The organism is Herbidospora sp. NBRC 101105, from assembly GCF_030269205.1.
Taxonomy (GTDB): domain Bacteria; phylum Actinomycetota; class Actinomycetes; order Streptosporangiales; family Streptosporangiaceae; genus Herbidospora; species Herbidospora solisilvae.
Map to the genome: position 1 here is coordinate 55,902 of NZ_BSSX01000007.1, position 114,968 is coordinate 170,869.

The 114,968-nt window shown below is 70.2% G+C and carries 98 protein-coding genes (2 of these 98 cut by a window edge); 61 read left to right on the forward strand and 37 right to left on the reverse strand.

The window, feature by feature from the left end:
- From QSK34_RS26970 to QSK34_RS26980, 3 genes are all read right to left on the reverse strand, one after another.
- Window positions 1–16: the 5' portion of a multifunctional oxoglutarate decarboxylase/oxoglutarate dehydrogenase thiamine pyrophosphate-binding subunit/dihydrolipoyllysine-residue succinyltransferase subunit gene (locus tag QSK34_RS26970; protein ID WP_161484382.1), read on the reverse strand. 3,656 nt of this gene lie to the left of the window's left edge; 16 of the gene's 3,672 nt are visible here — the first part of the coding sequence; its start codon is at window positions 14–16; its stop codon lies off the left edge, out of view.
- 219 nt (window positions 17–235) lie between these two features.
- Complete coding sequence (locus tag QSK34_RS26975; RefSeq protein WP_285587906.1) at window positions 236–877, reverse strand: B3/B4 domain-containing protein; 642 nt, start codon at window positions 875–877, stop codon at window positions 236–238.
- Between the two features lie 55 nt (window positions 878–932).
- Window positions 933–3,470 (reverse strand): glycoside hydrolase family 9 protein, encoded by a 2,538-nt coding sequence (locus QSK34_RS26980; RefSeq protein ID WP_353051432.1) that lies wholly within the window; start codon window positions 3,468–3,470, stop codon window positions 933–935.
- A 184-nt stretch (window positions 3,471–3,654) separates the two neighbouring features.
- On the opposite strand from QSK34_RS26980, the gene QSK34_RS26985 reads away from it, so the two are divergent.
- Window positions 3,655–4,686, forward strand: a complete 1,032-nt coding sequence (locus tag QSK34_RS26985) for an MBL fold metallo-hydrolase (protein WP_285587910.1) — start codon at window positions 3,655–3,657, stop codon at window positions 4,684–4,686.
- A gap of 104 nt (window positions 4,687–4,790) precedes the next feature.
- Window positions 4,791–5,291, forward strand: a complete 501-nt coding sequence (locus tag QSK34_RS26990) for an NADPH-dependent FMN reductase (protein ID WP_285587913.1) — start codon at window positions 4,791–4,793, stop codon at window positions 5,289–5,291.
- Here the strand turns inward: QSK34_RS26990 and QSK34_RS26995 are convergent.
- Entirely contained in the window at window positions 5,288–6,337 is a 1,050-nt protein-coding gene (locus QSK34_RS26995) for an NAD(P)H-dependent amine dehydrogenase family protein (protein WP_285587915.1), read from the reverse strand. The two genes, QSK34_RS26990 and QSK34_RS26995, sit on opposite strands and share 4 nt — an antisense overlap.
- Before the next feature lie 141 nt (window positions 6,338–6,478).
- Between QSK34_RS26995 and QSK34_RS27000 the strand changes: the two genes are divergently transcribed.
- Window positions 6,479–7,390 (forward strand): SDR family oxidoreductase, encoded by a 912-nt coding sequence (locus tag QSK34_RS27000; RefSeq protein WP_285587916.1) that lies wholly within the window; start codon window positions 6,479–6,481, stop codon window positions 7,388–7,390.
- 65 nt (window positions 7,391–7,455) lie between these two features.
- Here the strand turns inward: QSK34_RS27000 and QSK34_RS27005 are convergent, their stop codons facing one another.
- Both QSK34_RS27005 and QSK34_RS27010 read right to left on the reverse strand, forming a co-directional pair.
- Entirely contained in the window at window positions 7,456–11,355 is a 3,900-nt protein-coding gene (locus tag QSK34_RS27005; protein WP_285587917.1) for a ThuA domain-containing protein, read from the reverse strand.
- A 160-nt stretch (window positions 11,356–11,515) separates the two neighbouring features.
- Window positions 11,516–12,700 carry an ROK family protein gene (locus tag QSK34_RS27010; RefSeq protein WP_285587918.1) on the reverse strand — a complete coding sequence of 395 codons (1,185 nt, stop codon included), beginning with the start codon at window positions 12,698–12,700 and terminating at the stop codon, window positions 11,516–11,518.
- A gap of 102 nt (window positions 12,701–12,802) precedes the next feature.
- Between QSK34_RS27010 and QSK34_RS27015 the strand changes: the two genes are divergently transcribed.
- From QSK34_RS27015 to QSK34_RS27035, 5 genes are all read left to right on the forward strand, one after another.
- On the forward strand, window positions 12,803–14,353 hold the full coding sequence (locus QSK34_RS27015; protein ID WP_285587919.1) for a sugar ABC transporter ATP-binding protein: 1,551 nt from the start codon (window positions 12,803–12,805) through the stop codon (window positions 14,351–14,353).
- Window positions 14,354–14,371: 18 nt separating this feature from the next.
- Window positions 14,372–15,427: an ABC transporter permease gene (locus QSK34_RS27020; RefSeq protein WP_285587921.1), complete on the forward strand. Its 1,056-nt coding sequence runs from the start codon at window positions 14,372–14,374 to the stop codon at window positions 15,425–15,427.
- A gap of 90 nt (window positions 15,428–15,517) precedes the next feature.
- The gene (locus tag QSK34_RS27025; RefSeq protein WP_161481770.1) at window positions 15,518–16,585 is read left to right on the forward strand and encodes a substrate-binding domain-containing protein; all 1,068 of its coding nucleotides are present in this window, start codon (window positions 15,518–15,520) and stop codon (window positions 16,583–16,585) included.
- 20 nt (window positions 16,586–16,605) lie between these two features.
- The gene (locus tag QSK34_RS27030) at window positions 16,606–17,745 is read left to right on the forward strand and encodes a Gfo/Idh/MocA family protein (protein ID WP_030456484.1); all 1,140 of its coding nucleotides are present in this window, start codon (window positions 16,606–16,608) and stop codon (window positions 17,743–17,745) included.
- 177 nt (window positions 17,746–17,922) lie between these two features.
- The gene (locus QSK34_RS27035) at window positions 17,923–18,927 is read left to right on the forward strand and encodes a sugar phosphate isomerase/epimerase family protein (protein WP_030456485.1); all 1,005 of its coding nucleotides are present in this window, start codon (window positions 17,923–17,925) and stop codon (window positions 18,925–18,927) included.
- 199 nt (window positions 18,928–19,126) lie between these two features.
- On the opposite strand, the gene QSK34_RS27040 is transcribed toward QSK34_RS27035, so the two are convergent.
- Complete coding sequence (locus tag QSK34_RS27040) at window positions 19,127–19,384, reverse strand: hypothetical protein (RefSeq protein ID WP_285587925.1); 258 nt, start codon at window positions 19,382–19,384, stop codon at window positions 19,127–19,129.
- Window positions 19,385–19,402: 18 nt separating this feature from the next.
- On the opposite strand from QSK34_RS27040, the gene QSK34_RS27045 reads away from it, so the two are divergent.
- On the forward strand, window positions 19,403–20,218 hold the full coding sequence (locus QSK34_RS27045; RefSeq protein ID WP_285587928.1) for an aldo/keto reductase: 816 nt from the start codon (window positions 19,403–19,405) through the stop codon (window positions 20,216–20,218).
- Here the strand turns inward: QSK34_RS27045 and QSK34_RS27050 are convergent.
- Both QSK34_RS27050 and QSK34_RS27055 read right to left on the reverse strand, forming a co-directional pair.
- Window positions 20,215–20,601 carry a nuclear transport factor 2 family protein gene (locus tag QSK34_RS27050; RefSeq protein ID WP_161481784.1) on the reverse strand — a complete coding sequence of 129 codons (387 nt, stop codon included), beginning with the start codon at window positions 20,599–20,601 and terminating at the stop codon, window positions 20,215–20,217. The two genes, QSK34_RS27045 and QSK34_RS27050, sit on opposite strands and share 4 nt — an antisense overlap.
- Window positions 20,602–20,686: 85 nt before the next feature.
- Window positions 20,687–21,097 carry a hypothetical protein gene (locus QSK34_RS27055; RefSeq protein WP_285587932.1) on the reverse strand — a complete coding sequence of 137 codons (411 nt, stop codon included), beginning with the start codon at window positions 21,095–21,097 and terminating at the stop codon, window positions 20,687–20,689.
- 90 nt (window positions 21,098–21,187) lie between these two features.
- Here QSK34_RS27055 and QSK34_RS27060 point away from each other — a divergent pair, with 90 nt between their 5' ends.
- On the forward strand, window positions 21,188–21,700 hold the full coding sequence (locus tag QSK34_RS27060; RefSeq protein ID WP_285587935.1) for a GNAT family N-acetyltransferase: 513 nt from the start codon (window positions 21,188–21,190) through the stop codon (window positions 21,698–21,700).
- Window positions 21,697–21,966, forward strand: coding sequence for a hypothetical protein (locus tag QSK34_RS27065; RefSeq protein ID WP_285587938.1), 270 nt, complete (start codon window positions 21,697–21,699; stop codon window positions 21,964–21,966). The genes QSK34_RS27060 and QSK34_RS27065 overlap by 4 nt, the downstream gene beginning before the upstream one ends.
- 174 nt (window positions 21,967–22,140) lie before the next feature.
- On the opposite strand, the gene QSK34_RS27070 is transcribed toward QSK34_RS27065, so the two are convergent.
- A complete protein-coding gene (locus tag QSK34_RS27070; protein WP_285587940.1) occupies window positions 22,141–22,806 on the reverse strand; it encodes a TetR/AcrR family transcriptional regulator in 666 nt (221 codons plus the stop codon).
- Window positions 22,807–22,914: 108 nt separating this feature from the next.
- Between QSK34_RS27070 and QSK34_RS27075 the strand changes: the two genes are divergently transcribed.
- Window positions 22,915–23,853: an SDR family NAD(P)-dependent oxidoreductase gene (locus tag QSK34_RS27075; RefSeq protein ID WP_285587941.1), complete on the forward strand. Its 939-nt coding sequence runs from the start codon at window positions 22,915–22,917 to the stop codon at window positions 23,851–23,853.
- Between the two features lie 151 nt (window positions 23,854–24,004).
- Here the strand turns inward: QSK34_RS27075 and QSK34_RS27080 are convergent, their stop codons facing one another.
- Genes QSK34_RS27080 through QSK34_RS27090 form a run of 3 tightly spaced genes read right to left on the reverse strand, consistent with a single transcriptional unit; the run spans window position 24,005 to window position 25,755 of the window.
- Complete coding sequence (locus QSK34_RS27080; protein ID WP_285587942.1) at window positions 24,005–25,087, reverse strand: Zn-dependent alcohol dehydrogenase; 1,083 nt, start codon at window positions 25,085–25,087, stop codon at window positions 24,005–24,007.
- Window positions 25,088–25,105: 18 nt separating this feature from the next.
- Window positions 25,106–25,303: a ferredoxin gene (locus QSK34_RS27085; RefSeq protein ID WP_030456498.1), complete on the reverse strand. Its 198-nt coding sequence runs from the start codon at window positions 25,301–25,303 to the stop codon at window positions 25,106–25,108.
- Window positions 25,303–25,755 carry a pyridoxamine 5'-phosphate oxidase family protein gene (locus tag QSK34_RS27090; RefSeq protein WP_161481789.1) on the reverse strand — a complete coding sequence of 151 codons (453 nt, stop codon included), beginning with the start codon at window positions 25,753–25,755 and terminating at the stop codon, window positions 25,303–25,305. The genes QSK34_RS27085 and QSK34_RS27090 overlap by 1 nt, the downstream gene beginning before the upstream one ends.
- Window positions 25,756–25,822: 67 nt before the next feature.
- Here QSK34_RS27090 and QSK34_RS27095 point away from each other — a divergent pair, with 67 nt between their 5' ends.
- Window positions 25,823–26,437 carry a class I SAM-dependent methyltransferase gene (locus QSK34_RS27095; protein ID WP_285587946.1) on the forward strand — a complete coding sequence of 205 codons (615 nt, stop codon included), beginning with the start codon at window positions 25,823–25,825 and terminating at the stop codon, window positions 26,435–26,437.
- On the opposite strand, the gene QSK34_RS27100 is transcribed toward QSK34_RS27095, so the two are convergent.
- The 3 genes from QSK34_RS27100 to QSK34_RS27110 are packed head-to-tail and all read right to left on the reverse strand — an operon-like array spanning window position 26,434 to window position 29,431.
- Window positions 26,434–27,483: a glycoside hydrolase family 15 protein gene (locus QSK34_RS27100; RefSeq protein WP_285587948.1), complete on the reverse strand. Its 1,050-nt coding sequence runs from the start codon at window positions 27,481–27,483 to the stop codon at window positions 26,434–26,436. The genes QSK34_RS27095 and QSK34_RS27100 overlap by 4 nt on opposite strands.
- Window positions 27,480–28,193 (reverse strand): class I SAM-dependent methyltransferase, encoded by a 714-nt coding sequence (locus tag QSK34_RS27105; RefSeq protein WP_161481792.1) that lies wholly within the window; start codon window positions 28,191–28,193, stop codon window positions 27,480–27,482. The genes QSK34_RS27100 and QSK34_RS27105 overlap by 4 nt, the downstream gene beginning before the upstream one ends.
- A gap of 20 nt (window positions 28,194–28,213) precedes the next feature.
- Window positions 28,214–29,431 (reverse strand): glycosyltransferase family 4 protein, encoded by a 1,218-nt coding sequence (locus QSK34_RS27110; RefSeq protein ID WP_502875551.1) that lies wholly within the window; start codon window positions 29,429–29,431, stop codon window positions 28,214–28,216.
- 165 nt (window positions 29,432–29,596) lie between these two features.
- Between QSK34_RS27110 and QSK34_RS27115 the strand changes: the two genes are divergently transcribed.
- Window positions 29,597–30,589, forward strand: coding sequence for a GDP-mannose 4,6-dehydratase (locus tag QSK34_RS27115; protein ID WP_285588819.1), 993 nt, complete (start codon window positions 29,597–29,599; stop codon window positions 30,587–30,589).
- A 66-nt stretch (window positions 30,590–30,655) separates the two neighbouring features.
- Entirely contained in the window at window positions 30,656–31,075 is a 420-nt protein-coding gene (locus QSK34_RS27120) for an ester cyclase (RefSeq protein WP_285587953.1), read from the forward strand.
- Window positions 31,076–31,132: 57 nt separating this feature from the next.
- On the opposite strand, the gene QSK34_RS27125 is transcribed toward QSK34_RS27120, so the two are convergent.
- A complete protein-coding gene (locus QSK34_RS27125) occupies window positions 31,133–32,335 on the reverse strand; it encodes a cytochrome P450 (RefSeq protein ID WP_161481796.1) in 1,203 nt (400 codons plus the stop codon).
- Between the two features lie 202 nt (window positions 32,336–32,537).
- Between QSK34_RS27125 and QSK34_RS27130 the strand changes: the two genes are divergently transcribed.
- From QSK34_RS27130 to QSK34_RS27155, 6 genes are all read left to right on the forward strand, one after another.
- Window positions 32,538–33,347, forward strand: a complete 810-nt coding sequence (locus QSK34_RS27130; RefSeq protein WP_502875546.1) for a fumarylacetoacetate hydrolase family protein — start codon at window positions 32,538–32,540, stop codon at window positions 33,345–33,347.
- A complete protein-coding gene (locus QSK34_RS27135) occupies window positions 33,344–34,645 on the forward strand; it encodes an L-fuconate dehydratase (RefSeq protein WP_285587956.1) in 1,302 nt (433 codons plus the stop codon). The genes QSK34_RS27130 and QSK34_RS27135 overlap by 4 nt, the downstream gene beginning before the upstream one ends.
- On the forward strand, window positions 34,642–35,388 hold the full coding sequence (locus QSK34_RS27140) for an SDR family NAD(P)-dependent oxidoreductase (protein WP_137247324.1): 747 nt from the start codon (window positions 34,642–34,644) through the stop codon (window positions 35,386–35,388). Before QSK34_RS27135 ends, QSK34_RS27140 begins: the two co-directional genes overlap by 4 nt.
- Window positions 35,389–35,391: 3 nt before the next feature.
- On the forward strand, window positions 35,392–36,648 hold the full coding sequence (locus QSK34_RS27145; protein WP_285587959.1) for an aldo/keto reductase: 1,257 nt from the start codon (window positions 35,392–35,394) through the stop codon (window positions 36,646–36,648).
- A gap of 2 nt (window positions 36,649–36,650) precedes the next feature.
- Entirely contained in the window at window positions 36,651–37,484 is an 834-nt protein-coding gene (locus tag QSK34_RS27150; protein ID WP_285587960.1) for an amidohydrolase family protein, read from the forward strand.
- 94 nt (window positions 37,485–37,578) lie between these two features.
- A complete protein-coding gene (locus QSK34_RS27155) occupies window positions 37,579–38,874 on the forward strand; it encodes a C40 family peptidase (RefSeq protein WP_285587962.1) in 1,296 nt (431 codons plus the stop codon).
- A gap of 498 nt (window positions 38,875–39,372) precedes the next feature.
- Here QSK34_RS27155 and QSK34_RS27160 read toward each other — a convergent pair whose 3' ends face one another.
- The 4 genes from QSK34_RS27160 to QSK34_RS27175 all read right to left on the reverse strand — a co-directional run bounded on the left by QSK34_RS27160 (window position 39,373) and on the right by QSK34_RS27175 (window position 43,132).
- Window positions 39,373–40,044: a FadR/GntR family transcriptional regulator gene (locus QSK34_RS27160; RefSeq protein ID WP_030456514.1), complete on the reverse strand. Its 672-nt coding sequence runs from the start codon at window positions 40,042–40,044 to the stop codon at window positions 39,373–39,375.
- Window positions 40,045–40,074: 30 nt separating this feature from the next.
- On the reverse strand, window positions 40,075–41,106 hold the full coding sequence (locus tag QSK34_RS27165) for an MBL fold metallo-hydrolase (RefSeq protein ID WP_285587965.1): 1,032 nt from the start codon (window positions 41,104–41,106) through the stop codon (window positions 40,075–40,077).
- 273 nt (window positions 41,107–41,379) lie between these two features.
- On the reverse strand, window positions 41,380–42,495 hold the full coding sequence (locus QSK34_RS27170) for a steroid 3-ketoacyl-CoA thiolase (protein WP_285587968.1): 1,116 nt from the start codon (window positions 42,493–42,495) through the stop codon (window positions 41,380–41,382).
- A gap of 19 nt (window positions 42,496–42,514) precedes the next feature.
- Window positions 42,515–43,132 (reverse strand): TetR family transcriptional regulator, encoded by a 618-nt coding sequence (locus tag QSK34_RS27175; protein WP_285587970.1) that lies wholly within the window; start codon window positions 43,130–43,132, stop codon window positions 42,515–42,517.
- Between the two features lie 96 nt (window positions 43,133–43,228).
- On the opposite strand from QSK34_RS27175, the gene QSK34_RS27180 reads away from it, so the two are divergent.
- From QSK34_RS27180 to QSK34_RS27190, 3 genes are all read left to right on the forward strand, one after another.
- On the forward strand, window positions 43,229–44,215 hold the full coding sequence (locus tag QSK34_RS27180) for an acyl-CoA dehydrogenase family protein (RefSeq protein WP_285587972.1): 987 nt from the start codon (window positions 43,229–43,231) through the stop codon (window positions 44,213–44,215).
- On the forward strand, window positions 44,206–45,360 hold the full coding sequence (locus tag QSK34_RS27185; protein ID WP_285587973.1) for an acyl-CoA dehydrogenase family protein: 1,155 nt from the start codon (window positions 44,206–44,208) through the stop codon (window positions 45,358–45,360). The genes QSK34_RS27180 and QSK34_RS27185 overlap by 10 nt, the downstream gene beginning before the upstream one ends.
- Before the next feature lie 402 nt (window positions 45,361–45,762).
- Window positions 45,763–46,065, forward strand: coding sequence for a hotdog domain-containing protein (locus QSK34_RS27190; protein ID WP_285587974.1), 303 nt, complete (start codon window positions 45,763–45,765; stop codon window positions 46,063–46,065).
- A gap of 56 nt (window positions 46,066–46,121) precedes the next feature.
- Here the strand turns inward: QSK34_RS27190 and QSK34_RS27195 are convergent, their stop codons facing one another.
- Window positions 46,122–47,576: an RNA polymerase sigma factor gene (locus tag QSK34_RS27195; protein WP_285587975.1), complete on the reverse strand. Its 1,455-nt coding sequence runs from the start codon at window positions 47,574–47,576 to the stop codon at window positions 46,122–46,124.
- Window positions 47,577–47,765: 189 nt separating this feature from the next.
- Between QSK34_RS27195 and QSK34_RS27200 the strand changes: the two genes are divergently transcribed.
- From QSK34_RS27200 to QSK34_RS27220, 5 genes are read left to right on the forward strand one after another with little or no spacing between them, the layout of a single operon-like run.
- Window positions 47,766–48,719 carry an ABC transporter ATP-binding protein gene (locus QSK34_RS27200; protein WP_285587976.1) on the forward strand — a complete coding sequence of 318 codons (954 nt, stop codon included), beginning with the start codon at window positions 47,766–47,768 and terminating at the stop codon, window positions 48,717–48,719.
- Entirely contained in the window at window positions 48,712–49,377 is a 666-nt protein-coding gene (locus QSK34_RS27205; protein ID WP_161481808.1) for an ABC transporter permease, read from the forward strand. Before QSK34_RS27200 ends, QSK34_RS27205 begins: the two co-directional genes overlap by 8 nt.
- On the forward strand, window positions 49,374–50,036 hold the full coding sequence (locus QSK34_RS27210) for an ABC transporter permease (RefSeq protein ID WP_161481809.1): 663 nt from the start codon (window positions 49,374–49,376) through the stop codon (window positions 50,034–50,036). Before QSK34_RS27205 ends, QSK34_RS27210 begins: the two co-directional genes overlap by 4 nt.
- Window positions 50,037–50,072: 36 nt before the next feature.
- Window positions 50,073–50,987: an ABC transporter substrate-binding protein gene (locus tag QSK34_RS27215; RefSeq protein WP_285587977.1), complete on the forward strand. Its 915-nt coding sequence runs from the start codon at window positions 50,073–50,075 to the stop codon at window positions 50,985–50,987.
- Window positions 50,987–51,487, forward strand: coding sequence for a flavin reductase family protein (locus QSK34_RS27220; RefSeq protein WP_161481811.1), 501 nt, complete (start codon window positions 50,987–50,989; stop codon window positions 51,485–51,487). Before QSK34_RS27215 ends, QSK34_RS27220 begins: the two co-directional genes overlap by 1 nt.
- On the opposite strand, the gene sppA is transcribed toward QSK34_RS27220, so the two are convergent.
- The 6 genes from sppA to QSK34_RS27250 all read right to left on the reverse strand — a co-directional run bounded on the left by sppA (window position 51,484) and on the right by QSK34_RS27250 (window position 62,343).
- Window positions 51,484–53,172 carry a signal peptide peptidase SppA gene (gene sppA / locus QSK34_RS27225; protein ID WP_285587978.1) on the reverse strand — a complete coding sequence of 563 codons (1,689 nt, stop codon included), beginning with the start codon at window positions 53,170–53,172 and terminating at the stop codon, window positions 51,484–51,486. The genes QSK34_RS27220 and sppA overlap by 4 nt on opposite strands.
- A 66-nt stretch (window positions 53,173–53,238) precedes the next feature.
- Window positions 53,239–54,837 carry a glycosyl hydrolase family 18 protein gene (locus QSK34_RS27230; RefSeq protein ID WP_285587979.1) on the reverse strand — a complete coding sequence of 533 codons (1,599 nt, stop codon included), beginning with the start codon at window positions 54,835–54,837 and terminating at the stop codon, window positions 53,239–53,241.
- A 147-nt stretch (window positions 54,838–54,984) separates the two neighbouring features.
- Complete coding sequence (gene glgB / locus QSK34_RS27235; protein ID WP_285587980.1) at window positions 54,985–57,129, reverse strand: 1,4-alpha-glucan branching protein GlgB; 2,145 nt, start codon at window positions 57,127–57,129, stop codon at window positions 54,985–54,987.
- Between the two features lie 12 nt (window positions 57,130–57,141).
- On the reverse strand, window positions 57,142–58,491 hold the full coding sequence (locus QSK34_RS27240) for a maltokinase N-terminal cap-like domain-containing protein (protein WP_285587981.1): 1,350 nt from the start codon (window positions 58,489–58,491) through the stop codon (window positions 57,142–57,144).
- Between the two features lie 3 nt (window positions 58,492–58,494).
- Window positions 58,495–60,228 carry a maltose alpha-D-glucosyltransferase gene (gene treS / locus QSK34_RS27245; protein ID WP_161481815.1) on the reverse strand — a complete coding sequence of 578 codons (1,734 nt, stop codon included), beginning with the start codon at window positions 60,226–60,228 and terminating at the stop codon, window positions 58,495–58,497.
- A 33-nt stretch (window positions 60,229–60,261) separates the two neighbouring features.
- Window positions 60,262–62,343: an alpha-1,4-glucan--maltose-1-phosphate maltosyltransferase gene (locus QSK34_RS27250; protein WP_285587983.1), complete on the reverse strand. Its 2,082-nt coding sequence runs from the start codon at window positions 62,341–62,343 to the stop codon at window positions 60,262–60,264.
- Between the two features lie 349 nt (window positions 62,344–62,692).
- Here QSK34_RS27250 and glgP point away from each other — a divergent pair, with 349 nt between their 5' ends.
- The 11 genes from glgP to QSK34_RS27305 all read left to right on the forward strand — a co-directional run bounded on the left by glgP (window position 62,693) and on the right by QSK34_RS27305 (window position 77,377).
- Window positions 62,693–65,290 (forward strand): alpha-glucan family phosphorylase, encoded by a 2,598-nt coding sequence (gene glgP / locus QSK34_RS27255; protein WP_285587985.1) that lies wholly within the window; start codon window positions 62,693–62,695, stop codon window positions 65,288–65,290.
- A gap of 108 nt (window positions 65,291–65,398) precedes the next feature.
- Entirely contained in the window at window positions 65,399–65,599 is a 201-nt protein-coding gene (locus QSK34_RS27260; protein WP_161481818.1) for a hypothetical protein, read from the forward strand.
- Window positions 65,599–66,441, forward strand: a complete 843-nt coding sequence (locus QSK34_RS27265) for a M55 family metallopeptidase (RefSeq protein WP_285587986.1) — start codon at window positions 65,599–65,601, stop codon at window positions 66,439–66,441. Before QSK34_RS27260 ends, QSK34_RS27265 begins: the two co-directional genes overlap by 1 nt.
- The gene (locus tag QSK34_RS27270; protein ID WP_285587987.1) at window positions 66,438–67,934 is read left to right on the forward strand and encodes a flavin monoamine oxidase family protein; all 1,497 of its coding nucleotides are present in this window, start codon (window positions 66,438–66,440) and stop codon (window positions 67,932–67,934) included. The genes QSK34_RS27265 and QSK34_RS27270 overlap by 4 nt, the downstream gene beginning before the upstream one ends.
- Complete coding sequence (locus QSK34_RS27275) at window positions 67,934–68,446, forward strand: YbaK/EbsC family protein (protein ID WP_285587988.1); 513 nt, start codon at window positions 67,934–67,936, stop codon at window positions 68,444–68,446. Before QSK34_RS27270 ends, QSK34_RS27275 begins: the two co-directional genes overlap by 1 nt.
- Before the next feature lie 106 nt (window positions 68,447–68,552).
- Complete coding sequence (locus QSK34_RS27280) at window positions 68,553–70,808, forward strand: serine/threonine-protein kinase (protein ID WP_285587989.1); 2,256 nt, start codon at window positions 68,553–68,555, stop codon at window positions 70,806–70,808.
- Window positions 70,809–72,767, forward strand: a complete 1,959-nt coding sequence (locus QSK34_RS27285; RefSeq protein ID WP_285587990.1) for a protein kinase domain-containing protein — start codon at window positions 70,809–70,811, stop codon at window positions 72,765–72,767.
- 53 nt (window positions 72,768–72,820) lie between these two features.
- The gene (locus QSK34_RS27290) at window positions 72,821–74,047 is read left to right on the forward strand and encodes a serine/threonine-protein kinase (RefSeq protein WP_285587991.1); all 1,227 of its coding nucleotides are present in this window, start codon (window positions 72,821–72,823) and stop codon (window positions 74,045–74,047) included.
- 153 nt (window positions 74,048–74,200) lie between these two features.
- A complete protein-coding gene (locus tag QSK34_RS27295; RefSeq protein ID WP_161481823.1) occupies window positions 74,201–74,983 on the forward strand; it encodes an electron transfer flavoprotein subunit beta/FixA family protein in 783 nt (260 codons plus the stop codon).
- A gap of 13 nt (window positions 74,984–74,996) precedes the next feature.
- Window positions 74,997–75,944: an electron transfer flavoprotein subunit alpha/FixB family protein gene (locus QSK34_RS27300; protein ID WP_161481824.1), complete on the forward strand. Its 948-nt coding sequence runs from the start codon at window positions 74,997–74,999 to the stop codon at window positions 75,942–75,944.
- 287 nt (window positions 75,945–76,231) lie between these two features.
- The gene (locus QSK34_RS27305; protein WP_285587992.1) at window positions 76,232–77,377 is read left to right on the forward strand and encodes a cysteine desulfurase family protein; all 1,146 of its coding nucleotides are present in this window, start codon (window positions 76,232–76,234) and stop codon (window positions 77,375–77,377) included.
- A gap of 158 nt (window positions 77,378–77,535) precedes the next feature.
- On the opposite strand, the gene QSK34_RS27310 is transcribed toward QSK34_RS27305, so the two are convergent.
- Window positions 77,536–78,543 (reverse strand): DUF695 domain-containing protein, encoded by a 1,008-nt coding sequence (locus QSK34_RS27310; protein ID WP_285587993.1) that lies wholly within the window; start codon window positions 78,541–78,543, stop codon window positions 77,536–77,538.
- 59 nt (window positions 78,544–78,602) lie between these two features.
- Here QSK34_RS27310 and mnmA point away from each other — a divergent pair, with 59 nt between their 5' ends.
- Window positions 78,603–79,685, forward strand: coding sequence for a tRNA 2-thiouridine(34) synthase MnmA (mnmA, locus tag QSK34_RS27315; protein ID WP_268903482.1), 1,083 nt, complete (start codon window positions 78,603–78,605; stop codon window positions 79,683–79,685).
- A gap of 206 nt (window positions 79,686–79,891) precedes the next feature.
- Here mnmA and QSK34_RS27320 read toward each other — a convergent pair whose 3' ends face one another.
- Complete coding sequence (locus QSK34_RS27320) at window positions 79,892–80,524, reverse strand: MBL fold metallo-hydrolase (protein WP_285587995.1); 633 nt, start codon at window positions 80,522–80,524, stop codon at window positions 79,892–79,894.
- 19 nt (window positions 80,525–80,543) lie between these two features.
- On the opposite strand from QSK34_RS27320, the gene QSK34_RS27325 reads away from it, so the two are divergent.
- From QSK34_RS27325 to ligA, 3 genes are all read left to right on the forward strand, one after another.
- Window positions 80,544–81,545 carry a methionine synthase gene (locus QSK34_RS27325; RefSeq protein WP_285587997.1) on the forward strand — a complete coding sequence of 334 codons (1,002 nt, stop codon included), beginning with the start codon at window positions 80,544–80,546 and terminating at the stop codon, window positions 81,543–81,545.
- 145 nt (window positions 81,546–81,690) lie between these two features.
- Entirely contained in the window at window positions 81,691–82,092 is a 402-nt protein-coding gene (locus QSK34_RS27330; protein ID WP_285587998.1) for a hypothetical protein, read from the forward strand.
- 61 nt (window positions 82,093–82,153) lie between these two features.
- A complete protein-coding gene (ligA, locus tag QSK34_RS27335; RefSeq protein ID WP_285587999.1) occupies window positions 82,154–84,346 on the forward strand; it encodes an NAD-dependent DNA ligase LigA in 2,193 nt (730 codons plus the stop codon).
- A gap of 470 nt (window positions 84,347–84,816) precedes the next feature.
- Here ligA and QSK34_RS27340 read toward each other — a convergent pair whose 3' ends face one another.
- Window positions 84,817–86,202, reverse strand: coding sequence for a glycoside hydrolase family 6 protein (locus tag QSK34_RS27340; protein ID WP_285588000.1), 1,386 nt, complete (start codon window positions 86,200–86,202; stop codon window positions 84,817–84,819).
- Window positions 86,203–86,513: 311 nt separating this feature from the next.
- Between QSK34_RS27340 and QSK34_RS27345 the strand changes: the two genes are divergently transcribed.
- From QSK34_RS27345 to QSK34_RS27365, 5 genes are all read left to right on the forward strand, one after another.
- Window positions 86,514–88,607 (forward strand): putative bifunctional diguanylate cyclase/phosphodiesterase, encoded by a 2,094-nt coding sequence (locus QSK34_RS27345; RefSeq protein WP_285588002.1) that lies wholly within the window; start codon window positions 86,514–86,516, stop codon window positions 88,605–88,607.
- A 76-nt stretch (window positions 88,608–88,683) separates the two neighbouring features.
- Entirely contained in the window at window positions 88,684–88,983 is a 300-nt protein-coding gene (gatC, locus tag QSK34_RS27350; protein ID WP_030456557.1) for an Asp-tRNA(Asn)/Glu-tRNA(Gln) amidotransferase subunit GatC, read from the forward strand.
- On the forward strand, window positions 88,980–90,473 hold the full coding sequence (gene gatA, locus QSK34_RS27355; RefSeq protein WP_285588006.1) for an Asp-tRNA(Asn)/Glu-tRNA(Gln) amidotransferase subunit GatA: 1,494 nt from the start codon (window positions 88,980–88,982) through the stop codon (window positions 90,471–90,473). Before gatC ends, gatA begins: the two co-directional genes overlap by 4 nt.
- Before the next feature lie 61 nt (window positions 90,474–90,534).
- On the forward strand, window positions 90,535–92,043 hold the full coding sequence (gene gatB, locus QSK34_RS27360; RefSeq protein ID WP_285588008.1) for an Asp-tRNA(Asn)/Glu-tRNA(Gln) amidotransferase subunit GatB: 1,509 nt from the start codon (window positions 90,535–90,537) through the stop codon (window positions 92,041–92,043).
- A 701-nt stretch (window positions 92,044–92,744) separates the two neighbouring features.
- Complete coding sequence (locus QSK34_RS27365) at window positions 92,745–94,589, forward strand: VanW family protein (protein ID WP_285588010.1); 1,845 nt, start codon at window positions 92,745–92,747, stop codon at window positions 94,587–94,589.
- 47 nt (window positions 94,590–94,636) lie between these two features.
- Here QSK34_RS27365 and QSK34_RS27370 read toward each other — a convergent pair whose 3' ends face one another.
- Entirely contained in the window at window positions 94,637–95,740 is a 1,104-nt protein-coding gene (locus tag QSK34_RS27370; protein WP_285588012.1) for a PQQ-dependent sugar dehydrogenase, read from the reverse strand.
- Window positions 95,741–95,780: 40 nt separating this feature from the next.
- Here QSK34_RS27370 and QSK34_RS27375 point away from each other — a divergent pair, with 40 nt between their 5' ends.
- The 7 genes from QSK34_RS27375 to QSK34_RS27405 all read left to right on the forward strand — a co-directional run bounded on the left by QSK34_RS27375 (window position 95,781) and on the right by QSK34_RS27405 (window position 104,084).
- Window positions 95,781–96,692, forward strand: coding sequence for a 2-hydroxyacid dehydrogenase (locus tag QSK34_RS27375; RefSeq protein WP_285588014.1), 912 nt, complete (start codon window positions 95,781–95,783; stop codon window positions 96,690–96,692).
- Window positions 96,693–96,842: 150 nt separating this feature from the next.
- Window positions 96,843–99,500: a putative bifunctional diguanylate cyclase/phosphodiesterase gene (locus QSK34_RS27380; protein ID WP_285588016.1), complete on the forward strand. Its 2,658-nt coding sequence runs from the start codon at window positions 96,843–96,845 to the stop codon at window positions 99,498–99,500.
- Window positions 99,500–100,120 carry a hypothetical protein gene (locus QSK34_RS27385; RefSeq protein ID WP_285588018.1) on the forward strand — a complete coding sequence of 207 codons (621 nt, stop codon included), beginning with the start codon at window positions 99,500–99,502 and terminating at the stop codon, window positions 100,118–100,120. Before QSK34_RS27380 ends, QSK34_RS27385 begins: the two co-directional genes overlap by 1 nt.
- Before the next feature lie 126 nt (window positions 100,121–100,246).
- Window positions 100,247–102,037: an acetolactate synthase large subunit gene (locus tag QSK34_RS27390; protein WP_161481839.1), complete on the forward strand. Its 1,791-nt coding sequence runs from the start codon at window positions 100,247–100,249 to the stop codon at window positions 102,035–102,037.
- Complete coding sequence (ilvN, locus tag QSK34_RS27395) at window positions 102,037–102,561, forward strand: acetolactate synthase small subunit (protein ID WP_030456565.1); 525 nt, start codon at window positions 102,037–102,039, stop codon at window positions 102,559–102,561. Before QSK34_RS27390 ends, ilvN begins: the two co-directional genes overlap by 1 nt.
- Before the next feature lie 32 nt (window positions 102,562–102,593).
- Entirely contained in the window at window positions 102,594–103,583 is a 990-nt protein-coding gene (gene ilvC, locus QSK34_RS27400; RefSeq protein ID WP_161482200.1) for a ketol-acid reductoisomerase, read from the forward strand.
- 246 nt (window positions 103,584–103,829) lie between these two features.
- Window positions 103,830–104,084 carry a hypothetical protein gene (locus tag QSK34_RS27405; protein WP_285588023.1) on the forward strand — a complete coding sequence of 85 codons (255 nt, stop codon included), beginning with the start codon at window positions 103,830–103,832 and terminating at the stop codon, window positions 104,082–104,084.
- Between the two features lie 129 nt (window positions 104,085–104,213).
- Here the strand turns inward: QSK34_RS27405 and QSK34_RS27410 are convergent, their stop codons facing one another.
- From QSK34_RS27410 to QSK34_RS27425, 4 genes are all read right to left on the reverse strand, one after another.
- A complete protein-coding gene (locus tag QSK34_RS27410; RefSeq protein ID WP_285588025.1) occupies window positions 104,214–104,750 on the reverse strand; it encodes an FHA domain-containing protein in 537 nt (178 codons plus the stop codon).
- Between the two features lie 50 nt (window positions 104,751–104,800).
- Window positions 104,801–105,670 (reverse strand): CAP domain-containing protein, encoded by an 870-nt coding sequence (locus QSK34_RS27415; protein ID WP_161481841.1) that lies wholly within the window; start codon window positions 105,668–105,670, stop codon window positions 104,801–104,803.
- Window positions 105,671–105,832: 162 nt separating this feature from the next.
- Entirely contained in the window at window positions 105,833–107,158 is a 1,326-nt protein-coding gene (locus tag QSK34_RS27420) for an MFS transporter (protein ID WP_285588028.1), read from the reverse strand.
- A gap of 45 nt (window positions 107,159–107,203) precedes the next feature.
- Window positions 107,204–108,088, reverse strand: coding sequence for a hypothetical protein (locus tag QSK34_RS27425; RefSeq protein ID WP_161481843.1), 885 nt, complete (start codon window positions 108,086–108,088; stop codon window positions 107,204–107,206).
- Between the two features lie 319 nt (window positions 108,089–108,407).
- Here QSK34_RS27425 and serA point away from each other — a divergent pair, with 319 nt between their 5' ends.
- The 4 genes from serA (at window position 108,408) to QSK34_RS27445 (ending at window position 112,651) form a co-directional block, all read left to right on the forward strand.
- Window positions 108,408–109,997, forward strand: coding sequence for a phosphoglycerate dehydrogenase (gene serA, locus QSK34_RS27430; RefSeq protein WP_161481844.1), 1,590 nt, complete (start codon window positions 108,408–108,410; stop codon window positions 109,995–109,997).
- A gap of 186 nt (window positions 109,998–110,183) precedes the next feature.
- Window positions 110,184–110,333, forward strand: a complete 150-nt coding sequence (locus QSK34_RS27435; RefSeq protein ID WP_202610445.1) for a hypothetical protein — start codon at window positions 110,184–110,186, stop codon at window positions 110,331–110,333.
- A gap of 62 nt (window positions 110,334–110,395) precedes the next feature.
- Window positions 110,396–111,442 (forward strand): 3-isopropylmalate dehydrogenase, encoded by a 1,047-nt coding sequence (locus tag QSK34_RS27440; RefSeq protein ID WP_030456573.1) that lies wholly within the window; start codon window positions 110,396–110,398, stop codon window positions 111,440–111,442.
- Window positions 111,443–111,559: 117 nt separating this feature from the next.
- Window positions 111,560–112,651 (forward strand): branched-chain amino acid aminotransferase, encoded by a 1,092-nt coding sequence (locus tag QSK34_RS27445; protein WP_285588030.1) that lies wholly within the window; start codon window positions 111,560–111,562, stop codon window positions 112,649–112,651.
- On the opposite strand, the gene QSK34_RS27450 is transcribed toward QSK34_RS27445, so the two are convergent.
- Window positions 112,648–113,298, reverse strand: a complete 651-nt coding sequence (locus QSK34_RS27450; RefSeq protein WP_285588031.1) for an O-methyltransferase — start codon at window positions 113,296–113,298, stop codon at window positions 112,648–112,650. The genes QSK34_RS27445 and QSK34_RS27450 overlap by 4 nt on opposite strands.
- A gap of 193 nt (window positions 113,299–113,491) precedes the next feature.
- Here QSK34_RS27450 and cimA point away from each other — a divergent pair, with 193 nt between their 5' ends.
- On the forward strand, window positions 113,492–114,968 hold the 5' portion of the coding sequence (gene cimA, locus QSK34_RS27455; protein ID WP_161481848.1) for a citramalate synthase. It continues 98 nt past the right edge of the window; only the first 1,477 of its 1,575 coding nucleotides appear in the window; its start codon is at window positions 113,492–113,494; its stop codon lies beyond the right edge, outside the window.

The following is a 114,968-nucleotide window of genomic DNA, read 5'->3' on the forward strand; positions in this document are numbered from 1 at the left end:
ACGACTCAGACGACACGGCGGAAATCGCCCTCTTCCGCAGATCGGCGTTGATGTAAAGGAACCTGTCCAAGGCTACTCGTCCAGCCAGGTGACGAGAGCCGTCCGGCGCGTGGCTCCCGCTTATGCTCCCAGGACTGTCCGAACTGGTCACGCACGGGTAGCCCCCCAGGATGGTAGAGGCACCCTCACCGGCTGGTCAGGGCGAGGTCCCCTTTTCGTCATATTGGTCGTAATTCTAACCGATTGTGCGTGTTGAAGTTCGGACCTCAGGGCTGATCACCTGCAGCAACGTGACCAGTTCGGCGCCGGCCGTGGCCAGTTCCTCCATGGTCATCGGGGCCAGGCGTTCGAGGATGAAAATCGCGTCGACCGTGTCTTCGGTGATCCGGGTGCGCACACCCTGGCGCCAGTTCCAGCGGCGGCAGGTCACTCCCGCGTCGTCGCGCCACACGACCTCGCCCGGGGCCGGGTCGCCCAGCACCTCGTCGGCCTTCTCGTCGCCCGCGGCCCGGACCAGCCGCGCGGGGCCCTCGTAGCGGCGCAGGTCCTCGCCGCCGATGGGCAGCGTGTGGCGTACCGAGATGGAGTTGTAGGCGTCGACGACCAGGTTGATCTCGGGCAGCGGCATGCGGCGGATCAGGGCGTCGACCGAGGGGCGGGTGCGCTGGGGCTTGGCGCCGAAGGCGCGGTAGGCCTCGCGCCAGGCCTCGATCTTCGGGTGGTCGAGCGGCGCGGCCTCGGCCGACGCCTCGGCCAGCCACTTGCGCGACCGGTCGTCGGAGGGGCCGTTGACGAAGCCGACGGCCTCGACCAGGAGCACGGCGAAGTCGGGCCGGAGGGCGCGGACCGCCTCGTCGACGTGGATGTCGTTCAGCACAGGGAAAGGGTAGGGCCCGTGGCTCCCCCAGAAGAGCCACGGGCCCGGGGTCGGCTTAGGCGCAGGCCTTGCCGTTCAGGAGGAACAGGTCCGGCACCGGGTTGGCGCCCGGGGCGCCGACGCCGTTGAAGCCGAAGGTGATCGACGAGCCGGGGTGGATCTTCTTGTTGTGGGACAGGTTCTTCGCGGTCAGGGTCGCGCCCGACTGCGTGTAGTCGGCGTTCCAGCCGTGGTCGAGCTTCTGCCCGCCCAGGAACGACCACTTCAGGTTCCAGCCGTCGATCGCGGTGGCGCCGGTGTTCTTGATCGTCACCTGGGTCGAGAAGCCGCTCGGCCACGAGCCGTGGACCTGGTAGGTCACGTCACACGAGCCGGGGGTGGTCACCGAGCCGTCGCCCTGGTCGGCGATGAAGGCCGAGATCCACGACAGCGGGGCGTTCCAGTTGATCGTCAGCTCGTTGGTCGCCCACGACTCGATGTGGTCGATGTAGCAGAACTGGGGCTTGCAGCCCTGGAGGTTGGCCTGCGCGATCGGGTCCTGGATGGCCGAGTTCGGGCCGCCCGCCAGGGTGCCCTTGGGCGGGTTGGGCAGGTCGGGGTTGAGCTGGTTGGCGTACCAGCGGGAGTGCTGGTTGTGCGAGTTGACCTCGCCGTAGCCCGTCACGTACGAGATGTTCAGGGCGTTGCGGCCGAGGATGTAGTCGATGCCCTCCAGCACGCCGTCGAGGTACTTCTTCTGGCCGGAGATGTCGTACGCCGCCGCCATCACGACCATGTTGTTCAGGACCAGGTTGTTGGAGCCCCAGTCGAAGTCGGGCGGGTTGTAGGGCAGGCCGTACGGGTGCGCGTCCAGCGTGGCGAGGTACTTGTCGGCGCCCTCCAGGACCGAGGCGCGGACCTCCGCCCGGCCGGGCAGGTTGTTGGGCACCGTCGCGAGGTCGAGGCGGCCGAGCTGGGCCGTCGAGCCCCAGTCGAAGCCGCGCTCGCGCCAGACGTCGGCCGTGTGCAGCGGCGAGTTCAGCACGGCGTCCCGGAAGGCCGCCTCGCCGGTGGTGATGTAGAGCTCGGCGGCGGCCCAGTAGAACTCGTCGGTCACGTTGTCGTCGTTGTAGGCGCCGCCGCCCACGCCGTCGTTGGGGGAGGCGTAGATCGCCGGGTTCGCCTTGGCTGCCGTCCAGGCCTTGCGGGCGGCGGCCAGGTTCTTGGCCGCGAACGCCGCGTCGTAGGGCGCGAACAGGCGGGCGGCCTGGGCGGCGGTGGCGGCGAGGTTCAGGGTGGCGGCCGTGGAGACCGGGTGGAGCTCACGGGGCTGCGGGTCGAGGTGCGGCATCAGCGGCAGGCCGGTCCACGCGGCGTCGTGGATCTTGTGGTGGGCCATGCCGTCGGGGCGCTGCATCTTGAGCAGGAACTCCTGCTCCCAGCGGGCCTCGTCGAGGATGTCGGGAACGGCGTCGCCGCTCTCCGGGATCGCCAGCGAGCCGATGGCCTTGGCGGTGGCGGCGTTCTTGGTGCGCTCGAACTCGCTCATCAGCTGCCAGGCGGAGACGCCGCCGTTGACGACGTACTTGCCGTGGTCGCCGGCGTCGTACCAGCCGCCCGAGACGTCGAGGGAGTAGTCGCACACGCCGGGCTGGCAGGGGACGTTCGTGTCGCCCTGGTTGGGCGCGACGCCGACGTGCCCGGCCGGGCGGCCGTAGCCGGGGCGCAGCGCGTCGTCGATCGCGATGCCGCTGCGCTGGGTGTAGTAGAACTTCAGCGCGTCCAGCTTGAGCTGGCCGTAGGCGCTCGCGGAGATGTCGAAGGGCCGGCTGGTGTCGCCGTCGGCGGTCAGGGTGTAGCCCTCGCCGGCGGTCGTGTACGAGCCGAAGTCGATGCTGTGCACGTTCTGGCCGGAGCTTCCGTCGACGCCGCGCGGGGTCGTCGAGCCGTTCGCCACGACCGTGCCGCCCTCGTTCTTGAGCTGCCAGGCGACGGCCTCGGTCGCGTCGGTCACGACGGTCGCGTTCTTGGGGCCGTTGGGCAGGTAGGCCACCTGGTTGACGCGCACCCGGGGGCCGGTGTCGGGCTCGTAGACCTCGGGCTCGGCGCCGCCGCGCAGCGACACGTCGTCGAGGCAGAAGCGCCACGGGGTCGCGCTGCCGCCGAGCTGGAAGGCGATCTGCGCGTTCGGCAGGCTGGTGGGCGCGGTGAAGGTGAACTCGTAGGAGTTGCCCGACACGCTCAGCTCGGGGTTGGCCGCGAAGAACTGCGTCCAGGGGTCGACCGGGAGCTGGATCAGCGCCCGGCCCACACGCGAGGGCGTGGCCGAGGCGAAGAAACGGTAGGCGTAGGTCTCACCGGCGACCAGCGGGATGCCGTCGAGGCCGATGATCGCGTCCCACGGGTTGGTGGTCGAGCCGGGGATGTCGGCGCACAGGCGGCCGTCCTCCAGTTCGACGGTGACGTTGCCGGTGTTCCACCAGGGCGCGGTGGAGGTCTCGAACGTCCCGTTGGGGATCTGCTCGGGGCCCTCGTCGGCGTACGCGGTGGTCACCGGTAACAGGAACAGGGCCGCCGCGGCGAGCACGGCGGTGAGGCGGGAGGGTCGCGTCAAAATGCACCTCGTCAGGTATGGGAGCGCTCCCATGGCTCAGGTCCACCCGATGTTTCCAACGGGTTTCACCGAGGGTCAAGAATCGCAGGTCGGCGCAGGTGGGCGACCTGCCGTGGGTCCGGAATGTCCGATGAAAATTTCAGCCACTAGAATTTTGTTCGGTATGTCCGCCACAATCGACCCCGTGAGAAGACCAACCGAACCGGCCAGTCCGACGCAGCACGCCGCCTGGCTGGCCGGGCGTCTCCCCGAGGTCGAACGTGTGCGCCCCGGCCTCTGGTCGATCCCCGTGCCGCTGCCGAACACGCCGCTGCGCTACGTGCTCGTCTACGCCCTCGAACTGCCCGGCGGCGTGGCGCTGATCGACGCGGGGTGGGACACCGAGGAGGCGTACACGGCCCTGACCGCCGGACTGAAGACGGCGGGCTACGAGATCACCGACGTCAGGGCGGTCCTGGTCACCCACATGCACCCCGACCACTACGGCCTGGCCGGCCGGGTCAGGGAGGACTCCGGCGCCTGGATCGGCCTGCACCCCGCCGACGCCCGGCTGCTGCGCGGCCGGTACGAGGACACCGAGGACCTGTCGAAGCGGGAACTCGCGCTGCTGCTCCGCAGCGGGATCCCGGAGGAGAGGGCCCGCGAGCTGGCGGGCTCCTCGATGGCGATCCGCCGGTTCGTCTCGGCCGGCGCCCCCGACCGGCTCATCGAGGACGGCACGCGGCTCGACCTGCCCGGCTGGGACCTGACCGCGATCTGGACGCCGGGCCACTCGCCCGGCCACCTGTGCTTCGCCGGCGAAGGGCTGCTGTTCTCGGGCGACCACGTGCTCGCGAAGATCACCCCGATGGTCGCCTTCCACCCGCAGTCGGCGCCCAACCCGCTCGCCGACTACCTCGACGCCCTGCGCGCGGTGGGCCGTCTCGACGTCGAGGAGGTGCTGCCCGCCCACGAGTACCGCTTCCCCGACCTGCCCGGCCGCGTCGACCACGTGATCTCCCATCACCACGACCGGCTGGCCGAGATCGAACGGGTGGTCGCCGCCGAGCCGGGCCTGACGTGCTGGCAGATCGCGACCCGGCTGACCTGGTCGCGGCCGTGGGAGTCGATCCAGGGCTTCCAGCTCCGGGCGGCCAACAACGAGACGCTGGCCCACCTCATCTACCTGGAGGCGAAAGGCCGGCTACGCGAGGAAGATTACCTATATTACAAGTAGGGAATAAGTGCTACATTCGTGCCCATGAGCCTGGAGTATCCCGGCGACGTCTTCTGGTACGACCTCCCCGACGACGAGGCCGAAGAATACGAGGAGGACGTCTGATGGGCAGCATCGTGACCCTGGTCGGCAACCCGCGCGGCGGATCGCGCACGTTGGCCGTCGCCGTCGCCGCCGCCGAGGCGGCCCTCGGCTCGGCCGGCGACGTGGTCGACCTCGCGGGCCTGGCCCCCCACCTGTTCGCGCCCCAGCCCGTCGCGGCCGTCGAGGTGGCGCTCGACCTCGTCAAGGACGCCGACGTGCTGGTGGTGGCGAGCCCGACGTACAAGGGGACCTACACCGGGCTCCTCAAGGCCTTCCTCGACCGCCTGCCGCCCCGGGCGCTGGCCGGGAAGCACGCGCTGCCGCTCCTGGTGATGGGCGGCGCCCAGCACGCCCTGGCGGTGGAGGTGCACTTCCGGCCGCTGCTGGTCGAGCTGGGCGCGATCGTGCCCACGCCGGGGCTGGCGGTGCTGGAGAGCCAGATCGCCGAGCTCCGCGATCTGGACGCCGTGCTCAAGCCGTGGGCCGGGCAGCTCGCGGGCCAGCTCCCCGCCCGGGTCTAGGCCAGCCGGGCCGTGCCCCGGCCCGTCACCATCGGCAGGTCGAGGACGGTGCGGATGCCGGGGTCGGCCAGCACGACCGCGCGGATCGTGTTGACCGCGTGGGCGGCGGCCCCCGCCAGCCCGTGGTTGACCTCGTTGAGGTTGACCACGATCGTCGGCCGCCCCTCGATGTGGATCGAGAAGCCCGGCTCGGCCCAGCGCAGCACCTTGTCGGCGTCGGCCTTGTAGACGCACTCGACGGTCATGAAGGGCCGCCCGCGCACGAGGCCCGAGAAGACCCAGCGCGAGGCCGCCACCGTGCCCTGGCGCACCGTGCCCGAGGCGATCTCGAAGTCTTCGGTGGCGAGCTCGAACTCGTCCATCTCCTCGATCTCGTCGAGCTCGACCCCGAGCGCCGCCGAGACGAGCTGGACGCTCTCGGTGAACAGGGCCCGCTGGAAGGCGCGGAACGGGCGCACGGCCGTCACGTAGTCTTTCGCCGTGCGGGCGAAGCCGATCAGGTCGGTCACGATGTGGTGGGACGGGTGACCGCGGTAGTCGGAGGTCTCGCGCACGTAGATGTGGTCGAGCCGCGACGACAGACCCGTGAGCGTGAGGGGCAGCACGTCGCTCACGAAACCGGGGTTGATGCCGGTGCCGTGGAGCGTGGTGCCGCCTTCGCGGCAGGCCATCTCGATGCGGTCGACGACCCCCGCGCCGTAGGCCATTGGGTAGACGAACCCGGTCGTCGTGATGACGTTCTTGCCCGACGCGAGCAGCTTGCAGATCATGTCGACGTCGTGGTCGTGGTCGCCGCCGAAGAAGGTCGCCGGCAGCGGCATGTGCAGCACGCAGTCGGCGTCGAGCGCCAGGATGGCGTCGACGTCGTCGGTGCAGACGACTCCCGTTTCGGGGAGACCGACGAGCGGACCGGCGTCCATGCCGATCTTGTCGGGGTCGTAGACCAGAACTCCGGCGAGCTCGAACTCGGGACGCTCGACAACACCGCGAAGCGCGTATCCCCCCACGGCGCCGGTGGCCCACTGAACCACGCGGAGAGTGCGCATTGAGCGGCCTCCAGCCCAGGGGTGTGCGACGGCGGCGAAACCATATCAGAAACTCACTCGACCGATCACTGTCCGCTACGTCCCGTTTGGTATCGTGCGCTAGACCAGAATTTTGTTCTCCTTGGAAGGGTGTGGGCGAGAATGCCGGATGATCTCCTCAGGTTCGACGGGCGCGTCGCCGTCGTCACCGGCGCCGGGCACGGCCTCGGCCGGTCGCACGCGCTGCTGCTCGCCGAGCGCGGGGCCAAGGTCGTCGTCAACGACCTCGGCGGCGCGCTCGACGGCACCGGGGCCTCCGCCGGGCCGGCCGCCGAGGTGGCGGAGCTGATCGTCAAGAACGGCGGCGAGGCCGTCGCCAACGGCGACAACGTGGCCACGCCCGAAGGGGCCGAGGCGATCGTCCGGCAGGCGGTCGAGACCTTCGGGCAGCTCGACATCGTGGTCAACAACGCCGGGATCCTGCGCGACCGGTCACTCGGGAAGATCACCGTCGAGGACTTCGACGCGGTGCTCGCGGTGCACGTGCGCGGGTCCTTCCTGGTCACCAGAGCCGCCTACCCGCACATGAAGGAACGCGGGTACGGCCGGATCGTCAACACCTCCTCTCCCGCCGGGCTGTTCGGCAACTTCGGGCAGGCCAACTACTCCACGGCCAAGATGGGGCTCGTCGGGCTGACCAAGTCGACCGCGATCGAGGGCGCCCGCTCGGGCATCACCGCCAACGCCATCGCCCCCATCGCCTGGACCCGGATGACCGAGTCGCTGCTGCCCGCCGAGTTCGAGGCCAAGTTCGGGCCCGAGACCGTCAGCCCCCTGGTGGCCTACCTGGTCCACGAGAGCTGCGCCACGACCGGCGAGGTGTTCTCCGTGGGCGCCGGGCGGGTGGCCCGGGTGTTCGTGGCCGAGGGGCCCGGCTGGCACGCCGACGGCGACCTCACCGTCGAGGGCATCGCGGCGAACTGGGAGGCCGTCCTGACCGAGCAGCCCTACCTCCAGCCGACCGAGCTCGGCAAGCAGGCGACCGCCTCGCTGCAGGCGATGCTCAAGCCGTAGAAACCCGGAAGGGCCCGGCGTGGGGGGGAACACGCCGGGCCCTGCGGTGTTTCTGAGGGGTGGTTCTAGCTGCCGTACACCTCGAACTCCCAGAGCGAGTAGCCCCAGGCCGTGCCGCGTGCCGTGCCGTTGATGCGGACGTACCGGGCGCTGGAGTTCAGCCCCGTGTGGTCGTCGACGCCGCCGTTCTCACCGGTCACCGTCTTGATCGTCGTCCACGTCGTGCCGTTGGGCGAGGTCTGGATCTGGTAGCCGCTGCCGTAGGCGGCCTCCCAGCTCAGTCTCACCCGGCTGATGGCGTAGGTCTGGCCGAGGTCGACCTGGATCCACTGCGGGTCGGAGAACGCGCTCGACCAGCGGGTGGTGCCGGAGCCGTCGACGGCCATCGCCGGGGTGTAGGCGGCCTCCTGGCTGGAGGCGGTGGCCGTCTTGTTCAGGGCGACGTTGGTCGCGGGCGGCGGGTCGGTGGGGCCGCTGCCGCCGTACACCTCGAACTCCCAGAGCGAGTAGCCCCACGCGGTGGCGCGGGTCGTCCCGGTGATGCGGACGTAACGACCGGTGGCGCTCAGGCCGGTGTGGTCGTCGACGCCGCCGTTCTCACCGGTCACGGTCTTGACCGTCGTCCACGTGGAGTTGTTGGTCGAGGTGGCGATCGTGTACGCCGACCCGTAGGCCGCCTCCCAGCTCAGCCGGACCCGGTTGATGTTGTAGGAGGCCCCCAGGTCGACCGTGATCGACTGCGGGTCGGAGAAGGCGCTGGCCCACCGGGTGGTGGCGCTGCCGTCGACCGCGGCCGAACCCGGGTAGGTCGCCGCCTCGGTGCTGGTCACCACGACCGGCTTGTTCAGCGCCAGGTTGTTGCTCGGCGGCGTCACGGTGCCGGTGCCGAAGGTGAAGTCGTCCAGGTCGAACAGGCCGCCGCCGGTCGCGCCCTTGAACACCAGGAAGAGCTGGCCGGTGCTCGTCGGCGGGTTGGTGATCGGGACGGTGACGTCCTGGAAGGTGGCGTAGCCGCCGGTGGCCGGGACCGTGACCGTGGCCACGAGCGGGCCCGTCTGCGAGCCGGTCCGCACCTCCAGCGTGTTGCCGCCCGCCACCGCGCCGACCCGGGCGGTGAACGAGGTCACCCCGCTCAGGTTGTACGGGGTGAACGCGATCCAGTCGTTGTTGTCGATGTAGCCGACCGCCGCGCCGCCGTGCGGAGCCGCGCCGGTCACCGCCTGCACGCCGCTCTGCGACGAGAAGTGCTCGGCCTGGCGCAGCCTCGGCTGGAGCTGGGCCTGGGTGTGCGTGGTCAGGCCGCCGTTGTCGGTGTACTCGGCGTCGATGACGCCGTAGATGTTCGCGGCGGAGTCGTGCTCACCGTCGGTGGTCGTCTGCAGGACGCCCGAGCAGCCGTTCGCGCTGGTCATCGGGTGGCCGTGGGAGTCGTGGCCGAGGATGAAGCTGACCTTGACCCGTGAGCAGGCGATCGTGCCGTCCTCCGGGTCGGTGACGGTCACCGTGAACGGGATCGCGTCGCCGAAGGAGAACAGGCCGCCGTTGACCGGCGTGTTCACCACGACCGTCGGCGCGGTGTTGCCCACGGTGATCACCGTGCTCGCGGAGGAGGCCTTGTTCGTGCTGTCGCGCACGGTCAACGTGGGGTTGTAGGTGCCGTTGGCCGTGTACGTGTACGAAGGGTTCGCCGCCGTCGAGTCGGTCGTGCCGTTGCCGTCGAAGTCCCAGGCCAGCGTGATCGGGTCGCCGTCGGGGTCGACGGTGCCGGCCGAGGAGAAGGCGACCGTCAGCGGCGCGGGGCCGCTCGTCCGGCTGGGGGTGATCACGGCCTTGGGCGCGTGGCCGTCGGCGGCGTACTCGATCCGGTAGAGGGCCGAGTTGCCGTCGCCGTTGAACCAGCCGGTGCCGTAGTCGAGAACGTAGAGCGCGCCGTTCTTGCCGAACTCCATGTCCATGACCTGGGTGCCCGACCACGGGAACGGGTTGATCGTCAGCCACTGCCCGGCCGAGTCGGGCACGATGTTCTTGATCCAGCGGCGGCCGAACTCACCGGCGAAGAAGGTCCCGTCGTAGTAGCGGGGGAACTTCACCGTCGAGGTCGAGGTCGCGTCGTAGCGGTAGACCGGGCCGCCCATCGGCGACAGGCCGCCGCCGGTGAACTCCGGCGGGGTCGAGCCGGTGTAGGGGATCCAGCCGCGCTGCGACGGCGGGAGCGTCGTGATGCCGGTGTTGTTCGGCGAGTTGTTGGTCGGGCCGCCGGCGCAGTTGTACTTCGCGCCCGAGGGGCCTGACGGGAAGGTGTACTCGTTGTACGCGTCGTTGAACGCCGAGCAGTAGGGCCAGCCGTAGAAGCCGGGGCCGGTGATCCGGTCGAAGGAGACCTGGCCGGCCGGGCCGCGGTTCGGGTCGGCGGTGCCCGCGTCGGGACCGTAGTCGCCCAGGTAGACGATGCCGGTCGCCTTGTCGACGCTCATCCGGAACGGGTTGCGGAAGCCCATGGCGTAGATCTCGGGCTTGGTGTTGGCGGTGCCGGGGGCGAACATGTTGCCCGCCGGGATCGTGTACGCCGGGCTGCCCGTCGCCGTCGGCTTGATGCGCAGCACCTTGCCGCGCAGGTCGTTGCTGTTGGCGCTGGTGCGCTGGGCGTCGAACGCCGGGTTGCGGCCGGCCCGCTCGTCGATCGGGGAGAACCCGGCCGAGTCGAACGGGTTGGTGTCGTCACCCGTGGACAGGTAGAGGTTGCCCTGCGCGTCGAAGTCCATGTCGCCGCCCACGTGGCAGCACATGCCACGGCTGGTCGGCACGTCGAGCACGGTCCGCTCGGAGGCGAGGTTGAGCGTGTTGTCGGCGTTCACTGTGAACCGGGACAGGCGGTTCACCCCGTTGAACGGGGCGAGCTGGGCGGCGGTGCCGCTGGCCGGGGCGTCGCCCGCGGGGGTCGACAGCGGCGGCGCGTAGAACAGGTAGATCCACCGGTTGGTGGCGTAGCCGGGGTCGACCGCGACGCCCTGCAGGCCCTCCTCGTCGTGGGTGTAGACGGGGATGGTGGCGGCGATCTTGGTGTTGCCGGCCGCGTCGGTGTAGCGGACCGCGCCGGTGCGGGCGGTGTGGAAGACGCCGCCGTCGGGGGTGACCGACAGGCTCATCGGCTCGCCGACCTCGGCGACGCCCTTGGCCAGCTCGATCTGCTGGAAGTTGCTCGTCACCGTGGCGCCGCAGTCGGCCGCCGCGAAGCCGGCCGCGGTGCGGATGCCGCCGAGCAGGTGGTTGCGGAAGTTGGCGTCGCTGTAGGAGGCGTCGGTGTGCCCCATGCCGGTGTACCAGGAGCGGCCGCCCGCGTAGTCCTGGCACCACGAGATCGGGTGGTCGATGCCCATGCCGCCACCGGAGTAGGTGGTCTCGTCGAGGGTGGCCAGCACGTGGACCTTGCCGCGCGGGTTGGCGCGGTAGCTGTACCACTCGTCGAACCGGCTCCAGCGGTGCGGCAGGTGCGCGGTGGAGGGGTGCACCCGGTCGGAGACCCGCACGGTCGCGGTCTGCTCGGCGGGGTGCTGCTGGAAGTAGGCGCCGACGAGGTTGCCGTACCAGGCCCAGTCGTACTCGGTGTCGGCGGCGGCGTGGACGCCGGCGTAGCCGCCGCCCGCCGCGATGTAGCGCTCGAAGGCGGCCTGCTGGGCGGCGTTGAGCACGTCGCCGGTGGTGGAGAGCCAGATGACCGCCTGGAAGCGGGCCAGGTTGGCGTCGGTGAACTGGGCCGCGTCCTCGGTCGTCTCGACCGTGAAGTTGTTGGCGGCGCCGAGTTGCTGGATGGCGGTGATGCCGGGGCCGATGGAGCCGTGCCGGAAGCCGGCGGTCTTGGAGAAGACCAGGACGCTGAAGTCGGCCGCGTGGGCCGGAGGTGTGGTGACGACCACGCCCGCCAGCACCAATAAGGCGCTTAAGACGACACGGATGAAGGGGCGCACAGGGGCGTTCCTTTCGCAAGGGGGGTGCCGGAACGCGTGCGCCGAACGCGTCAGAGGGGAAGCGCTCTCACCGGTGGGTCAGCGTGCCACCGCTGACCGGATCGAGTGGGACCCGCCCGTAATGTTGCTGCCTTGTCACGAGTCAGTCAAGAGAGCGCTCTCAGGATGAGACGACCAGATCCACCGCTTCCGGGGACAGGACGTGCTCTATGACCATGACGGCCGCGCCGATGATGCCCGCCCGATCACCGAGCTCGGTGGCCCGTATGCTCAGGTGTTGCGTCGCCAGCGGGAGCGATCGGCTGTATATCACCTCTCGCACCCCGGCCAGGATGTGCTCCCCGGCCTCGGCCATGTCTCCACCGATCACTATCACCGACGGATTGAAGAAGTTCACGATCGACGCCAGCACGTCGCCGATCTCGCGCCCGGCCTGCCGCGCGAACTGCACGGCCATCGTGTTGCCCTGCCGCACCAGGTTGACCACGTCGCGGCTGCCGTGGGCCTCGACCCCGGCCGCGTCGAGCTGGTTCGCGATGGCCGCGCCGCTCGCCACCGCTTCGAGACATCCGCTGTTGCCACACCGGCACACAACCTCGTCGCTGGTGGTCACCCTGATGTGCCCGATGTCGCCGGCCGCACCCTGAGCGCCGCGGTGGAGCCGCCGCTCGGAGATGATGCCGCATCCGATGCCGGTGCCGATCTTGACGAACACCAGATGCTCGACGTCACGCCTGGCCGCCCAGTGTTCGCCCAGCGCCATGATGTTGACGTCGTTGTCGACCAGTACCGGTGCCCCGAGGCGAGATCCCAGCCAGTCAGGCACTGGGAACCCATCCCATCCGGGCATTATCGGCGGGTTGACCGGACGGCCGCTGGAATGGGAGACCGGCCCGGGAAGGCCGACACCCACGCCGCAGAGCTCTCCGCCGGTCTCGACGAGCAACTCTTTTAGCGTTACCACCAGCCAGCCGAGGACCTCTTCCGGCCCTCGGTCGATCGGCAGGTCGACCCTGCGCTCGGCCAGGACGGTCGAGGCGAGGTCGGTCACCGCCACTCGTGCGTGGGTCGCCCCGAGATCGGCCGCCGCGACGACCCGGGCGCCCCGGTTGAAGGTGAAGGCGGTCGCGGGCCGCCCTCCGGAAGAGATCGCGTCGTCGGCGGGCACGATCCATTGATGCGAGAGCAGCGCGTCGAGCCGCTGCGAAACCGTGGACCTGGCGAGACCCGTGAGCTGCACGAGCTCGGCCCGAGTGCGGGCCTGGCCGTCACGAAGGATCGAGAGCAGTGCTCCCGCTCCGGTGACCGAGCCGCTGGACTCGCTCAGCATCCCCTGAGTCAACATCGCCTCCCTTCACCGCATCCGATGATTCCAGATCTCATTATGACATCAGGACATCCACTTTTGCTTGACCGTCAGCATAAGTCGTCCTTAGCATCCGGAAACATGGAGGACATAAGCCGGGAGCAGTCGGAAACCCCGTCGTTGCTCGCAATGCGGGACATCGTCAAGCAGTTCCCCGGCGTGCGTGCGCTCGACGGCGTGGACCTCGACGTCCGTGCCGGAGAGGTCCACTGTCTATTGGGACAGAACGGGGCCGGGAAGTCGACCCTCATCAAGGTGCTCGCGGGCGCCCACCAGCCGGACTCCGGCGAGGTGCTGATGAACGGCGAACCGGTGAAACTGACGACACCGACGGCCGCTATGAAGCTGGGCGTCGCCACGATCTATCAGGAGCTCGACCTCGTCGACGGCCTCAGCGTCGCCGAGAACGTGTTCCTCGGGCACGAGCACGCCACGATGGGATTCACCCGCCGGAGCGCGACCAACGCCGCCACCAGGAAGATCCTCGAACGACTCGGGCACGGCGAGATCCGCCCGACGACCGAAGTGGGCCGCCTCTCCCCGGCCGGCAAGCAGGTCGTCTCCATGGCGCGGGCGCTGTCGCACGACGCGCGGATCATCGTCATGGACGAGCCCTCGGCCGCGCTGGCGCACGACGAGGTGAGCAACCTCTTCCGGATCATCCGGGAGGTCACCGCCCAGGGCGTCGCCGTCATCTACATCTCCCACCGCCTGGAGGAGATCCGCGAGATCGGCGACCGGGTCACCGTGCTGAAGGACGGCCGCACCGTCGCGGTCGGTCTGCCCGCGAAGGACACCCCCACGAACAAGGTCGTGTCGCTGATGACCGGCCGCAACGTCGAATACGTGTTCCCGCCGCGCCCTGACGGCGGCTTCGGGGACGAGATCCTCAAGATCGAGAACTGCTCCGTGGCCGGCATGGTCCGCGACGTGACGTTCTCGGTCCGGGCCGGCGAGATCGTCGGCCTCGCGGGACTGGTCGGCTCCGGCCGCTCGGAGATCATCGAGGCCGTGTACGGCGCCCGGAGGTTCGCCGGCAAGATCACGCTGAACGGCGAGGTCGTCAAGGCCGGGAACACCACCCGGAGCGTCGGGCTCGGCATGGGCCTGGCCCCCGAAGAGCGCAAGGCCCAGGGCCTCCTCCTCGGCCAGAGCGTCGCCCGCAACATCACCATGGCGAGCATGGAGCGTTACTCCACCTTCGGGTGGATCAACCGCAAGAAGGAGGCGGAGGAGGCCGCGCACCTGGTGAAGGCGCTCGACATCCGCCCGCCCGACCCCAACCGGGTCATCAAGACCCTCTCCGGCGGCAACCAGCAGAAGGCGGTCATCGGCCGCTGGCTGGTCGGAGAGGGCCGCAAGCTGCTGCTGCTCGATGAGCCGACCCGCGGTGTCGACGTCGGCGCCCGCGCCGAGATCTACGCCCTCATCCGCAAGCTGGCCGACGAAGGCGTCGGTGTGTTGCTGGTCTCCAGCGAGGTCCCCGAGGTCCTCGGCCTCGCCGACCGCGTGCTGGTGATCCGCGAAGGCCGCATCGTCCGAGAGGCCGGCGCCGGGGAGCTCGATGAGCACACCGTGCTGGACCTCGTCATGGACGCCCATCCCGTGACGTCCGCCCCCTCCCACGACTGATCTGCAGGAGTCCGTTCCATGACAGAGGTGAATCCGCAACAGGTGTCCGCACCCAAGGCGGACGAAACCGGCAAGGCGAAGGCCCACGCGGCCGTCGCCACACCTTCCGGCGGCGGACCGCGACTCGGCCTCGGCGCCATCGGCGAGATCCCCCACATCGGCCTCGTGCTGGCCCTGGTGATCCTGGCCGCCGTCGGTCTCATCACGGTGCCCGACACCTTCGCCACCGGGTCGAACATGGTGTCGATCCTGGCCCTGGCCTCGACCATCGGCGTCATCACCGTCGGCGCGACGTTCGTCATCATCGGCGGCGGCATCGACCTGTCGGTCGGCGCGGTGATGGCCCTGGCCTCGGTCTGGGCCACCACGCTGGCGACCCAGGCCTACGGGCCGTGGGTGATGATGATCTGCGCCATCCTGGTAGGAACCGGCGCCGGACTGCTCAACGGCTTCCTGATCTCGTACGGGCGGATGGTGCCCTTCATCGCCACGCTGGCGATGCTGGTGGCCGCCCGTGGCCTGGCCCAGCGCATGTCCGAGCGGCGCACCCAGCTGGTGCAGCCGGACAACTCGCTGATCGTCGACCTGTCGACCACTCGCATCCTCGGCCTGCCGCTGCTGGTCTACGTCTTCGCCGTGGTCGTCATCATCGGCTGGCTGATCCTCAACCGCACCACCTTCGGCCGCCGCACCTACGCCGTCGGCGGCAACCCCGAGGCCGCCCGGCTGGCCGGCATCAACGTGCGACGCCACACGATGATGCTCTACGCCCTGTCCGGGTTCTGCTGCGGCATCGCCGCGATCATCATCATGGCGCGCACCACGACCGGGTCGTCCACCCACGGCGACCTGTACGAGCTGGACGCGATCGCCGCGGTCATCATCGGCGGCACGCTTCTGACCGGTGGGCGGGGCACCATCGTGGGCGCCATCCTCGGTCTGCTCATCTTCACCGTGATCACCAACCTCTTCATCCTGAATGGGCTGAACACCAGTGACCAGCTCATCGCCAAGGGTCTGATCATCGTGGCCGCCGTTCTCCTTCAGCGGCGCAGCCTCAAAGCAAGTACATAGCAAGTTCTCACCCCCCGCTGGGCCGCGGCATCCGTACCGCCGCTGCCCGGGTTCCCCACTGCCGGAAATCAACTCCTCAAGGAGAACAACATGACCCAGACCCCGGGTCGCCGCGGATTCCTCCTCGGCGGTGCCGTCATCGGCGCCGGTGCGCTCGTTTCGGCCTGCACCAGCAACGAGCCGGCCGCGGCTCCGGCCGCCACCACGGGTGCCGCCGCCCCCGCCCCGGCCCCGGCCGGCGGGAACGACGCCCCTGGCGACAAGGTCGTCATCGGCTTCTCGGCCCCCGCCGCCGACCACGGCTGGATCGCGGCCATCGCCAAGAACGCCGCCGACGCCGCCAAGCAGTACTCCGATGTCGAGTTCAAGGCCGTCGAGCCGACCAACGACATCAACCAGCAGATCTCCGCCGTCGAGACGCTGATCGCCGCCAAGGTCAACGTCATCGTCATGCTGCCGAACGACGGCGCCCAGCTGAACCAGATCGCCCGCACGGCCACCGACGCCGGCATCCCGGTCGTCAACCTCGACCGCGTGTTCCCGGACAAGCTGTCGTACCGGACCTGGATCGGCGGCGACAACTACGGCATGGGCGTGGCCGCCGGCCACTTCATCGGCAAGCGCCTCAAGGACGCCGGGACCTCCAACCCGGTCATCCTCGAGATCCAGGGCATCGCCACGCTGCCGCTGACCCAGGACCGCAGCAAGGGCTTCGAGGACGCCCTCAAGAGCTACGGCTTCTCGGTGACCGCCAAGCAGGACGCGCAGTTCACCGTCGAGTCGGGCACCGAGGTCGCCGCCAACCTGCTCCAGGCGCACCCGAAGATCGACGCCATCTGGAACCACGACGACGACCAGGGCATCGGCGTGCTGGCCGCCATCAAGGAGGCCAACCGCTCCGAGTTCTTCATGGTCGGCGGCGCCGGTTCGGCCAACGCCATGCGTGACATCCAGGCGGACTCGGGCGTCCTCAAGGCGACGGTCACCTACTCGCCCACCATGGCCGCCTCCGCGATCAAGCTCGCCCGCCTGATCGCGCAGGGCAAGGGCATGAGCGACCTTCTGGAGCACCAGGTCCCGCAGTCCATCACCCTGGCCTCCGAGACCATCACGAAGGAGAACGCCGCCGAGTACCTGCCGCTGGGCTTCGAGTCGTGAAGCCGGTCATCGGGGTTGGCATGGTTGGGTACGCGTTCATGGGACGCGTGCACTCCCAGGCCTGGCGCAGCGTCGGTGCGTTCTTCGACCTGCCGGTCAAGCCGTCCATGGCGGTCCTGTCCGGCCGGTCGCGGGCGAACACCGAGGCGGCCGCCGAGTCCATGGGCTGGGCGTCCGTCGAGACGGACTGGAAGGAACTCGTCAAGCGCGACGACGTGCATTTGGTCGACATCTGCACGCCCGGCGACTCGCACGCCGAGATCGCCATCGCCGCACTTGAGGCGGGCAAGCACGTGCTGTGCGAGAAGCCCCTGGCCAACACCGTCGAGGAGGCGGAGGCCATGGCCGCCGCCGCCCGCGCGGCCGCGGCCCGGGGTGTGCGCAGCATGGTGGCCTTCAACTACCGGCGTGTCCCCGCCGTCGCGCTGGCCCGCCAGCTCGTCGCCGAGGGCCGTCTCGGGACCATCCGTCACGTCCGCGCCCAGTACCTCCAGGACTGGATCGTCGACCCCGAGTTCCCGCTCGTCTGGCGTCTGCAGAAGGACAAGGCCGGATCGGGCGCGCTCGGTGACATCGGCGCGCACATCATCGACACCGCGCAGTTCATCCTCGGTGAACACCTGACGGGCGTCTCGGCCATCACCGAGACGTTCATCAAGGAGCGGCCCCTCGCCGACGCCTCCGCCGGGCTCTCCGCCCAGGGCGGCGCCGAGATGGGCCAGGTCACTGTGGACGACGCCGCGATCTTCACCGGCCGCTTCGGCGGCGGCGCCATCGCCTCCTTCGAGGCCACGCGCTTCGCCACCGGCCGCAAGAACGCGCTGCGCATCGAGGTCAACGGGTCGCTCGGCAGCATCTCGTTCGACTTCGAGTCGCTCAACGAGTTGTGGTTCCACGACCACACGCTGGCCGCGGAGGAAGGTGGATTCCGGCGGGTGCTCGTCACCGAGGCCGGTCACCCCTACGCGGGCGCGTGGTGGCCCCCGGGCCACGGACTCGGCTACGAGAACACGTTCACCCACGAGGTGAAGGACTTCCTGGAGGCCATCTCGGCCGGGGCGGACCCCACGCCCTCGTTCGACGACGGACTCCAAGTGCAGAAGGTGCTCGACGCGGTCGAGCGCAGCGCCGGCGACGACAGCCGCTGGACGACTGTCTAAGACCACGCACACCTTTTCGGGGGGACCGGGGTTCCCGGCCGCCCGGAACGCGACCGGCACGGTCGCGTGTACGCCGTCGCGCCGAGGCGACGTACACGTGAGTGCCACCCGAGCCGTTTCGCGTTCCGGGCGGAAGGGGCAGACCCCATCCCAGGAGACTGACGGAGACTGACGACGATGACGCGACCGATCACCCTCTTCACCGGCCAGTGGGCCGACCTGCCCTTCGAGGAGGTCTGCCGCCTCGCCTCCGAATGGGGCTACGAAGGCCTCGAGATCGCCACGTGGGGCGACCACCTGGAGATCGACAAGGCCCTGAGCGACCCCGGGTACGTCAAGCGCAAGCTCGAGACCCTGGAGAAGTACAACCTCAAGGTCTGGACGATCTCCAACCACCTGATCAGCCAGGCCATCTGCGACCACCCGATCGACGAGCGCCACAAGGGCATCCTGCCCTCGCGCCTGTGGTCGGACGACGCCGAGCAGGTCCGGCAGAACGCCGCCGAGGAGACCAAGAACACCGCCCGCGTCGCCGCCCTCCTGGGCGCCAACACCGTGGTCGGCTTCACCGGCTCCTCCATCTGGCACACCGTGGCCATGTTCCCGCCGGCCAGCCAGGCCATGATCGACCGCGGGTACGAGGACTTCGCCGAGCGCTTCAACCCCATCCTCGACGTGTTCGAGCAGGAGGGTGTGCGCTTCGCCCACGAGGTCCACCCGAGCGAGATCGCCTACGACTACCACACCACGGTCAAGACCCTGGAGGCGATCAACCACCGGGCGTCCTTCGGCCTCAACTGGGACCCGTCGCACATGGTGTGGCAGCAGCTCGACCCGGCCGGCTTCATCCTCGACTTCGCCGACCGGATCTACCACGTCGACTGCAAGGACGCCAAGGTCCGCATCGGCGACGGCCGCCGCGGCATCCTGTCGTCCCACCTGGCCTGGGCCGACCCCAAGCGCGGCTGGGACTTCGTCTCCACCGGCCGCGGCGACGTGCCGTGGGAGGACTGCTTCCGCGCCCTCAACCACATCGGCTACGACGGCCCCATCTCCATCGAGTGGGAGGACGCCGGCATGGACCGCCTCATGGGCGCGCCCGAGGCCCTGGCGTACATCTCCAAGCTCAACGCGATCACCCCGCCGGCGGCGGCGTTCGACGCCGCTTTCAGCTCCGAGTGATCATCTGAACGAGGCAGGTCTGCGTTTCCGAGGTCAGGAGCGCAGACCTGTCTTTTTGCCGCGCCTCCGGCGCGGCGGCTCGGCCGCCTTCATGTCCGGGCCTTCCCTCGTCGCTCCGGCTCGCTTCGCTCACCTGCGCTCCTCAGTCCAGGCCCGGACGCGGCCTCGCAATTCCCCCATACGACTGTGTCTTCAATATTCACGTGAGGGTCGGGTCTCCCAGAACGGCTCCTGGGGTTTGTCGTTGTGGACGATGATGCTCGGCCGACACGAGGACGCGCAGGTCCCACCGGTCGATCAGCTCCGGGCGCATGAGGAAGACGCCGTCGAAGACCAGCACGGCGTCGGGGGCGGCCGTGGCGGACTGCGGTCCACGGTGATGTTCAGCCCACCCGATCAATGTGGCGACCACGACGGTCTGCCCGCGTGACCGCTCGCGATTCGCCCGTACGACCATGGAGTCATGGATACTCACGTGACTCTCAATACCGGCCACTCCATGCCCCTCGTCGGGCTCGGCACATATCCCCTCCAGGGGCGGCGGGCCACCGAGGCCGTGCTCACCGCCGTCGACGCCGGGTACCGGCTGCTGGACACCGCCGCCAGTTATGGGAATGAGGTGGCCGTCGGAGCGGGGGTGCGCGAGTCGGGGCTGCCGCGGAAGGACTTCTTCGTCACCACCAAGCTGCGGGGTGAGGACCATGGGGCCGCCAAGGCGCGGGCTGCGCTTGAGGGCTCGCTGGAGCGCCTCGGGCTCGACTATGTCGACCTCTACCTGATCCACTGGCCGTTGCCCCGGCTGGGGCTCTACGTCGAGACCTATGCCGCGTTGCTCGAACTGGCGCGTGAAGGGTTGATCCGGTCGGTCGGGGTGTCGAACTTCACGCCTGAACACCTGCATGCCGTGGTGAAGGAGACCGGGGTGCAGCCGGCGGTGAACCAGCGGCAGGTGTCGCCCACCCACGCCCAGGTGGCCCATGTCGAGGCCACACGGGGTGAGGAGACCGTGCTGCAGGCCTGGAGTCCGCTGGAGCGCAACACCGGCATCCTGGAGCATCCCGTGATCGTCGACATCGCCGGGCGGGTCGGGAAGGCGCCCTCGCAGGTGGTGTTGCGGTGGCTGCTCGATCGGGGGATCGCCGTGGTGCCCAAGTCGGGGGACCCTCAGCGGCAGCGGGAGAACATCGACGTGTTCGACTTCCACCTCGACGCCGCCGACGTCGCGGCGATCACCGCGCTCGACACCGGGAAGCCGGTCAGGCTCGACCCGGAGACCTGGGAGGAGTTCTAGATCGTCGTCACCACCGAGCCCTGGACCGAGTAGAGGGGCGCCAGGTCGACGAAGATGCGGTAGTCGGTGATCAGGCCGTCGTCGCCGCGGGTCCAGATCGAGACGGCCACCACGCTGACCTCGCTGTCGTCGAGCCGGGTGTAGGTCACCTCGGTCTCGGCGACGGTGTCGGCCCCGACCGTCCAGGCGCGGACGATCCGGTGCCGCAGGCCGCCGATGGTGGAGAAGAAGCCGCGTAAGCCGGTGGCGATCGCCTCGCGGCCCTTGTTGGCGTCGGCGTTGCCGAACTTCAGCGTGCCGTCCTCGGCGAACAGTTGCACGAACTCGTCGGGGTCGAACGCGTCGACAACGTCGAAGACGCGCCGCGCCTCATCGTCGGACATACCGATCCTCCCTCACGTGATCACGGGCACTGAGGGGGACGATACGGGGCTGTACGCCCGGTGAACCCTGTCGCCGAGGTGGGTTTCACGATCCCCCGGACGCCCACCGCTCCCAGTCGCCCGCCGGTCGCTCCCTCATCTCGGCCCAGAGGGCCCCGGCCTCGGCGGGGTCCGTTCGCAACACCCCCGCCAGCCGCTCCGCGTTGCCGCCCGAGGCCATGAAGGCGCGGATGGCGGCGGTGCGGATGGCGTCCAGGCGCGACTTGAGACGGTCGACGTCCCGCAGGGCGGTCGCCCAGTCTCCCTGGACGGGCGCGGGAGAGCCCGGATCGCGGGAGTTGGTCCCGGTCCGGAGCATTCCCAGGGCCCAAAGATGACTGTCGAGGGCCTCGGCCATCAGTCGCGGCTCACTCTGCATGGCCTCGGCCTCGGCGGGGGTCAGCCGGATGGTGATCTCCAGGCCGCCGTCGTCGGCGGGCCGGGTGGACATGGTCATCGCTGCTCCAGGGGACATGTGCGGGTATGTGCTGGGGCGATATACTTCGACCATTGTCTGCCTCTCCGGTGCGCCGGGGAGGCTTTTTTCATGCCCTCAGGAGCCCTCGTGCACGTCCGCCCCGCCACCGCCGCCGACCGGCCCACGGTCGAGCGCCTCTGGCTGATGTTCCGCCATGACATGTCCGAGTTCGTCGGCGCCCTCCCCAACCCCGACGGCACCTTCCGCAGCGAACGCCTCGACGCCGCCTTCACCGACCCCGACTGGGCTCCCTACCTGATCGAACGAGACCACGCCCCACTCGGCTTCGCCTTCGTCCGGGCGCTGAACGCCCCGACGAGGGTCCTGAACAGCTTCTTCGTCGTACGCGCCGCCCGCCGTTCGGGCATCGGCCTGCGCGCCGTGAGCGACGTCGTCGCGCGGCACCCGGGGGCGTGGGACGTCGCCTTCCAGGACGTCAACCGCCCCGCCGTCGCCTTCTGGCGCCGCGCCGCCACGACGCTCGCCGGCCAGGCCTGGACGGAGGAACGCCGCCCGGTGCCGGGCCGGCCCGACCTGCCGCCGGACGTCTGGATCTCCTTCACGTGTCGGCCCGGCAAATGAGCGCCCGGTTCGGCAGCCTTCCCGAAGGATGGACCCTGACTCGTGTCGCCCAGGTCGCCGGGGCCGAGGAGGCCGTGCTGATGCCGCTCGACACGCCGGTCTTCCTGGGCGACACACCCGTCCGGCCGTCGTTGATCATCCAGGTCGGCGGACTGTGCGTGGTGTGTGACGACGACTACCTCGTCGGAGATATGGACGACTCGGGTGTCATCTCGTGCTGGGCCTCCTACGGCGACGATCTGGCGGACGTGCTGCGCGGCCTCTGACCGCCCATCACAACAAGGCAGGACGATTTGCCGGAGGATCTCGCCGCTCCTCAGCGCCGTTCATGCTTTCCAGCTCGAAGCAGGTGACGGCCGGCTACAGGTCAGAGACATCGCGCCCGAAGCCAGCGGAGGAGCCGCTGATGAGCGCTTTTGGGCTGTCCGCTGGAACGCCGGTCAGCCGCGGGGCAGTACGCCCAGAAGGGTCGCGGTCACGGCCAGCTGCAAGGAATCCTTCAGCTCCAAGTGGAACCGGGCCAGCTCGGGCTCGGCCTGATAGGCCGCCTGGAGGCTGGGCGGAGGTGTGCTGTACGCCGACAACGCGCCGGCCATGACCATGGTCTGCAGGCTGAACATCGTCGCGTTCTCGCCCAACTCCGGCAGGTACCTGCAGATCAGCGCGGTCATGGTCGCCAGGCGGTCCAGGGAGGCCCGCTTGTAACGGGCCACGACCTCGACGGACACGTTGTGTTCCAGGACGCCGCCCTGAGCCCCGAAGAGGTCACACAGCACCACCCGGCCGGACAGGGACCGGCTGAGGATCTCGGCCACCGCCGCCGCCCGCTCGGCCATCGGCAGCTTTTCGTCGACGCCGTCGGCGAACTTGCCTGCCAGTTCCGTCAACCACTCCTGCAGGAACCGGTCCAGCAGTTCCAGCAGCACCGCCTCGCGAGACTCGAAGTAACGCAACACGTTCGGCTTCGCCAGACCCACCCGCCGGCTGAGCTCGTTCAGGGTGACCGCGGCCACGGGCATCTCGTCGAGCATCGCCGACGCCATGTCGAGGATCGCCTGCCGGCGGATCTCCCGCTGCTCTTCGGTTCGCGCCCGCTGAAAAGTCACATCACCACCCTAATTTAAGTACCTGCGGTACGTTGACAACATACCGCAGGTACTTTAGCGTGATCCACACAAGATACCTTTGGTACGTTAACCGGTGAGGGGCTCTGCATGAGCGAGAAGTGGACGACGGCGAACATCCCCGACCAGCACGGGCGGGTGGCCGTGGTGACCGGGGCCAACACCGGACTGGGATACGAGACCGCCAAGGCGCTCGCCGAGCGTGGAGCCTCAGTGGTGCTCGCCGTGCGGAACGTCGAAAAGGGCGAGCAGGCCGCGGCCCGCATGACCGGCGACGTGACCGTACAGGCGCTGGACCTGACCTCGCTCGACTCCGTCCGCACCGCGGCGGCGGCGCTGCGGAGCCGACTCGACCGGATCGACCTGCTGATCAACAACGCCGGCGTGATGTACACCCCGAGGCAGACCACCCGAGACGGCTTCGAGATGCAGTTCGGCACCAACCACCTCGGCCACTTCGCGTTCACCGGCCTGCTGCTGGACCTGATGCTGCCGGTGCCCGGCTCGCGCGTGGTGACGGTCAGCAGCACCGGCCACCGCATCCGGGCCGCGATCCACTTCGACGACCTGCAGTGGGAGCGGTCGTACAGCCGGGTCGCCGCCTACGGTCAGGCCAAGCTGGCCAACCTGATGTTCACCTACGAGCTGCAGCGCCGGCTGGCCCCGCACGGCACCACCGTCGCACTGGCCGCGCACCCCGGCGTCTCCAGCACCGAGCTCGCCCGCAACACCCCCACGGCCCTCCGGCTTCCCATCAACTGGCTCGCGCCGCTGATCACCCAGACGCCGGCGATGGGCGCGCTGCCGACCCTGCGCGCAGCCACCGACCCCGGTGCGTTCGGCGGCCAGTACTACGGTCCCGGCGGACGCAACCAGATCACGGGTTACCCCCGGCTGGTCACCTCCAGCCCGGAGTCGTACGAGGTGGCCGTCCAGCAACGGCTGTGGACCGTCTCGGAGAACCTCACCGGCGTGCGGTTCCCCGTCGCTCGGTCCAAGCAGCCCTCCGGACCGGCCATCACGATGTAATGGTGACCCAGCGCCGCCGAGCAGGCGCGCCAGACGCCGGCGTCCATGGTGACGAGTTGTTCGGCGTAGTCGGCCATACCCGGATCCACCGTGAGGGTGATGCGTCGCTGGGTGTCGCTCACACCCGGGCTCATACCGTGGGGCCGGCGGGTCAGAGCAGGACGATCTGGCGGAGGACCTCGCCGCTCCTCAGCGCCGTCACCGCGTCGTTCAGGTCGGTGAGCTGGATGCGGGAGCTGATCATGCTCTCCAGGTCGAGCTTGCCCGCCTTGTACAGCCCCGCGAAGAACGGGAAGTCGCGCCGGACGTCGCTGCCCCCGTACAGGGAGCTGAGGAGGTTCTTGCCGTCGAACAGGAGGCTGAAGGCGTTCAGGGGAACCATGTCGTCCATCGCCCCGGCGCCGACCACGATCACGTCGCCGCCGCGGCGGGTGGCCTGCCAGGCGGTCATGATGGCCTGGGACTTGCCGACGACCTCGAAACCGTAGTCGAAGCCCTGGCCGCCGGTCAGTGTGGTGATGGCGTCCATGAGCTGGTCGGGGGTGCAGGCGTGGGTGGCGCCGACCTTCTTGGCCAGGTCGTGCTTGGACTCCAGGGGGTCGATCGCCAGGATCGTGGTCGCGCCGGAGATGCGGGCGCCCTGGATCACCGACAGGCCCACGCCGCCGCAGCCGACCACGGCCACCGACGTGCCGGGGCGGACCTTGGCGGTGTTGAGGGCGGCGCCGACGCCCGTGGTGATGCCGCAGCCGATCAGGGCCGCCATCTCGAACGGGACGTCCGCGTCGACCTTGATCGCGCCGCCGGCGGGGACCACGATCTCCTCGGCCCACGTGCCGCAGCCGGCCATGCCGAAGGCGGGCTTGTCGCCGTCGAACTTGAAGCCGGGCTCGGTGAAGCCGCGGACGACCGAGGTCATGCACAGGTGCGGCTGGCCATGGGAGCAGCTCGGGCACGACCCGCAGGCGGGGGTCCAGTTGATGATCACGTGGTCCCCGGGCGCGACGCTCGTCACGTGGTCGCCGACCTCGACGACCTCACCGGCCCCCTCGTGGCCCGGCACCAGCGGCGCGGGCTGGGGGAGCACCCCCGAGATGGCCGACAGGTCCGAGTGGCAGACGCCGGTCGCCCTGATCCGGACCCGGACGTCTGATGGGCCGACCGGGATGAGGGTCAGGTCGTCGCGGATGTCGAGCTTGTCCGCGCCGATGGTGTGCAGCAGAGCGCCGCGCATGGGAACCTCCGGTGGTTTTTACTCTTCTTCGAGCGAAAGTGCCGCCTTCGGGCATGACCGGACGGCGTGCCGGACCCGGTCGAGCATGTCGGCGGGGGGTTCTTCCAGCAGAACGTGCAGGTTGTCGTCGTCGTCGAGGTCGAAGACCTCGGGGGCCAGGCCCACGCAGACCCCGTTGGCCTCACAGACGAGGTAGTCGACAATGACCTTCGGCATCAGGAGCTCCCGTGCAGTTTGCGGTGATCCCAGGAGACTACGCGCCCCGGCTCGACGATGTAGGCGACGCGCTTGCGCCCGGTCAGCTCCACGTAGGGGCGCATCGGTTCCGGGTCCTGGCCGGTCATCCTGGCCGTGATGCGCATGCCGGCGTCCATCACGTCGTCGTAGGGGAGCGCGGTGCCGTAGATCGTCGCGCCGCGCAGGTCGCCGTAGTCGTCGCCCACCTCGACCAGGCAGGTCACCCGGGGGTCGCGGTCGATGTTGCGGGATTTCTGCGCCTTGGCGTAGGTCCAGAAGATCAGCCGGCCGTCGTCGGACAACCCGTAGAACATGGTGACCAGATGGGGCGTGCCGTCGGGGTTGATCGTGGCGAGCTGGAGTTTGCGGCCCTCTTTCAGCAGGGTGGCCACCTCTTCGCCGGTCATCACGATCCGCGCGCGCTGGTTCACGACCAGAAGTAGAACATGTTGCACCTATCGGGACAAGGGTAGTCTCGGGCGGGTGACACACCCTCCGATGCCCGCACTTCTGCGGCACACCGCCGAGCGGGCCAAGGGATTCATGCCCCCAGACGAGGGCCGGGCTCTCTACGAGCTCGGTTGTCTGTACGGCTCCCGCGGCCCCATGGCCGAGATCGGCTCCTACTGCGGCAAGTCGGCCGTCTACCTGGGCGCCGCCGCCCGCGAGGCCGGCACGGTGCTGTTCACGGTCGACCACCACCGGGGCTCCGAGGAGATCCAGCCCGGCTGGGCCCACCACGACCCCACGCTGGTCGACCCGCGCTTCGGCCGCATGGACTCGCTGCCCTTCTTCCGCACCACCATCGCCACGGCCGGCCTCGAAGACGTCGTCATCGCGGTCGTCGGCGCGTCGGCGACCGTGGCGGCCCACTGGCACACCCCGCTCGGCCTGCTGTTCGTCGACGGCGGCCACTCCGAAGACCCGGTCACCCGCGACTACGAGGGCTGGGCGCCCCACGTGGTGCCGGGAGGCGTGCTGATCTTCCATGACATCTACCCCGACCCGGCCGACGGAGGGCAGGCGCCGTACCGGATCTACCGGAGAGCCCTCGACGAGGGCTTCAAGGAGGTCCGGGTGACCGGCTCGCTCCGGGCCCTGGAGAAGGTCTAGAACGCACCGGCCCGCTGGCAGCCGCAGTCGGCCGTGGCCCGGTCCTCGGCCGCGGCGCCCGCGTCGCGGAAGACGCCGTTGGCCGGGGTGGTGCGCGACAACGCGTCGGCGGCGAGGATCACCGCGGCGGCCGTGTACGCCGACCGCTCGTTCGGGAAGTGGCGCTCGTTCACGAACTGCCAGCCCGTCCAGTAGCCGCCATCGGGGTGGCGCAGGTGCTGCATCTCGGTGAAGACCTTGAGCGCGCGGTCGTCGTCGCCGACCGCGTCGAGGGTCAGCACCAGCTCGCACGACTCCGCGCCGGTCACCCACGGCTGGTCGGAGACGCAGCGGATGCCGAGACCGGCCACCGCGAAGCGGTCCCAGTCGTCGTCGAGGCGGCGCAGCGCCCGCTCGCCGCGCAGCGCGCCGCCGAGCACGGGGTAGTACCAGTCCATCGAGAAGCGGCTCTTGTCGGCGAACGCCTCGGGGTGCTCGCGCAGGACGTGGCCCAGCCGGTCGGCCGCCAGCTCCCACCCGGGCTGCGGGTCGCCGAGGCGCTCGGCCAGCCGCACCCCGCAGCGCAGGCCCTGGTAGACCGACGAGCAGCCGGTCAGCAGCGCGTAGGAGCCGGGGGCCGCCTCCCAGACGATCTCGCCGCGGCGGGTCTGCAGGCCGGTCACGAAGTCGAGGGCGCGGCTCACCGTGGGCCACATCTCCCGGGCGAACGCCTCGTCGCCGGTGATCAGCAGGTCGTGCCAGACGCCCACGGCCACGTAGGCGGCGTGGTTGGACTCGCCCCGGTCTTCGAGCGGCTCGCCGTTGAGCACCTTCATCGGCCACGACCCGTCGGGCCGCTGGTGCCGCCTGATCCACTCCCAGCCGCGCGCCGACGCCTCGCGGAGGCCGGCCGCCGTCATGGCCATCAGGCACTCGACGTGGTTCCACGCGTCGACGTGCCCCTCGGGCCACGGCACGCCCCCGTCGGGGAGCTGCACGGCGGCGATGCTGGCTGCGGTGGCGGCGATGTCGTCGCCGGTCACGACTCCCGGCACCGCCGGGATCATGCGGGCTTCCGGGCGTAGAGGACCACGCTCTTGCCGATCAGCGGGTTGAGGATCTGCTCGGCGATCCGGGTGACGGCGGGGCGCTTCATGATGTCCCACACCAGCAGCTCGTGGTAGGCCTTGGCGATCGGGTGGTCGTTGTTGTCGACCCCGACCGCGCACTTGATCCACCAGTAGGGCGTGTGCAGCCCGTGGGCGTGGTGGTGGTCGCCGACCTCCAGGCCCGACGACTTCAGCTTGGCCGACAACTCGGCGAGGGTGTAGATCCGGATGTGCCCGCCGGGAGCCGTGTGGTAGGCCTCCGACAGCGCCCAGCAGACCCGCTCGGGCAGGAAGGCCGGCACCGTCACGGCCAGCAGCCCGCCGGGCTTCAGCACCCGGACGATCTCCTTCATCGCCGCCATGTCCTCGGGGATGTGCTCCAGGACCTCCGACGCGATCACCCGGTCGAACGACCCGTCGGGGAACGGCATGTCGAGCGCGGTCCCGACGACGGTCTCGCCCGTGGCGCCGTAGGGGACCTCGCCCTCCTTGTCCATGGCCGCGAACATCGCCGCCACCGACTCCATCTCGGCCGGGTCGAGGTCGAAGGCGACCACGTCGGCGCCCCGGCGCAGCACCTCGAAGGCGTGCCGGCCGCCACCGGCGCCCAGGTCGAGCACACGGTCTCCGGGCCCGACGGGCAGCCGGGCGAAATCGACGGTCAGCATCTCCTGGGGAACCCTCCGGGTCAGCGCGCGGCGATGGCCTCGCGGTAGGCCTCAACGGTCTTGCGGGCCACGACGGGCCAGGCGTAACGCTCCATGACACGGTCGTAGCCGCGTTTGCCGTACTCCTGCCGCAGTTCGGGGGAGTCGATCAGGCGGCGCAGCGTGGCCGCGAGCTCCTCGGGGTCGCCCGGGGCGACCTGGACCGCGGCGTCGCCCACCACTTCGGGCAGGGCGCCGGTCCGGGACGCCACCAGCGGGGTTGCGCACGCCATGTGCTCCACGGCGGGGAGCGAGAAGCCCTCGTACAGCGACGGGACGACGGAGACCTCGGAGGTGGCGATCAGCTCGCCGAGCTCGTCGTCGGAGATGCCGTGGACGAACCGCACCCGGTCGTGCAGCGACAACTCGGCCACGAGCTGCTCGGTCGGGCCGCCGGGGGTGGGCCTGCTGACGACGGTCAGGTTCACGTCGCGTTCGGTGGAGAGCTTGGCGACCGCGCGCAGGAGCGTCGCGACCCCCTTCATCGGGGAGTCGGCGCTGGCCACCGCCACGATCGAGCCCTTGCGCTTCGGCAGCTCGGGCCGGGGGTGGAAGAACCGGGTGTCCACGCCGAGCGGGATCAGGCGCAGGTTCGACTGCGGGACGCGGAAGTCGCGGTGGATGTCGGCCACCGACGACTCGCTGACGGTCAGGATCGGCTTGAGCCGCGCGGCGACGTAGGCCTGCATGCGGACGAAGCCGTACCAGCGCCGTTTGGAGAGCTTCGCCCAGCCCTCGGCGGCCTCCAGCTCGATCCGCCGGTCGACGCTGATGGGGTGGTGGATCGTGCCGACCACCGGGAAGTGCTTCTGGATGCCCAGCACGCCGTAGCCGAGCGTCTGGTTGTCCTGGACGACGTCGAAGTCGCCGATCCGCTTCTTGAGCTCCCGGTAGGCCCGGAGGCTGAAGGTCAGCGGCTCGGGGAAGCCGGCCGTCCACATCGTGCCGACCTCGAGGAGGTCGATCCAGTCGCGGTATTCGCCCGGCTTGGGGGTGCGGAAGGGATCTTCGTCCCGGTAGAGGTCGAGACTCGGCACCTTGTTGAGGATCACGCCCTCGTCGAGCTCCGGATAGGGCTGACCCGAGAACACCTCGACGTGGTGACCCATCGCCACGAGCTCGCGGGTGATGTGGCGGAGATACACCCCCTGACCGCCGCAGGTGGGTTTGCTGCGATAGGACAGCAGTGCGACGCGCAGCCTCTCCACCCCGAAGCACCCCTTTCCGCCCCTGTAGGGGCACCTGAGATGACCTTAGCCTAGGCGGGTGGAATGCCGTTCGGTGGAACGTGTTCTACGAATGCGGCCCGGTCAGGGCCTTCGGGGTACATTCGCCTACAAAGTTCGCGTACGAAGGAGGACGTGTTGGCCAGACGCGCGTTGATCACGGGCATCACCGGTCAGGACGGCTCCTATCTCGCCGAACACCTGGTATCCGAGGGCTACGAGGTGTGGGGCCTGGTCCGCGGCCAGTCCAACCCGCGCGTCGCCCGGCTGCCGAAGGACATCCACCTCGTCCGCGGCGACCTGCTCGACCAGGGGTCGCTCATCTCGGCGGTCGAGAAGGTCCGGCCCGACGAGGTCTACAACCTGGGCGCCATCTCGTTCGTGCCCATGTCGTGGGAGCAGGCCGAACTCACGGCCGAGGTGACCGGCATGGGCGTGCTGCGCATGCTGGAGGCCATCCGCGTCTGCTCCTCGCGCGGCGGCGAGATCCGCTTCTACCAGGCGTCGTCGTCGGAGATGTTCGGCCAGGTCCGCGAGACCCCGCAGACCGAGGTCACGCCCTTCCACCCCCGCTCGCCCTACGGCGTGGCCAAGGCCTACGGGCACTTCCTCACCCAGAACTACCGCGAGTCCTACGGCATGTACGCCGTCTCCGGCATCCTGTTCAACCACGAGTCCCCCCGCCGGGGGGCCGAGTTCGTGACCCGCAAGGTGTCGCTCGGCGTGGCCCGCATCAAACTGGGCCTGGCCACCGAACTGCGGCTCGGGAACCTGGAGGCCCGGCGCGACTGGGGGTTCGCGGGCGACTACGTGCGGGCCATGCACCTGATGCTCCAGGCCGCCAAACCGGAGGACTACGTCATCGGCACCGGCCGCACCCAGTCGGTGCGCGAACTCGTCGAGGCGGCATTCTCGGCGGCCGGCCTCGACTGGGAGCGCTACGTCATCGCCGACCAGGCCCTGCACCGGCCGGCCGAGGTCGACCTGCTGTGCGCCGACCCGAAGAAGGCCCGCACCCAGCTCGGCTGGGAACCGACCGTCCCGTTCGAGGAACTGATCGCGATGATGGTCGAGTCGGACCTGCGCCTGCTGAGCGAGGGCGGCGACCTCCAGGACTCCTCCTGGCCCTGAGGTTGTGACGGCGCACGTCCCGTTGGGTAGGTGAGTCGTGCACCGGCCGAACGGGGGGACGTTCACATGGCGGATGTCGTGCAGGTGGTGCATGACTTCTTCGACGCGTACAACAATCACGATTTGGACGCGCTCGCACGTTTCTACGCCTCCGACGCGGTCTCGACGGCCCCCGGCGGGGTGGGCGAAGGGCGGGACCAGATTGTCTCCTACCACGCGCACATCTGGGAGGCCTTTCCCGACGCGCGCAACACGACCTACCAGACGATCGAGGACGGCGACGTGGTCGCCGCCCTGGCCGCCGTCAGCGGCACCCACCGGGGCCCTTTCCTGCTGGCCGGAGGCGAGGTGGTCCCGGCCACGGGGCGCCGGGTGCACGTGCAGTGCTGCTGGATCTTCACCGTGGAGTCGGGACTCATCGTCACCCACCGCCTGTACTGGGACCAGTTGGAGGCATACGCCCAACTCGGCGTTCTGGCCACCTGACGCTGACGAACCGAAGAGTGCGGGGCCGCCGTGGCGGCCCCGCACCCGTTCTCGGGCTCAGAGGGAGACGGGCAGGTCCTTGATGCCGTTGATGAAGTAGGAGCGCAGGCGGCGGGCCTCGCCGGCCTGCTGGATCTTGGGGACGCGCTCCGACAGGACCTCGAAGAGGACCCGGAGTTCCATCTTGGCCAGGTGGTTGCCGAGGCAGAAGTGGGCGCCGCCGCCGCCGAAGCCGATCTGCGGGTTGGGGTCCCTGGTCACGTCGAAGACCTCGGGGTCGGCGAACACCTCCTCGTCGCGGTTGGCGCCCGAGTAGAAGATGACGACCTTGTCGCCCTCCTTGATCTGCTGGCCGCGCACCTCCATGTCCTGGGTCGCCGTCCGCCGGAACAGGTTGACCGGGGAGACCCAGCGCACGATCTCGTCGGCGGCGGTCTTCGCCACCGACCGGTCGGCGACGAGCTTGGCCCACTCGTCGGGGTGCTCGAAGAGGGCCAGCATGCCGCCCGACGCCGCGTTGCGGGTGGTCTCGTTGCCCGCCACCACCAGGAGCAGGACGAACAGGTCGAACTCCTCCACGCTCAGCTCCTCGCCGTCGTCGCCCGGCTGGAGCAACTTGGTCACCAGGTCGTCGCGGGGGTCCTCGCGCCGGGCCTCGGCGAGCTGGTTGGCGTACGCGTAGACCTCCATCGGCGCCATCTGGCCCTCTTCCGGGCTGGCCGAGTAGTCGGGGTCGTCCATGCCGATCATCCGGTTGGACCACTCGAAGAGCTTGCCCCGGTCTTCGGCGGGGGCGCCGAGGAGCTCGCAGATGACGTACAGCGGCAGGGGCGCGGCGATGTCGCGGACGAAGTCGACGCTCGGCTTCGCCTGGGCCTCGTCGATGAGCTCGTGGCAGATGTCGCGGATGTGGTCTTCCAGCTTGGAGATGGCGCGCGGGGTGAAGCCCCGGTTGACGAGCGAGCGGCGGCGGGTGTGCTCCGGCGGGTCCTGGTTCAGCATCATCAGCCGCTGGAGTTCGAGCTCCGCCTCGCCCGGCTCGGGGAAGAGCGACAACCGCCGGTGGGACGAGAACAGGTCGCTGCGCCGTGACACGTGCACCACGTCGGCGTGCTTGGTCAGCGCCCAGAAGGGCGGCCAGCCCTCCATCTGCCCGCCCTCGTGCCGGAACACCGGGGCGTTGGCCCGCAACCAGGCGAACTGGTCGTGGGGGGCGCCGGAGGCCGCGTACCGATCCATGTCGACGAGGTCGATGTGCATCTGATCACCCGATCATCGTTGGGCCGAAGTGACGGTGGAACGTGTTCTAGCCAAGCATGTTTTGCGGCCTTACAGGTCATCCGATGTCTGAGCTTGACAGGGAGGCAGGCATGCCATCAGGCTTCCTCATGCAAACATCGGATGTATAGGGGGAGTCGTGAGGCTGCTTCGAGTAGGTGGAAAAGGCGCGGAACGCCCGGCCGTGCTCACAGACGACGAGCGGCTGCTCGACCTGGGCGAATTCCTCAACGGAGCCGATTTCACCCCTGACTTCTTCGCCTCGGGCGGCCTCGACCGGGTCCGTGCGGCACTCGCCGGCGACCCCCTTCCGGAGCTCGACCAGGACGGTCTGCGCATCGGCCCGCCCATTGCGCGGCCCGGAAAGATCGTATGCATTGGACTGAACTACCGCGACCACGCGGAGGAGTCCGGCGCCGCGGTTCCGACCGAACCGGTGGTGTTCATGAAGGCCCCCAACACAGTCGTCGGACCTTTCGACGAGGTGCTTGTGCCGCGCGCCAGCGTGAAAACCGACTGGGAAGTCGAACTGGCCATCGTGATCGGTTCGACCTGCCGCTACCTCGGCTCGCACGAGGAGGCGCTCGCGGCCGTCGCCGGCTACACCGTCTCCAACGACGTGTCGGAGCGGGAGTTCCAGCTTGAGCGCGGCGGTCAGTGGGACAAGGGCAAGTCCTGCGAGACCTTCCAGCCGCTCGGCCCGTGGCTCGTCACCGCCGACGAGGTCGCCGACCCCCAGGCGCTCGGGCTGCGCCTCTGGGTCAACGGCGACCTGAAGCAGAACGGCGACACCAAGAACATGATCTTCGGCGTGGCCGAGATCGTGCGTTACCTCAGCCAGTTCATGGTCCTCGAGCCCGGGGACGTGATCAACACCGGCACACCCGCCGGGGTCGCCCTGAGCGGCCTGCACCCCTACCTGAAGGAAGGCGACGTCATGGAGCTCGAGATCGACGGTCTCGGCCGGCAGCGGCAGACGGTGGGTCAGGCGTGACCTCCGCGGCGTCGATCCACCTGCCCATCCAGTCGTTCCAGACCTTCGACATCCGGTTCCCGACGTCCCTGGAGCTCGACGGCTCCGACGCGATGAACCCCGACCCCGACTACTCGGCCGCCTACGTCGTGTTGTCCGACGGGGAGTGCGAGGGCCACGGCTTCGCGTTCACGATCGGCCGGGGCAACGACATCCAGACCGCCGCCATCCGCGCGCTGGAGCCCTACGTGCTCGGCCAGGACGTCAGCGATCTCGGCGCCCTCTACAAGCAGATGGTGTACGACAGCCAGCTCCGCTGGCTGGGCCCCGAGAAGGGCGTCATGCACATGGCGATCAGCGCGGTCGTCAACGCCCTGTGGGACCTGAAGGCCAAGCGCGAGGGCAAGCCCCTGTGGCGGCTGCTCGCCGAGATGTCGCCCGAGGAGCTCGTCAACCTGGTCGACTTCCGTTACATCGGCGACGAGCTCACCCCCGAGGAGGCGCTGGAGATCCTGCGCCGCGCCGAGCCCGGCCGCGCCGAACGGATCGAGAAGCTGCTGGAGACCGGCTACCCGGCGTACACGACCTCGCCCGGCTGGCTCGGCTACGACGACGAGAAGCTGCGCCGCCTCTGCAAGGAGGCGCTCGACGACGGCTTCGGACAGATCAAGCTGAAGGTCGGCGCCGACCTCGACGACGACATCCGCCGCATGCGCATCGCCCGCGAGGTCTGCGGCGAGGGCTTCCCGATCGCCATCGACGCCAACCAGCGCTGGGACGTCGGCGCGGCGATCCACTGGATCAAGGCGCTCAGCCCTTACTCGCCCCACTGGGTGGAGGAGCCGACCAGCCCCGACGACGTGCTGGGCCACGCCACCATCGCCCGCGCCATCGCGCCGATCCCGGTGGCCACCGGTGAGCACGTCCAGAACCGGGTCATCTTCAAGCAGCTCCTCCAGACGCGCGCCATCTCCTACCTCCAGCTCGACGCCGCGCGCGTCGCGGGTGTGAACGAGAACATCGCGATCCTGCTGCTTGCCGCCAAGTTCGGCGTGCCGGTCTGCCCGCACGCCGGCGGCGTCGGCCTGTGCGAGCTGGTGCAGCACCTGTCGATGTTCGACTATGTGTCGGTGACCGGAACCATGGAGAACCGCGTCATCGAGTACGTCGACCACCTGCACGAGCACTTCACCGACCCGGTCGTCGTCGAGAACGGCGTCTACCGGGCCCCGGTCGCACCCGGGTTCAGCGCCGAGATGCGACCCGAGTCGATCGCGGCCCACGTGTTCCCCGACGGGCCGGTCTGGAGAGAGTCATGACCGAGTTCGAGGGCCTCAAGGCCCTGGTCACCGGCGGCGGCCAGGGCATCGGCCTGGCCATCGCCACGTTGCTGACCGAGCGCGGCGCCCGCGTCGCCTGCCTCGACCTCAACCCGCCCGGTGACCCCTTCGTCGGCGTCAAGGCCGACGTGTCCGACGACGCGTCGGTCCGCGCGGCCGTCGCGTCCGCCGCCGAGCAGCTCGGCGGCCTCGACATCGTCGTCAACAACGCCGGGATCGGCGCGGCCGGCACGGTCGCCGACAACGACGACGCCGAATGGCTGCGGGTGTACGACGTCAACGTCGTCGGCATGGTCCGGGTCACCCGGGCCGCCCTGCCCCACCTGCGCGAGTCGAGCCACGCCGCGATCGTCAACACGTGCTCGATCGCGGCCACGGCCGGGTTGCCCCAGCGGGCGCTCTACAGCGCGACGAAGGGCGCCGTCTACTCGCTGACGCTGGCGATGGCGGCCGACCACGTACAGGACGGGATCCGGGTCAACTGCGTCAACCCGGGCACCGCCGACACCCCGTGGGTCGGCCGGCTGCTCGACGCCGCCGCCGACCCGGCCGCCGAGCGGGCCGCGCTGAACGCCCGCCAGCCGATGGGCCGGCTGGTCTCCGCCGAGGAGGTCGCCCACGCGGTGGCCTACCTGGCCAGCCCGTTCGCCTCGGCCACCACCGGCACCTCGCTGGCGGTCGACGGCGGCATGCAGGGCCTGCGCCTGCGGCCGAGGAGCTGAGGCGTGCAGCGCATCGCCCTGCGCACCCGGCTCAAGCCCGGCAGCGAGGCCGCCTACGACGCCGAGCACGCGCGGCTGCTGCCCGGCCTCGATCGGGCGATGCGCGAGGCCGGCGCCCGGGTGTGGCGGATCTGGCGCGACGGCCTCGACCTGTTCCACTACGTCGAGGTGGTCGACTACGCCGCCTTCCAGGCGCGGCTGGCCGGCGACCCGATCAACCAAGCCTGGCAGAAACAGATGAACCGCCACCTCGACGGCGACTTCGACCCCTCCGCCGGGCCGCTCCACAAAGTGTGGGAGATGTCGGGGGCTGTACGTCCGAGGGCTCCGTTCTCTACGGTTTTCGGCGTGACGACGACCTACGGCTTCGGTGCCGCCCCGATAGGCAACCTGTTCACCGCCCTCACCGACGACGAGGCGTCGGCGGCGGTCGAGGCGGCGTGGGACGCGGGCATCCGCTACTTCGACACCGCGCCCCACTACGGGCTCGGCCTGTCGGAGCGCCGGCTCGGCCAGGTGCTGGCCGGCAAGCCCCGCGGCGAGTTCGTGCTCTCCACCAAGGTGGGCCGCCTGCTCGTCCCGGCCGACGGCGTCGGCAAGGACGACGACGGCTTCGACGTGCCGAAGACCCACACGCGGGCCTGGGACTTCTCCCGCGACGGCGTGCTGCGCTCGCTGGAGGAGTCGCTCGAACGGCTCGGCCTCGACTCCATCGACGTCGCCCTCATCCACGACCCCGACCACCACTGGGCGCAGGCCGTCGGCGAGGCGTTCCCCGCCCTGGCCGAACTCCGCGACCAGGGCGTCGTGAAGGCCGTCGGCGTCGGCATGAACCAGTGGCCGATGCTGGCCGACTTCGTCCGCGAGACCGACATCGACACCATCCTGCTGGCCGGCCGCTACACGCTGCTCGACCAGTCGGCCGGGGCCGAACTGCTGCCGCTGTGCGTGCGGCGCGGCGTGTCGGTGGTCGCCGGAGGCGTCTTCAACAGCGGCCTGCTGGCCCGCCACGACCTCGCCGGGGGCACGTTCAACTACGCGCCCGCCCCCGACGACGTCCTCGCCCGGGCCCGGGAGATCGCCACCCTGTGCGAGAAGCACGGCGTGACCCTGCCGCAGGCCGCGATGGCGTTCCCGCTGCGTCACCCGGCGGTGACGACGGTCGTCATGGGCATGCGATCCGTGCAGGAGGTTCGGGGGAACATGGAACTGGCCGCCCGGCCCGTTCCCGAGGCTCTGTGGGAGGAGCTGGGGTTCTGACCATGATCGACGCGCATCACCACCTCTGGGACCCGTCCCGCCGCGACTACCCGTGGATGTCCGGCGCGGCGCTCGCGCCGATCAGGCGCCCCTTCGGCCTGCCGGAACTGCGGGCCACCGGCGCCACCGGCACGGTGCTCGTGCAGACCGTCTCCTCGGTCGAGGAGACCCGCGAGTTCCTGCGGACCGCGCTGGAGTCCGACGGCCTCGTCAAGGGCGTCGTCGGCTGGGTCGACCTGACCGCCCCCGACGTCGCCGACGTGCTGGCCGAACTGCGGGAGGGCCCCGGAGGCCACCTGCTGGTCGGCATCCGCCACCAGGTCCAGGACGAACCCGACGACGAGTGGCTCACCCGCCCCGACGTCGTGCGCGGCCTGCGCGCCGTCGCGTCGGCGGGGTTGGCGTACGACCTGCTGGTGCTCGTCCACCAGCTGAAGGCGGCCCGCCAGGTCGTCGCCGACCTGCCCGACGCCCGATTCGTGCTCGACCACGCCGCCAAGCCGCCCGTCGCCAGCGGGCTGATGGAGCCGTGGGCGACCGAGATCGAGGGCCTGGCCGAGCTCGACAACGTGACGTGCAAGATCTCCGGTCTGGTGACGGAGGCCAACTGGACCGACTGGACCCCCGGTCAGCTCCAGCCCTACGTGGAGCACGTCCTTGAATATTTCGGCGCGGAAAGGGTCATGTTCGGCTCAGACTGGCCCGTCTGCCTCCTTGCCGCGACGTATGGCGAGGTAGTGGAGACAACTAAGGACTTCACCAGTGGGCTGAGCGGAGACGAACAGTCGTACATCTACGAATCGACGGCACAGAAGGTTTATCGCCTGAAGCCATAAGCGGTTTTCCACAGAACGGCGTTCAAGGACGCGCGCTCAGCGTAACCCCCCGGACTCTTGGGTCGCCCCGTCTTTCCCGACCCAGGAGTTCCGTATGCTCACAACGCTCCTCACGGCCATCCTCTGCATCCCCCACCCGGGGGCGGAGCCTCAGCCGTGCCCGTCACCGGCCTCTTTCCGGTACGTCCACCTGACGCCGACCGGGCTCTCCGACGACCCCGACGAGCTGGACGACCTGATCGACCTGGCCGAACTCGCCGAACGCTGGGGCCACACGTGGCCGCCACCAGAATGGGGCGGCCTCGACCCGTGGGCCGAGGACGGACCGTGGGCCGAGGCCTGGGACGACTTCGACGAGCCCGAGGAGACCCTGGGCGGCATCTTCGGCCCCTCGGACCGGGACCTGAGACCGGGCTTCGGCCGCTGGCCCGGCACCGCGGGCGGCCCACGCCCGCTTGCCGACGACGGCGCCGCTTCGGATGGGACGGCACGGCCGCTGCTCGACGGCGGCATCCCGGCGGGGTGGGGCGCGCGTCCGCTCCAGGACGGGTGGCCCATTGTCGACGGGCACGCACGTCCTGTGCAGGAGGGTGACCTTTACGGGGATCGGGGCACGCGTTGGCCACACGAGAGCGGGGCCGCACTCGACGGGGCCGCACTCGACGGGGCCGCACTCGACGGGGCCGCACTCGACGGGGCCGCACTCGACGGGGCCGCGCGTCCAGGGCAGGACGGTGTGGTCACGCTCGACGGGCGGGCTGGTTCTCCACAGGAGGGCGCCGCTTCCGAAAGCGGCTCGCGGCCTGAGGGGGTCGACGGCGACCGGAAACCGAAGTCCGACGACCGTCGGCCCCGGGGCAAGTCGGAGGAGCCGCCCGGTGTCGAGGCCGAGCCCCGAAAGAAGCGGGATGGGCGCGAGCCGCGCAAAGACGAAGACCCGAACACCACGACCCGCGACGCCACCCCGGGAGCCATCGCGTTGCGGGCCGCGACCAAGTGGCTCGGCATTCCCTATGTGTGGGGCGGCGGCAACGCCAACGGGCCGAGCCGGGGCATCGGCAAGGGCGCGAACCGCGTCGGCTTCGACTGTTCGGGGCTGACCCTCGCGGCCTGGGCCAAGGCCGGGGTGACTCTCGGGCACTACACCGGCACCCAGATCAAGCAGGGCAAACCCGTGCAGACCAAGGACCTGCTCCCCGGCGACCTGCTGTTCTTCGGCGCGACGAAGACCGACCCGTCCCACGTCGGTCTCTACGCGGGCGACGGAGACATGATCCACGCCCCCAAGACGGGAGACGTCGTCAAACGCGTCGAGGTCCTGGCGGCGCCGGTCTGGATGAAACGTTTCCAGGGCGCGGTCCGCCCGCAACTACCGTCGTCGAAGACCTGACTTCAGGGCGTTGCGGACGACCTCGGTCAGGCGCGTCGTCGACTCGCGCGCGGGTGGCTTCTCCACTTGGGTTCGAAGATGCCGCTTCATCGGGTGGCGTGAGCTCGCCGCGTGTCCAACCCGTCGCGACTTTGCCGCTTTCCCGGGCTTAGCCGTGAGGGTGCGCAGGCAAGGCGCATCCGCTCGTGTAGGGGTGGCTCGGGGAGCGTGCGCAGGCAAGGCGCGTCCGGTCGTGCGGGGGGCGTGCGCGGGCAAGGCGTATCCGCTCGTGTGGGGGTGGTGCGGGGAGCGTGCACGTAACCCGAAGCGGGTTCGCGGGAGGGAGACAGACGCGTGCAGTCGAGCCCGGTCGGCCGGAGTCCTTACAAGCATGGAGCTGGGGTCCGCCCAGTCCCCGGCCGTTCATGGCCTGACAGGTGCGAGCCGGGAGGGCGCGTACACGACGGAAGCGCGCCCCTCCGAGTCGGACGGGCGCGCTTCGCGGGGCGGGCCGTAGGGCTAGAGGGCCTGCCTCAGCCAGGACTCCACGTCGGCGATGTGGACCGTCGCCCACGAGTGGGCCACCTCCGGCTGGCGGGCCGCTATCGCGCCGTAGATGGCGTAGTGCTGGTCGAGGGTCTTGCTCGGGGCGTTCGACTGGGTCAGGCCGCGCCAGATGCGGGCGCGGGTCGTCGGGCCCGACAGGCTCTCGATCAGGGAGCAGAGGACGGCGTTGCCGGAGCCCTCGGCGATGCGCTGGTGGAACTCCAGGTCGTTGGCGACGAGCTGTTCGACCGTGGGGTTCTCGGGGAGGGAGTCGAGGATCTTGCGGAGCTCCTCGATGCCGGCGTCGGTCATGTTGACGGCGGCCTTGGAGGTGGCGGCGGGTTCGAGGATGCGGCGGACCTCGAAGAACTGCAAAACGGTGTCGTCGCGGTGGAAGTCGACCACGAACGAGAGGGCGTCGAGGAGGAGGCGGGGTTCGAGGCTCGTGACGTAGGTGCCGTCGCCCTGGCGCACGTCGAGGACGTTGATCAGCGCGAGCGCGCGCACCGCCTCACGCAGGGAGTTCCGGGAGAGCCCGAGCCGTTCGGCGAGGTCGGCCTCTTTGGGGAGCCGGGCTCCCGGCGCCAGCTCTCCGTTGAGGATCATGTCCTTGATCCGGTCTATCGCCGTATCGGTTACCGCCACGCCTCGCACCCACCCTCAGACATCCGATGTCTAGGAGTGTACGACGAACGTGACCGGATCACCTCCCGTGCGCCTGACCAATCCGCGCACCTCCAGTGTCCGCAGGTGGGCCGCGGCCTCTCCGGCGGCCATGCCGCGCAGCATGGGGGCCAGGTCCTCCCAGCGCCGGTTCCAGGTCATCAGCGACGCGGCGGTCCAGATCGTGAGCGGCCGGTCGGCCTCGATCATAGAGGCCAGCAGCTTGGTCAGCTTCTCCTCGTGGTGTTCGGCGATCTCGGCGGCGCGGGCGGCGACGTCGGCGAACGTCCACTCGTGGGCGGGAAGGGCCTCCAGCGGGCCGAACGCGGCGATCTTGCCGAGGGAGGCCAGGAACTCACCGAGTGGGTCGATATCGGTGCGATCGTAGGGATACATCCCGATATGGGGGGTGATGCCGGGAAGCACGTGGTCGCCGGTGAACACCCGATCACCGTCTTCGAGATGGAGACAGATGTGGCCGGGGGAGTGGCCGGGGGTCCAGACCGTCCGCAACCGCCGCCCCGGCACGTCGACGAGCGCGCCGTCGGCCAGGTGGACGTCCGGGATCGCGGGCGGCGTGGGGGCGTCCATGACGGCGGCGGGGAGCTCCTCGGGCGAGGCGCCCGCCCGGCGCAGCATGTCGATCTGCATCCGGGGCCGGTCGTCGGCGGCGGCCATGTCGTGGAACATGCGCACCATCTCGGCGTCGGCCTCGTGCATCGCGATCCACCCGCCGGAGGCCTCCCTGACCTGCCCGGCGAGGCCCGCGTGGTCGGGGTGGTAGTGCGTGACGACGACACCGCGCACGTCGGCGAGCGCGATGCCCGCCTGACCGAGCCCGCTTTCGAGCGCCTGGAACGCCTCGGGGTGGTTCCACCCGGCGTCGATCAGAACCGGCCCGGTGGGCGACTCGACGGCGTAGACGAGGGTGTAGCCGAGCGGATTGCCCGGTATCGGCACCGGCACACTCCACACCCCGTCACCGAGATCGGTGACCTTCTGGGCCGAGTAGGCACGCCGCGTCCGCACATCCCGCTCACTCATCCGGCCCCCATCAAGCGCTTGTTACCGCGACCATGGTCCCAAACCAACATGACCACCACATTTCGCCCTCCCCTTGCATCCCATCGCCCCACGTCACAGCGGGAGTTGACGGCATGTGGCGCCGACGGGGGAGAGGCCGCGCGGGGCTCCGCCACCACCAGAGTCGGCCCCCCGCCGCTGCCGGACTCGACCAGCGCTCTGGAGCGTGGACGCGGTCACCGGCCTGACCTCCAGGCGCGTCTGTCCAGGCCGCGTTCACGATTTCGGGACAGGTCACGCGCGTTCGAGGATGGTCGCCGTCGCGAGGGCGCCGCCCGCGCACATCGTCACCAGTGCCGTCGACCCGTCGGCCCGTTCGAGCTCGTGCAGCGCCGTCGTGATGAGCCGGCTCCCTGTCGCACCGACCGGGTGCCCCAGGGCGATGGCTCCGCCGTTGACGTTCAGGCGGGAGAAGTCGGGTTTGTGGACCGACGCCCACGACAGGACGATGGCCGCGAAAGCCTCGTTGACCTCGTAAAGGTCGACATCCGACAGCACCATCCCGGCCCGGTCGAGCACCCGCGTGGTCGCGTCCACGGGGCCGTCCAGATGGAAATAGGGCTCCGCCCCCACGAGAGTATGCGCGAGGATGCGTGCGCGCGGGCGCAGACCGTGCCGGGCGGCCGCCGTCTCGCTCATCAGCAGCACCGCGGCCGCCCCGTCGGAGATCTGCGACGACGTCCCGGCGGTGTGCAGTCCCCGCTCGCCCATGACGGGTCTGAGCCGGGACAGGCCCTCGGCCGTCGTCTCGCGCAGGCCCTGGTCCCGGGTCACCCCGGTCACCGGGACGATCTCGCGGTCGAAGCGTCCCTCGGCCCACGCTTCGGCCGCGCGCTGCTGCGACCGGGCGCCGAAGGCGTCGAGGTCGGCGCGGGTCAGGCCGCGCCGGGCGGCGATGCGTTCGGCGGCGGTGAACTGGTCGGGCAGGTCGATCGACCAGTCGTCGGGGCGGGGGTCGGCGGGCAGCACGTTCGAGCCGAGCGGCTGGCGGCTCATCGACTCGACGCCGCACGCGATGCCGACGTCGATCACGCCGGCCTGGATCAGCGCCGCCACCACGTGCACGGCCTGCTGTGACGAGCCGCACTGCGCGTCGAGCGTCGTCACGCCGGTCTGGTAGGGCAGGCCGGCGTAGAGCCACGCGTGGCGTCCGACGTGTCCGCCCTGTTCGCCGGCCTGGGTGACGCAGCCGGCGAAGACCTGTTCGACGGCGTGGGGGTCGACGCCCGCCTTCTCGACCAGGCCGGTCAGGGTCGCGGCGAGCAGCGCCTGTGGCTTGACTCCGGCCAGCCAGCCGCCGCGTCTCCCTATCGGCGACCGGACGGCCTCGACGATCACCGGCGTCCCCATGCCGAAACTGTAACGCGTTCTATTCCGCCCGTGAAGCCGGGAACTCGGCCAGGAGGCGGGAGGCGGCGATCTCGATCCTGCGCTGGATGTCCTCGTACGTCCGCCGGCCCCGCAACATCTCCAGGAGCTCCTGCACCCACACCGCGCCGAGCGAGGCCGCCAGGATCCCCTGCTCCTCGGTGGCGCGGCCGTCGGACAGGCCCGCCACCCGGACCAGCAGCCCGGCCATCCGGTCGCCGAAGGGCAGTTCGACGTCGGCCAGGATCAGCGCCCTGATCAGCGCGTCGGCGAGCTCGGGCTCGCGCATCAGGCCGCGCGTCGCCCGCATCAGCACGTCGACGGCCCGCCCGTCGGGGGTGGCGGCAGCCGGTGGACGGCGGGCGATGCTCGACTCCAGCATGTCGAGTTCCTCGCCGACCACGGCGACCACGAGGTCCATCTTCGAGGGGAAATAGCGGTAGAGGGTGCCCAGGGCCACGCCGGCGCGTTCGGCGACCGTGCGCATCTGCATCGCCTCGACCCCGCCGCGGGACGCCAGGGCCGCGGCGGCCTGGAGGATGCGCCTGCGCCGCTGGAGCTGGCTCTTGGTGCGCAGGCCCGGAGCCGTGCCGGGCGGGAGGTCCTGGACCGCTTCCATAGCAGAACACGTTATCTGACCAGGTCCCGTGCCGGATGGTTACTCACCAGTCACGGGGTTGTGGACACTTACTAGAATCCGTTCTAACTTCGGTTGGTGGATTTCGATCTCGACGAGCCGCAACGGGAGTTGCGCACCCTCGCGGCCGGGCTCCTCGACAAGGAGGCCGACCCGGAGGCCCACGAGAAGACCGGCGAACCCTACGACGCCCGCCTGTGGGCCACGATGGCCCGCGCGGGGCTGACCGGGGCCTGCCTGCCCGAGGAGTCGGGCGGCGCGGGACTCGGGCCGGTCGAGATGGCGGTGCTGCTGCGGGAGGTCGGGGCGCACGTCGCGCCCGTGCCGCTGCTGCCCGCGCTGGTCACGGGGCTGACCGTCGGACGCCACGGGTCGGCGGCGCAGAAGGGCCGGCTCGCCTCCGTCGTGGAGGGCGGCGCGCCTTACACCTACGGCGTCGGCGGGCGGGTCGCCGTCGCGAACGGGCGGCTCACCGGGCGGGTGGCCGGCGTGCCCTACGCCGCGCAGGCCGCGGGTCTCCTGGTGGCGGCGGGCGACGACGTGTACGTGGTCCGTCCGGAGGCCCTGACCGTACAGAAGACCGTGGTGACCCTCGACGACGCCCCGGGAGAGCTGATCGCCGGGGCGGCCCACGAACTGGGCCTGCTGGTCCGCGCCGCGCTCACCGCCACCGCCTCCGGAGTGCTGGCCCAAGCGCTGAAGATCACCACCGACCACGTCAGGACACGCCGCCAGTTCGGCCGCGCGCTGGCCGAGTTCCAGGCCGTCACCATGCAGATCGCCGACGTCTACATCGCCGCCAGGGCCCTCGACGTCGCCGTCTGGTCGGGGGTGTTCCGGCTCGCGGCGGGGCTCGACGCCGACCGCGACCTGGCCGTCGCGGCGCTGCACACCGCCGACTCCGCGCTGCGGGCCCTCTACACCTGCCAGCACCTGCACGGCGGCCTCGGCCTGGACGTCACCTATCCGCTGCACCGCTACTTCGCCTGGGGCAAGCACACCGCGCATGCCCTCGGCGGCGCCGAGGCGCAACTCGACCTGATCGGGGACCTCGAATGTTCGTAGAACTGACCGACGCGCAACGCGCGTTGCGCGACGAACTGCGCGGCTACTTCGCCACCTGCCTGACCGCCGAGCAGCGCGCCGACATCGCGGCCGACCCGTTCGGCGCCGCCTACATGGAGCACTGCCGCCGGCTGGGCCGCGACGGCATGCTCGGGATGGGCTGGCCGACGGAGTTCGGCGGCCGGGGCTACGGCCCCCTGGAGCAGCAGATCTTCGCCAACGAGATCGCCCGCGCCGAGGTGCCCTACCCGATCATCACCTTGCAGACGGTCGGCCCGACCCTGATGCAGTACGGCACTCCCGAGCAGAAGGCGTTCTTCCTCCCGCGCATCCTGGCGGGCGAATGCCACTTCGCCATCGGCTACAGCGAACCGGGCGCGGGCACCGACCTGGCCTCGCTCACCACCACGGCCGTCCGCGACGGCGACCACTACGTCGTCAACGGCCAGAAGATCTTCACCTCGGGCGCCCACTTCGCCGACTACATCTGGCTCGCCGCCCGCACAGACCAGAGCGCCAGGAAGCACCGCGGCATCACCATGATGATCGTCTCGACGAAGGACCCGGGCTACTCCTGGACCCCGATCATCACCATGGACGGCCGCCACCACACCAACAGCACCTACTACAGCGACGTCCGCGTCCCGGCCGACATGGTCGTCGGCGAGGTCGGCAAGGGCTGGGACCTGATCGTCGACCAGCTCAACCACGAACGCGTGACCCTCGGGCCGGCCGGCAACATCGCCCACACCTACGACCGCTTCAAGGCCTGGGCCCGGCGCTCGGGCGCCATCGAGGAGCCGGCGGTCAGACGGGCCCTGGGTTCCGTGTACGCCGCCTTCCGGACCAACGAACTGCTCAACTGGCAGGTGGCCGCCAACATGGACCTCGGCTGGCTCGGCGCCCCCGACGCCTCGGCCACCAAGATCTACGGCTCCGAGCGCATGCAGGACGTCGGCCGCATCGTCGGCGAGACCCTGGCCCGCTTCGGCGACCCGGCCGACGAGGAGACCCGCGACCTGATGGAACGCGTCGACCGGGGAGTGAAGGGGGGCCTGGTGCTGACCTTCGGCGGCGGCGTCAACGAGGTCCAGCGCGAGCTCATCGCCATGCTGGGTCTCCAGCTTCCCCGGCCGCCCCGCTGATGCCCGGATGGAGCTTCTCCAGGCGCAAAAAAGACATACCCCACCTCGCTCAGCCTGGGGGGATGCCGAAATTGCGTCCGCGAGGGGAAAAACCCCAACCCGGTGAATCCCGACCCCAACCGGTGGATCAACCGGCTAACACGGACACCCGGCCCGTCTGGAAGGGTTCACCTGCGGAGAGTTTCCGGGCCCAGCGGTGCGGCGGGCCCGGGAACCTGCGACATTCCGCCCAGACCCGGTCCGCCCGGTGTGCCGTCCTCCTCCGGCGGAACCACGCCGCGGCGACCGGCGTAGGGCGATCGCCGACGAGATCCCGGGAGCCGTGAGATGCGAACCCTGAACACGTCCAGGCGCGGCACACCGTCAGCGGCCTTCTGCCGCACCGCCCCGTGGAGCGGCCCGATGCGAACCCCGCAGATCCAGACCGGCACCCGGCTTCCCCGCCTGATCCTGCGGGCCGCCGACGTCCGGCTCAGCCTGATCGCGACGATGGACCTGGTGGAGAACTACGTGACCGGGTGGGCCGGCTCCGACGCCTTCGTCCACGCCATGAACGTGAAGCTCGGCCGTCCCGCCGACGCGGGCGACACCCTCACCCTCACCGGCGTCGTGGTGAACGCCACCACCGAGACCGTGACGGTCGAGGTCTGCGCCCGATCGGCCGACGGCGTGCACGCGACCGGCACGGTCCGCCTGTCGTGGTGAAAAACTAGCGCGTCCCCACGCGGGGGACGCGCACCAGAAGCCGGCTCGCGAGGGCGTCAGACCAGCAGCGGCATCGAGAAGAAGACCGCCAGCGCGATGGCCAGGCAGATCAGGAAGCCGATCAGCTCCCACGCCCAGTCGTGGTGACGTTCCGGCTTGGCCTTCGGCGCCCGCCGCCCCGCGTGACTGCGGGCCGGGGGCAGCAGCGGGGGCGGGTCGAGCGGGGCCTCGGGCAGTGAGCCCGTCTGCACGGCCCTGACCAGGGCGCTTTCGGGCCTGTCGATCGTGGTCGAGCCCTGCGGCAGGTCGTCGTCTTCGGCGATCGGCCGGGAGAACACCAGCCGGTCGGACGGCAGCAGGTCGGGCATCGTGGTCTCGCCCGGCGACTCCGGTTCGGTCACCGGCGCGAAGTCCGCCGCGGTGTCCGCCACAGTGTCCGCCGCCAGGTCGGCGGCCGTCAGGTCGGGGGCGCCGGAATCCGGAAGGTCCGTGTTCGCGGGCTCGGCCACGGGTGGGTGGTCGGTCTCGGTGGTGAAGGCGTCGAACGACGCCATCTTCGAGAAGGCTTCGAGCTGGTCTTCGACGACGGCCTCGACCGCCTCCACCGTCTCTGGCGGGGCGGGGGCGGGCTGCGGCGTGGGCATGCTCATGCGGCGCTTCGGCGGGCCGTTGCCGATGTTCTTCAGGATCGAGCCGCGCAGGCGGGGCATCGGCTCGGTCAGCGCCTCGTGGCGGCGGCGGCGTTCGGCCCTCTTCGTCGGGTTGGTCAGGTCGTCGAGCGGGACGACCGTCGTGTTCGTCGCCGGGTCGGTGTCGGTCGCCAGCGGCAGCGGCCACGAGGGCGCGGTGGGCCAGAGCTTACGGACCGGCAGGGAGGACTTCCGGCGGACCGGCGGGGCCTGGTCGAAAGGGAGGGCCGACTGGTGGAGGCGGCGCAGCACGTCGTGGGGCGGCTCGCGCCAGGGGAGCCGGGCCAGCACGTCTTCGAGGGGGGCGACCCCGATGGCGTCGTACACCTCTTCGACGTCGCGCGCGATGAACGGCGCGGTGCGGGCGGCGGTGACGGCGGTGGCGAGGGTCTGGGCGAACCGGTGGCGGGCGCTGGTGGCCAGCTCTTCCGCGGTGTCGGCGGCGACGTCGAGGACCAGGGCGAGCTCGGCGGAGCTGAGCCCGCAGTGGGCCGACAGCAGCAGGACCTCGCGCTGGTGGGGCCGGATGTCGCGGAAGACGCGCTCGATGAGCGCGGTCGCCGGGTCGGCGATGGAGTCGACGGCGGGCATCGCGTAGCTGACGTCGCGGCGGTAGATCTCGCGCCGGGCGAGGGAGAAGAGCGCCGCGCGAGGCGGATCCGTCGGCGGGACGCCCGTGAGCACGGCGACCAGGGCGTCGGCGGCCGAGGCCGTCTCACCCAGCTGGTCGTGGCAGTAGGCGAACAGCCCGGCGGCGTGACGCTCGTAGAGCTCGGCGATCAGGTCGCTCCTGGAACGCTGACCCGTGAGCGGTGTTGTCACGGCCGGTACCCCTGGTGTTGAAGTGGAGGGATCGTACGTCAATCATGCCGCCACCGAGGCTGGAGCGCACTAATTAGTGGGCTTTTGATTCATATTCTTCTGGGCAGTGACCATTGATCATTTCGGAATGTAACAAAGCCCTCGTAGGCTGGCCCGCGGAGATCGACACCCTGTGGACAGAGGTCACCAGTGATCACTTTTGACGGCGTCACGAAACGCTACGCCGACGGGACGGTCGCGGTGGACGACCTCTCCCTGGAGGTGCCGACCGGCGCCATCACGGTCTTCGTCGGCCCCTCGGGCTGCGGGAAGACCACCTCCCTGCGGATGATCAACCGGATGATCGACCCGTCGCAGGGCCGCGTCCTCCTCGACGGCAAGGACGTCACCACCGTCGACCCGGCGACCCTGCGCCGCGGCATCGGCTACGTCATCCAGCAGGCCGGCCTGTTCCCCCACCGCCGCATCGTCGACAACGTCGCCACGGTGCCACTGCTGCTCGGCTGGGACAAGAAGAAGGCCCGCGACCGCGCGATGGAACTGCTCGAACGTGTCGGCCTCGACCCCAAGATGGCCCGCCGCTACCCCTTCCAGCTCTCCGGCGGCCAGCAGCAGCGTGTCGGCGTGGCCCGCGCGCTGGCCGCCGACCCGCCGGTGCTGCTGATGGACGAGCCCTTCAGCGCCGTCGACCCGATCGTGCGCGCCTCGCTCCAGGAGGAGCTGCTCCGGCTGCAGTCCGAGCTGCACAAGACGATCGTGTTCGTCACCCACGACATCGACGAGGCGGTCAAGCTCGGCGACACCGTCGCGGTGCTGCGGGTGGGCGGGAGGCTGGCCCAGATCGCCGCGCCCGCCGACCTGCTGAGCGGCCCGGCCGACGACTTCGTGCGCGAGTTCCTCGGCCGCGACCGGGGCATCCGGCGGCTCGGGTTCGTCCCGGCGAAGGACCTGGCGCTCGACCCGGCGCCCGACGGCGTGACGCCCGAAGGTCACGGGACCTTCAACCCGGCGAGAGACTCCCTGCGGGCCGCGCTCGACGCGGCCCTGCTGTCGCCCGACGGGCTGGCGGTGGCCGTCGACGACGACGGACGGGTGCTCGGGGTGGTCGGCCAGGCCGCACTCGTGGGGGCGGCCCGTGGATGAGCCCCTCGTCCGCTGGGACTGGATCGCCCGCAACTGGGACAACGGCGGGCCGACCTCGGTGAAGGTCCTGCTGGAGAACCACATCGTGATGGCGTTCGTGCCGGTCGTCGCCGGGTTGCTGATCGCGATCCCGCTCGGCCTGGCCTGCGCCCGCTACCGGTGGCTCTACCAGCCGACCGTCGGGATCATGAACGTCGTCTACTCGCTGCCGTCGCTGGCGCTGTTCTCGATCCTGCTGTCGGTCACCGGGCTGACCCAGACGACCGTCATCATCCCGCTGACCCTGTTCTCCCTGGCCGTGCTCATCCCGGCCGTGGTCGACGGCATGCGGTCGGTGCCCGACCACGTGCGCCAGTCGGCCGTCGCCATGGGCTTCCAGCCCTACCGGCGGCTGGTCTCCGTGGAGCTGCCCATCGCGGTCCCGGTCGTCCTGGCCGGGTTGCGGGTCGCGGCGGTGTCGAGCATCTCGCTGGTCAGCGTGGGCGCGCTCATCGGGCAGGGCGGGCTCGGCTACCTGTTCATCGACGGCTGGCAGCGGCAGTTCTACACCCCGATCGTGGTCGGGATCGTGCTCGTGGTCGCGCTGGCCCTGGTCGCCGACCTGGTCATCATCGCGGCCCAGCGCCTGCTGACGCCGTGGGCGAGGAGGCGGGCGTGAACTGGCTCATCGAGTTCTTCGGCAGCGCCGAATACTGGTCGGGCGACGACGCCATCCCGCTGCGGCTGCTCCAGCACCTCGAATACTCCTTCCTGGCCTTCGCGATCGCCGCGCTGATCGCGATCCCGCTCGGGCTGTTCATCGGGCACACCGGCCGGGGCGCGGTCATCGTCGTGGTGTCGGCCAACGCCGCCCGCGCGCTGCCCACGCTGGGCCTGCTCGTGCTGGTCGTGCTGCTCATCGGCGTCGGCACGCTCTGGCCGGTGCTGATCCCGCTGATCGCCCTGGCGATCCCGCCGATCCTGGTCAACACCTACGAGGGCATCCGGGGCGCCGACCCCGATCTGCGCGACGCCGCATACGGGATGGGCCTGCGGGGAAGTCAGGTGCTGTTCCGGGCGTTGCTGCCTGTTGCGCTGCCGTTGATCCTGCTGGGTCTGCGGCTGTCGGCCATCACCGTGGTGGCGACGGCGACGGTGGCGGCCTACGTCGGGCTCGGGGGGCTGGGGAGGTACATCATCGACGGGCTGGCGACGAAGAACTACGCCGAGGTGTTCGGGGGAGCGGTGCTGGTCGTGCTCCTCGCGCTGGCGGTGCAGACCGGGTTCACGCTGCTCAACCGGGTAATCGTCTCGCCGGGGGTGCGACAGGTCCGCTAATCTCTACCTATCCCCCCGATTTTGAAGGGAATGTACGTGAAACGAGCACTCGTCACCGCGCTCGCCGCGGTGTTCGCCCTATCCGCCTGCGGAGGAGGTGGCGGCGACCCGTTGGCGCAGGCCACCCCGTCCGCCCCCGCCGCCTCGGGGGGCTCCGCCGCGGCCTCGACGGTCGTCGTCGGCTCCTTCAACTTCCCCGAGAGCGTGCTGCTGGGCTCGATCTACGCGCAGGCCCTGCAGGCCAAGGGCGTCACCGTCGAGGAGAAGCCCAACATCGGGTCCCGCGAGGTCGTCTTCGACCAGATCAAGAGCGGCGGCCTGACGGTGCTGCCCGAGTACGTCGGCTCGCTGCTGGCCTTCGTCGACCCCGCCGCCACCGCCAAGTCGACCGACGACGTGGTGGCCGGGCTGAAGGCCAAGCTGCCGCCGGAGGTCGAGATCCTCACCCCGGCCGCCGCGCAGGACGGCAACTCCCTCACGGTCACCAAGGCGTTCGCGGCCGAGAAGAGCCTGACGACGATCGAAGACCTGGCGAAGATCTCCAAGGACCTCGTGGTCGGCGGCCCGCCGGAGTTCAAGGAGCGCCAGGAGGAGAACTTCAAGAACACCTACGGCCTGGAGTTCAAGTCGTGGGAGCCCACGGCCGAGACCACGGCCGACGCCATCAAGAGCGGCACCATCCAGGTCGGCAACGTGTTCACCACCGACCCGAAGATCCTGCTCAACGACCTGGTCTCGCTCCAGGACAACAAGAACGCCTTCGCCGCCGACAACATCGCGCCGCTGGTGTTCAAGGCCGGGGCCGACGACACGGTCAAGACCACGCTCGACGCCGTCTCGGCCAAGCTCACCACCGAGGGCCTGCTCGAACTGATGAAGCAGGTCGCGGTCGACAAGGCCGACCCGCCGGTGGTCGCCAAAGACTGGCTGACCAAGAACGGCCTGCTCTGATGACGACCCCGGCGGCGGGCGCGCTGTTCGTCGAGGCGATGGCCCAGCTCGCCGCCGGGGTCGCCGTCGTCACGGTGAAAGACGACCGCGACGACGTCGGCAACACCGTCACCAGCCTGCTGTCGGTCTCGGCCACGCCGCCGACCGTGCTGATCAGCCTCGCCAACGGCGCCTACCTGACCGAGCTGCTGCTGCGGCGCGACCGGTGGGCCGCGACGCTGCTCGCCGACGGCCAGCAGGCCATCGCCTCGCGCTTCGCCACCCCGGGCCGTCCCGGCGCCCGCCTGCTGCTCGCCTCGGTGGCCCACCACCGCGGCGCCCAGTCGGAGGCGCTCATCGTCGAGGGCGGGGTGGCCGCCCTGGAGGCCGAGACCATGACGGTCGTCCCGGCCGGCGACCACATGCTGTTCGTCGCCCAGGTGACGGCGGTCGACTACGTCGACGCGGCCAGGCCGCCGCTCACCCGGCTGCGCGGCCGTTACCGGCCGGTCGGGGGCTAGCGGATCACCCACTGGCCGGGCAGCACCAGCGGCCCGGCGGCGGGCAGGCCCAGCTCGGCGGCGAACGTCGCCAGCGGCCCCCACGCCTCAAGACGGACCCGCGCCGTCGCGGCCGTCTTGTCCTCACTCGACTCGGCCGGCATCAGCCGCTCCAGCGGGTTGATCTTGGGGTAGGACCGCACCGGCGCGTCGGCCGCCAGCCCGGCCCGCTTGCGCGCCTCGGCCAGCGCGTCTTCGATTCCGCCGAGCTCGTCGACCAGCCCGTTGTCGCGGGCGTCGGCGCCGGTCCAGACGCGGCCCCTGGCCAGCGACTCGGCCTTCTCGCGCTCCATGCCCCGGCCCTGGGCGACCTTGTCGACGAAGTCGTCGTAGACGCGGTCGAGCCAGGTGTTGACGCGGGCCCACTGGGAGTCGGAGAACGGCCGGGTGGAGGAGAACATGCCCGCGTTGGCGCCCTCGGCGACGATCTCGGTGGAGATGCCGAGCCGGCCGAGCAGCCCGCCGAGCACCGCCTTGCCGCCGAACACGCCGATCGAACCGGTGAGGGTGCCGGGCTGGGCGTAGATGACGTCGGCGGCCATCGAGACGAAGTAGCCGCCCGAGGCGGCGACGTCGCCCATCGACACGATGACCGGCTTGCCCGCCCGCTTGGCCAGGATGACCTCGCGCCAGATCGAGTCGGAGGCGGTGTAGGAGCCGCCGGGGCTGTCGACCCGGAACACGATCGCCCGCACCTTGTCGTCGCGGCGGGCCGCGCGGATCGCCGCGCTGATGGTGTCGGAGCCCATCGCGCTGCCGCCGCCCAGGGGCGAGCGGCCGCTGCGGCCCAGCCGGATCGCGCCGTGGCCGTGGACCAGCGCGACGACCTGCTCACCCGGGTGAGGCATCTTGGGCAGGGCGGTCTTCGCGTAGCGGGCGACGTACAGGAGCAGGGAGTCTTCCGGCACGTGGTCGGCGTAGACCTCGTCGCGGTATTTCAGCCCGTCGACCAGACCTGCCGCGACGGCCTCCTGGCCGTAGAACGGGCCCTGGTCGATGAGTTCGCGCACCCGCTTGGGTTCGAGGCCGCGGCCCTCGGCGATGCCGGCCACGAGCTGCTCGGTCAGCGACTCGGCCAGCCGCCCGGTCATCTCCTTGTGGGCGTCGGTCATGTGGTCTTGGGTGAACATGTTGGCGGCGGTCTTGTACTGGTGGCGCTGGCCCACCTGGTAGTCGACGTCGAGCTTGCCGAGCGCGCCCTTGAGGAAACGCTGCTCGATCGCGACGCCGGTCAGCCCGACGTCGCCCGACGGCTGGAGGTAGACCTTCTCGAAGGCGCTGGCCAGGTAGTAGGGCACGGTGCCGTTGGCGACCTCGCCGTAGGTGTCCGCCCAGGCCACGGTGAGCTTGCCGGCGGCGCGGAAGTGCACGACCGCGTTGCGGATCTCCTGGACCATGGCGAGCCCGAGCGGATGGCCGCCGATCTTGACGATCAGGCCCTTCACCCGGGGGTCGCGGCGGGCCCGCCGCAGGCCGCCGATGACGTCGCTCAGCCGGGCCCGGCGCATCGACAACAAGGCCGACACGGGGTCGGCGGGCGGAGCGTCGGTCAGACCTTCGGTCAGGTCGAGCTCCAGCATCAGCGGGGAGGTCCGGCGCTGCCGCATCTTGCCGACGGCCTCGATGATCGTCTTGGTCGCGTCCATGAAAGCCACACTAAGCGAAACGGCCCCGCGCACAGGGCGCGGAGCCGTTCAGCCGTCAGAGGACGGCTACTTGAGACCGTTGCTCATCGCGGTGATCAGCTCGCCGTTGGCGGTGTCGCCGCTGGTCTCCCAGAAGAAGGCGCCGGCCAGGCCCTGGTTCTTGGCGTAGGTCATCTTCCCGGCGATGGTGGCGGGGGTGTCGTAGCTCCACCACTGGTTGCCGCAGTGGGCGTAGGCGGTGCCGCCGACCGTGCCGGTGGCCGGGCAGCGGGTCTTGAGGACCTTGTAGTCCTCGATGCCGGCCTCGTAGGTGCCCGGCGCCGCGCCGGTGGCCGAGCCGCCGGGGGCCGACTGGGTGACGCCGGTCCAGCCGCGGCCGTAGAAGCCGATGCCGAGCAGCAGCTTGGAGGCCGGGATGCCCTTCGACTTGAGCTTCTGGATCGCCAGGTCGCTGTAGAAGCCGGCGGTCGGGATGCCGGTGTAGCTGGTCAGCGGCGAGTGCGGGGCGGTCGGGCCCTGCGCGGCGAACGCGCCGAAGTAGTCGTAGGTCATCGGCATGTAGAAGTCGACGTACTGGGCCGCGCCTCCGTAGTCGGCGGCGTCGATCTTGCCGCCGTTGGTGCCGTCGGCGGTGATGGCGGCGGTGACCAGGGCGTTGGGGCCGAACTTGGCGCGCAGGGCCTGCATGACGTTCTTGAAGGAGGAGAAGCCGGAGGCGTCACAGCTCAGGCCGCAGGCGTTGGGGTACTCCCAGTCGATGTCGATGCCGTCGAAGACGTCGGCCCAGCGCGGGTCCTCGACCATGTTGTAGCAGGAGTTGGCGAACGCGGTCGGGTTCGCGGCGGCCTGGGTGAAGCCGCCCGAGTAGGTCCAGCCGCCGATGCTGAAGATCACCTTCAGGCCCGGGTACATGGCCTTGAGCTTGCGGAGCTGGTTGAAGTTGCCGCGCAGCGGCTGGTCCCACGTGTCGGCGACGCCGTCGACGGAGTTGGCCGCGGTGTAGGCCATGTCGTAGTCGGCGTAGCTGTCGGAGATCGTGCACTGGCCGTTCTGGACGTTGCCGAAGGCGTACAGGATGTGGGTCAGCTTCGCGGCGGAGCCGCTGGTGTGCAGGTTCTTCACGTAGAACTGGCGGCCGTAGACGCCCCAGTTGGTGAAGTAGCCGATGACCTTCTTGCCGCCCGGCGGGGGAGTGACCGTCGGGGTGACCGTGGGCGTCGGCGAGGGGGAGGCGGTGGGGGAGGCCGACGGCGACGGCGACGGGTTCACCGGGCCGCCCGTGCAGGGGGCGCCGTTGAGCTTGCAGTTCTGGACCGCCGACAGGCCGCCCGGGGCGCCGATGAAGCCGAAGCTGACCGAGGTCCCGGCGGCGAGCGGGCCGGCCCAGCCCTTCTTGGTGAAGGTGTAGTGGTTGCCCGACTTCACCATGTCGGCGTCCCAGGCCGAGCTGATGGTGGTGGTGCCCGGCACGTCGAACTCGACCGTCCACGTGGACAGGGCCGTGTCGCCCGCCTTCACGGTGACCTTGCCCTGGAAGCCGGTGCCCCAGTCCTGGTCGACGGCGTACGTGGCGGTGGCAGGAGTGGCGGCGGCGGCCTGGCCGAAGCCGAACGGCACGAGCAGCGCCGCCGCGGCGATCAGCGAGCCGATGGTGATACGTCGCAAGGAACGCTCCCGGGGGGTAATTCTTAGGAAAGTTTCCTATTAATAGCCCGAGATTAGGACCATGGTCTGACGGGGGTCAACTCCTCCGTAAGGGGGTTAATCTGCGCTTAAGGTTCCCATAAGAAAGGGCCCCCGGAGGGGCCCCTGTCAAGCTTCCTTGCGCAACCAGACGGTGCCCAGCGGAGGCACCCGCAGCCGGACCGAATAGGGCAGCCCGTGGTGCTCCGCCTCGGTCGCCACCACGCCGCCCAGGTTGCCGACGCCGCTGCCGGCGTACTCGTAGGCGTCGGTGTTGAGCACCTCGGTCCAGGTGCCGCCCTCGGGCAGGCCCAGGCGGTAGTCCTCGTGAGGGCCGCCGGAGAAGTTGGTCACGCAGGCCAGCGCCGAGCCGTCGGTGCCGTAGCGGACGAACGAGAACACGTTCCCCGAGAAGTCGTCGGCGTCGATCCAGCGGAACCCGTCGGGGGTGTCGTCCTGGGTGTAGAGCGCCGGGGTGTCCTTGTAGACGCCGTTCAGGTCGCGTACGAGCCGCTGCACGCCCTGGTGGAAGTCGAAGTCGAGCACCCACCAGTCGAGCCCCTTCGACTCCGACCACTCGCCGCCCTGGCCGAACTCCCCGCCCATGAACAGCAGCTGCTTGCCCGGGTGGGCCCACATGAAGGCGTAGAGGGCACGCAGGTTGGCGAAGCGCTGCCACTCGTCGCCGGGCATCTTGCCCAGCAGCGAGCCCTTCAGGTGGACGACCTCGTCGTGCGACAGCGGCAGCACGAAGTTCTCGGAGTAGGCGTACATCAGCGAGAACGTGAGCTGGTGATGGTGGTACTGGCGGAAGACCGGCTCGTGGGCGAGGTAGGCCAGGGTGTCGTGCATCCAGCCCATGTTCCACTTGAAGCCGAAGCCCAGGCCGCCCAGGTGGACCGGCCGCGAGACACCGGGCCAGGCCGTCGACTCCTCGGCGATCGTGACGATGCCGGGGGCCTCGCGGTAGGCGACGGCGTTCATCTCCTTGAGGAACTCGATCGCGTCGAGGTTCTCACGGCCGCCGAACTGGTTCGGCGTCCACTCGCCGTCGCGGCGGGAGTAGTCGAGGTAGAGCATCGAGGCCACGGCGTCGACGCGCAGGCCGTCGATGTGGAACTCGCGCAACCAGTAGACCGCGTTGGCGACCAGGAAGTTCTTCACCTCGCGGCGGCCGAAGTCGAACACGTAGGTGCCCCAGTCGGGGTGCTCGCCGCGGTGGGGGTCGGCGTGCTCGTACAGGGGGGTGCCGTCGAAGCGCGCTAGGGCCCACTCGTCCATCGGGAAGTGGGCCGGCACCCAGTCGACGATGACCCCGACGCCCGCCTGGTGCAGCGCGTCGACCAGGGCGCGGAACTCGTCGGGCGAGCCGAACCGGGAGGTCGGCGCGTAGTAGGAGGTGACCTGGTAACCCCACGACCCGCCGAACGGGTGCTCGGCGACCGGCATGAACTCGACGTGGGTGAACCCCATCTCGGTCACGTACGCGGTCAGCTGGTCGGCCAGTTCGAGGTAGGACAACCCCGGGCGCCACGAGCCCAGGTGCACCTCGTAGGTCGACATCGGCTCCTTGAGCGCGTCGCGGGTCGCGCGGGCGGCCATCCACTCCTCGTCGTTCCAGGTGTAGGACGACTCGTCGACGACCGAGGCGGTCAGCGGCGGCACCTCGGTGCGCCGTGCCATCGGGTCGGCCTTGCCCCGCCACACCCCGTCGACGCCCAGGATCTCGAACTTGTAGCGGGTGCCCGCCCCTACGCCGGGGATGAACAGCTCCCACACCCCGGCCGAGCCCAGCGACCGCATCGGGTGGCCGCCGCCGTTCCAGTGGTTGAAGTCGCCGATCACCCGTACGCCCAGCGCGTTGGGCGCCCACACCGCGAAGGCGGTGCCGTGTTCGTCCTCGTGGGTCAGCACCCGCGCGCCGAGCACCTCCCACAGGCGCTCGTGGCGGCCCTCGCCGATCAGGTGCAGGTCGACCTCGCCGAGCGTCGGCCAGTGGCGGTAGGGGTCGCCGGCCTCGATCGGCTCGCCGCCCTCGTACTTCACCCGCAGCCGGTAGGCGGGGATCTTGTCCAGGCCCGGCAGGAGGACTTCGAAGACGCCGAACTCGACGTGCGCCAGGGCGTGGGCCTCCCCGTCGACCAGCGCCTCGACCGTCTCCGCGAACGGCCGCAGCACCCGGATGACCACGCCCTCGCCCGTCAGATGGGCGCCCAGGATCGAGTGGGGGTCGTGGTGGGCGCCGCCGGCGAGACGGTCCAAGTCGTTCCTCATCTATGCCAACTCTCAGTGTTTCGTGGTGAACGCCGCCAGGGGGATCGGCAGCCAGGACGGCCGGTTGCGCGCTTCGTAGACCACCTCGTAGACGGCCTTGGCGAGTTCCAGCGCGCGCATCATCACGACGTCGGCGGGGCGCAGTTCGCCGCCCGACCTCGTGTACCCGGACAGGAAGGCGGCCCGGTTGCGCACCGCCCACTCCTCGGCCCGGTCTTCCAGCGTCTCCGCGTCGGGGTGGTCGGCCAGCAGGTGGCGGGCGGCGTACTCGAAGGAGCGCAGCATGCCCGCGACGTCCCGCAGCGGCGAGTGGAGCGCGCGGCGCTCGGCCAGCGGCTGCCCCGGTTCACCCTCGAAGTCCAGCACGATCCAGTCGTCGTAGGTCCGCATGACCTGGCCGAGGTGGTAGTCGCCGTGCACCCGCTGCACCAGGACCGGCTCGTCGATCGAGGCCAGCAGGTCGTAGGCCTCCCGGGCCACGTCGGCGTGGTCGGCCAGCGCCGGGACCTCCGCGACCGCCCGCTCCAGCTGGGCGAGGTACAACTCGGCCATCGAGTGGATCTCGTCGGGGTCGAGGGCGTCGTACCCGAAGGCCTCCCGCATCTCGCGGTGGACCTCGGCGGTGGCGACGCCGAGCCGTTCGGCCTCGGCGGCGAAGTCGCCCCCGGCGTCGCCCGCGGACACCTCGCGCGGGGTGGCGTAGAGATCGCGGACGCTGGTCAGCGCCATCGCCCAGCCCTCGCTGGCGCCCCCGAGGAACGCCTGCATGATCGCCAGGGTGGTGGTCTCGCCGTCGATCGTGCCCTCGACCCAGCCGAAAGGCCGGGCCACGTGGTGGGAGCCCTCGTCGGCCAGCGCCCGGACGATCTCCAGCTCGGGGTTCATCCCCGGGATGACCACGCGGAACATCTTGAGGATGTACTGGTCGCCGAAGACGATCGAGGTGTTCGACTGTTCGGCGGTCATCACCAGGCTGCGCTGGGAGGTGTCGATCTCCGCCCCGGGCGCCCGGTGGAAGCTCAGCGGGCCGACGGTCGCGTCGCGGGCGATGCCGTGGAGCAGCCGGCCCATGAGTTCGGCGTCGTGGGCGGCGTCGTACACGTCGCGTTCACGGCCGTCCCACTCGCAGCGGCCGATGAAGACGTGCCGGAGCCTGCTGCTCAGCCCGTCGCGCAGCCCCAGCAGGAGCTGGTATCGGGTCGTGCGGTCGCCCTGGACCACCTTGACGATCAGATGGGCCAGGGCGGGGTCGCCGTCCATGAGCGGGACGGTGGACTCGATCGACAGATCGTCGATCGGCCGCCCCTTACCGGCGAACCATCGTTGATCGGCGATCCATCCGGTAAGGAGCTCGGCAAGCACTTTCTATTCCTCCCGGGACGACGGCGGGATGGTGAACCAATAGAACCCATGCCCCGGGAGCGTCAAAAGATACGGAAGTTCGCCAATCGGGGGGAACGGGACGTTACCCGTCGCCTCGATGGGTGAAACCCCCTCGAACCGCCGCAGATCCAGCTCCACCGGCTGGGGGAACCGCGACAGGTTGTTGACGCAGAGCACCCGGTCGTCGCCCAGTTCCCGGACGAACGCCAGCACACTCGGGTTCGAGGAGTTGAGCTCGGTGAAGTCGCCCAGCCCGAAGACGGGGTGGCGCTTGCGGATCTCGATCATCCGCTTGGTGAAGTGGAGCAGCGAACCGGAGTGCTTCTGCTGCGCCTCGACGTTGATCGCCTGGTAGCCGTAGATCGGGTCCATGATCACCGGCAGGTAGAGGCGGCCCGGGTCGCAGTCGGAGAACCCGGCGTTCCGGTCGGGCGTCCACTGCATGGGGGTGCGCACGCCGTCGCGGTCGCCCAGCCAGATGTTGTCGCCCATGCCGATCTCGTCGCCGTAGTAGAGCACCGGGGAGCCCGGCAGCGACATGAGCAGCGCGGTGAACAGCTCGATCTGGTTGCGGTCGTTGTCGAGCAGCGGCGCCAGGCGGCGGCGGATGCCGACGTTGGCGCGCATGCGCGGGTCCTTGGCGTACTCGGAGTACATGTAGTCGCGCTCTTCGTCGGTGACCATCTCGAGCGTCAGCTCGTCGTGGTTGCGCAGGAAGATGCCCCACTGGCAGTTCTCCGGGATCTTCGGCGTCTGGGCCAGGATCTCGGAGATCGGGTAGCGGGACTCGCGGCGGACCGCCATGAAGATGCGCGGCATCAGCGGGAAGTGGAACGCCATGTGGCACTCGTCGCCGCCGGTGACCGGGTCGCCGAAGTACTCCACCACGTCGCTCGGCCACTGGTTGGCCTCGGCCAGCAGCACCCGGTCGGGGTAGAGCCGGTCGATCTCGGCCCGGACCCGCTTCAGGTAGGCGTGGGTCTGCGGCAGGTTCTCGCAGTTGGTGCCGTCGGTCTCGAACAGGTAGGGGATGGCGTCCATGCGGAAGCCGTCGATGCCCAGGTCGAGCCAGAAGCGCAGGACCTCCAGCATCGCCTCTTGCACGGCCGGGTTCTCGTAGTTCAGGTCGGGCTGGTGGTGGAAGAACCGGTGCCAGTAGTACTGCTGGCGGACCGGGTCGTAGGTCCAGTTGGACGACTCGGTGTCGATGAAGATGATCCGGGCGTCCTTGTAGAGCTCGTCGTCGTCGTTCCAGACGTAGAAGTCGCCGAACGGGCCCGTCGGGTCGTGCCGGCTGGCCTGGAACCACGGGTGCTGGTCGCTGGTGTGGTTCATGACCAGGTCGGCGATGACCCGGATGCCGCGCTTGTGCGCCTCGTCGACCAGCTTGATGAAGTCGCCCAGGTCGCCGAAGTCGGGCAGGATCTTCATGAAGTCGGCGATGTCGTAGCCGCCGTCACGCAGCGGCGACTCGTACAGCGGCAGCAGCCAGAGGCAGTCGACGCCGAGCCACTCGAGGTAGTCGAGCTTGTCGATGAGCCCCCGGATGTCGCCCGTGCCGTCACCGTTGGAGTCGGCGAACCCGCGGATGAGCACCTCGTAGAAGACGGCGCGCTTGTACCAGAAGGCGTCGCGCGGCTTCTCGTGCGTGAAGGTGTTCGGAACCGGCTGGTTGTGCTGGCTCTGCGGATTCGGCTGAGGTGTCGTAACGCTCACCTGTGGACTCCCCGGTTGTGCAGGCTGCGGTTTCTAAGGGCGGTGCGCTGACCCGTGACGCAGCGTGAAGATGTGTGCAGGATTGACATGCGGATCGAGACGCACGTAGTTGGCCTGCCGCCAGCGGTACGACTCGCCCGACAGCTCGTCGTCGACGACGAACTCGGCATGCCAGTCGAGACCCAGGGCCGGCATGTCCAAGAAGACGGTGCCCTCGTGGGTGTTATGTGGATCAAGATTGACGACCGTCAGCACGACATCGCCTATGGCGTGCCTTCGTGTGGCCGTGTCGTAGGCGCCCGGCAGCCGCTTTGAGAAGCAGATCACGGCCGGCTGGTCGACGCTGTGAAACCGTAGATTACGCAATTCCTGCAGGGCCGGGTGGGCTCTTCTGAACAAATTCAGCTGCGTGATGAACGGCGCCAGGCTACGGCCCTCACGTTCGGCCGCCTGCCAGTCACGGGGCCGATACTGGTACTTCTCGCTGTCGAGGTACTCCTCGCTGCCAGGGCGTACCGGGACGTTCTCCCCCAGTTCGTAACCCGCGTACACGCCCCAGGTCGGCGACATCATCGCCGCCAGGACCGCCCGGATCTTGAACGCGGGCAGCCCGCCGTGCTGCAGGTACTCGTGGAGGATGTCGGGCGTGTTGACGAACAGGTTCGGCCGCATGAAGTGGGCCGTCTCGCGCGAGAGCTCGGTCAGGTACTCCTCGAGCTCCGGCTTGCTGTTGCGCCACGTGTAGTAGGTGTACGACTGGTGGAACCCGACCCGCCCCAGGGTCTGCATCATGGCCGGCCGGGTGAAGGCCTCGGCCAGGAACAGCACGTCGGGGTCGGTGTTGCGGATGTCACGCAGCAGCCGCTCCCAGAACGCCACCGGCTTGGTGTGGGGGTTGTCGACCCGGAAGATCCGCACCCCGTGGTCCATCCAGTGGCGCACCACCCGCAGGACCTCGCGGTAGATGCCCTCGGGATCCTTGTCGAAGTTCAGGGGATAGATGTCCTGGTACTTCTTCGGCGGGTTCTCCGCGTACGCGATGCTCCCGTCGGCCCGGATGTTGAACCACTCGGGGTGCTCCTTGACCCACGGGTGGTCGGGCGAGCACTGCAGCGCCAGGTCGAGCGCGATCTCCATGCCGAGCTCGCGGGTGCGCGCCACGAAGGAGTCGAAGTCGTCGATCGTGCCCAGGTCGGGGTGGACCGCGTCGTGCCCGCCCTCGTCGGAGCCGATCGCCCACGGGCTGCCGGGGTCGTAGGGCTCGGGCGTGAGGGTGTTGTTCGGGCCCTTCCGGTACGCCGTCCCGATCGGATGGATCGGCGGCAGGTAGACCACGTCGAAGCCCATCTGGGCGACCGCCGGGAGACGCTTCTCGGCCGTCTTGAACGTGCCCGACTTGGGGGCGACGCCCTCTTCGACGATCGCGCCCTCGGAGCGCGGGAAGAACTCGTACCAGGACCCGAACAGCGCCCGCCTGCGGTCGACCATGACCTTGTGGCGGACGGTCCGGGTGACCAGCTCGCGCAGCGGGTGGGCGGCGATCAGGGCCTGCGTCTCGGGCAGCTGCGCGGCGGCGAACCGGGCCCGGGGGTCGACGTCGTCGTCGCGGAGCCGGGCGGCCATCGCCTGCAGCGCGGCCCGGTGGCCGCAGACGGGGTCCTTGGGCTTCGCCTTCGTGGTCGTCTTACGAGCTCTGAGCGGGGCGTCCGGGCAGTCGGCGGCGCGCACCGCCTTGGCGGCGCGGTCGAACAACCGCGCGCCCTCCTCGCACATCAGATCGGAGTCGAGCCCCCGCGGGATCTTGATCCCGGCGTCGTGCAGCCAGGTCGCGATCGGGTCGCTCCAGGCCTCGACACGGTAGGACCACAATCCCTCCGCGGGCAGCGTGACGTCGACGCCCCACCGGTCGGTGCCGGGCGCGAGCTCCCGCATGGGTCTCAGGCGGCCGGGCACGCCGTCGGGATCGAAGAGCACGACCCCGGCGGCCACCGCGTCGTGTCCCTCGCGGAACACGGTCGCGGTGATCTCGAAGGATTCCCCGGCGGCGGCCTTCGCGGGTCGCTTCCCGCAGTCGACGACGGGATGGATGTCCTGGATTGGGATTCTTCCGATCATCGTTTCTCAACGTAGCGACGGCACGCCCGGTACCGCCGGAGTCCACGGGGCAATTGTCGATCTTTGCTCTGTCTTGAGGCAGCACGAATCACAGCCCGCTGACCGGACCACTCGCTCGTACTGGAGTTGCCCTAATGCTCCCCCTTTACCCGCCAGAATGAAAGTCAGTCGGGCCGGTCAAACCCGCGTGTCATCCACGGGTCTCCGGAGGTTCGTGCGACGTACACGTACTCACCGTCACCAGGGTCGTTCGGTGAGGTTTGAGCAGGTATGCCAATGGTGAGTTCGCACTGTGTGGCGCGAAGTTCCGGCCACATCCACCCCCTCCGATCGCCTAGGGTCTGGCCACGTGAGAGCTATACGCAGGTTCACCGTCCGTACCGTCCTTCCGGCCGAGCTCGCGCCGCTTGGCGAGCTGGTCCAGAATCTCCGCTGGTCATGGCACCCGGAGACGATGGACCTGTTCGCCGAGGTCGACCCCGAGGTCTGGGAGCGGGTCGAGCACGACCCCGTGGCCCTTCTCGGCGCCGTCTCGGCCGAGAGGCTCCGCGCCCTGGCCCAGGACCGCCGCTTCCTGCGCCGCCTGGCCGACGCCGCCGACGACCTCCGCGAGTACATGACGGCGCCACGCTGGTACCAGACGCTGGAGGACGCGCCCGCCGCCGTCGGCTACTTCTCTCCCGAATACGGCATCGCCGCCGCCCTTCCCCAGTATTCGGGCGGCCTGGGCATCCTGGCCGGCGACCACCTGAAGGCCGCCTCCGACCTCGGCGTGCCGATCCTGGGCGTCGGCCTGCTCTACCGGCACGGCTACTTCACCCAGTCGCTGTCGCCCGAGGGCTGGCAGCAGGAGCACTACCCCTCCCTCGACCCGGGCGGCCTCCCCCTGACCCTCCTCAAGGAGGAGGACGGCAGCCCGGCCCGCATCCGCATCAGCCTCCCGGGCGGCACCGGCCTGCACGCCCAGATCTGGGTCGCCCAGGTCGGCCGCATCCCGCTGCTGCTGCTCGACTCCGACGTGGCCGACAACGACACCACCGCCCGCGACGTCACCGACCGCCTCTACGGCGGCGGCGGCGACCACCGCCTGCTCCAGGAACTCCTCCTGGGCATCGGCGGCGTGCGGGCCATCCGCGCCTACTGCCGCATCACCGGCCACCCCGAGCCCCAGGTCTTCCACACCAACGAGGGCCACGCCGGATTCCTCGGCCTGGAGCGCATCCGCGAGCTCACCGAGGCCCGCCTGTCGTTCGACGAGGCCCTGGAGGCGGTCCGCGCCGGCACCGTCTTCACCACCCACACGCCGGTCCCGGCCGGCATCGACCGGTTCCCGGCCGACATGATCGCCCGCCAGTTCGGCGGCGACAACGCCTGGCCGACCGTGCCGGTCGACCGCGTCCTGGCCCTCGGCGCCGAGCCCGACTCCGGCGACGGCGAGAAGGCCGTCTTCAACATGGCCGTCATGGGCATGCGCCTGGCCCAGCGGGTCAACGGCGTGTCGGTCCTGCACGGCGAGGTCAGCAGGGGCATGTTCCAGGGCCTGTGGCCGGGCTTCGACCTGTCGGAGATCCCGATCGGCTCGATCACCAACGGCGTGCACGCCCCCACGTGGGTCGGCCGCGAGGTCATGGAGCTGGCCGGCAAGGAGCTGCCGACGATCGTCGAGCGGGCCCAGGGCTGGGAGGGCGTCCAGAAGCTCTCCGACGGCGACCTGTGGACCATCCGCGGTCAGCTGCGCGCCAACCTGGTCACCGAGGCCCGCAAGCGCCTGCGCCGGTCGTGGCGGCAGCGCGGGGCCTCCGACGCCGAGCTGACCTGGACCGACGAGGCCCTGTCGCCCGACGTGCTGACCATCGGCTTCGCCCGCCGGGTGCCCTCCTACAAGCGGCTCACGCTGATGCTGCGCGACCCCGAGCGGCTGCGCGGGCTGCTGCTCGACCCGGTCAAGCCGGTCCAGATCGTGATCGCCGGCAAGGCCCACCCGGCCGACGAGGGCGGCAAGAAGCTCATCCAGCAGATCATCAAGTTCGCCGACATGGAGGACGTGCGCCACCGCATCGTCTTCCTGCCCGACTACGACATGACCGTCGGCCAGCTGCTCGTCCAGGGTTGCGACGTCTGGATGAACAACCCGCTGCGCCCGCTGGAGGCGTGCGGCACCTCCGGCATGAAGGCCGCCCTCAACGGCGGCCTGAACCTGTCGATCCGCGACGGCTGGTGGGACGAGTGGTTCGACGGCAACAACGGCTGGGCCATCCCGACCGCCGACGGCGTCTCCGACCCCGAGCGGCGTGACGAGCTGGAGGCCTCGGCCCTCTACGACCTGATCGAGCGCGAGGTCGCCGACCGGTTCTACGACCGGGCCGCCGACGGCCTGCCGCGCCGCTGGCTGGAGATGGTCAAGCACACCCTCAGCTCGCTCGGGCCGAAGGTGCTGGCCGGCCGGATGCTGCGCGACTACGTCGTCGAGCTCTACAGCCCGGCGGCCGGCGCCGCCAAGGCCCTGTCGGGCGACGGCTACGCCCAGGCCAAGGCGTTCGCGGCCTGGAAGCTGCGGGTCTCGCAGGCCTGGCCCGCCGTCCGGGTCGAGCACGTCGAGACGGCCGGCATCGGCGACACCCCGGAACTGGGGGCCGCCATGGAGGTCAACGCCACGATCGCGCTGGGCGAGTTGTCGCCCGACGACGTCGAGGTGCAGGCCGCCTACGGCCGGGTCGGCCAGCACGACGAGCTGATCGAGCCCAACCACGTGAAGCTGACCGTCGGCTCGCTCGACGACGACGGCCACGCCACCTTCACCGGGGTGATCCCGCTCGACCGGACCGGCGCGTTCGGCTACTCGGTCCGGGTGGTGCCCTTCCACCCGCTGATGGCCTCGCCCGCCGAGCTCGGCCTGATCGCGGTGCCCGAGGAGCCGGCCGGCATGACCAACGGCACTCTTCGCTGAGGATCTACCTCCGGGACGGGTCCTCCCTGACGGGAGGACCCGTCCCGTGCGGTTATTGTGACCATTGGGTGCGGAACGTTCCTCGCATCCCGGCTAGGGTTGCCGCTCATGCGGTCCGTCCTCCGCCTCATCCTTCGTGTGCTCGCCCCGCCCCGGCTGCGCCGGGCCGTCCGCGTCCGGGTCGACGCCCGGTACGTCACCCGGGCCGACCACGCGCAGGACATGAAGGAGGCGCTGTGGGAGATCCAGATGCTCCGCCGGGAAGTGGTGGCGCTGCGCCGTGAGGTCGAGCGATTGCGGAGCTACTGATGCGGGTTTACCTGTCCGTCGACATGGAGGGCGTCACCGGGCTCACCGACCCCGAGGAGATGCACCACGGCGGCCGGGGCTACGAGCGCGGTTGTGAGTTCATGACCGGCGACGCCAACGCCGTCATCCGGGGCGCGTTCGCCGCCGGGGCGACGCAGGTGCTGGTCAACGACGCCCACGGCTCGACCAGGAACCTGCGCATCGACCTGCTCGACCCGCGCGCCACCCTCATCCGGGGCCCCGGCAAACCCCACCGCATGGGCCAGGGCCTCACCGAGGGCTTCGACGCCGCGATCTTCGCGGGCTACCACGCGCGGGCCGGGGTCTCCCACGGCGTGCTCAACCACACGTGGATGGGCAAGGAGATCCAGAACGTCTGGCTGAACGGCGAGATCTGCGGCGAGACCCGGCTGGTGTCGGCGTTCGCCGGGTCCGTCGGGGTGCCGGTCGTGCTGGTCACCGGCGACGTCGCGGTCTGCGAGGAGGCGCGCGAGGTGCTCGGCGACGTCGAGACGGTCGCCGTCAAGCAGGGCATCGACATGTTCGCCGCCGAGCTGCTGCCGATCGCCGTGGCCCAGCGGAGGATCGAAGAGTCGACCGTCACCGCCCTCAACCGGCTGACCGACTTCCGGCCCTATGCGATCGAGCCGCCGTACACGCTCGAAGTGGAGTGGAACAGCACCGCCATCGCCTCGGCCTGCGCGATCATCCCGGGAACCCGGCGCAAATCGGCAAGGAACACCGAGTTCACAACGCCCGACTACCGGGAGATCATGGCACTCTTCGGGCTGTACGCCATGATCGCCGGCCAGGTCGCGTGCGGAAGCGGTGTATATGGGTGACGGGTGAATTAAGCCGCAGGGCTCTCCTCCACGGTCTCGGTATCGCCGGGGGAGCCGGGGCCATGCTGGCCGCGATGGGCGCCCTCGGCCTCGTGCCGGCGAGCCAGGCGAACGTCTACACCGCCCCCCAGCCGGGCGACTTCACCCTGACCGGCCGTTCGCCCAAGCGGGTCGTGATCCTCGGCGCCGGCATCGCCGGCCTGGCCGTCGCCTACGAACTGCGCAAGGCCGGGTACGACGTCACGATCCTGGAGGCCGCCAGGAAGGTGGGCGGCCGGAACCTGACGATCCGGGGCGGCGACGAGCTCACCGAGATCGGCGGCGCCACCCAGCGGGCCGCCTTCCGCGACGGCACCTACTTCAACGCCGGCCCGGCCCGCATCGCGCAGTGGATGATCACCATGGACTACTGCCGCGAGCTCGGCGTGCCCCTGGAGGTCTTCGTCAACTCCAACGCCGACGCCTACGTCCACACCTCGGGGAAGTCGATCCGGCTGCGCACCGCCCGCGCCGACACGCAGGGTCACCTCTCCGAACTGCTGGCCAAGGCCGCGAACCAGGGCGCCCTCGACGCCGACCTGACCGCCGCCGACAAGACCAACCTGCTCGACCTGTTACGCGAGTTCGGCCAGCTCGGCGAGCGGCTCACCTACGACGGCGGCGAACGCCGCGCCGACACCGGCCCGGTCCCGTCGGTCGGCGAGGTGCTCGGCTACCGGATCCCCTACGCGCTCACCTGGGACCTCGCCCACGACCAGGCCATGCCCATGTTCCAGCCGGTCGGCGGCATGGACCGCATCGTCGACGCCCTGGTCGCCAACGTCGGCCGCCACCGCATCAGGACCGGCACCCCGGCCACGAGGATCACCGACACCGGCCGCGAGGTCGTCGTCGAGCACCGGAACGGCGCGGTCACCGCCGACTACTGCGTCGCCACCCTGCCGCCGCACATCCTGGCCCGCATCCCGAGTTCGCTCCCGCAGCAGCTCGTCTTCCAGCTGGGCGGGGGCTTCCTCCTGGCCGGCGGCAAACTCGGCCTGGAGTACGGCCGCCGCTGGTGGGAGCTGGACGAGAACATCTACGGCGGCACCAGCGAGACCGACCTCGACATCGGCCGCATCTGGTACCCCTCCCACGGCTTCCACGAACGCCGGGGCCTGCTCGTCGGCTACTACACCGTGGGCGACCAGGCCGCCGCCTACGACCCCCTCTCACCGGCCGCCCGGCTGGAGCGCGCGCTGCGCGCGGGCGAACAGGTCCACGGGCCCCGTTACCGCAAGGACCTGCTGTCGGGCGTCTCGGTCTCCTGGGCGAACCGGCCGCACGTCGAGGGCATGATGGTCGCCGGCCTCCAGGGCGTGCAGCAGGCCCACGGGCGCGTCTACCTGGCGGGCGACTGGCTGACCGGCCTCGTGGCCTGGCAGGCTGGAGCCTTCGAGTCCGCACGCAAGGCAGTGCTCTCGATCCACGAGAGGGCGCTGAAGGAGAACTGATGCTCGACTGGGTCCCCGCCGCCGGCCGCCTCGATCTGCTGGCCGAACCGGTGGCGAAGGCCGTACCCGACCTGAAGGTCGACCTGCGGGCCACCGCCATCGACCCCGACCTGGCCGACACCGCCGCCTTCTGCGAGAAATACGGCGTCGCCCCGGAGGACTCGGCCAACTGCGTCGTCGTGGCGGCCAAGCGTGGCGGCGAGACCCGCTACGCGGCCGTCATGGTGCTCGCCACCCACCGGGCCGACATCAACGGGATCGTCCGGCGCCACCTCGACGCCCGCAAGATCTCCTTCGCGCCGATGGACGACGCCGTCTCGCTGACCGGGATGGAATACGGCGGAATCACGCCGATCGGGCTGCCGGAGGGCTGGCCGGTGCTCGTTGACGAAAACGTGACCCGCCGCGACTTCGTCGTCATCGGCAGCGGGCTTCGCCGGTCCAAGCTGGCGCTTTCCGGTGGTGATCTCGTCACCGCCACCCGGGGTGAGGTGCTGTTGCTCACTTTGTGACCGTAGGGTGGGAAACCGTTGGACCAATCCTGCCGTTGTACCGGGCAGGAATGTGGCCTGATGGTTCACTCATGGGCGGTGTTTTAGTCGGTATGGTGCTTAAGGCATGAATCAGGACGACCGACTTGGCCCCTACCGGCTGCTCCGGCGGCTCGGTGAAGGCGGCATGGGCGTGGTCCACCTGGCCCTCGATCCTCACGGCAGGCAGGTGGCCGTCAAGGTGCTGCGCCCGGAGGTCGCGGGCGACGACACCGCGCGCCGTCGGCTCTCCCGCGAGGTCGAGACGATGCGGCGGGTCCGCAACCCCTACATCGCCGAGGTCGTCGACGCCGACGTGACGGGCCAGCGGCCCTACATCGTCACGCGCTACGTCCCCGGCAAACCCCTCGACGACCTGATCAAGACCGACGGTCCGATGTCGGTCGAAGGGCTGCTCAAGGTCGCCTACGGCGTGGCCGACGCGTTGTCGGCCGTCCACGCGGCCGGGGTCATCCACCGCGACCTGAAGCCGGGCAACGTGCTCATGCTCGACGGCGACCCGGTGCTGATCGACTTCGGCATCGCGCAGGCGGTCGACGCGACCCGGCTGACCCAGACCGGCATGTTCATCGGCACCCCCGGCTACCTCGCCCCCGAGATCATCGAGGGTCACGAGGCCGGTCCCGAGGTCGACGTGCACGCCTGGGCCGGCACCCTGCTCTACGCCGCGACCGGCCTGCCGCCGTTCGGCAAGGGCACGTTGGAGATGATCTTCTTCAACATCACGTCGGGCAAGGCCAACGTCGACGCCGCCCCGGCGGTGATCCAGTCGGTGCTGCGCGCGGCGTTCCAGCGCGACCCCTCGCGCCGCCCCCGGGCGGTCGAGCTGCGCGAGCAGGTGGCCCGGCTGATGCCGCAGGCGCGGCGCCCCCGGGTGCCCGACGAGATCACGACGGTCCCCAACATCGACGACCAGACCGGCCAGCCGATCGCCGTCTTCGGCGTCGACGGCCCGCCGCCCACGCCGCGGCCCCCGTCGACCGACCAGGTCAACCAGCCGGTGGCCGGCCCGAAGGCCAACCCGCTGATCACCCCGGTCGTGCGCCGCCAGCCGACCCAGGAGGAGTACGTCTCCCTCCTGAACGACACCCCCTACGCGGGCCACCCGCCGAGTGACGTCCGCCAGAACCCGGGTTATCCGGGACAGACGGGTCCCGGCACCGGCTCATCCGGCTATCCGGGGCAGAGCGCGGCCCAGCAGCACGGGACCGGCCCTTCCGGCCTCGCAGGCCGGCCGAACACCGGGCCGAACACCGGCCCGAACCCCGGCCCTGCCGAGCCGACCGCGCCGCGCCCGGCCGTCAACCCGTCCGGTCCCGGGCACGTTCCCGGCCCGGGCGGCGGCGACCCGTTCCCCACGGTCCGGGTCACCGGCGACGACCTGCGCCGGGCCGGGCTCTCCGGCGAGGGCGACATCCCCACGCGGATGCCGGGCCGGCAGACCGGCTGGAACGACGGCGACATGCCGACCCGCCGGGCCGGTCAGGGCGGCTGGGAGCAGCCGCGCGACGGCGACCTGCCCACACGCCGGGTCCGGCCCGAGGAACTGCGCCAGTCGCAGAACCCGCAGCAGGCGTTCTTCGAGCAGCCCGCCGAGCTCTACGAGCGGACCCCGCAGGTCCACCAGCCGAAGCCGGCGCCGTTCCTGGAGACGCTGCGCGTCCCGCCGCCCCCGCCGCTGCACAACCCGGGCGCGCGTCCGGGCGCCATGTTGCAGCGCTCCCGGGCCTACGGCGTGGCGAGCGTGCTCATGCAGGTGGCGCTGCTCGGCGGCGCGGCGATCGCGCCGACGCTGGCCGCGCTGCTGATCATCCCGAGCGTCATCCTGTTCCGCGCCGCCGACATCGCCCAGCCGCAGCTCAACGGCCAGCGGCAGGTCAGCGCGGCGGCGGGCGACGTGTTCCGGGTCCTCAACGAGCCCGCCGCGCTGGCCCGATCGGCCGGGGCGACGCTGGGCCTCATCTTCTACGGCCTCATCCTCGGCATCCCCGTCACGTTGCTGCTGACGGTGCTCACGAAAATGGACATCCCCGCCACTCTCGGCTGGGGCGTCGCCGTCGCCCTCTGGACGATCTGCGCCGGCCCCGCCGTCGAGGCCCCCACCCGCCAGGTACGCCGTACGCTGGCATCGCTGTTCCCCACCAGGGGCATGGCGATCGGGGTCGCGGCCATCGTGGGGGTGGTGGCGGTGGTCCTCGCAGGAGTCGCGCTGTTGTCGCTCAGTTCCGACATCCACACGGCAGGTTTGATCTGGGGTTTCGACCTGCCGGAGCTGACACAACGGCTGGAACAACTGCGGAAATCAGGACTAGGGGGGTCATAGGTGGCCGCAACGGAAGCACCGGAGCGGATCGGTCCATACCGATTGCTCCGGCGACTTGGTGAAGGCGGGATGGGCGTCGTCCATCTGGGGCTCGACTCCGACGACCGCCAAGTCGCCGTCAAGGTCCTCCACCCACACGTCGCATCCGATCTGAAGGCACGCGACCGTCTCACTCGTGAGGTCGAGACGATGCGCCGGGTGCGGAGCGGCCGTGTCGCCGCCGTGCTCGACGCCGACCTGACCGGCGCCACGCCCTACATCGTCACCCGCTTCGCGCCGGGGCGCACGCTGGAGCAGCGGGTGCTCGAAGACGGCCCGCTCAAGGGCGACGAACTGACCAAGCTGGCCCGGGGGTTGTGCGAGGCGCTGGTGGCCATCCACCAGGCCGACGTCATCCACCGCGACCTCAAGCCGGCCAACGTGATGCTCGTCGACGACGGGTCCGGGACGTTCGAGCCGCTGGTCATCGACTTCGGCATCGCCCACCTGGTCAACGCCACCCGGCTGACCCAGACGGGCATGTTCGTCGGCACCCCCGGCTACCTCGCCCCGGAGATCATCCGCGACAGCGAGATCACCCAGGCGGCCGACGTCCACGCGCTGGCCGCGACCGTGTTCTTCGCCGCGACCGGCAAGCCGCCGTTCGGCCAGGGCACCTTCGAGGCGGTCTGTTACAACATCCTGGAGGGCAAGGCCCAGGTCGACGCCGCGCCCGCGTTCCTGCGCGGCTGGTTGCGGCTGGCCCTGGCGACCGACGCCGGCGCCCGTCCGACGGCCGGGTCGCTGCTGAAGCTCTCGCGCGCCCTCGACCCCACGGTGACGGTGTTCAAGGAGGGCGGCACCGCCGTCCAGAAGAACCAGTGGCCCGACGGCACCCGCGTGCTCTCCGACGGGACCCGCGTGCTGGCCGACGGCACCAGGGTCCTCAACGACGGGACCCGGGTGCTCACCGACGGCACCCGCGTCCTCAACGACGGCACCCGCGTGCTCGACGACGCCGTGCCCTCGGCCCGGCGCGACGAGACGTTCTCCGACCTGCTGCCGCCGGTCAACTACGTCGCGCCGGAGCGGGAGCCCCGGCCGCAGAAGGACTCGCGGCAGCGGCGACCGGGCAACGGCCAGCCGCCGCCCTACGTCCCGGCCAGTGTGCCGCCCTACCAGCCGCCGCAGTTCGCGCCGCCGCCCTACCCCGACCAGCGGGTGGCCGGCTTCCCGGCGCCGCAGCAGCAGCGCCCGGCCCCCGCGCCGCCGCCTTACAGCCCGCCGCAGGCGCAGCCGCAGCAGGACCGGCCACGATACAAGACCAGCCACCCGGTGATGGCGGCGCTGATGCTGGCCACGCTGGTCGGCGCGGCGTGCCTGCTGCCGGTCATGGTGAGCCTGTTCGCGATCGTGCTGGTGTTGTGCCTGCGGGTCGGCAACTCGCTGATCGGCGACCTGAGCGAGCGCCGCTCGATCCGGGGCACCAGCAACTCCGATCCGATGCGGGCCGTGCTCGGCACCCCCTGGGCGCTGGTCAAGGCGGTGCTGGCGACCGCGCTCCACGTCCCGCTGGGCATCCTGTTCGGCATCTGTGTGTGGGGCGCCTGCCGCTACCTGGGCGGGCTGACGACCGACGGCGCGGCGGCCTACGCGGCGGCGGCGTTCGTCGGCGGGTTGTTCCTGCTGCCGGGCGGGCGCAAGCCGCGCCAGGCGGTGCAGCGGGCGCTGGCGGGCGTCATCCGCAGCCCCGGCGCCGGCATGGTGGTCACCCTGGTCTTCGGCACGCTGGCGTTCTTCATCGTGATGACCGCGCTGTCGGCCGAAGCCGTCTGGACGCCCTGGCGGCCCCCGTCGGCCGTGATCGACGACCTCGTGGCCAGTCTCGGCAAGGGACAGGACACCGCGGTCAACCTGATCACCGGCCTGTTCGAAGACCTGATGAGCCAGATCGGACTGGGTTTCCTCGTCGGGAAGTGAGCCAGAGCCCGCGACGGGGCACGATGACTCGTGAATCCTGAAGGGAGCAGCCGGTGGAGTCGAGCGTCTCTAACGCCGGTCCCTATCGGCTGCTCTCCCCTCTTGGCAAGGGCGGGTTCGGCGAGGTCCATCTGGCGCTCGACGCCGAGGGGCGCACCGTCGCGGTGAAGGTGCTCCACCCTCACATAGCGGCCGACGGCTCGGCCCTCACCCGCCTGTCGCGCGAGGTCGAGACGATGCTCCGGGTCCGCGGGCCCCACATCGCCGAGGTCCTCGACGTGTCGCTCGACGGCGACCGCCCCTACATCGTCACCCGCTACGTGCCGGGCCGGGCCCTGTCGACGATCGTCGCCGAGGGGCCGGTCACCGACGACGCCGATCTGCTGCGGCTGGCGCGGGGCCTGGCCGAGGCGCTGGCGGCCATCCACGACGCGGGGGTCGTCCACCGCGACCTGAAGCCGGCCAACGTGATGCTGGCCGACGGCGAGCCCTATCTCATCGACTTCGGCATCGCCTCCGCGCTCGACCTGGTCTCGGTGACCGACACCGGGGCGGTCGTCGGCACCCCCGGATACCTGGCCCCCGAGGTCCTCGAAGGCCGCGAGGCCGGGCCGCCCGCCGACGTGTTCGCGTTCGCCACGACGCTCGCCTACGCCGCCACCGGCCGCCCGATCTACGGGCAGGGGCCCGCCCCGGCGGTCGCCTACCGGATCGTCCACCACGAGCCCGACCTGACCGGGGTGCCGTCATGGCTGGTCCCGATCCTGCGCGACGCCCTCGCCACCGACCCGGCGGCCCGTCCGACCGCCGCCCAGTTGCTGGCCCGCCTGGGCGCCCAGCGTCCGGTCACCGCTCCGGTCACCCCGGCGACGGCGAGCGCCCACCGCGAGGAGGAGACCGTCGAGCTGAAGGCGGCGGCCGCGCCGCCGCCCGACACCCGCTCGCCGGCCGAGATCGCCTTCGCCCGCCGCCGCGACGTGGTGCGGCGGCGCTGGGTGGTCGGCACCTGCGCGGTCGTCGGCCTGCTCGCCGCGACCGGCCGCGAGCACCTGCCCGAGGCCTCTCTCCTCCTTCTCGTCGTGTACGGTCTGGGGCTGCTCATCGACGCCATGTTCGGCCTGGCCGCCAAGGAGAAGGGGCGTGTCGTCCTCGACCTGTCGGCCATCGCGGGGTCGGTCGTGTTGTGGTGGGCGCTGAGCACCTTCTTCAGCACGTTCATCCTGCTGCTGGCCGTCGGTGCGGTGCTCTTCGCGCTGGGCGTGCTCGTCCTCGCGAGCTGACCACCCCCGCCGCGTCCTTCCAGAACATAGTTCGGTAGGGTGGAGGCAAGTGCACCATACGCGGGGTTTGTGAGTAAGCTACCCGTGGGTAACAAATAGCCAGTCGTCCGCTGCGGCGTCAGCCGTCTGAGTACGGGAGGTCGGCCACCGGCCATGAACATCGTCGTCTGCGTGAAGCAGGTTCCCGACACCGCGACCGAGCGCAAGCTGCGGTCCGATGACAACACGATCGACCGCAGCGCCAACGGGGTCATCAACGAGCTCTGCGAATACGCGGTCGAAGACGCTCTCAAGCTGAAAGAGGCCCACGGCGGCGAGGTGACGGTCCTCACCATGGGGCCCGACCAGGCCACCGACGCCATCCGCAAGGCCCTCGCGATGGGCGCCGACAAGGCCGTCCACCTGTCCGACGAGGCGCTGCACGGCTCCGACGCCCTCTCGACCTCCTACGCGCTGTCCCAGGCGCTCAAGAAGATCGGGTTCGACGTCGTCATCCTCGGCTCCGAGTCGACCGACGCCCGCACCGGCATGCTCGCCGCGATGCTCGCCGAGCGCCTGGGCGTGCCGCAGCTGACGCTCGCCAGCAAGATCGAGGTCTCCGGCTCGGAGATCAGCATCCACCGGCAGACCGACTACGGCTACGACAAGGTCGAGGCCACGCTGCCCGCCGTCGTGTCGGTCGTCGAGAAGCCCGACCCCTTCAAGCCGCGCTACCCCTCCTTCAAGGGCATCATGGCGGCCAAGAAGAAGCCCATCGAGAAGATCGGCATCTCCGACGCCGAGATCGACCCCGCCCAGATCGGCCTGTCCGCCGCCTGGAGCGTGGTCGCCGACTTCACCCCCGCGCCCCCGCGCGGCAAGGGCGTCGTGGTCAACGACGAGGGCGACGGCGGCACCAAGGCGGCCGAGTTCCTCGTCTCGAAGAAGTTCATCTAAGGGAGGGTTGGCAATGGCAGAGATCCTGGTGCTCGTCGAACAGGTCGACGGCGAGATCAAGAAGGTCACCCTCGAACTGCTCACCCTGGCCCGCTCGCTCGGCGAGCCCTCGGCCGTGTGGGCCGGTCCCGGCTACACCGACACCGCCAAGGCCCGGCTGTCGGAGTACGGCGCGGAGAAGATCTACGTCGCCGACTCGGCCGACATCGCCGACTACCTGGTGGCCCCCAAGGCCGAGCTGCTCGCCTCGCTGGTCGGCAGCCGGTCGCCCGCGGCGGTCCTGATCGCCTCGACCACCGAGGGCAAGGAGGTGGCGGGCCGCCTGGCCATCAAGACCGACAGCGGCGTCATCACCGACGCGGTCGGCGTGGCCGAGGGCTTCGTCGCCGAGCAGCCCGTCTTCGGCGGCGGCGTGATCGTGCACAGCAAGGTGTCCCGGGGCACTCCGATCATCGCCCTGCGGCCCAACTCGACCCAGCCGGTGGCCGCCGCCGGCGCGGGCGCCGAGGAGAAGGTCGACGTCGCGCTCTCCGACGCCGCCCGCGGGGCGCGGGTGGTCGAGCGGGTGAAGGAGAAGACGAGCTCCCGTCCCGAACTGACCGAGGCCGCGATCGTGGTCTCCGGCGGTCGTGGCGTCGGCGCCGACTTCTCGATCATCGAGCAGCTCGCCGACTCGCTCGGCGCGGCCGTCGGCGCCTCCCGGGCCGTGACCGACTCCGGGTGGTACCCGCACGAGTTCCAGGTCGGGCAGACCGGCAAGACCGTGGCGCCGCAGCTCTACATCGCGGCGGGCATCTCCGGCGCGATCCAGCACCGGGCGGGCATGCAGACGGCCAAGACGATCGTGGTGATCAACAAGGACGCTCAGGCTCCCATCTGGGAGATCGCCGACTTCGGCGTGGTGGGCGACCTGCACAAGGTGCTGCCGCAGCTGATCGACGAGATCACCAAACGGAAGTAGCCCGGCACGACGGTTCGGGGAAGGGCGCTGGGGCTTCGGCCTCGGCGCCCTTCCGGTGTCCATGGGTCGTCACGGCGGGGACTGGCGCGGCCGGGTGGCGTGGGGTGCCGGGGTGGGCGGAGCCGTAACGGAACGCAGTCGTTCCTGCTTCCACCACGTGAACACGGGGTTTCCGGCGGCTGTCCGGCGGGCAGACCGATTCAGGTCGCCCTTACGGCCCGGGCCGTAGTGGGCGACCACCAATTCCCCGCGATGGAGTCGGACTTCACTGCGGATACGCTTGTTCGGTGCGAACTGCCTACCTGGATCACGCCGCGACCACGCCGATGGTGCCCGAGGCGGTCGCCGCGATGGTGGCGGAGCTCTCCCGGGTCGGCAACGCCTCCTCGCTGCACGCCGCGGGGCGCCGGACCCGGCGCGTCGTGGAGGAGTCGCGCGAGACCATCGCCTGCGCGCTCGGCGCCCGGCCCAGCGAGGTCGTGTTCACCGCCGGCGGCACCGAGGCCGACAATCTGGCGATCAAGGGGCTGTTCTGGGCGCGGCGGCGTCCTCGGGTGCTGCTCAGCTCGATCGAACACCACGCCGCGCTCGATCCGGCCCACTGGCTGGCCGACCACCAGGCGGCGCAGGTCGAACTGCTGCCCGTCGACGCCCAGGGACGGGTCCGGCCCGAGACGCTGCGGGCGGCGATCGGCGACGACGTCGCGCTGGTCAGCGTGATGTGGGCCAACAACGAGATCGGGACGGTCCAGCCGATCCACGAGCTGGCCGCCATCGCCCACGAGGCCGGGGTGCCCTTCCACACCGACGCCGTGCAGGCGGTCGCGCAGCTCGACGTCGACTTCACCGCCTCCGGGGTCGACGCGATGACGATCTCCGGACACAAGGTCGGCGGCCCCATGGGGGTCGGGGCGCTGCTGCTGGCCCGCGGGGTCGATCCGGTGCCGGTGCTGCACGGCGGCGGCCAGGAGCGTGACGTGCGGTCCGGGACCCTCGACGCGCCCGCCATCGCCGGGTTCGCCACGGCGGTGCAGCTCGCCGTCGAACGCCGGGCCGCGCTGGCCGCCCGGCTGACCGAGCTGCGTGACCTGCTGATCGCCAAGGTGCGGGCCGCGGTGCCCGACGTGGTGGTCAACGGCGACCTCGACGAGCGGCTGCCGGGCAACGCCCACTTCACCTTCCCCGGCTGCGAGGGCGACGCCCTGCTGATGCTGCTCGACGCCAAGGGGGTCGAGTGCTCGACCGGGTCGGCGTGCTCGGCCGGCGTGGCGCAGCCCTCCCACGTGCTGCTGGCGATGGGGCAGGACGGCGCGCAGGCGCGCGGCTCGTTGCGGTTCTCCCTGGGCCACACGTCGACGCGGGAAGACGTCGAGCGGGTCGGCGAAGTGATCGGCGGAGTCGTGGAACGCGCACGCCGAGCAGGTTTGTCCTGAGGTCTGGTCATGCTTTGCCAGCAAGGTCTGGTCATGCTTTGCCTGAGCGCGCCGGTGTCTGGACTGAGGAGCGCAGGAGAGCGAAGCGAACCGGAGCGACGAGGGAAGACACCGGATCTGAGCGCTCAGGCCGCGCGTGCGGAGCACGCGCCGTCAAATCAGGTCAGGAAATGGGCCACCGCTGACCACTCCGGGTCCATCGTCGTGACGATCGCCGGGCGGCCCTCGCGCCAGACCAGATCCCTGACCGCGCGTTCGGTGGTGCCCGTCGGGTCGGCGTAGACGTGGAAGGTGCGGACGCCCTCCGAGCTCACGTGGGCCGCCACGACCGCCGGGCCCAGGGCCGCGGTGAGGGTCTGGTGGAAGGTGTTGAGGGCGTCGAGCGAGTCGCCCACCGGGAGGCCGTCGCCGTCGGACTTGCGGTAGGGCAGGGTGACGGCGATGTGCTGGTCGTAGAGGGGGTAGTCGACCGGGCGGAGCGGGAACCTGGCGGTCGCGGTGAGTTTCTTGCCGCGGGCCGTGGTGCCCTCCAGGAGGGCCCACTGTTCGTCCTGGAAGCCCTCGGCGACGTCGGCCACGACGGCCGGGAGGTGGATCGCGGGGAGCGCGTCGATCGGCTCGATCTGGGCGGCGGTCACGTCGCCGACCCAGCGGGCGACCTCGTCTTCGCCGAGGAGGCGGTCGAGGGCCAGCATGGTGGTCTCCATGCGGGTGTCGTCGTCGACGTCCTCGAAGATCGGGTGGTAGGCGGAGATGTCGACTCTCGGGCTGCCCGGCGGGACCCGCAGGGCCACCACGAAACGGGCCATGTCGAACTCGTGGGGGCCCGCCGGGAACCGCACGTCGGCCGGGATCGACGCCGCCTGCCGGGACGGGTGGAACTCCCACATCGCGTCGGGTTCGGGGGCCGCCTTCGCCCAGCGGTGCGCCAGGGAGCGCAGTTCGGGGTTGGCGGCCGAGCTGACGACCAGGGAGAAGAGGCTGCCTCGGCCGTTGCCGATCTCCCAGACCAGGCCGGGGTCGATCGCCGCCACGGCGGGGGCCATCAGTTCCGCCTTGTCGTCGGCGGCCTCCACCTGGGGACGGGCCTCGGCCCACCACGCCCAGAACTCGGAGATCGCCACCGCCGGGTCAACCGGCTCGCTCTTGCGCCCGAACAACCGCATGGCGTGCAATCCAACCAGCAGGACGGGCAGGACGCCAACGCGGGTACGCTCGAAGGGTTATGGGATTCAAGCCTCTGCGCGTGCTCGCCGCCATGTCCGGCGGCGTCGACTCGGCCGTGGCCGCCGCCCGCATCGCGGAGGCCGGCCACGATGTGACGGGTGTGCACCTCGCGTTGTCGTCCAACCCGCAGTCCTACCGCACCGGCGCCCGGGGCTGCTGCACCGTCGAAGACTCGCGCGACGCCCGCCGCGCCGCCGACGTCATCGGCATCCCCTTCTACATCTGGGACATGGCCGAACGTTTCCACCGCGACGTGGTCGAAGACTTCGTGGCCGAATACGCCGCCGGCCGGACCCCCAACCCCTGCCTGCGCTGCAACGAGAAGATCAAGTTCGAGGCGGTGCTCGACCGCGCCCTCGCGCTCGGCTTCGACGCCGTCGCGACCGGCCACCACGCGCGTCTTGAGGACGGGGTGCTGCGGCGCTCGCCCGACGAGGGCAAAGACCAGTCCTACGTGCTCGGTGTGCTGACCCGCGAGCAGCTCTCCCACGCGATCTTCCCGCTGGGCGACTCGACCAAGGCGCAGGTGCGCGAAGAGGCCGCCCGCCGGGGCCTGACGGTCGCCGACAAGCCCGACTCCCACGACATCTGCTTCATCGCCGACGGCGACACCCGGGCGTTCCTCGCCGACCGCCTCGGCGAGGCCGAGGGGCCCATCGTCGACGCGCTGTCGGGCAAGGTCGTCGGCACCCACGGCGGCGCGTTCGGCTACACGGTCGGGCAGCGCAAGGGCCTGAACATCGACCGTCCCGCCGCCGACGGGCGGCCGCGCTACGTGTTGTCGATCGAGCCGGTGTCCAACACGGTGACGGTGGGGCCCCGGGCGGCGCTCGAGGTGACGTCCATCGTCGGGACCAGGCCGGTGTGGAACGGGCCGGTCGACACCTCCGCCGGTGAGATCGGGTGCCTGGTGCAGCTGCGGGCACACGGAGAGGTCTACCCGGCACGGGTGCGGGTCGGCGAGGGCGACGTCCACATCACGCTGGAGACGCCCGCCACCGGGGTCGCACCCGGCCAGGGGGCGGTGCTCTACGACGGCGACACGGTCATCGGCTCAGCCACGATCGCCTCCGCCGCCTGACCCTTACGGCGCCGTTTCACAAGCCTTCTCCCGTTACGGCTCCGCCTGGCCGGCCCCGCCCGCCGTCTCCGGCGGGCACCGCATCCGGCGCCGACCGGCCGCTCCCGCTCCACACCGCGACGTCGGCCCTGTCACCGGGCGACCCGTGTCCGAAGCCGGTCGCGCCTGCGGTTACCGTGTTTCCGGCATGTCCGGCTGTCCGTAGGTCAGGCGAATTCGGCTGATTCGCCCGGCTTGAGGCGGCGCATGTCGGACTTCTGTTTCTTGCCCTCCATCGTCATGAAGTTGTCGATCATGCCCTGGCCGATCTCGTTCACCAGCCCGTCGTGGGTCGAGAAGGCGTGGTCCGGGCGGACCATCCTGAGGTATTCGATGAAGTCCCACACCCGCAGCCACGGCGCGTTCGACGGGGCCAGCAGGACCTCGACGGGCACGCCCGGGTCGGTCAGGGCGTCGCCGGGGTAGAAGACGCGGTCGTCGATCAGGAAGCCGATGTTCTGGATGATCGGAGCGTCCGGGATGGTGGGCGCGTGCCATTCGCCGATGACGCGTACGGAGAAGCCGGCCACGTCGAAGACGTCGCCCTCGCGGACGGTCTGGATCTTCACGGGGACCTCGCCGAGGGCGTTCACGACGGCGTTGCAGGTCCAGACCTCCAGGTCGGGGGCGGCCGACTTGATCAGGTTCTGGTCGAGGTGGTCGACGTGCTCGTGGGTGATCAGGACGGCTTCCGCGCCGTCGAGCAGGCCGGTCCCGCTGAAGCTGCCCGGGTCGAGGACGAGCGTGCGGCCGTCCTTCTCGAAGCGCCAGCAGGCATGACCGAGTTTGGTGAGCTTCATAATTCCTAAGCTAGTCCTCGTGCATTCGTACCCATGGGACCAGGCCACCGCCACCGGGGTCGGCTCTCACCCCGGCGAAGACCATTTCGAGGCGCTCCGCACCGTTTTCGGGGAGCTGCCGATGCCCTATCTGCCCGAGTTGCCGGCGCGGGGGGTGGGGGCGGACATGATCGGGCGGACCGCCTCGTTGCTCATCGAACTGCCCGTCGAGGTGCAGCCCTCGGGCTGGCGGATCGCCGACCGGCCGGGGCGGGACCACAAGCGGGCGCGTGACCACCTGCGCCGCGATCTCGACGCGCTGGAGGAGGTCGCGCAGGGGTACACCGGGCCGCTGAAGATCCAGATCTGCGGGCCGTGGACGCTCGTCGGGGCCATCGAACTGCGCCACGGCGACAAGATCCTCGCCGACGCCGGGGCGGTCCGCGACGTGACCGACTCGCTGACCGAGGGGCTCGCCGCGCACATCGCCGACGTGCGGAAACGTGTTCCGGGGGCCTCACTCGTCGTGCAGGTCGACGAGCCGGGGCTGCCGGGGGTGCTGGCCGGGACGGTGCCGACGGCGTCGGGGTTCTCGCGCCTGGCGGCGATCGAGGGGCCGCTCGCCGCCGCGCGGCTGGGGCAGGTGCTGTCGGCCGCCGAGTTCCCGATCGTGCACTGCTGCGCGCCTTCGGCGCCGTTCGAGGTGCTCCGCACGGCGGGCGCCAAGGGCATCTCGCTCGACGCCGCGCTCATGCGGCGGCGCGACGAGGACGCCCTCGGCGCGGCCATCGAGGCGGGCACCGCGTTCTTCCTCGGCGTGGTGCCGGGCACCGACAGCCGGCTGCCCGACGTCGGCGTGGTGGCCAAGCCCGCGCTGGAGTTGTGGCGGCGGCTGGGCTTCCGGCCCGAGGGGCTGGCGCACCAGGTCGTGCTCACGCCCGCCTGCGGGCTCGCGGGGGCCTCGCCCGCCTACGCGAAGGCCGCCCTGGCGAAGTGCCGGGAGTCGGCCCGGGTGCTGAGGGAGGACCCGGAAGAGCAGTAAAGGCTTCTTCCGTTACGGCTCCGCCCGGCCGGCCCCGCCCGCCGCCCCTTGGCACGCCGCCGCATCCGGCGCCGGCCGGCCGCTTCTCCTCTCGCCGCGACGGGAGTACATCCGATTGCAACCGTGGCCAGGTATCCCTGCTCTCATGCGGATATTTCCGGTCACGGGCGCGGTGCTGGCCGCGCTGCTCGTCGCGGCGTCACCGGCCGCCGCCGACACCTGGCACTGGGGGCCGGTGAAGTCGGCCGACGGCAAGGGCAGGGTCACGAACGGGAAGATCGTCAGCACCGCCACGGGACTCAAGATCACCGGGCGGCTCCATGACGCCACGGCGGGCGGTTCGTGTTCATGGGTGCGGTTCCGGTACCTGACCGAGAGCGGCAAGACGGTGTACAAGTCGTACAAGACCTGTAAGGCCGGATGGAGCACGGTGACCCTCAGAACGGGACATGTCCTGAGCGTCGAGGCGCGGGTCTGCCGGGGCACGGCCACAGCGGTTACCGGGCGTTGCTCCGCTTATGAGGGGGTCTGGGCACAGGGCGGCTGAGCACGGAAAAGTCGGTCGGCGGCGATAGGTTTTCCCTGAGTCGCGATGAGGGGAGCGGGGCATGACCGAGCAGACCGCGCCGGAGCCGAGTCCGGAAGAGGCCGAGCTCAGCAGGCGGCACTCGGAGCTCACGGAGCTGATCGAGCAGGCGAGCTGGCGCTACTACGTGCTCGACTCGCCGACGGTCAGCGACGCCGAATACGACTCCTGGATGCGGGAGATCACAGCCATCGAGGAGCGGCGGCCGGAGCTGCGCACGCCCGACTCGCCGACGCAGAAGGTCGGCGCGCCGATCTCCACCGAGTTCACCGCCGTCGAACACCTCCAGCGGATGGAGAGCCTCGACAACGCCTTCAACGCGGCCGATCTGGCGGGCTGGCAGGGGCGGGCCGAGCGGCTCGCCGAGCGTGATCCGGCGCCCTACCTGTGCGAACTGAAGATCGACGGGCTGGCGGTCGCGCTGGTCTACGAGAAGGGGCGCCTGGTCAGGGCCGCCACGCGCGGCGACGGGCGGGTCGGCGAAGACGTGACGCCCAACGTCCGCACCATCGCCGACGTGCCCGAACGGCTGACCGGTGACGACGTGCCCGACCTCATGGAGGTCCGGGGCGAGGTGTTCCTGCCGATCTGGGGCTTCGAGAAGCTCAACCAGGAGCTCATGGACGCCGGCAAGCCGCCCTTCGCCAACCCGCGCAACTCCGCCGCGGGGTCGTTGCGGCAGAAGGACCCGCGCATCACGGCCCATCGGGCGCTGCGCATGATCGTCCACGGCGTCGGGAAGTGGGAGGGCGCGACGGCGCCCAAGGCCCAGTCGGAGATGTACGACCGGCTGAAGTCGTTCGGCCTGCCGGTCAGCGACCGATACAGGGTCGTCGCGACGATGGCCGAGGTCCAGGAGTTCGTCGACCACTACGCCGAACACCGCCACGACACCGAATACGAGATCGACGGCGTGGTGGTCAAGGTCGACCGCGTCGACGTGCAGCGGCAGCTGGGCTCGACCAGCAAGGCGCCCCGGTGGGCGATCGCCTACAAATACCCGCCCGAAGAGGTCACCACCAAGCTCCTCGACATCCGCGTCGGCATCGGCCGGACCGGCCGGGTGACGCCGTTCGGCATGATGACCCCGGTGGTCGTGGCCGGTTCGACGGTCGAGCGGGCGACGCTGCACAACGCGTCCGAGGTGGTGCGCAAGGGCGTGCTGATCGGCGACACGGTCGTGCTGCGCAAGGCCGGCGACGTGATCCCCGAGATCGTCGCGCCGGTGGCCGACCTCCGCGACGGCACCGAGCGGGCGTTCGTGATGCCCACCCACTGCCCCGAGTGCGGCACCGAACTCGCCTACGAACGCGAGGGCGACGCCGACCTGCGCTGCCCCAACACCCGTGCCTGCCCCGCCCAGCTCCGGGAGCGGATCTTCTTCGCCGCCGGCCGCAACGCCTTCGACATCGAGGGCCTCGGCTACGTCGCCGCGACCGCCCTCACCCAGCCGCTGCCGCCGCAGGAGCCGGTCGTCCGCACCGAGGCCGACCTGTTCGACCTGACGATCGACCGGCTGCTGCCGATCAGATCGTCGGTCCGCGACCAGGACTCCGGCCTGGCCAAACTCGACCCCGAGACGGGCGAGGAGAAGGTCGTCTCGTTCTTCGCCAACAAGTCGGGCGCACCCAGCAAGAACGCCCTGACCATGCTGGAGAACCTGGAGAAGGCCAAGTCGGCCCCGGTCGCGCGGGTGCTCGTGGCCCTGTCGATCCGGCACGTCGGCCTGCCCACCGCGACCGAACTGGCCGCCCGGTTCCGCTCCATCCAGGCCATCGCCGACGCCTCGGTCGAAGAACTGGCCGAGGTCGAGGGCATCGGCACCCGCGTGGCCGAGACGATCAAGGAGTGGTTCGAGGTCGACTGGCACCGGGAGATCATCGACCGGTGGCGGGCGGCGGGGGTCGTGATGGAGGACCCCGAGCCCGTCGACCGGTTGCCGCAGACCCTCGACGGGCTGACGTTCGTCGTCACGGGGACCCTGGCGGGGTTCAGCCGCGACGAGGCGTCCCAGGCGATCACCTCGCGGGGCGGGAAGGTGACGTCCTCGGTGTCGAAGAAGACCAACTTCGTCGTGGTGGGGGAGAACGCGGGCTCGAAGTACGACAAGGCGGTGACGCTGAAGGTGCCGATCCTCGACGAGGAGGGGTTCCGGGTGCTGCTGACCCAGGGGGTGGAGGCGGCACGGGAAGTGGCGGTCGTGGGGGAGGAGTAGACACCACATCCCTTGCCGCACGGAGGCGACGCAAGTCGGAGCCTGGAGTCGTGCGTGAAACCGGCCTCTGGACTCCGCCTCTGGACTCCGCCTCTGGATCGGGCGCGTGGGTCGGGGCGTGGGTCGGGGCGTGGGTCGGGGCGTGGGTCGGGGCGTGGGTCGGGGCGTGGGTCGGGGCGTGGGTCGGGGCGTGGGTCGGGGCGTGGGTCGGGGCGTGGGTCGGGGCGTGGGTCGGGCGCGGGGTCGGGCGCGTGGATCCGGAATGTGGATCCGGCCTTTTAGACCTGGCTCTTGGAAGCGGGCATCTGGAGCGGGCACCGGAACCGGCGCTTGGAGTCGCGCATCGAAGTGCGGCGTTGCGCCGGCGCATGGAAGAGGCCACCCGTTCCGGGCTTCTGGGCCGGGACGGGTGGCCTCGGTCTGCGGAGGTGCTCGGGTGTGGTTCGGTGCAGCCCGCAGAGTTCAGGGGGTTACAGGGCCGTGCAGGTCACCGACGGGACGTTGTTGGTGCTGCCGGAGTTGGCCGTGAAGCCGAAGTTCGTGCTGGCGTTCGGGGCGAGGTTGCCGTTCCAGTTGAGGTTGGTCACCTGGACGTTGCCGCCCGACTGGGTGTGGGTGCCGCTCCACAGCTGGGTGATGGTCTGGCCGTTGGCGAACGTCCAGTTGACGCGCCAGCCGGTGAGGCCGACGCTGCCGCTGTTGCGGACCGCGACCTCAGCCTGGAAGCCGCCGCCCCACGGGTTGATGATCCGGTAGGTCGCCGCGCACGACTTCCCGCCCGGCGTGGGCGTCGGGGTGGGGGTCGGCGTGGGTGTGGGGGTCGGGGTGGGCGTGGGAGTCGGCGTGGGGGTGGGCGTGGGCGTGGGCGTGGGGGTCGGGGTCGGCTGAGGGGTGTACGGAGCCGCGATCGCCAGGTCGTAGGCGCGCTGCGGCACGAACTGGCCGGCGGCCGCGATGCAGCCGTCGGCCTCACCGGGCAGCTTGATCCACAGGAAGGCGTCGATCGCCGAGTCGCCGGTGTTGGTGGTGCTCCACGTTCCGGTCGCGCGGCCGCCCGGGTCGCACCACTCGCTGCCGAGCGGGCCGTTGCCGTTGCGGCTGGTGTCGATCACGGCCTTGAGGCGGGAGATGCCGGTCGCGGCGATGATGTTCTTCGCGTAGGCGATCTCGGTCGAGGAGTAGCGGTAGTTCGAGACGTTGAGCGAGATGCCGTCGGCCGAGTTGGCGATGTCCGACTGCAGGAGCCGGTTGGCCGCCTCCTGGGCGCCGAGCCAGCCCGAGTGGCCGATGTCGAAGTAGACCTTGACCTGCGACGAGGCCGCCTTGAGCTTCTTGCCGGCGTACGCCATCGACGCCTTCACGTCGTTCTGGAGCGACGTGCTCATGCAGTTCGTCATGATCGGCAGCACGTCGGGTTCGAGGACGATGTAGGCCGCGCGGCCCTGGAGACCCGCCGCGACCTCGTCGATCCAGGCCCGGTAGGCCGAGTGGCTGGGCGCGCCGCCGGTCGAGGCGCCGGAGCAGTCCCGGTTGGGGATGTTGTACACCACCATGATCGGGATCTTGCCCTGGGATGCCGCCGCGCCCACGTACGAGCTGACCTGCGAACGGACCGTCGAGGTGTTGGTCGTGGTGAACCAGCGGCCCTGCGGCACGGCTGCGATGCGGTCGCGGATCACGGCGGTCTTCGAGTCGTTCGGGTTGGCGGCCACCCAGCGGGCGGCGCTGGTGTCCGGGTCCACCCAGAACACCGAGTCCGCGGCGTTGGCGGCCGACGTGCTGAGAACGGCGGTGCCCACCCCCAGGGCGGTGACGGCGGCGGCGAATGCAGCCGTCAGAGACCTTCTTCGAAACATGAGATACTCCGTCCCAGAATGTGGGAGCGCTCCCACCAGGTTGCGGCGATCTAATCACCAGATGGCGGGCTCCTGAAGGCCCAGGCCGAATAAGGCGGGGTTGCCAACATGAAACACCCAGGCAACGCCGTGGAAACGGCTATCTGGGCATCTGAAACTTTCAGTGCGAACGTGCTAGATCAATCCATCGCACGAAATATCCCGTAACGCAACGTGCCCAAGCGGTTTCGCGAAGTGGCCCGTAGGCCGTACCCTCCCATAGTGACCTCTTGGGGGGTTTCTCAACGATGACTGCAATTGCGCGCCATCTCATGCCATGTCCTGAGATCGGCGACTCGACCGGACCTATTGATCGCGCCCCCGCGCCGCCCGACACTCGGGACGCCGGGCCGCGGCTCGGCTCGCCCCTGTGGACCTACTTCGCGGCGATCACCACGATCGGGTTCACGGCCCTCGTCGTCGCGACCGTCCGGCTCGGCGGGCCGGAACTGGCGCTGCTCGGCGCCGCCCCGCTCTTCTGGGTGCTGGTCGTGCTCGTCTTCCTGGGCGAGCTGCGGCCGGTGATGGTGAGCTCGTCCGCCCTCGTCGGGGGCACCCCCACCTCGACGATGTTCACGTTCGCCGTGCTGATGCACTACGGGTTGTCCGCCGCCGCGATCATGCAGGCGGTCGCGATGCTGGTCAGCGGGCTGGTGCACAAACGGGCCTGGCATCGCATCGCCTTCAACATCGCCCAGGTCACCCTCGCGTGCCTGGCCGCCGCCGTGACGTTCGGCATGTTCGGCGTGCACTCCCGGCCCACCCACACCTGGACGCCGACCGGGGCCGACATCCCGGCCATCGTGCTCGCCGGGCTGGCGTACTTCCTGGTCAGGGGCCTGCTGGTGTGCGGCGCGGTGGCGCTGCACGAGCGCAAGAGCGTGCTGCGCGTGCTGAAGACCTCGCTCGTGCCGCAGGGCCTCGTCTACGGGGCGCTGCTCGGCCTCGCGCCGCTGGTCGTCGTGGTGATGGACCACTCCGCCGGGCTGGTGCCGCTGTTCGTGGCGCCGCTGGCGGCCGTCTACTTCACCGCGACGTTGTCGATGCGCCGCGACCACCAGGCGATGCACGACGGCCTGACCGGGCTCCCGAACCGGAAACTGCTCATTCTCCGTACGGAGGAGGCGCTCGCCGAAGCGCGCCACGACGAACGGGTGGGCCTGCTGCTGCTCGACCTCGACCGGTTCAAAGAGGTCAACGACACCCTGGGGCACCCGGTCGGCGACCTGCTGCTCAAGATCGTGGCCCACCGGCTGACCCACTCCGTCCGGCCCGGCGACGTCGTCGCGCGGCTCGGGGGCGACGAGTTCGCCGTCCTGCTGCCGCAGATCCGCGACGCCCAGGCGGCCAAGGAGGTGGCCTCCCGCCTGCGGGTCGCGCTGACCGAACCGGTGCGGCTCGAAGGCATGACCTTCGATCTCGACGCGTCCATCGGCATCGCCCTCTACCCCGACCACGCCCCCGACTTCGAGCTGCTGCTCCAGCGCTCCGACGTGGCGATGTACATGGCCAAGGAGGCCCGCTCGGGCGTCGAGTTCTACGTCGCCGAACGCGACCGCAACTCCCCCGAGCGCCTCAGCCTGCTCGGCGACCTGCGCAGGGCCATCGACGGGGCCGAGCTCGACCTCCACTACCAGCCCAAGGTGGCGCTCCAGGACGGCCGCGTGGAGGGCGTCGAGGCGCTGCTGCGCTGGTGGCACCCGGTCCGCGGCCCGGTCTCGCCCGGCGAGTTCATCCCGCTGGCCGAGCAGTCCTACCTGATGCGCGAGCTGACCCAGTACGTCATCGCCAAGGCCCTCGACCAGGCCGCCCGCTGGTGGCACTCGGGCCTGGAGGTGCCGATCTCGGTCAACGTGTCGGCCCGCGACCTGCTCGACTCGGGCCTGCCCGACCAGCTCTCGGCCGGTCTGGCCCAGTACTCGCTGCCCGCCAAGGCCATCCACCTGGAGGTCACCGAGCGCATCCTGATGACCGACCAGGCCTACTCGGCCGACACCATCCGCACGCTGGCGACCCTGGGCGTCCCCCTCGCGCTCGACGACTTCGGCACGGGCTATTCGACCCTCGTACGGCTGCAGCGGCTGGAGGTCGACGAGGTCAAGATCGACGCCTCGTTCGTCCGGAAGCTGGGGGAGTCGGCCGACGACGAGCGGATCGTGCGCTCGATCATCGACCTGGTGCGCTCGCTCGGATTGCGCGCCGTGGCCGAAGGCGTGGAATCGGCCGACATCGCCGCGCAATTGCGGGGCATGGGGTGCCACGCCGGGCAAGGCTGGTGGCTCGCCGAGCCCATGCCGGCCGAGGAGGCCGTCGTGTGGTTGCGGTCGCGGCTGCGGCTGCCGGTGGCCACGTCCAGGGTCGATTGACCGCGTCGAGGAGGGGCTGCGGCTCGCCCTAGGATGAGGTGTCCACACTCCATCCAGGAATCGGGTTAAACGACTTATGTCTGCCATAACCCGCGAAGAGGTCGCTCACCTCGCCCGGCTGTCCCGGCTGGCGCTGGCCGACGAGGAACTCGACCACTTCGCCGCCCAGCTCGACCAGATCGTCGGCGCGGTCGCCCGCGTCGCCGAGGTCGCGACCGCCGACATCCCGCCGTCGTCACACGCGCTGCCGCTGACGAACGTGTTCCGGCCCGATGTCGTCGCGCCCAGCCTCACCCCCGAGCAGGCCCTTTCCGGCGCGCCCGCCGTCGAGGACGACCGCTTCCGCGTGCCCCGCATCCTCGGGGAGGAGGCGTGAGCGAGCTGATCAGGAAGACGGCCTCCGAGCTGGGGTCGCTGATCGCCTCCGGCGAGGTCTCCGCCGTCGAGGTGACCCAGGCCCACCTGGACCGGATCGCCGCGGTTGACGACCGCGTCCGCGCGTTCCTGCACGTCGGCGCCGAGTCGGCGCTCGCGCAGGCCGCCGCCGTCGACGCCCGGCGGGCGGCCGGCGAGGAGCTGGGCCCGCTGGCCGGCGTGCCGATCGCCCACAAGGACGTCTTCACGACGACCGACATGCCCACCACCGCCGGCTCGAAGATCCTCGAAGGCTGGCGCCCGCCCTACGACGCGACGGTCACCCGCCGCCTGCGCGAGGCCGGCCTGGTCATCCTGGGCAAGACCAACCTCGACGAGTTCGCGATGGGCTCCTCGACCGAGAACTCGGCCTACGGCCCCACCCACAACCCGTGGGACCTGACCCGCATCCCGGGCGGCTCGTCGGGCGGCGCCTCGGCCTCGGTGGCCGCCTATGAGGCACCCCTCTCGACCGGCACCGACACGGGCGGCTCGATCCGCCAGCCCGCCGCCGTGACCGGCATCGTCGGCATGAAGCCGACCTACGGCGGGTCGTCCCGCTACGGCCTCATCGCGTTCGCGTCGTCGCTCGACACGCCCGGGCCGTTCGCCCGCAACGTCCTCGACGCCGCGCTTCTCCACGAGGCCTTCTCCGGCCACGACCCGATGGACTCGACCTCGATCGACCAGCCGGTGCCCTCGGTGGTCGAGGCCGCCCGCCAGGGTGACGTCGCCGGCCTCACGGTCGGCGTGGTCAAGGAGTTCGGCGGCGACGGCTACCAGCCGGGCGTGCTCGCCCGCTTCCAGGAGGCCGTCGAGCTGCTGGAATCCCTCGGCGCGAAGGTCGTCGAGGTGTCGTGCCCCTCGTTCACCTACGCGCTGCCGGCCTACTACCTGATCGCCCCGTCCGAGTGCTCCTCGAACCTCGCCCGGTTCGACGCCATGCGCTACGGCCTGCGCGTCGGCGACGACGGCACCCGCTCGGCCGAAGAGGTCATGGCCCTCACCCGGGCGGCCGGCTTCGGTCCCGAGGTCAAGCGGCGCATCATGCTCGGCACCTACGCGCTCTCGTCCGGCTACTACGACGCCTACTACGGGTCGGCCCAGAAGGTCCGCACCCTGATCTCGCGTGACTTCGACGCCGCCTTCCAGCACGTCGACGTGCTGATCTCGCCGACGACCCCGACGACGGCGTTCCCGATCGGCGAGCGGGCCGACGACCCGATGGCCATGTACCTGGCCGACCTGTGCACGATCCCGTCGAACCTGGCGGGGAACGCGGCGCTTTCGGTGCCCTGTGGTCTCGCCGACGAAGACGGGCTTCCCGTCGGTCTGCAGATCATGGCGCCGGTGCTCGGCGACGACCGGTGTTACCGGGTGGGCGCGGCCGTCGAGCGGGCTTTCGAGTCCCGCTGGGGCGGGCCGCTGCTGTCCAAGGCTCCGGCTCTGTAAACAGGGGAGGGAGTATCCATGGCCCACGCTGCCAAAGCTCCGGAAGGACTGGGTTATCAGCATGGCTGAGACGCCGACACTCATGCCCTACGACGAGGCGTTGGAGAGGTTCGAGCCGGTGCTCGGCCTGGAGACCCACGTCGAACTCGGCACCAACTCGAAGATGTTCTGCGGCTGCCCGACCACCTTCGGCGCCCCGCCGAACACGCACGTCTGCCCGACCTGCCTGGCCTTCCCCGGCGCGCTCCCGGTCGCCAACGCCGCGGCGATCGAGTCGACGATCCGGATCGGCCTCGCGCTCAACTGCTCGATCGCCGAGTGGTGCAGGTTCGCCCGGAAGAACTACTTCTATCCGGACATGCCGAAGAACTACCAGATCAGCCAGTACGACGAGCCGCTCTGCTTCGACGGATACCTCGACATCACCGTCGAGGGGAAGACGGTCCGGATCGAGATCGAGCGGGTCCACCTCGAAGAGGACACCGGCAAGTCCACCCACGTCGGTGGCGCGACCGGCCGCATCCAGGGCGCCGACCACTCGATCGTCGACTACAACCGGGCCGGCATCCCGCTGGTCGAGATCGTCACCAAGCCGATCGTGGGCACCGACCGGCTCGCCCCCGAGGTCGCCCGCGCCTACGCCACCGAGCTGCGCGAGGTCATGCGCGCCCTGGGCGTCTCCGACGTCCGCATGGACCAGGGCTCGATGCGCTGCGACGTCAACGTCTCGCTGATGCCGCGCGGGTCCTCCGAGTGGGGCACGCGTACCGAGACCAAGAACGTCAACTCCTTCCGCAGCGTCGAGCGGTCGGTGCGCGGTGAGATCGAGCGGCAGGCCGCGATCCTCGCCGAGGGCGGCCGGATCATCCAGGAGACCCGCCACTTCCACGAGGACACCGGCCTGACCACGTCGGGCCGTTCGAAGGAAGAGGCGCAGGACTACCGCTACTTCCCCGAGCCCGACCTGGTCCCGATCGCGCCCGACCCGGCGTGGGTGGCCCAGCTCAAGGCCGAGCTGCCCGAGCTGCCGTCGGTGCGCCGCGCCCGCCTTCAGGCGGAGTGGGGCGTCAGCGACCTCGACATGGCCGCCATGCACAACGCCGACGCGTTCGGCCTGGTCGAGGCGACCGTCGAGGCGGGCGCCCCGGCGGCCGACGCGCGCAAGTGGTGGATGGGCGAGCTGGCCCGCCGCGCCAACGAGAACGGCGTCGCGCTGGCCGAGCTGCCGATCACCCCGGCGCAGATCGCGCGGGTGACCGAACTGGTGAAGTCGGGCGCCCTGAACGACAAGCTGGCCCGCCAGGTCCTCGAAGGCGTGCTCGCCGGCGAGGGCTCGCCCGACGAGGTCGTCGAGTCCCGCGGCCTGAAGATCGTCAACGACGAGGGTGAACTGTCGGCCATCATCGACCAGGTCATCGCCGACAACGCCGACGCCGCCGACAAGATCCGCAACGGCAAGATCGCCGCCGTCGGCGCCCTCGTGGGCGGCGTCATGAAGGCCAGCCGAGGCAAGGCCGACGCCAGCCGCGCCCGCGCCCTCATCCTCGAAAAGCTGGGCGTCACCGAATAAGGCATTCTCCGCCCGGGCCTTCCAAGGCCCGGGCATTCCTTTTCTCCGTTACGGCTCCGCCCACCCCGGCCCCGCCCGCCGCCTCCGCCCCCCACCGCATCCGGCGCCCACCACCCGCTCCCGGTTCGCGCCGCGACGAACCGCATCCGGCGTCCACCACCCGCTTCCGGTTCGCGCCGTGACGAACTACGTCCGGCCTCCACCACCCGCTTCCGGTTCGGCCGTGACGAACCACGCCTGCACCCCGTCGTCCTCAGGCCGGCGGGGTGGTGTTCCACCCGGTGCTTGACACGCTCTCCAATGCCGCCATGTGACATAGCGCTAAAAAATCACCACCACAAATCCCTGATCTGTTTCATCCGCACTCGCCCCCGCGCCGAATGTGTCATGACAGATCCCTGACAGCCACGTCCCCGTGGCACCTGGCTCTGTTATAAGAAGTCCGACGTCTCGCGCTGGAATCTCCTTCCACAGTCGCTTGACATGACCCCTGACAGGGTGAACCTCATGTTTTCGCGACATATCCAGAAGAGGGTGCTTTAGGGTTAACTGAAGGGAGTTTCCCCTGAGCCGGAGGAGAGCAAGGCGTGCGGAACGCCGAAGCGTCCATCGACCCGCCGACGGATCCGTTCGGGACGGAGTCTGAGGCGGTCTCCGCACGTAAACACCCGGTTCGCGCGGGCGGTTCGTTGCCCCCGGGCGTGACGTCCGACATCTTCGGCAGTGCCCCGCTCGTCAAGTCGCCACCCGCCGACGCCTCGTTACCGCCCCCGGCCAAGGTCGAGGTCTGGCCGGTCGCCGCGCCGCGCAAGGTCACCATCGCGCCGCTGCCCGCCGAGGTCGACGACCTGCCCGACGACGAGAGGCTGGGGTTCCGCTGGGTGCGGTCGGCCCTGATCGTCGTGGGCGGGCTCCTGGTTCTCCTGTACGCCCTCCCCGCCTTCCTCATGGCCGGGAACGTCTACCCGGGCACCACCGTGCTGGGCGTCGACGTGGGCGGGATGAACGCCCGCGAGGCCACCGACCGGCTCACCACAGGGCTGGTCAGCGCGGCCACCAACGCCATCGTCGTGCGCCACGGGACCAAGAGCGAGCGGATCAGCCCCGAGCGCAGCGGGTTGTCGATCGACATCCCGGCCACCGTGCAGGCCCTGCCCATGGGGTTCCCCAGCCCGGCCGACATCTGGCGGGCGATGACGGGCGGGCGTGAGGTCACCCCGGTGGTCCGGGCCGACAGCGGGCGGCTGGGCGAGGTGGTCTCGACCCAGGTGGCGCGGGCCATGGAGCGGCCGATGGTCGAGGGCGACGTCACCTTCGACGGCCTGCGGCCCGAGCCGGTCTACCCCAAGGAGGGGACCGCGCTCGACGTGCCCCGGGTGGTCGAGGAGGTGCGCGCCGCCTACCTCAACCCCGACATCATCGTCGAGGTGAAGCCCGTCGAGGCCGCTCCCCGCGCCACCCGCGACGGCGTGAACCGCGCCGTGGCCTGGGCGCGCCGGGCTGTCGCGGCGCCGGTCACGCTGACCCACGGCGGCGTCTCGCTGGAGCTCACGCCGGGCGACATCGCGGCGGCGCTGAGCTTCGTACCGGGCGACACCGGTGGGCTGGAGGCCCGGTTCGACGCCGCGGTGGCGACGCGGGGGATGCGGTTCGTGCCCGAGGACGAGGCGCCCCGCGACGCGACCTTCGTCATCGCCGACGGGCGGCCCAAGCTGGTGCCCGGCCGGTCCGGCGTCGGGATCGACACCTCCAAGCTGGGCGCGCAGATCATCGCCGTCCTCGGCCGCCAGAGCGCCCGCACGGTGACCGTGCCGCTGACCCAGCTCAAGCCCGATCTCGACGACAAGGAGGCGGCGGCGATCGGCATCGAGGCCGAGCTGGTCCGGGTCGACATGAGCTACAGCTGCTGCCAGCCGCGCGTGACCAACATCAAGGAGACCGCCCGGCGCGTCAACGGCATGATCGTCCGCCCCGGCGAGACGTTCTCTCTGAACCAGGCGACCGGACGCCGCGAGGGTCGCCCCGGCTTCGCCGGGCCCGCCGAGCCGACCGCGATCAGGGGACAGGAGGGCCGGGACGTCCCGGGGGTCTCGGTCGCCGGCACCGTCCTCTACAACGCCGCCCTCCGCAGCGGCCTGGAGATCGTCGAGGCGGTGCCGCACGAGTCGTTCCTGCCGCCCTACCCGGCCGGGGTCGAGGTGGCCGTCTCCTATCCGGGGCCCGACCTGGTCTGGCGCAACAACACCGACTACGGGGTGCTCATCCAGGCCTCCGCGACCGACACGGTGATGACGGTGTCGTTGTGGGGGACCAAGACCTACGACGTCACGATCTCCCAGAGCAACCGCACCCGGTTCACGTCCACCCCGGCGCTCGAAGGCCCCGAGGCGGGCTGCGTGGCCTCGGTGGGCAGCGCCGGGTTCACGATCGTGACGACCCGCGAGCGGGTGCGTCTCGACGGCACCGCCGAGACGCCCGAGAGCTGGAAGACCACCTACCGGCCGCGCGCCGAGATCGTCTGCGCGGAGGCGGGTACTCCGGGGTAGATCCACACGCGCGAGCCACGGTCGGCCTTCGGCCGCCCGCGTCTCGCTCAGCGCCCCGGGATGACCAGGATGCGGTCGTCGCCGTTCTTGGGGTCGCCGCGGCCGTCGCGGTTGCTCGTGCCGACCCACAACGAGCCGTCGGGCGCCGTCGCGACCGACCGCAGGCGGCCGAACTCGCCCTCGTAGAGGGACTCAGGGCGGCCCGCCGCCCCGTCCTGGGTCACCGGGACCTTCCACAGGCGCTCGCCGCGCAGCGCCGCCGCCCACACCGCGTGGTCGGCGTAGGCCAGGCCCGAGGGGGAGGCCTCGTCGGTCGACCACGTCACCAGCGGGTTGACGAACCGGTCGTCGGCGGCGACGCCCTCGACCTCGGGCCAGCCGTAGTTGCCGCCCGCGCGGATCAGGTTGAGCTCGTCGTAGGTGTTCTGGCCGAACTCGGTGGCGTACATGTTGCCGCTCTCGTCCCAGGCCAGGCCCTGAACGTTGCGGTGGCCCATGCTCCAGACGAGGGTGCCGAACGGGTTCTCGGGGGCCGGCTTGCCGTCGGGCGTCATGCGGAGGATCTTGCCCGCGAGGGAGTCGCGGTCCTGGGACAACCCGCGATCGCCGATCTCGCCGGTGGCGGCGTACAGGAAGCCGTCGGGGCCGAAGGCCAGGCGGCCGCCGTTGTGGTTGCCGCCCTTGGGGATGCCGGTCACGATCGGCTCGGGGTCGGACAGGGCGCCGTCGTAGCGGTAGCGGACGATGCGGTTGTCCTGGGCCGAGGTGAAGTAGACGAAGATCTGCCGGTCCCGCTCGTACTCGGGGGAGACCGCGATGCCCAGGAGGCCGCCCTCTCCCGACGCGGCCACCCCGGCGACGGTGCCGACCTCGGTCTTGCGGCCCGACGGGGCCACCTGGACGATCTGGCCCGAGTCGCGTTCGGTCACCAGCGCGTCGCCGGTGGGCAGGAACGCGATGGCCCACGGCACCTCCAGGCCCTCGACCAGCGTGCGCGGCCCGTCGGCGGGAGCGGAGGTCTCCGTGGCCGTCGCGGCCAGCGGGGTCGGGGTCACGCCCGTGCCCACTCCGGTCTCCGTCGTGCAGGCGGCGGTGCAGCTCACCGTCAGTGCCGCCGCCAGCGTGAGCAGCCCGGTCCGGCCTACGCCCATCAGTCACACCCTTCTGTACCGGTCATTAGGGTTATCCCCTGTGAAGATCTGGGTGGCCCCGCAGGCCGAGTCCGCTGTCCCGACTGACCTGGCCGACGTCGAATACACGCTCTTCGACGGACGCGACCATCCCGAGCCGCCCGGGGCCGAGGACGTCGAGGTGTGGGTTCCCCCGCTCATCCCGGTGCCGGACATCCCCGGGTTGTTGTCGCGGATGACACGTTTGCGCCTCATCCAGACGGTTACCGCCGGGGTCGAACCCTACCTGCCCCACGTCCCCGATGGCGTGTCGCTGTGCAACGCCAGGGGCGTCCACGACGCCGGAACCGCCGAGTGGGCGGTCGGCGCGATGATCGCGATGCAGCGCGAGTTCCCCCTCTTCGTGCGCGCCCAGGAACAGGGCCGCTGGGCCTACCAGCACACCGGCGTCCTGGCCGACTCCACGGTCCTCATTCTCGGGTACGGCTCCATCGGCGCCGCCCTCGAACGACGGCTCGCCGGGTTCGAGGTCGAGGTGATCAGGGTGGCCAGGAGCGCCCGCGACGGCGTCCACGCCGAGTCGGAACTGCCCGGCCTGCTGCCCCGGGCCGACGTCGTGGTGCTGCTGGTCCCGGCCACGGCCGCCACCAAGGGACTGGTCGACGCCGCGTTCCTGGCCCGGATGAAAGACGGCGCCCTGCTCGTCAACGCCGCCCGCGGGCCCGTCGTCGACACCGGAGCGCTGCTGGCCGAGCTCGAATCGGGCCGGCTGCGGGCGGCGCTCGACGTCACCGACCCCGAGCCGCTGCCCGAAGACCATCCGCTCTGGAAGGCGCCCCACCTGCTCATCACCCCTCACGTCGCGGGCAGCACCCCCGCCTCGACCAGGCGCGCTCTCGTCTATGTCGAGACGCAGCTGCGAAGGCTGCACGACGGCCGTCCGCTGACCAATATCATCAGCGGGGGCTACTGAATCTGGTTCCGGACCGTAGCGAGGCCGTGACCTCGGGTCCGTACCGTGAATTCCTGTTTATCAGATCGGTGACGACTGGGCCGATGTCCCCATCAGGGGCGGCCCCGGCGCGCAAACTGACGATGTGACCGGAAGTAAAGGGCGACGAGCGTGAACGGCACGCGTGACCCCAGGGTCTCGCTCATCGCCGCTGCCGGGCTCGGCGCGGCGGTCATCGCCGCTGCCCTGATAGCGGGGGGATCGGCCTCCGCGGTGACGGCGGTGGCGGGCCTGGTGACGGGCCTGCTCGCGGCGGTCTCGCTGGTGGTGGCCTCAGGCCGGATCATCGTGGGCGAGCGTGACACGAGCGACCGCCGTGAGGCCGTGGGCTGGCGCTGGCTGGCCGGCGGCGCGCTGACCTGGCTGGCCGGGATCGGGGTGCGGCCGGTGGCCGAGGGCACCGCCTTCGTGCTCACCTTCGCCGACCTGATGCTGCTGGTCGGGGCGCTGCTGCTGATGATCGGCTGCTGGCTGACCTCGCTGCCGCCGCCGCAGAGCCGCGGCCTGTTCCGCCAGATCAGCGACGGTTACCTGTCGGCCGCCTCCCTGTTCGCCATCACCTGGGCGCTGCTGCTCGCGCCGATGTTCGCCAAGGCCGAGGAGCCGGGCGCCTTCTACACGACCCTCGCGCTGCCCCTGCTGTGCCTGCTGGCGACCTGCGCGGCGGCCCCGTTCGTCGCGGTCTCCCGGGCCGCCAACCGGGCGGTCGGGCTGGCCGGGCTCGGCGTGCTGTTCGCGGTCACGGTGGCCGAATTGGCCACCGCCGTCTCCCGCCTCAACGGCGTCGACCCGGTGATCCCCGCCGGGCTCGTCGCCCCCCTGGGATTCCTCGCCCTGGCCGTCGCTCCGTGGATCGAGGAGGCCGGACGCCGCCGGGTGCCCTCGGATCAGCGCAACGCCGCGACGCCTCCCGTCGTGGTCACCGTCACCCCCTACGCGCTCGTGCTCGCGGCCGTGGTCGTGGTGGCCGTGAAGGCCGTCGGCGCCACCGGCGACGTGCTCATGCCGGTCGTCACCGTGTCGGCCGTTGCCGTGCTGCTGGCCCGCCTGCTGATCGTGATGCTCTCGGCCGACGGCATGCGGCGGCAGATGGTCGTGAGCGAGCGGCAGCTCCGGCAGCTCGCCGAGAACACCGGTGACGTCGTGCTGATGGTCGACCTCGAAGGGGTCGTACAGGAGATCAGCGACGGCGTCGAGACCACCTACGGCTACGCGCCCGCCAGCCTGCTCGGCCAGCCGATCGTCGACTACGTCCACCCCGAGGACGTGCCCGTCATCCAGGCGCTGCTGCGCCAGCTCGCCGAAGACGACGGCAACATCGAGCGCTACGGCACCTGCCGGCTGGCCTGCCGGGTCCGCGCCGCCGACGGCACCTGGCGGCCCACCGAGTCGGTGGCCACCCGCGACGTCCGCCGCGAAGACCTGATCCTGGTGACCACCCGCGACGTCTCCGACCAGGTGGCGCTGCGCAACCAGGTCACCCACCTGACCTTCCACGACGGCGTGACCGGGCTGCCCAACCGGGCCTACTTCGAGGAGCGCACCCGCGAGGTGCTCGCCCGCTCGGCCGGCACCGCCGTGATCTTCCTCGACCTCGACGGCTTCACCGGCGTCAACGACTCCGTCGGCCACGCCAGCGGCGACTACCTGCTCGGCCAGGCCGCCCGGCGGCTGCGCCAGGCCCTGCGGGCCGACGACACGCTCGCCCGGTGGGGCGGCGACGAGTTCGCCGTGCTGCTGGAGGCCGGAGTCGACGCCCAGATGGTCGTCGACCTGGCCGAACGGCTGGTCCGGGCGGTATCCCAGGAGCCGTTCCGGGTCGCCGACCGCGACATCGCGCTGACCGCGTCGGTCGGGGTGGCCTTCACCGAAGACGACACCTCGGCCGCCGACCTGCTGCGCAACGCCGACGTGGCCATGGCCCGGGCCAAGGGCCTGGGCGGACGCCGGGTCGAGGTCTTCGCGGCCCACATGCACGCCGAGGCCGTACGCCGCCTGGAAACCGCCGCCGACCTCCAGCGCGCCCTGCTCGACCAGCAGTTCGCGATCGAATACCAGCCCGTGGTCGACCTGGCCACCTCCCGCGTCACCGCCGTCGAGGCGCTGGTGCGCTGGTGCCGGGGGAGCGGCGTGTTCACCCCGCCCGAGCAGTTCCTCGGCACCGCCGAGGACACCGGCCTGATCGTGCCGCTGAGCGAGTGGATCCTGCGCGAGGCCTGCCGCGAGGTCGCCGAGTGGCGCGCGGCCAACTGGGACATCGGCCTGTCGGTCAACCTGTCGAAGCGCCAGATCATGGCGGCCGGCTTCGTCGAGACGGTGTCGGAGGCCCTGTCCGACAGCGGCCTGCCCCCGAGCGCCCTCACCCTCGAGGTGATCGAGGAGATGCTGGTCGAAGACGCCGAAGACACCATCGGCAAGCTGTCGGACCTCCGCGCTCTCGGCGTCCGCCTGGCGATCGACGACTTCGGCACCGGCTACGCCTCCCTGGCCCTGCTCCGGCAGCTCCCGGTCGACATCATCAAGATCGATCCCTCCTTCGTCAGCGGCCTGGGCCGCGACGAGACCCTCAGCCTCCTGACCCGCACGATCGTGCGCCTGGGCCACGACCTCGGCCTGATCGTGGTGGCCGAGGGCATCGAACGCCCCGAGCAGCTCGACCTGCTGCGCGAGATGGGCTGCAGCCGAGGCCAGGGCTACCTGGTGGGCCGCCCGATGGCCGCCCAGGGCGTGAGCTCTTTGATCCGCACCAGCCTGACGGCCTCGGCGTAGTGCACTCCTGGCAGGCCGAGGTCCGGAAACGGGCCCTGCTCACCCTCGCCGACTACGGGGAGGAAGGGGTCAGAACCGGACCCTTCAAGATGGAACGCTGGAATCTGCCGCTCCGGACCATGGGCGACGTCGATCCGCGTGCCCGAGACGCGGCCAACCGGTTCAACAACGCGTTCTTCCGGGTCGAGAACCACGGCTTCTGGAAGTTCGGCGACCGGGCGGCGGCCCATCACGTCTTCACCTGCGATCACCACGCCCGCCGACGCATCGTCTCCGCCGCCGCCCTGGTCGCCGCCCGCTGTGATGGAGTGACCGGCATGGAGGGTGAATACGCCTTCCGCGCCGTCGAGGCGCCCGCGCTTCTGGAGGAGGCCCACGCCTTCGAGATCCGCGCCCCCGGCTGCTCCGTTGACGACCCGGATCGGGTGATCGAGTACGTCGTGATGGCGTACAAGAACATGGCCGTCGTCTACCGAGGTCACACGACTCCGGAAGAGTCGACGTGGCGGGAGACTTTCCGCTTCGCGGAGCTGGCCGCCGACCGCCTGAAGCGGGCCCACGCCCGGCGTCACCTGATTCGCGCGTCTCATCTCCTGAGACGTGCGTCCCACAGGATTTGACGACTGCCCGTTTCATCGGACAAGGTGGGTCCATGCATCGCGGTGGGATCCTCCTCGTAGTACTTCGCAGGCGCGCCTGACGAAGTCCGAAGTCCTGCGCGCGCCGCCCCAGTCCCGCTTCAGCGGATGGGGCATTTTTTATGCCGGAACACGCCCAGCTCAGCCTCAAGGAACGAGCCGATGACCGAACAGATGACAGGTGCTCAGGCCCTCGTGCGGGCCCTGGAGCAGGTCGGGGTCGACACCGTGTTCGGGATCCCCGGCGGTGCGATCCTCCCCGCCTACGATCCCCTCTACGACTCCAAGAAGGTCCGGCACGTGCTCGTGCGTCACGAGCAGGGCGCCGGGCACGCCGCCGAAGGCTACGCCCAGGCCACCGGGCGGGTCGGTGTCTGCATGGCGACCTCGGGTCCCGGCGCCACCAACCTGGTGACCCCGATCGCCGACGCCTACATGGATTCGGTGCCGATCGTGGCGATCACCGGCCAGGTCGCGTCGGCCGCCATCGGCACCGACGCCTTCCAGGAGGCCGACATCTCCGGCATCACGATGCCGATCACCAAGCACAACTTCCTCGTCACCGACGCCGCCGACATCCCCCGCACGATCGTCGAGGCCTTCCACATCGCGGCGAGCGGGCGTCCCGGCCCGGTCCTCGTCGACATCTCCAAGGACGCGCTCCAGGCGACCACCACGTTCACCTGGCCCGTCCAGATGCAGCTTCCGGGCTACCGCCCGGTCACCCGCCCGCATTCCAAGCAGATCAGGGAGGCGGCCCGGCTCATCGCCGAGGCCAAGCGCCCGGTCCTGTACGTCGGCGGAGGCGTCCACAAGGCGCAGGCGTCGGCGGAGCTGTTCGAACTGGCCGAGCTGACCGGCATCCCGGTCATCACGACCCTGATGGCCCGGGGCACCTTCCCCGACAGCCACCGGCAGCACCTCGGAATGCCCGGCATGCACGGCACGGTCGCGGCGGTCGGCGCGCTCCAGCGCAGTGATCTCATCATCGCGCTGGGCGCCCGCTTCGACGACCGGGTCACCGGCCGGCTCGACACCTTCGCCCCGTACGCGAAGGTCGTCCACGCCGACATCGACCCGGCCGAGATCTCCAAGAACCGCCACGCCGACGTGCCGATCGTCGGTGACTGCAAGGAGGTCATCGCCGACCTGGTCGCGGCGATCAAGGCCGGTTCCGTGCGCGGCGACTACACCGAATGGTGGCGCCACCTCGACGCCTACCGCGAGACCTACGCCCTCGGCTACGAGACCTACGAGGACGGCTCGCTCGCGCCGCAGTACATCATGGAGCGCATCGGCGCCCTGGTCGGGCCCGACGCGATCTACACGGCGGGCGTCGGCCAGCACCAGATGTGGGCCTCGCAGTTCATCGGCTACGAGAAGCCGGGCTCGTTCATCAACTCCGGCGGCGCGGGCACGATGGGCTTCGCCGTCCCGGCCGCGATGGGCGCCAAGATGGGCCGTCCCGACAAGGACGTGTGGGCCATCGACGGCGACGGCTGCTTCCAGATGACCAACCAGGAGCTCGCGACCTGCGCGCTCGAAGGCGTCCCGATCAAGGTCGCGGTCATCAACAACGGCAACCTCGGCATGGTGCGCCAGTGGCAGACGCTCTTCTACGAGGAGCGCTACAGCAACACCGACCTCCAGTCGGCCCGCCGCATCCCCGACTTCGTCAAGCTGGCCGAGGCCTACGGCTGCGTCGGCCTGCGCTGCGAGCGGCCGGAGGACGTCGACGACACCATCCGCAAGGCGATGGAGATCACCGACATGCCCGTCGTGATCGACTTCGTGGTGCACCAGGACGCCATGGTCTGGCCGATGGTCGCCGCCGGCACCAGCAACGACGACATCAAGTACGCCCGTGACATGGCGCCGAAGTGGGAGCACGAAGACTGATGAGCAGGCACACCCTGTCCGTTCTGGTCGAGAACAAGCCTGGCGTGCTCGCCCGGGTCTCGGCCCTGTTCAGCCGCCGCGGTTTCAACATCGACTCGCTCGCGGTCGGCCCGACGGAACACGCCGACGTCTCCCGCATGACGATCGTCGTCAACGTCGAGGACCTGCCGCTGGAGCAGGTCACCAAGCAGCTCAACAAGCTGGTGAACGTCCTCAAGATCGTCGAGCTCGACACCGCCCAGTCGGTGCAGCGCGAACTCATGCTGATCAAGGTGCGGGCCGACGCCGACTCGCGCAGCCACGTCCTGGAACTGGTCAACCTGTTCCGGGCGCGCTGCGTCGACGTGGCCCCCGACGCGGTCACCATCGAGGTCACCGGTACGGTCGACAAGCTGGAGGCGTTCGTGCGCGTCCTTGAGCCGTTCGGCATCAAGGAACTCGTGCAGTCGGGCATGGTGGCCATCGGCCGCGGTGCCCGGTCGATCACCGACCGCTCGCTCCGGGCCCTGGACCGGACCGCTTAAGAAACCCTGAAAGGTTTATCGAAGTGACTGAGATCTACTACGACAACGACGCCGACCTGTCGATCATCCAGGGCCGCCACGTCGCCGTCCTGGGCTACGGCAGCCAGGGCCACGCGCACGCCCTGAGCCTGCGCGACTCCGGCGTCGACGTCCGCGTCGGACTCCCCGAGGGCTCCAAGAGCCGGGAGAAGGTCGAGGCCGACGGCCTGCGGGTGCTCAGCCCGTCCGAAGCGGTCGAAGAGGCCGACCTGACCATGATCCTCGCGCCCGACCACATCCAGCGCCACCTCTACGCCGAGCACGTCGCGCCGAACCTGGTCGAGGGCGACGCCCTCTTCTTCGGCCACGGCCTCAACATCCGCTACGGCCTCATCGAGGCCCCCGCGGGCGTCGACGTCGCCATGGTCGCCCCGAAGGGCCCGGGCCACCTGGTCCGCCGCCAGTACGCGGCCGGCCGCGGCGTGCCCTGTCTGGTAGCCGTCGAGAAGGACGCCACCGGCAACGCCTGGCCGCTCGCGCTGTCGTACGCGAAGGGCATCGGCGGCACCCGCGCCGGCGCGCTCAAGACCACCTTCACCGAGGAGACCGAGACCGACCTGTTCGGCGAGCAGGCCGTGCTCTGCGGCGGCGTGTCCGAGCTCATCAAGGCGGGCTTCGAGACCCTGATCGAGGCCGGCTACCAGCCGGAGGTCGCCTACTTCGAGTGCCTCCACGAGATGAAGCTGATCGTCGACCTCATGTACGAGGGCGGCATCCACAAGATGTACTGGTCGGTCTCCGACACCGCCGAGTACGGCGGCTACAGCCGCGGCCCGCGCCTCATCAACGACGAGACCAAGAAGGAGATGCGCCGCATCCTCGACGAGGTCCAGTCGGGCGAGTTCGCCCGCGAGCTCGTGGCCGAGTTCGACGGCGGCCAGAAGCGCTTCCAGCAGTACCGCGACGAACTGGCCGAGCACCCGATCGAGAAGACCGGCGCCAAGCTCCGCCCGATGATGAGCTGGCTCCAGAACCAGGCGTAGTTTGACTGCGCGTGCTCCGCACGCGCGGTTCGGCCGCTCTTAGTCGGTGTCTTCCCTCGTCAGTCCAGACACCGACGCGGCCGAACGGGCCTGACGACTGAACCCGGTCCCTTCACCAAGGGGGCCGGGTTTCGTCATTTGGCGCGTCGGGCCTCGGCACGATGAGATCAACGAACTGACGGCCAAAGGCATCCTCCGCGCGTGGGAGGAACTGCTGCGCGAAGCCTCGGAGTCGGAGGAGGACCAGTGAGCATCTTCCGTGTCACGGCGCAGAAGTCTGGAGGCTGGTGGGCGCTGACGGTCGAGGGCCCTGGGCTCTCCCGCCCTGCCTATACGCAGGTTCGTCGTCTCGACAAGGCCGAAGACATGGTCCGTGATCTGCTGGCGCTCCACTTCGACCGTGGCTACGCCCATCGCGAGATCGGCGTCCTGTTGGGCGTGAGCCACCAGGCCGTCGGCAAGCTGCTCGGCGAAGAGCCGAGACGTCGCGTGGACGCGTAGGTCCCAGTCGGTCGTTCGGCCGGCCAGGCGGAGCCGTAACGGAAAAATGCCCTTCGCGGGGTGCGGCGGGAGAGTTGCGAGAAGACGGAAGCCCGGCTCCTTGATCAGGGGAGCCGGGCTTCCGTTCGGTCAGAGTGGGACTGACACCAGGAAGGCGCAGTCGCCGAAGCTGATCTCGTCACCGCTGCGGACTCGGGCCGGGCCCACCAGGCGCCACCCGTTCAGGCGGGTGCCGTTCAGTGAGCCTAGGTCGACCAGCAGCCAGTGGTCTTCTTCTCGTCGCAGTTCCGCGTGGATCCGCGAGACGGTCAGGTCGGCCAGCACCAGGTCGCAGGCTGAGCCGCGCCCCACGACGTACCGGATCCGCGTGTCGGCCGGCAATGCGAGGCGGGGGAGCCTGGGGCGGCGCCAGGCCGCCCGGAGGCGGGTGCTGAAGTCGGACACCGATCCGACGAGGTCGGTGGCCCGCCGCCGGAACCTGCCCCGCTGGGGCAGGTCGGCGACGAGTTGTTCGAGCTCGGCGGCGCTGCGGGCGCGCAGGGCCTGGTCGACCCTGCCGACGAACGTCTCCATGGAAAGGTGGCCTTCGGCCGCCCGTTCACGTAGCTCGTTGAGCGCACGCTCGCGGTCCTCGTCAGAGGCGCGCACGTGTGGCTCGGAGCTCATGTCTGGAGTATCCGCTTTCCGTCAGGCCGGTGTCCAGATAGCCCCTAACGTCAGGGCTTCGCGAAGTCTTGGGTCCAGTATGGCCCACCCGCGGCCACGTGACCCACGCCGATGTGCGTGTAGGTGCAATTCATGATGTTCGCCTTGTGGCCGGGGCTGTTCATCCAGCCCTGAACGACCTGGGCGGCCGTCTGGTAGCCCTTGGCGATGTTCTCGCCGGCGGCGCGGAAGCTGAACCCGGCCTGCTTGAGGCGGTCGCCGAACGAGCGGCCGTCGGCCGAGTCGTGGCTGAAGTAGTTCTTCGCCGACATGTCGGCCGAGTGGTTGAACGCGGCGGTGCGGAGCTTGGCGTCGTGCGTCAGGGGACCGCAGCCGCCCTTGGCGCGCTCGGCGTTGGTGAGCCGCACGACCTCGTTCTCGACGGCCGTGCCGACGGTGGAGCCACTGGGGGTGGCCGACGGGGTGGCGCTGGGCGAGGCGCTCGGCGACGCGCTGGGCGAGGCCGACGGCGAGGGGGACGGCGCGGGGGCCGGGGTGCACGAGGTGATGTTCACCCGGCGCGAGTTGACGACCTGGCCGAAGCGGCCGGTCACCTGGGTGTAGTAGACGCCGGGGACGCAGTTCGCGCGGACCCGCAGCTTCGCGGTGCGGACGACCTTGGAGCCGCTCTTGAGCGTGGTGTCCGGGCCGGCGACCGACTGCTTGATGCGCACCCGGACCCTGGTCTTGCCGAAGCAGCGGCCGGTGCGGGAGCCGACGGCGGTGAGCTGGCCGAGCTGGTTCACGGCGGGTTTCGAGGCGACGATGCGGCAACGCGCGGCCTCCGCCTGCGCGCTCGCCGCCGAGGCAGAACCGACCGCCGGGAGAGTGGCGGCCAGCAGCACACCGGCGCAGAGGAGCGCGCGGAGTGAAGTCTTCATGAACTTCCTTCCAGGGGTGGGGTTCCGAAGCTCTGGAATGGAACCGAAGTATGGCCTGGTCGGAGCCGTCGTGCGAGGAAAACCGTCATATTCGGTGACCTGGCTGAGATCATCCTGTTACGGAATCCCTGATGGCCACGTTCCAATCGATGCCTCTGTGATTTAGGTCACATCCTGTGAAACCTGAGACATCTTGGCGCTGGTGAGGTCGTATTTGAAGGTCATCAGGACCCCCAGGAGGATGATGGCCGCGGGCACCACCGTGATGCCGATGAGCACCGCGAACTCGGCGCTCTCGGGCTGGACGACCGGGTTGGCGGGGTCCGACTCGCGGAAGCCGCCGATGGCCAGGGTCGCGCCGTAGATGGTCGCGCCGAAGGCCGCCACCGCGCTCTCCACCGCCGTCCACAGGCCGGTGAACACGCCGCCGCGCCGCTTCCCGCTCACCATGCCGTCGTACGCGATCACGTCCGCCAGCATCGAGAACTGCAGGAGCTGGAGGCCGGCGTACCCCACGCCGACCACGACGATCACCGCGTGGGCGTACACCGGCCCGAAGAGAGGGGTGGCCACGGCCGCGACCGCCCCGCTCATGAACAGCACCCCGGACAGGATCATGGCGCCGCGCTTGTCGAGCTTCTTCGCCAGCCACACCCACAGCGGCATCGTCACGAGCATCGGCCCGACCAGAGCCGCGAACAGCGTCGTCGTCGCGCCGGTGCTGCCGACCGTGTAGGCCGCGAAGTAGGGGGCGCCGGCCAGCATGACGTACGCGCCGAGGGTCTGCGCGCTGCTCAGGCCGAGCAGCCACATGAAGGGCCTGGAGGTGCGGGCCGCTTTGAGCTGGGCCTTCAGGCTGGCCTCCGGCTCCGCCTGGCCGGTGTAGGGCGCGCCCGCGGTGCCGAAGAACGAGGCCAGCATCGCGAGCAGCAGGATCACGCCGAAGACCACGCCCATGAGCCGGTAGCCCTCGACGGTGTCGCCCGCCAGGATCGGCGCCAGGATGCCGCTCATGCCGATGCCGATGGCGATGAAGATCATGCGCCACTGCAGCAGCGACGTGCGCTCGTGGTAGTCGTGGGTCATCTCGGCGGGCATCGCCTTGTAGGGGACCTCGTAGAGGGCGTACCCGCTGGCCGCGATCAGGAAGGCGGCCCCGACGAAGAGCGCGGCCGGGACGCCGGTGAGCGGCGGGCCGATGAACATCACCACGAACGCGACCGGCAGGATTGCCGCGCCGCCGAGCAGCCACGGCCGCCGGGGGCCCCACCGCGACACGGTCCGGTCGGACCACTGGCCGACGAGCGTGTTGGCGATCAGGTCCCAGGCCTTCGGCAGGAACACCACGACACCGGCCAGCAGCGGATCGACGGCCAGCACGTTGGTCATGTAGATGAGCAGCAGCAGGCCGGGGATCGTGGTGAAGTTCGCCGTGCAGAAGGAGCCGACGGCATAGCCGAGGCGCACTCGGGTGGGGACCGTGACCATGGCCGCAATTCAAGCCCAATCACGGTAAATCGGATAGGGAATCGATCAGTCCGTTACGTCGGCACAGACGACGTGCGCGCCCAGTTCGATCATGCGCCGTTCGGTGTGCGCGTCGGCCACCCGCGCCATCAGCACCGGAGCCTCGCTGGCGGCCAGTTGCGGCAGCCGGGCGCGCACCCCGCGATGGAGGTCGCGGACGATGTCCTCGGCGTTGGCGGTGTGCACCTTCACATGCAGCATGATCCCCTGCGACCCCGAGACGGTCCGCGCGGCCGAGATCCACACGTGGTGGACGACCGGGATGTCGCGCAGCAACTCGGCGATGGCCACCCGCAGGGCGGGCAGTATCGGGTGGTTCGTGCGCTGGTATCCGGGGTCGACCACCTGCATCGCGCCCGACAGGTGCTGGCGCGGCTGCGGGATCCAGGGCGCGGGCGCGGCGGGGGCGTGCTGCTGCACCGGCGGGACCGGCGCGCCCAGCGGCATCGGCGCCGCGGTGCGGACCGGCGGCTTGGGGATGCGGTCCATGCTGCCGGTCGCGTAGGCGTTCGGCGTGGCGCCCGACAACACGGGATGCGGTCCGCTGCGGGTCTGGCGGAGGTGCCGCTGGAGGTCGTCGATCGGCACGGCCGCGGCGGCGGGCCCGGCGGCGTCGATGACGATCTCGCGGACCCCGGTCACCCGCTGGATGTCCAGGATGGTGTCGGCGTCGCAGACCGACAACGAGTGGCTGCCCCGGTGGCGCGCGTAGGTCGCCGGACCGGTGTAGCCGAGCAGCACCCGTTCGCCACTCTGCGTGGTGCCGAGCACCACGGAACGATCGGGCCGGACGGCGACCAGGATGCCCCAATCCGCCAAAGCGGCGAGAAGTTGGTGCGGACTGCCGTGCTGGGCGAGCACTTCGCCGAGAGCGGGATTCCCGATGCTCATATGCTGAACCATAGGTACCGAACCACGATTTAGCAGGCTAATCGCCAAGATTAGGTGCGATCAATACCAACTTGGCGGCTGGGGGGATTGGCGCGGTCCAAGCGGGGTATGCCACCAAATCTGCCGTTTACGTGAGGGATTCTCACGACTCCCCTGGGTAACAGCCGTCTCGTATGCCGGATCCTCCGAAGGCTCTCCGAAAGGCGCGGATAGACTCGTCGGCGACCGATGAAGTGAGACGCGGGCGGCCCCGAGGCCGGCCGTGCCTCGCGCTCGTGAATCTGCCCTTAGAGTCGTCACGTTCGAAGGAAATCATCCAGTGAACAAGCCCGTCGTACTGGTCGCAGAGGAGCTCTCCCAGGCCGGTCTCGCCGTCCTCGGAGCGGACTTCGAGGTCCGTCAGGTCGACGGAGCCGACAGGTCCGCGTTCCTTCCGGCTCTCTCCGACGTCGACGCTCTGATCGTGCGCAGCGCCACCCAGGTCGACGCCGAGGCCGTGGCCCACGCGCCCAAGCTCCGTGTGGTGGCCCGCGCGGGCGTCGGCCTCGACAACGTCGACGTCGAGGCGGCCACCAAGGCCGGCATCATGGTCGTCAACGCGCCCACCTCGAACATCACCAGCGCCGCCGAGCACACCGTCGCGCTGATCCTCGCCTCGGCCCGCAACGTCGCCCAGGCCCACACCGCCCTCAAGGGCGGCGAGTGGAAGCGGTCCAAGTACACCGGCGTCGAGCTCGACGAGAAGGTCGTCGGCATCCTCGGCCTCGGCAAGATCGGCCAGCTCGTCGCGCAGCGCCTCGCGCCGTTCGGGGTGGAACTGATCGCGTACGACCCCTACCTCCCCGCGGCCCGCGCGGCGGCCATGGGCGTCCAGCTCGTCTCGCTCGACGAGGTGCTGGCCAAGGCCGACTTCATCACCGTCCACCTGCCGAAGTCCAAGGAGACCATCGGCCTGATCGGGGAGCGCGAGCTCCACATGGTCAAGCCGAACGTCCGCCTGATCAACGTCGCGCGCGGCGGCATCATCGACGAGAACGCCCTCTACTCCGCCATCAAGGAGGGCCGGGTCGCCGGCGCCGGCATCGACGTGTTCCCCAAGGAGCCCGTCACCGACAGCCCGCTGTTCGAGCTCGACCAGGTCGTCGTCACGCCCCACCTCGGCGCCTCCACCCACGAGGCCCAGGAGAAGGCCGGCACCCAGGTGGCCCGCAGCGTGAAGCTCGCCCTCGGCGGCGAGTTCGTGCCCGACGCGGTGAACGTCCAGGGCGGCGCGGTGGCCGAGGAGGTCAAGCCGGGCCTGCCGCTGACCGAGCGGCTCGGCCGGGTCTTCACCGCACTCGCGGGCGAGGTCGCCACCCGCCTGGTCGTCGAGGTCCGGGGCGAGATCGCCTCGCAGGACGTGCGGGTGCTGGAGCTGGCCGCCCTCAAGGGCGTCTTCACCGACGTCGTGGAGAACGGCGTCACCTACGTGAACGCGCCGCTGCTGGCCCAGGACCGGGGCACCGTCGTCGAGCTGGTCACCAGCCCCGACAGCCCCGACTGGCGCAACGTGATCACCGTCCGCGGCGTGCTGGCCGACGGCCGCACCGTCTCGGTCTCGGGCACCCTTTCGGGCCCGCGCCAGATCACCAAGATCGTCGAGGTCAACGGCTTCACGATGGAGATCGAGCCGACCGACCACCTGGCGTTCTTCACCTACACCGACCGTCCCGGCATCGTCGGCATCGTCGGCCGCCTGCTCGGTGAGCAGAGCGTCAACATCGCCTCCATGCAGGTCGCCCGTGGCGCCAAGGGCGGCAAGGCCCTGATCGCGCTGACCCTCGACTCGGCGGCCCCGGCCGACGTGGTCGAGCAGATCGCCAGCGAGATCGGCGCCGACAGCGGCCGGGTCGTCGACCTGGAAGGCTGATCGTCCAACCCGGAGGCCGCGCCCGTTCCCAGAACGGGCGCGGCCTTTGCCGTCTCATGGGATGAGATGGTAGGTCGTCCTACGAGACGGCTGGGGTACTGTGACAGGGATGCGTCGGGTTCTCGTAATTACCTGCCGCGGCGGGGTCTGATCCAGCAGGCCGGCGACCCGCCGCGGAGTCGTGGCGTGCCGACCTCCCTTTCTCTTTCAGAGCTGGAGACCCTCATGTACGACATGTATCCGTGGAACCGTCCCGAAGACACCGACGACGAGGTCGCCGAGGCCCTGCAGACGGCCCTCGACCGGCGCGACAACGGCGGCTCGCCCGAGCGCTGACGCGACATTCCGTATGGTGAGATCGTTGTTCGATCTCCGAGACAGCCCGCTAAGGTACCCCCATGGATTCGAGCAACATCCGCCTGGCAGTGATCCCCGGCGACGGGATCGGCACCGAGGTCGTCGCGGAGGGCCTCAAAGTTCTCGACGCGGTCGGCGTCAAGGTGGAGTCCACCCACTACGACCTGGGTGCGGCGCGCTACCACGCCACGGGTGAGACCCTGCCCGACTCGGTGCTCGCCGAGCTGCGCGGCTTCGACGCGATCCTGCTCGGCGCGGTCGGCGACCCGAGCGTGCCGCCGGGGGTGCTGGAGCGCGACCTGCTGCTGCGCCTGCGCTTCGAGCTCGACCACTACGTCAACCTGCGCCCGGTGAAGCTCTTCCCGGGCGTGGAGACCCCGCTCGGCAAGGCCCGCCCCGAAGACATCGACATGGTCGTCGTCCGCGAGGGCACCGAGGGCCCCTACGCCGGCGCCGGCGGCGTGCTCCGCAAGGGCACCCCCCACGAGATCGCCACGCAGGACTCGGTCAACACCGCCCACGGCGTCGAGCGGGTCGTGCGCTACGCCTTCGAGAAGGCCGCCGGCCGCGAGCGCCGTCACCTCACGCTGGTCCACAAGACCAACGTGCTGACCTTCGCCGGCGACCTGTGGTCGCGTACGGTCAAGCGGGTCGCCGAGGAATACCCCCAGGTCACCACCGACTACTGCCACGTCGACGCGGCGTCGATGTTCTTCGTCTCGCAGCCGCAGCGCTTCGACGTGATCGTCACCGACAACCTGTTCGGCGACATCATCACCGACATCGGCGCCGCCATCGCCGGTGGCATCGGCCTGTCGGCCAGCGGCAACGTCAACCCCGACCGCACCGCGCCGAGCATGTTCGAGCCGGTCCACGGCTCGGCGCCCGACATCGCCGGGCAGGGCAAGGCCGACCCGAGCGCCACCATCCTGTCGGTCGCCATGCTGCTCGACCACATCGGCCAGGCCGAGGCCGCCGCCCGTGTCGAGCAGGCGGTCGCCGACGACCTGGTCGAGCGCGCCGGCGCGTGGGCGGCCCGCACCACCCGGGAGATCGGCGACGACATCGCCGCCCGAGTAGCCGGCTGATCGCCGGCCACCTTCGTCGTTCAGTAGCGCACAGTGGCCCGAGTTGGGTCACTGTGCGCTTTTTTGTGCCCCGCGACATGCCCTAGGTTTTCATCAGTAGCGTAGAGAGGAACCCGCATGACCAGCCAGCTCAGCTTTGAGGTGCGCCCCAACCCCCAGGCGCGCAGCACGTCGGAAAGAGAGCGGGTGCTGGAGGCGCCCGGCTTCGGGCAGACGTTCACCGACCACATGGTGTCGATCGACTTCACCGAGGGCGAGGGCTGGCACGACGCCCGACTTGAGCCCTACGGTCCGCTCGTCCTCGACCCGGCCACCTCGGTGTTCCACTACGCCCAGGAGCTGTTCGAGGGTCTCAAGGCCTACCGGCAGGCCAACGGCTCGATCGTCGCGTTCCGCCCCTACGCGAACGCGGCCCGGTTCAACACCTCGGCCGCCCGCATGGCGATGCCCGAGCTGCCCGAGGACGTGTTCGTCGAGTCGCTCGAACTGCTCGTGCAGACCGACCGCGAGTGGGTGCCCACGACCGAGGGCCACAGCCTCTACCTGCGCCCCTTCATGATCGCCACGCAGGCCGGGCTGGGCGTCAACTACCCGTCGAAGACCTACCGCTACATGGTGATCGCCTCACCGGCGGCCTCCTACTTCGCGGGCGGCGTGAAGCCGGTCTCGGTGTGGCTCTCGACCGAATACACCCGCGCCGCCCCCGGCGGGACCGGCTTCGCCAAGTGCGGCGGCAACTACGCGGCTGCCTTCGTGGCCCAGCGCCAGGCCGTCGCCGAGGGCTGCGACCAGGTCGTCTGGCTCGACGCCGTGGAGCACCGCTACGTCGAGGAGATGGGCGGGATGAACCTGTTCTTCGTCTTCGGCGACCGCCTGCTCACCCCGGCGCTCACCGGCACCCTGCTGCCCGGCATCACCCGCGACTCGATCCTCACCTTCGCGGCCGACCTCGGCCTGACCGCCGAGGAGGGCCGCATCTCGATCGAGGAGTGGCAGGCCGGGTGTGAGTCGGGCGAGCTCACCGAGGTCTTCGCCTGCGGCACCGCCGCGGTCGTCACCCCGGTCGGCTCGGTGAAGGGCGCCGACCGCGCCTGGACGGTCGGCGACGGCACCCCCGGCCCGGTCACCCTGAAGATCAGGGAAGAGCTCATGGGCATCCAGTACGGCACCCGCCCCGACCCCCACAACTGGGTGCACAAGATCGCCTAACGCTTGCGGACCAGCGTCAGACCGTCGGCCACCGGGAGCAGCACCGAATCGACCCGGGGGTCGGCGGTCACCATGTCGTTGAACTCACGCAGCACCGGCACGTTGCCGCCCGCGTCCGGGTCGGTGATCCGGCCGCCCTGGATCGTGTTGTCGCAGACGATCAGGCCGCCCGGGCGCATGCGGGGCAGCAGCGCCTCGTAGTAGGCCGGGTAGCCGCCCTTGTCGGCGTCGATGAACGCGAAGTCGATCTCCTCGTCGTCGGGCATCGCGCCCAGGGTCTCGACCGCGTCGCCGAGCCGCAGCTCGATGCGGTCGGTGAGCCCGGCGCGCTCCCAGTACTTGCGGGCCATCGACGTCCATTCCTCGCTGACGTCGCAGGCGATCAGCCGCCCGCCGGGAGCCAGGCCCCGGGCGATGCAGATCGAGGAGTAGCCGGTGAACGTGCCGACCTCGACCGCCAGTTTCGCGCCGGTGAGCTGCACCAGCATCGTCATGAACGTGCCCTGCTCGGGCGCGATCTGCATGCCGGCGAAGTCGGCGTGCAGAGCCGTCGTCTCGACCGCGAGATCACGAAGGACCTGGTCGGGCTGGGTGGCGTGGGCGGAGAGGTAGGCGGGCAGCGCTTCGCCCAAGTAGGAACCCTTCATGATCACTATCTTACTTGGTGAGATCGATGTGCCAGATGGTGGTTCCGGCGGGTAAGCTCGGCTTCACCATGTTCAACGGTCTGCTCATTATTGGCAGGCGCGCCGGCTGACGGATCATTCCAGCCAGGCGCGCAGACCTCTCACGCCCGTGAGGGGTCTTTTTGTTTGTCTCGCAATCACCCAAGGAACCGAGATGGCCGACGACCGCTTCCACGTGTACGACACCACGCTCCGCGACGGCGCCCAGCAGGAGGGCCTCAACCTCTCCGTTGCCGACAAGCTCGCCGTCGCCCGTCACCTGGACGCCCTGGGGGTCGGTTTCATCGAGGGCGGTTGGCCGGGGGCCAACCCCAAGGACACGGAGTTCTTCCGGCGCGCTCAAACAGAGCTCGACCTGAAGCACGCGCAACTCGCCGCGTTCGGCGCGACCCGCCGGGCCGGAGTGAAGGCCGCCGACGACCCATTGGTGGCCGCCCTGCGCGACTCCGGCGCGCCCGTCGTGACCCTTGTCGCCAAGAGCCACGACCGGCACGTAGAGCTGGCCCTCCGCACGACACTGGAGGAGAACCTCGCGATGATCCGCGACACGGTCTCCCACCTGCGTGCGGAGGGCCAGCGGGTGTTCCTCGACGCCGAACACTTCTTCGACGGCTACAAGTCCAACCCGGCCTACGCCCTGGAGGTGCTCCGCACGGCGGCCGAGGCCGGGGCGTCGGTGATCGCCCTGTGCGACACCAACGGTGGGATGTTGCCCGACGAACTAGCGGACGTCGTCCACAACGCCGTGCAGACCAGCGCCCGGATCGGCATCCACTGCCACGACGACACCGGCTGCGCGGTCGCCAACACCCTCGCCGCCGTGCGGGCCGGGGCGACCCACGTGCAGGGCTGCGCCAACGGCTACGGCGAGCGCTCCGGCAACGCCAACCTGTTCACTGTGGTGGCCAACCTCCAGCTCAAGCGGGGCTTCGACCTCGTGCCGCCGGAGGCGCTGCGCGACATGACCCGCATCGCCCACGCCATCACCGAGGTCACCAACGTGACCCCCAACTCCCACGCCCCCTACGTCGGCGCCTCGGCCTTCGCCCACAAGGCCGGCCTGCACGCCTCGGCGATCAAGGTCGACCCGAACCTCTACCAGCACATCGACCCCGCCGAGGTCGGCAACGACATGCGCATGCTGGTCTCCGACATGGCCGGCCGCGCCTCGGTCGAGCTGAAGGGCCGCGAGCTCGGCTACGACCTGAGCGGCGACCAGTCGCGTGAGCTGGTCGACCGGGTCAAGGACCTGGAGTCGCGCGGCCACACCTTCGAGGCCGCCGACGCGTCCTTCGAGCTGCTGCTCCGCGACACCCTCCACGGCGAGCGCCGCCGCCACTTCACGGTGGAGTCGTGGCGCGTGATCGTCGAACGCCGCCCGACGGGCGAGGTCGTCAGCGAGGCGACCGTGAAGGTCCACGCCAAGGGCGAGCGCATCGTCGCGACCGGCGAGGGCAACGGCCCCGTGAACGCCCTCGACCGGGCGGTCCGGCTGGCACTGGAGAAGCTCTACCCCGAGCTGGCCACCGTCGAGCTGATCGACTTCAAGGTCCGCATCCTGGAGGGCACCCACGGCACTGACGCGGTGACCCGCGTCCTGGTCACGTCGAGCGACCCGAAGGGCGACTGGA

What these genes read in the sequence shown, in the direction of transcription:
- QSK34_RS27175 (WP_285587970.1), bottom strand. Translation starts at nt 43,132, where the DNA reads ATGGAAGCGGTCCAGGACCTCCCGCCCGGCACGGCTCCGGGCCTGCGC.
- QSK34_RS27095 (WP_285587946.1), top strand. Translation starts at nt 25,823, where the DNA reads ATGCCCGCACTTCTGCGGCACACCGCCGAGCGGGCCAAGGGATTCATG.
- QSK34_RS27150 (WP_285587960.1), top strand. Translation starts at nt 36,651, where the DNA reads ATGATCGACGCGCATCACCACCTCTGGGACCCGTCCCGCCGCGACTAC.
- ligA (WP_285587999.1), top strand. Translation starts at nt 82,154, where the DNA reads ATGACCGAGCAGACCGCGCCGGAGCCGAGTCCGGAAGAGGCCGAGCTC.
- QSK34_RS27295 (WP_161481823.1), top strand. Translation starts at nt 74,201, where the DNA reads ATGAACATCGTCGTCTGCGTGAAGCAGGTTCCCGACACCGCGACCGAG.
- QSK34_RS27025 (WP_161481770.1), top strand. Translation starts at nt 15,518, where the DNA reads ATGACCCAGACCCCGGGTCGCCGCGGATTCCTCCTCGGCGGTGCCGTC.
- QSK34_RS27190 (WP_285587974.1), top strand. Translation starts at nt 45,763, where the DNA reads ATGCGAACCCCGCAGATCCAGACCGGCACCCGGCTTCCCCGCCTGATC.
- QSK34_RS27050 (WP_161481784.1), bottom strand. Translation starts at nt 20,601, where the DNA reads ATGTCCGACGATGAGGCGCGGCGCGTCTTCGACGTTGTCGACGCGTTC.
- QSK34_RS27450 (WP_285588031.1), bottom strand. Translation starts at nt 113,298, where the DNA reads ATGAAGGGTTCCTACTTGGGCGAAGCGCTGCCCGCCTACCTCTCCGCC.
- QSK34_RS27055 (WP_285587932.1), bottom strand. Translation starts at nt 21,097, where the DNA reads ATGACCATGTCCACCCGGCCCGCCGACGACGGCGGCCTGGAGATCACC.
- QSK34_RS27300 (WP_161481824.1), top strand. Translation starts at nt 74,997, where the DNA reads ATGGCAGAGATCCTGGTGCTCGTCGAACAGGTCGACGGCGAGATCAAG.
- QSK34_RS27220 (WP_161481811.1), top strand. Translation starts at nt 50,987, where the DNA reads ATGACGACCCCGGCGGCGGGCGCGCTGTTCGTCGAGGCGATGGCCCAG.
- QSK34_RS27345 (WP_285588002.1), top strand. Translation starts at nt 86,514, where the DNA reads ATGCCATGTCCTGAGATCGGCGACTCGACCGGACCTATTGATCGCGCC.
- QSK34_RS27330 (WP_285587998.1), top strand. Translation starts at nt 81,691, where the DNA reads ATGCGGATATTTCCGGTCACGGGCGCGGTGCTGGCCGCGCTGCTCGTC.
- glgB (WP_285587980.1), bottom strand. Translation starts at nt 57,129, where the DNA reads ATGAGGAACGACTTGGACCGTCTCGCCGGCGGCGCCCACCACGACCCC.
- QSK34_RS27260 (WP_161481818.1), top strand. Translation starts at nt 65,399, where the DNA reads ATGCGGTCCGTCCTCCGCCTCATCCTTCGTGTGCTCGCCCCGCCCCGG.
- QSK34_RS27140 (WP_137247324.1), top strand. Translation starts at nt 34,642, where the DNA reads ATGACCGAGTTCGAGGGCCTCAAGGCCCTGGTCACCGGCGGCGGCCAG.
- QSK34_RS27120 (WP_285587953.1), top strand. Translation starts at nt 30,656, where the DNA reads ATGGCGGATGTCGTGCAGGTGGTGCATGACTTCTTCGACGCGTACAAC.
- QSK34_RS27085 (WP_030456498.1), bottom strand. Translation starts at nt 25,303, where the DNA reads ATGCCGAAGGTCATTGTCGACTACCTCGTCTGTGAGGCCAACGGGGTC.
- QSK34_RS27170 (WP_285587968.1), bottom strand. Translation starts at nt 42,495, where the DNA reads ATGGGGACGCCGGTGATCGTCGAGGCCGTCCGGTCGCCGATAGGGAGA.
- QSK34_RS27010 (WP_285587918.1), bottom strand. Translation starts at nt 12,700, where the DNA reads ATGTTGACTCAGGGGATGCTGAGCGAGTCCAGCGGCTCGGTCACCGGA.
- QSK34_RS27125 (WP_161481796.1), bottom strand. Translation starts at nt 32,335, where the DNA reads ATGCACATCGACCTCGTCGACATGGATCGGTACGCGGCCTCCGGCGCC.
- QSK34_RS27020 (WP_285587921.1), top strand. Translation starts at nt 14,372, where the DNA reads ATGACAGAGGTGAATCCGCAACAGGTGTCCGCACCCAAGGCGGACGAA.
- gatC (WP_030456557.1), top strand. Translation starts at nt 88,684, where the DNA reads ATGTCTGCCATAACCCGCGAAGAGGTCGCTCACCTCGCCCGGCTGTCC.
- QSK34_RS27165 (WP_285587965.1), bottom strand. Translation starts at nt 41,106, where the DNA reads ATGAGTGAGCGGGATGTGCGGACGCGGCGTGCCTACTCGGCCCAGAAG.
- QSK34_RS27410 (WP_285588025.1), bottom strand. Translation starts at nt 104,750, where the DNA reads ATGAGCTCCGAGCCACACGTGCGCGCCTCTGACGAGGACCGCGAGCGT.
- QSK34_RS27275 (WP_285587988.1), top strand. Translation starts at nt 67,934, where the DNA reads ATGCTCGACTGGGTCCCCGCCGCCGGCCGCCTCGATCTGCTGGCCGAA.
- ilvN (WP_030456565.1), top strand. Translation starts at nt 102,037, where the DNA reads ATGAGCAGGCACACCCTGTCCGTTCTGGTCGAGAACAAGCCTGGCGTG.
- QSK34_RS27370 (WP_285588012.1), bottom strand. Translation starts at nt 95,740, where the DNA reads ATGGGCGTAGGCCGGACCGGGCTGCTCACGCTGGCGGCGGCACTGACG.
- mnmA (WP_268903482.1), top strand. Translation starts at nt 78,603, where the DNA reads ATGGGATTCAAGCCTCTGCGCGTGCTCGCCGCCATGTCCGGCGGCGTC.
- QSK34_RS27155 (WP_285587962.1), top strand. Translation starts at nt 37,579, where the DNA reads ATGCTCACAACGCTCCTCACGGCCATCCTCTGCATCCCCCACCCGGGG.
- QSK34_RS27390 (WP_161481839.1), top strand. Translation starts at nt 100,247, where the DNA reads ATGGGGCATTTTTTATGCCGGAACACGCCCAGCTCAGCCTCAAGGAAC.
- QSK34_RS27440 (WP_030456573.1), top strand. Translation starts at nt 110,396, where the DNA reads ATGGATTCGAGCAACATCCGCCTGGCAGTGATCCCCGGCGACGGGATC.
- QSK34_RS27060 (WP_285587935.1), top strand. Translation starts at nt 21,188, where the DNA reads ATGCCCTCAGGAGCCCTCGTGCACGTCCGCCCCGCCACCGCCGCCGAC.
- QSK34_RS27100 (WP_285587948.1), bottom strand. Translation starts at nt 27,483, where the DNA reads ATGATCCCGGCGGTGCCGGGAGTCGTGACCGGCGACGACATCGCCGCC.
- QSK34_RS27000 (WP_285587916.1), top strand. Translation starts at nt 6,479, where the DNA reads ATGCCGGATGATCTCCTCAGGTTCGACGGGCGCGTCGCCGTCGTCACC.
- QSK34_RS27040 (WP_285587925.1), bottom strand. Translation starts at nt 19,384, where the DNA reads ATGGTCGTACGGGCGAATCGCGAGCGGTCACGCGGGCAGACCGTCGTG.
- QSK34_RS27320 (WP_285587995.1), bottom strand. Translation starts at nt 80,524, where the DNA reads ATGAAGCTCACCAAACTCGGTCATGCCTGCTGGCGCTTCGAGAAGGAC.
- QSK34_RS27420 (WP_285588028.1), bottom strand. Translation starts at nt 107,158, where the DNA reads ATGGTCACGGTCCCCACCCGAGTGCGCCTCGGCTATGCCGTCGGCTCC.
- QSK34_RS27185 (WP_285587973.1), top strand. Translation starts at nt 44,206, where the DNA reads ATGTTCGTAGAACTGACCGACGCGCAACGCGCGTTGCGCGACGAACTG.
- QSK34_RS27340 (WP_285588000.1), bottom strand. Translation starts at nt 86,202, where the DNA reads ATGTTTCGAAGAAGGTCTCTGACGGCTGCATTCGCCGCCGCCGTCACC.
- QSK34_RS26995 (WP_285587915.1), bottom strand. Translation starts at nt 6,337, where the DNA reads ATGCGCACTCTCCGCGTGGTTCAGTGGGCCACCGGCGCCGTGGGGGGA.
- QSK34_RS27065 (WP_285587938.1), top strand. Translation starts at nt 21,697, where the DNA reads ATGAGCGCCCGGTTCGGCAGCCTTCCCGAAGGATGGACCCTGACTCGT.
- QSK34_RS27035 (WP_030456485.1), top strand. Translation starts at nt 17,923, where the DNA reads ATGACGCGACCGATCACCCTCTTCACCGGCCAGTGGGCCGACCTGCCC.
- QSK34_RS27445 (WP_285588030.1), top strand. Translation starts at nt 111,560, where the DNA reads ATGACCAGCCAGCTCAGCTTTGAGGTGCGCCCCAACCCCCAGGCGCGC.
- QSK34_RS27030 (WP_030456484.1), top strand. Translation starts at nt 16,606, where the DNA reads ATGGTTGGGTACGCGTTCATGGGACGCGTGCACTCCCAGGCCTGGCGC.
- QSK34_RS27265 (WP_285587986.1), top strand. Translation starts at nt 65,599, where the DNA reads ATGCGGGTTTACCTGTCCGTCGACATGGAGGGCGTCACCGGGCTCACC.
- QSK34_RS26990 (WP_285587913.1), top strand. Translation starts at nt 4,791, where the DNA reads ATGGGCAGCATCGTGACCCTGGTCGGCAACCCGCGCGGCGGATCGCGC.
- QSK34_RS27280 (WP_285587989.1), top strand. Translation starts at nt 68,553, where the DNA reads ATGAATCAGGACGACCGACTTGGCCCCTACCGGCTGCTCCGGCGGCTC.
- QSK34_RS27105 (WP_161481792.1), bottom strand. Translation starts at nt 28,193, where the DNA reads ATGCTGACCGTCGATTTCGCCCGGCTGCCCGTCGGGCCCGGAGACCGT.
- QSK34_RS27015 (WP_285587919.1), top strand. Translation starts at nt 12,803, where the DNA reads ATGGAGGACATAAGCCGGGAGCAGTCGGAAACCCCGTCGTTGCTCGCA.
- QSK34_RS27250 (WP_285587983.1), bottom strand. Translation starts at nt 62,343, where the DNA reads ATGATCGGAAGAATCCCAATCCAGGACATCCATCCCGTCGTCGACTGC.
- QSK34_RS27310 (WP_285587993.1), bottom strand. Translation starts at nt 78,543, where the DNA reads ATGCGGTTGTTCGGGCGCAAGAGCGAGCCGGTTGACCCGGCGGTGGCG.
- QSK34_RS27425 (WP_161481843.1), bottom strand. Translation starts at nt 108,088, where the DNA reads ATGAGCATCGGGAATCCCGCTCTCGGCGAAGTGCTCGCCCAGCACGGC.
- QSK34_RS27080 (WP_285587942.1), bottom strand. Translation starts at nt 25,087, where the DNA reads ATGCGCGGCGCTCTGCTGCACACCATCGGCGCGGACAAGCTCGACATC.
- sppA (WP_285587978.1), bottom strand. Translation starts at nt 53,172, where the DNA reads ATGGACGCGACCAAGACGATCATCGAGGCCGTCGGCAAGATGCGGCAG.
- QSK34_RS27415 (WP_161481841.1), bottom strand. Translation starts at nt 105,670, where the DNA reads ATGAAGACTTCACTCCGCGCGCTCCTCTGCGCCGGTGTGCTGCTGGCC.
- gatB (WP_285588008.1), top strand. Translation starts at nt 90,535, where the DNA reads ATGGCTGAGACGCCGACACTCATGCCCTACGACGAGGCGTTGGAGAGG.
- QSK34_RS27075 (WP_285587941.1), top strand. Translation starts at nt 22,915, where the DNA reads ATGAGCGAGAAGTGGACGACGGCGAACATCCCCGACCAGCACGGGCGG.